This is a genomic window from Amycolatopsis sp. NPDC049868 (assembly GCF_044461365.1).
Lineage (GTDB): Bacteria > Actinomycetota > Actinomycetes > Mycobacteriales > Pseudonocardiaceae > Amycolatopsis.
In genome coordinates, this window is record NZ_JBITKV010000001.1 from 1575451 (window position 1) to 1684947 (window position 109497).

101 protein-coding genes are annotated in these 109497 nt (G+C 69.8%); 54 read left to right on the forward strand and 47 right to left on the reverse strand.

Annotated features, from left to right (window positions below; translation table 11 throughout):
* The first annotated feature begins 304 nt into the window (after nt 1-304).
* Nucleotides 305-2686: a chitinase C-terminal domain-containing protein gene (locus ACIBTM_RS07500; protein ID WP_395875669.1), complete on the forward strand. Its 2382-nt coding sequence runs from the start codon at nt 305-307 to the stop codon at nt 2684-2686.
* Nucleotides 2687-2834: 148 nt separating this feature from the next.
* Here the strand turns inward: ACIBTM_RS07500 and ACIBTM_RS07505 are convergent, their stop codons facing one another.
* From ACIBTM_RS07505 to ACIBTM_RS07555, 11 genes are all read right to left on the reverse strand, one after another.
* Nucleotides 2835-3413 carry a 1,2-dihydroxy-3-keto-5-methylthiopentene dioxygenase gene (locus ACIBTM_RS07505; protein WP_395875670.1) on the reverse strand — a complete coding sequence of 193 codons (579 nt, stop codon included), beginning with the start codon at nt 3411-3413 and terminating at the stop codon, nt 2835-2837.
* Nucleotides 3410-4042, reverse strand: coding sequence for a methylthioribulose 1-phosphate dehydratase (gene mtnB / locus ACIBTM_RS07510; RefSeq protein ID WP_395875671.1), 633 nt, complete (start codon nt 4040-4042; stop codon nt 3410-3412). Before mtnB ends, ACIBTM_RS07505 begins: the two co-directional genes overlap by 4 nt.
* Nucleotides 4039-4755 carry an acireductone synthase gene (gene mtnC / locus ACIBTM_RS07515; protein WP_395875672.1) on the reverse strand — a complete coding sequence of 239 codons (717 nt, stop codon included), beginning with the start codon at nt 4753-4755 and terminating at the stop codon, nt 4039-4041. Before mtnC ends, mtnB begins: the two co-directional genes overlap by 4 nt.
* Complete coding sequence (locus tag ACIBTM_RS07520; RefSeq protein ID WP_395875821.1) at nt 4752-5762, reverse strand: methylthioribose-1-phosphate isomerase; 1011 nt, start codon at nt 5760-5762, stop codon at nt 4752-4754. The genes mtnC and ACIBTM_RS07520 overlap by 4 nt, the downstream gene beginning before the upstream one ends.
* A complete protein-coding gene (locus tag ACIBTM_RS07525; protein WP_395875673.1) occupies nt 5762-6892 on the reverse strand; it encodes an acyl-CoA dehydrogenase family protein in 1131 nt (376 codons plus the stop codon). Before ACIBTM_RS07525 ends, ACIBTM_RS07520 begins: the two co-directional genes overlap by 1 nt.
* The gene (locus ACIBTM_RS07530) at nt 6889-7617 is read right to left on the reverse strand and encodes a nucleoside phosphorylase (protein ID WP_395875674.1); all 729 of its coding nucleotides are present in this window, start codon (nt 7615-7617) and stop codon (nt 6889-6891) included. Before ACIBTM_RS07530 ends, ACIBTM_RS07525 begins: the two co-directional genes overlap by 4 nt.
* On the reverse strand, nt 7614-8474 hold the full coding sequence (locus ACIBTM_RS07535; protein ID WP_395875675.1) for an ABC transporter permease: 861 nt from the start codon (nt 8472-8474) through the stop codon (nt 7614-7616). The genes ACIBTM_RS07530 and ACIBTM_RS07535 overlap by 4 nt, the downstream gene beginning before the upstream one ends.
* A complete protein-coding gene (locus tag ACIBTM_RS07540) occupies nt 8471-9475 on the reverse strand; it encodes an ABC transporter permease (RefSeq protein WP_395875676.1) in 1005 nt (334 codons plus the stop codon). Before ACIBTM_RS07540 ends, ACIBTM_RS07535 begins: the two co-directional genes overlap by 4 nt.
* Nucleotides 9472-10989, reverse strand: a complete 1518-nt coding sequence (locus tag ACIBTM_RS07545) for an ABC transporter ATP-binding protein (protein ID WP_395875677.1) — start codon at nt 10987-10989, stop codon at nt 9472-9474. The genes ACIBTM_RS07540 and ACIBTM_RS07545 overlap by 4 nt, the downstream gene beginning before the upstream one ends.
* Complete coding sequence (locus ACIBTM_RS07550) at nt 10970-12007, reverse strand: BMP family ABC transporter substrate-binding protein (protein WP_395875678.1); 1038 nt, start codon at nt 12005-12007, stop codon at nt 10970-10972. The genes ACIBTM_RS07545 and ACIBTM_RS07550 overlap by 20 nt, the downstream gene beginning before the upstream one ends.
* Before the next feature lie 68 nt (nt 12008-12075).
* Nucleotides 12076-13644, reverse strand: a complete 1569-nt coding sequence (locus ACIBTM_RS07555; RefSeq protein ID WP_395875679.1) for a purple acid phosphatase family protein — start codon at nt 13642-13644, stop codon at nt 12076-12078.
* 476 nt (nt 13645-14120) lie between these two features.
* On the opposite strand from ACIBTM_RS07555, the gene ACIBTM_RS07560 reads away from it, so the two are divergent.
* On the forward strand, nt 14121-15374 hold the full coding sequence (locus ACIBTM_RS07560) for a DUF222 domain-containing protein (RefSeq protein ID WP_395875822.1): 1254 nt from the start codon (nt 14121-14123) through the stop codon (nt 15372-15374).
* Between the two features lie 294 nt (nt 15375-15668).
* Here the strand turns inward: ACIBTM_RS07560 and ACIBTM_RS07565 are convergent, their stop codons facing one another.
* From ACIBTM_RS07565 to ACIBTM_RS07610, 10 genes are all read right to left on the reverse strand, one after another.
* A complete protein-coding gene (locus ACIBTM_RS07565; protein WP_360133976.1) occupies nt 15669-17036 on the reverse strand; it encodes a replication-associated recombination protein A in 1368 nt (455 codons plus the stop codon).
* Between the two features lie 43 nt (nt 17037-17079).
* Nucleotides 17080-17928, reverse strand: coding sequence for an SGNH/GDSL hydrolase family protein (locus ACIBTM_RS07570; RefSeq protein ID WP_395875680.1), 849 nt, complete (start codon nt 17926-17928; stop codon nt 17080-17082).
* A 75-nt stretch (nt 17929-18003) separates the two neighbouring features.
* On the reverse strand, nt 18004-19191 hold the full coding sequence (locus ACIBTM_RS07575) for a phosphotransferase (RefSeq protein WP_395875681.1): 1188 nt from the start codon (nt 19189-19191) through the stop codon (nt 18004-18006).
* An 80-nt stretch (nt 19192-19271) separates the two neighbouring features.
* On the reverse strand, nt 19272-20213 hold the full coding sequence (locus ACIBTM_RS07580) for a DUF389 domain-containing protein (RefSeq protein ID WP_395875682.1): 942 nt from the start codon (nt 20211-20213) through the stop codon (nt 19272-19274).
* Nucleotides 20213-21985 (reverse strand): aspartate--tRNA ligase, encoded by a 1773-nt coding sequence (aspS, locus tag ACIBTM_RS07585; protein ID WP_395875683.1) that lies wholly within the window; start codon nt 21983-21985, stop codon nt 20213-20215. Before aspS ends, ACIBTM_RS07580 begins: the two co-directional genes overlap by 1 nt.
* Before the next feature lie 131 nt (nt 21986-22116).
* Complete coding sequence (gene merB / locus ACIBTM_RS07590; RefSeq protein WP_395875684.1) at nt 22117-22692, reverse strand: organomercurial lyase; 576 nt, start codon at nt 22690-22692, stop codon at nt 22117-22119.
* 161 nt (nt 22693-22853) lie between these two features.
* Nucleotides 22854-24761, reverse strand: coding sequence for an intein-containing Rv2578c family radical SAM protein (locus tag ACIBTM_RS07595; RefSeq protein ID WP_395875685.1), 1908 nt, complete (start codon nt 24759-24761; stop codon nt 22854-22856).
* 67 nt (nt 24762-24828) lie between these two features.
* Nucleotides 24829-25791, reverse strand: coding sequence for a sucrase ferredoxin (locus ACIBTM_RS07600; protein WP_395875686.1), 963 nt, complete (start codon nt 25789-25791; stop codon nt 24829-24831).
* Between the two features lie 85 nt (nt 25792-25876).
* A complete protein-coding gene (locus ACIBTM_RS07605) occupies nt 25877-27058 on the reverse strand; it encodes a cupin domain-containing protein (RefSeq protein WP_395875687.1) in 1182 nt (393 codons plus the stop codon).
* Nucleotides 27059-27190 carry a hypothetical protein gene (locus ACIBTM_RS07610; protein WP_005157133.1) on the reverse strand — a complete coding sequence of 44 codons (132 nt, stop codon included), beginning with the start codon at nt 27188-27190 and terminating at the stop codon, nt 27059-27061.
* A 172-nt stretch (nt 27191-27362) separates the two neighbouring features.
* On the opposite strand from ACIBTM_RS07610, the gene crcB (ACIBTM_RS07615) reads away from it, so the two are divergent.
* The 3 genes from crcB (ACIBTM_RS07615) to crcB (ACIBTM_RS07625) are packed head-to-tail and all read left to right on the forward strand — an operon-like array spanning nt 27363 to nt 28512.
* Nucleotides 27363-27803, forward strand: coding sequence for a fluoride efflux transporter CrcB (gene crcB, locus ACIBTM_RS07615; protein WP_395875688.1), 441 nt, complete (start codon nt 27363-27365; stop codon nt 27801-27803).
* Complete coding sequence (locus ACIBTM_RS07620; protein WP_395875689.1) at nt 27800-28141, forward strand: DUF190 domain-containing protein; 342 nt, start codon at nt 27800-27802, stop codon at nt 28139-28141. Before crcB (ACIBTM_RS07615) ends, ACIBTM_RS07620 begins: the two co-directional genes overlap by 4 nt.
* On the forward strand, nt 28138-28512 hold the full coding sequence (gene crcB, locus ACIBTM_RS07625) for a fluoride efflux transporter CrcB (protein ID WP_395875690.1): 375 nt from the start codon (nt 28138-28140) through the stop codon (nt 28510-28512). Before ACIBTM_RS07620 ends, crcB (ACIBTM_RS07625) begins: the two co-directional genes overlap by 4 nt.
* A 1-nt stretch (nt 28513) precedes the next feature.
* Here the strand turns inward: crcB (ACIBTM_RS07625) and ACIBTM_RS07630 are convergent, their stop codons facing one another.
* The gene (locus ACIBTM_RS07630) at nt 28514-28939 is read right to left on the reverse strand and encodes a MarR family winged helix-turn-helix transcriptional regulator (RefSeq protein WP_395875691.1); all 426 of its coding nucleotides are present in this window, start codon (nt 28937-28939) and stop codon (nt 28514-28516) included.
* Nucleotides 28940-29025: 86 nt separating this feature from the next.
* On the opposite strand from ACIBTM_RS07630, the gene ACIBTM_RS07635 reads away from it, so the two are divergent.
* A complete protein-coding gene (locus ACIBTM_RS07635; RefSeq protein WP_395875692.1) occupies nt 29026-30102 on the forward strand; it encodes an NAD(P)/FAD-dependent oxidoreductase in 1077 nt (358 codons plus the stop codon).
* Between the two features lie 82 nt (nt 30103-30184).
* Here ACIBTM_RS07635 and ACIBTM_RS07640 read toward each other — a convergent pair whose 3' ends face one another.
* From ACIBTM_RS07640 to ACIBTM_RS07650, 3 genes are read right to left on the reverse strand one after another with little or no spacing between them, the layout of a single operon-like run.
* Entirely contained in the window at nt 30185-31138 is a 954-nt protein-coding gene (locus tag ACIBTM_RS07640) for an LLM class F420-dependent oxidoreductase (protein WP_395875693.1), read from the reverse strand.
* Nucleotides 31135-33249, reverse strand: coding sequence for a prolyl oligopeptidase family serine peptidase (locus ACIBTM_RS07645; RefSeq protein WP_395875694.1), 2115 nt, complete (start codon nt 33247-33249; stop codon nt 31135-31137). The genes ACIBTM_RS07640 and ACIBTM_RS07645 overlap by 4 nt, the downstream gene beginning before the upstream one ends.
* 20 nt (nt 33250-33269) lie before the next feature.
* Nucleotides 33270-34124 carry a PPK2 family polyphosphate kinase gene (locus tag ACIBTM_RS07650; protein ID WP_395875695.1) on the reverse strand — a complete coding sequence of 285 codons (855 nt, stop codon included), beginning with the start codon at nt 34122-34124 and terminating at the stop codon, nt 33270-33272.
* A 156-nt stretch (nt 34125-34280) separates the two neighbouring features.
* Between ACIBTM_RS07650 and rocD the strand changes: the two genes are divergently transcribed.
* On the forward strand, nt 34281-35483 hold the full coding sequence (rocD, locus tag ACIBTM_RS07655) for an ornithine--oxo-acid transaminase (RefSeq protein WP_395875696.1): 1203 nt from the start codon (nt 34281-34283) through the stop codon (nt 35481-35483).
* Nucleotides 35484-35514: 31 nt separating this feature from the next.
* Nucleotides 35515-36876, forward strand: a complete 1362-nt coding sequence (locus ACIBTM_RS07660) for a DUF2252 domain-containing protein (protein WP_395875697.1) — start codon at nt 35515-35517, stop codon at nt 36874-36876.
* A 117-nt stretch (nt 36877-36993) separates the two neighbouring features.
* Here ACIBTM_RS07660 and ACIBTM_RS07665 read toward each other — a convergent pair whose 3' ends face one another.
* Nucleotides 36994-37869, reverse strand: coding sequence for an FAD-dependent oxidoreductase (locus ACIBTM_RS07665; RefSeq protein WP_395875698.1), 876 nt, complete (start codon nt 37867-37869; stop codon nt 36994-36996).
* Nucleotides 37870-37939: 70 nt separating this feature from the next.
* Here ACIBTM_RS07665 and ACIBTM_RS07670 point away from each other — a divergent pair, with 70 nt between their 5' ends.
* The gene (locus tag ACIBTM_RS07670) at nt 37940-38548 is read left to right on the forward strand and encodes a phosphatase PAP2 family protein (RefSeq protein WP_395875699.1); all 609 of its coding nucleotides are present in this window, start codon (nt 37940-37942) and stop codon (nt 38546-38548) included.
* Here the strand turns inward: ACIBTM_RS07670 and zapE are convergent.
* Nucleotides 38502-39536 (reverse strand): cell division protein ZapE, encoded by a 1035-nt coding sequence (gene zapE, locus ACIBTM_RS07675; RefSeq protein ID WP_395875700.1) that lies wholly within the window; start codon nt 39534-39536, stop codon nt 38502-38504. The two genes, ACIBTM_RS07670 and zapE, sit on opposite strands and share 47 nt — an antisense overlap.
* A 98-nt stretch (nt 39537-39634) precedes the next feature.
* Between zapE and ACIBTM_RS07680 the strand changes: the two genes are divergently transcribed.
* From ACIBTM_RS07680 to ACIBTM_RS07725, 10 genes are all read left to right on the forward strand, one after another.
* Nucleotides 39635-40381: a pyrimidine reductase family protein gene (locus ACIBTM_RS07680; RefSeq protein ID WP_395875701.1), complete on the forward strand. Its 747-nt coding sequence runs from the start codon at nt 39635-39637 to the stop codon at nt 40379-40381.
* Nucleotides 40378-40935, forward strand: coding sequence for an RNA polymerase sigma factor (locus tag ACIBTM_RS07685; RefSeq protein ID WP_395875702.1), 558 nt, complete (start codon nt 40378-40380; stop codon nt 40933-40935). The genes ACIBTM_RS07680 and ACIBTM_RS07685 overlap by 4 nt, the downstream gene beginning before the upstream one ends.
* The gene (locus ACIBTM_RS07690; protein WP_395875703.1) at nt 40935-41360 is read left to right on the forward strand and encodes a hypothetical protein; all 426 of its coding nucleotides are present in this window, start codon (nt 40935-40937) and stop codon (nt 41358-41360) included. Before ACIBTM_RS07685 ends, ACIBTM_RS07690 begins: the two co-directional genes overlap by 1 nt.
* A 131-nt stretch (nt 41361-41491) precedes the next feature.
* A complete protein-coding gene (locus ACIBTM_RS07695; protein WP_037343835.1) occupies nt 41492-41941 on the forward strand; it encodes an Asp23/Gls24 family envelope stress response protein in 450 nt (149 codons plus the stop codon).
* Complete coding sequence (locus ACIBTM_RS07700; RefSeq protein WP_005157087.1) at nt 41941-42117, forward strand: hypothetical protein; 177 nt, start codon at nt 41941-41943, stop codon at nt 42115-42117. The genes ACIBTM_RS07695 and ACIBTM_RS07700 overlap by 1 nt, the downstream gene beginning before the upstream one ends.
* Nucleotides 42114-42470: an Asp23/Gls24 family envelope stress response protein gene (locus tag ACIBTM_RS07705; RefSeq protein ID WP_395875704.1), complete on the forward strand. Its 357-nt coding sequence runs from the start codon at nt 42114-42116 to the stop codon at nt 42468-42470. Before ACIBTM_RS07700 ends, ACIBTM_RS07705 begins: the two co-directional genes overlap by 4 nt.
* A gap of 13 nt (nt 42471-42483) precedes the next feature.
* Nucleotides 42484-43020: a DUF6286 domain-containing protein gene (locus ACIBTM_RS07710; protein ID WP_395875705.1), complete on the forward strand. Its 537-nt coding sequence runs from the start codon at nt 42484-42486 to the stop codon at nt 43018-43020.
* Nucleotides 43017-43604, forward strand: a complete 588-nt coding sequence (locus ACIBTM_RS07715; RefSeq protein ID WP_395875706.1) for an alkaline shock response membrane anchor protein AmaP — start codon at nt 43017-43019, stop codon at nt 43602-43604. Before ACIBTM_RS07710 ends, ACIBTM_RS07715 begins: the two co-directional genes overlap by 4 nt.
* 28 nt (nt 43605-43632) lie before the next feature.
* Nucleotides 43633-44712 carry an ATP-dependent DNA ligase gene (locus tag ACIBTM_RS07720; RefSeq protein WP_395875707.1) on the forward strand — a complete coding sequence of 360 codons (1080 nt, stop codon included), beginning with the start codon at nt 43633-43635 and terminating at the stop codon, nt 44710-44712.
* A gap of 107 nt (nt 44713-44819) precedes the next feature.
* A complete protein-coding gene (locus ACIBTM_RS07725) occupies nt 44820-46340 on the forward strand; it encodes an alpha/beta hydrolase (protein ID WP_395875823.1) in 1521 nt (506 codons plus the stop codon).
* 282 nt (nt 46341-46622) lie between these two features.
* Here the strand turns inward: ACIBTM_RS07725 and ACIBTM_RS07730 are convergent, their stop codons facing one another.
* Complete coding sequence (locus ACIBTM_RS07730) at nt 46623-46865, reverse strand: DUF2630 family protein (RefSeq protein WP_395875708.1); 243 nt, start codon at nt 46863-46865, stop codon at nt 46623-46625.
* A 90-nt stretch (nt 46866-46955) separates the two neighbouring features.
* On the opposite strand from ACIBTM_RS07730, the gene ACIBTM_RS07735 reads away from it, so the two are divergent.
* Entirely contained in the window at nt 46956-47312 is a 357-nt protein-coding gene (locus ACIBTM_RS07735; RefSeq protein ID WP_240597622.1) for a co-chaperone YbbN, read from the forward strand.
* An 82-nt stretch (nt 47313-47394) separates the two neighbouring features.
* Here the strand turns inward: ACIBTM_RS07735 and ACIBTM_RS07740 are convergent, their stop codons facing one another.
* Entirely contained in the window at nt 47395-48324 is a 930-nt protein-coding gene (locus tag ACIBTM_RS07740; protein ID WP_395875709.1) for a proline dehydrogenase family protein, read from the reverse strand.
* 16 nt (nt 48325-48340) lie between these two features.
* The gene (gene pruA, locus ACIBTM_RS07745; RefSeq protein WP_395875710.1) at nt 48341-49969 is read right to left on the reverse strand and encodes an L-glutamate gamma-semialdehyde dehydrogenase; all 1629 of its coding nucleotides are present in this window, start codon (nt 49967-49969) and stop codon (nt 48341-48343) included.
* Nucleotides 49970-50175: 206 nt separating this feature from the next.
* Between pruA and ACIBTM_RS07750 the strand changes: the two genes are divergently transcribed.
* Nucleotides 50176-51690 carry a PucR family transcriptional regulator gene (locus ACIBTM_RS07750; protein ID WP_395875711.1) on the forward strand — a complete coding sequence of 505 codons (1515 nt, stop codon included), beginning with the start codon at nt 50176-50178 and terminating at the stop codon, nt 51688-51690.
* 38 nt (nt 51691-51728) lie between these two features.
* Here the strand turns inward: ACIBTM_RS07750 and ACIBTM_RS07755 are convergent, their stop codons facing one another.
* The 3 genes from ACIBTM_RS07755 to ACIBTM_RS07765 all read right to left on the reverse strand — a co-directional run bounded on the left by ACIBTM_RS07755 (nt 51729) and on the right by ACIBTM_RS07765 (nt 53557).
* Nucleotides 51729-51965 carry a S1 RNA-binding domain-containing protein gene (locus ACIBTM_RS07755; protein WP_395875712.1) on the reverse strand — a complete coding sequence of 79 codons (237 nt, stop codon included), beginning with the start codon at nt 51963-51965 and terminating at the stop codon, nt 51729-51731.
* 151 nt (nt 51966-52116) lie between these two features.
* A complete protein-coding gene (locus ACIBTM_RS07760; protein ID WP_395875713.1) occupies nt 52117-53157 on the reverse strand; it encodes an LLM class flavin-dependent oxidoreductase in 1041 nt (346 codons plus the stop codon).
* 7 nt (nt 53158-53164) lie between these two features.
* Nucleotides 53165-53557, reverse strand: a complete 393-nt coding sequence (locus ACIBTM_RS07765; protein WP_395875714.1) for a DUF6221 family protein — start codon at nt 53555-53557, stop codon at nt 53165-53167.
* A gap of 243 nt (nt 53558-53800) precedes the next feature.
* Here ACIBTM_RS07765 and ACIBTM_RS07770 point away from each other — a divergent pair, with 243 nt between their 5' ends.
* On the forward strand, nt 53801-54223 hold the full coding sequence (locus ACIBTM_RS07770; RefSeq protein WP_395875715.1) for a hypothetical protein: 423 nt from the start codon (nt 53801-53803) through the stop codon (nt 54221-54223).
* On the opposite strand, the gene ACIBTM_RS07775 is transcribed toward ACIBTM_RS07770, so the two are convergent.
* Both ACIBTM_RS07775 and ACIBTM_RS07780 read right to left on the reverse strand, forming a co-directional pair.
* On the reverse strand, nt 54220-55239 hold the full coding sequence (locus ACIBTM_RS07775) for a DNA polymerase domain-containing protein (RefSeq protein WP_395875716.1): 1020 nt from the start codon (nt 55237-55239) through the stop codon (nt 54220-54222). The genes ACIBTM_RS07770 and ACIBTM_RS07775 overlap by 4 nt on opposite strands.
* 19 nt (nt 55240-55258) lie before the next feature.
* On the reverse strand, nt 55259-55816 hold the full coding sequence (locus tag ACIBTM_RS07780; protein WP_395875717.1) for a GNAT family N-acetyltransferase: 558 nt from the start codon (nt 55814-55816) through the stop codon (nt 55259-55261).
* 24 nt (nt 55817-55840) lie between these two features.
* On the opposite strand from ACIBTM_RS07780, the gene ACIBTM_RS07785 reads away from it, so the two are divergent.
* The 8 genes from ACIBTM_RS07785 to ACIBTM_RS07820 all read left to right on the forward strand — a co-directional run bounded on the left by ACIBTM_RS07785 (nt 55841) and on the right by ACIBTM_RS07820 (nt 62179).
* Complete coding sequence (locus tag ACIBTM_RS07785) at nt 55841-56527, forward strand: TVP38/TMEM64 family protein (RefSeq protein ID WP_395875718.1); 687 nt, start codon at nt 55841-55843, stop codon at nt 56525-56527.
* 166 nt (nt 56528-56693) lie between these two features.
* On the forward strand, nt 56694-58295 hold the full coding sequence (locus ACIBTM_RS07790; RefSeq protein WP_395875824.1) for a protein kinase: 1602 nt from the start codon (nt 56694-56696) through the stop codon (nt 58293-58295).
* A gap of 72 nt (nt 58296-58367) precedes the next feature.
* On the forward strand, nt 58368-58673 hold the full coding sequence (locus ACIBTM_RS07795) for a hypothetical protein (protein WP_016333002.1): 306 nt from the start codon (nt 58368-58370) through the stop codon (nt 58671-58673).
* Between the two features lie 19 nt (nt 58674-58692).
* Nucleotides 58693-59115, forward strand: a complete 423-nt coding sequence (gene msrB / locus ACIBTM_RS07800) for a peptide-methionine (R)-S-oxide reductase MsrB (RefSeq protein WP_037304420.1) — start codon at nt 58693-58695, stop codon at nt 59113-59115.
* Between the two features lie 74 nt (nt 59116-59189).
* Nucleotides 59190-60026: a TIGR04222 domain-containing membrane protein gene (locus ACIBTM_RS07805; RefSeq protein WP_395875719.1), complete on the forward strand. Its 837-nt coding sequence runs from the start codon at nt 59190-59192 to the stop codon at nt 60024-60026.
* 80 nt (nt 60027-60106) lie between these two features.
* Nucleotides 60107-61033, forward strand: coding sequence for a TIGR04222 domain-containing membrane protein (locus ACIBTM_RS07810; RefSeq protein WP_395875720.1), 927 nt, complete (start codon nt 60107-60109; stop codon nt 61031-61033).
* On the forward strand, nt 61023-61838 hold the full coding sequence (locus ACIBTM_RS07815; RefSeq protein ID WP_395875721.1) for a DUF692 domain-containing protein: 816 nt from the start codon (nt 61023-61025) through the stop codon (nt 61836-61838). The genes ACIBTM_RS07810 and ACIBTM_RS07815 overlap by 11 nt, the downstream gene beginning before the upstream one ends.
* The gene (locus ACIBTM_RS07820; protein ID WP_395875722.1) at nt 61835-62179 is read left to right on the forward strand and encodes a hypothetical protein; all 345 of its coding nucleotides are present in this window, start codon (nt 61835-61837) and stop codon (nt 62177-62179) included. The genes ACIBTM_RS07815 and ACIBTM_RS07820 overlap by 4 nt, the downstream gene beginning before the upstream one ends.
* A 16-nt stretch (nt 62180-62195) precedes the next feature.
* Here ACIBTM_RS07820 and ACIBTM_RS07825 read toward each other — a convergent pair whose 3' ends face one another.
* From ACIBTM_RS07825 to hemE, 4 genes are read right to left on the reverse strand one after another with little or no spacing between them, the layout of a single operon-like run.
* The gene (locus ACIBTM_RS07825) at nt 62196-63542 is read right to left on the reverse strand and encodes a CoA transferase (protein ID WP_395875723.1); all 1347 of its coding nucleotides are present in this window, start codon (nt 63540-63542) and stop codon (nt 62196-62198) included.
* Nucleotides 63542-64234: a hydrogen peroxide-dependent heme synthase gene (gene hemQ / locus ACIBTM_RS07830; protein ID WP_016332997.1), complete on the reverse strand. Its 693-nt coding sequence runs from the start codon at nt 64232-64234 to the stop codon at nt 63542-63544. Before hemQ ends, ACIBTM_RS07825 begins: the two co-directional genes overlap by 1 nt.
* Before the next feature lie 25 nt (nt 64235-64259).
* Nucleotides 64260-65639 carry a protoporphyrinogen oxidase gene (gene hemG / locus ACIBTM_RS07835; RefSeq protein ID WP_395875724.1) on the reverse strand — a complete coding sequence of 460 codons (1380 nt, stop codon included), beginning with the start codon at nt 65637-65639 and terminating at the stop codon, nt 64260-64262.
* Entirely contained in the window at nt 65636-66709 is a 1074-nt protein-coding gene (hemE, locus tag ACIBTM_RS07840; RefSeq protein ID WP_395875725.1) for a uroporphyrinogen decarboxylase, read from the reverse strand. The genes hemG and hemE overlap by 4 nt, the downstream gene beginning before the upstream one ends.
* A gap of 88 nt (nt 66710-66797) precedes the next feature.
* On the opposite strand from hemE, the gene ACIBTM_RS07845 reads away from it, so the two are divergent.
* From ACIBTM_RS07845 to ACIBTM_RS07855, 3 genes are all read left to right on the forward strand, one after another.
* Complete coding sequence (locus tag ACIBTM_RS07845; RefSeq protein ID WP_063274532.1) at nt 66798-67361, forward strand: DUF3000 domain-containing protein; 564 nt, start codon at nt 66798-66800, stop codon at nt 67359-67361.
* Nucleotides 67362-68315: 954 nt separating this feature from the next.
* A complete protein-coding gene (locus tag ACIBTM_RS07850) occupies nt 68316-69032 on the forward strand; it encodes a response regulator transcription factor (protein WP_034318331.1) in 717 nt (238 codons plus the stop codon).
* 68 nt (nt 69033-69100) lie between these two features.
* Nucleotides 69101-70366, forward strand: coding sequence for an HRDC domain-containing protein (locus ACIBTM_RS07855; RefSeq protein WP_395875726.1), 1266 nt, complete (start codon nt 69101-69103; stop codon nt 70364-70366).
* Nucleotides 70367-70372: 6 nt separating this feature from the next.
* Here ACIBTM_RS07855 and ACIBTM_RS07860 read toward each other — a convergent pair whose 3' ends face one another.
* The gene (locus tag ACIBTM_RS07860) at nt 70373-71029 is read right to left on the reverse strand and encodes a TetR/AcrR family transcriptional regulator (protein WP_395875727.1); all 657 of its coding nucleotides are present in this window, start codon (nt 71027-71029) and stop codon (nt 70373-70375) included.
* Between the two features lie 177 nt (nt 71030-71206).
* Between ACIBTM_RS07860 and ACIBTM_RS07865 the strand changes: the two genes are divergently transcribed.
* The 6 genes from ACIBTM_RS07865 to ACIBTM_RS07890 all read left to right on the forward strand — a co-directional run bounded on the left by ACIBTM_RS07865 (nt 71207) and on the right by ACIBTM_RS07890 (nt 80134).
* Entirely contained in the window at nt 71207-72673 is a 1467-nt protein-coding gene (locus ACIBTM_RS07865) for an amino acid permease (protein WP_395875728.1), read from the forward strand.
* Between the two features lie 11 nt (nt 72674-72684).
* On the forward strand, nt 72685-73467 hold the full coding sequence (locus tag ACIBTM_RS07870; RefSeq protein ID WP_395875729.1) for a DUF1989 domain-containing protein: 783 nt from the start codon (nt 72685-72687) through the stop codon (nt 73465-73467).
* A complete protein-coding gene (locus ACIBTM_RS07875; protein WP_038515746.1) occupies nt 73464-74078 on the forward strand; it encodes an urea amidolyase associated protein UAAP2 in 615 nt (204 codons plus the stop codon). The genes ACIBTM_RS07870 and ACIBTM_RS07875 overlap by 4 nt, the downstream gene beginning before the upstream one ends.
* A complete protein-coding gene (uca, locus tag ACIBTM_RS07880) occupies nt 74075-77641 on the forward strand; it encodes an urea carboxylase (protein WP_395875730.1) in 3567 nt (1188 codons plus the stop codon). Before ACIBTM_RS07875 ends, uca begins: the two co-directional genes overlap by 4 nt.
* On the forward strand, nt 77638-79251 hold the full coding sequence (gene atzF, locus ACIBTM_RS07885; protein ID WP_395875731.1) for an allophanate hydrolase: 1614 nt from the start codon (nt 77638-77640) through the stop codon (nt 79249-79251). Before uca ends, atzF begins: the two co-directional genes overlap by 4 nt.
* Nucleotides 79252-79546: 295 nt before the next feature.
* The gene (locus ACIBTM_RS07890; RefSeq protein ID WP_395875732.1) at nt 79547-80134 is read left to right on the forward strand and encodes a D-alanyl-D-alanine carboxypeptidase family protein; all 588 of its coding nucleotides are present in this window, start codon (nt 79547-79549) and stop codon (nt 80132-80134) included.
* Here the strand turns inward: ACIBTM_RS07890 and bla are convergent.
* Complete coding sequence (bla, locus tag ACIBTM_RS07895; RefSeq protein WP_395875733.1) at nt 80131-81051, reverse strand: class A beta-lactamase; 921 nt, start codon at nt 81049-81051, stop codon at nt 80131-80133. The two genes, ACIBTM_RS07890 and bla, sit on opposite strands and share 4 nt — an antisense overlap.
* Nucleotides 81052-81236: 185 nt before the next feature.
* Between bla and ACIBTM_RS07900 the strand changes: the two genes are divergently transcribed.
* The 3 genes from ACIBTM_RS07900 (at nt 81237) to ACIBTM_RS07910 (ending at nt 86609) form a co-directional block, all read left to right on the forward strand.
* Nucleotides 81237-82469 (forward strand): thiolase family protein, encoded by a 1233-nt coding sequence (locus ACIBTM_RS07900; RefSeq protein WP_395875734.1) that lies wholly within the window; start codon nt 81237-81239, stop codon nt 82467-82469.
* Between the two features lies 1 nt (nt 82470).
* On the forward strand, nt 82471-84582 hold the full coding sequence (locus ACIBTM_RS07905; RefSeq protein WP_395875735.1) for a 3-hydroxyacyl-CoA dehydrogenase NAD-binding domain-containing protein: 2112 nt from the start codon (nt 82471-82473) through the stop codon (nt 84580-84582).
* Nucleotides 84583-85007: 425 nt separating this feature from the next.
* Entirely contained in the window at nt 85008-86609 is a 1602-nt protein-coding gene (locus ACIBTM_RS07910) for a histidinol-phosphatase (RefSeq protein ID WP_395875736.1), read from the forward strand.
* Nucleotides 86610-86687: 78 nt separating this feature from the next.
* Here ACIBTM_RS07910 and ACIBTM_RS07915 read toward each other — a convergent pair whose 3' ends face one another.
* From ACIBTM_RS07915 to ACIBTM_RS07930, 4 genes are read right to left on the reverse strand one after another with little or no spacing between them, the layout of a single operon-like run.
* On the reverse strand, nt 86688-87512 hold the full coding sequence (locus tag ACIBTM_RS07915; RefSeq protein WP_395875737.1) for an aldo/keto reductase: 825 nt from the start codon (nt 87510-87512) through the stop codon (nt 86688-86690).
* A gap of 26 nt (nt 87513-87538) precedes the next feature.
* Nucleotides 87539-88666, reverse strand: a complete 1128-nt coding sequence (locus ACIBTM_RS07920; protein ID WP_395875738.1) for a sensor histidine kinase — start codon at nt 88664-88666, stop codon at nt 87539-87541.
* Nucleotides 88663-89340 carry a response regulator transcription factor gene (locus ACIBTM_RS07925; RefSeq protein WP_007033550.1) on the reverse strand — a complete coding sequence of 226 codons (678 nt, stop codon included), beginning with the start codon at nt 89338-89340 and terminating at the stop codon, nt 88663-88665. Before ACIBTM_RS07925 ends, ACIBTM_RS07920 begins: the two co-directional genes overlap by 4 nt.
* 49 nt (nt 89341-89389) lie before the next feature.
* A complete protein-coding gene (locus tag ACIBTM_RS07930; protein WP_395875739.1) occupies nt 89390-90871 on the reverse strand; it encodes a PucR family transcriptional regulator in 1482 nt (493 codons plus the stop codon).
* Nucleotides 90872-90983: 112 nt separating this feature from the next.
* Between ACIBTM_RS07930 and ACIBTM_RS07935 the strand changes: the two genes are divergently transcribed.
* From ACIBTM_RS07935 to ACIBTM_RS07955, 5 genes are read left to right on the forward strand one after another with little or no spacing between them, the layout of a single operon-like run.
* Complete coding sequence (locus tag ACIBTM_RS07935) at nt 90984-92435, forward strand: sodium:solute symporter (RefSeq protein ID WP_395875740.1); 1452 nt, start codon at nt 90984-90986, stop codon at nt 92433-92435.
* A gap of 21 nt (nt 92436-92456) precedes the next feature.
* Nucleotides 92457-93410 (forward strand): agmatinase, encoded by a 954-nt coding sequence (gene speB / locus ACIBTM_RS07940; RefSeq protein WP_395875741.1) that lies wholly within the window; start codon nt 92457-92459, stop codon nt 93408-93410.
* A complete protein-coding gene (locus ACIBTM_RS07945) occupies nt 93407-95056 on the forward strand; it encodes a thiamine pyrophosphate-binding protein (protein WP_395875742.1) in 1650 nt (549 codons plus the stop codon). Before speB ends, ACIBTM_RS07945 begins: the two co-directional genes overlap by 4 nt.
* Entirely contained in the window at nt 95053-96459 is a 1407-nt protein-coding gene (locus ACIBTM_RS07950; RefSeq protein WP_395875743.1) for an aminobutyraldehyde dehydrogenase, read from the forward strand. The genes ACIBTM_RS07945 and ACIBTM_RS07950 overlap by 4 nt, the downstream gene beginning before the upstream one ends.
* Before the next feature lie 21 nt (nt 96460-96480).
* Nucleotides 96481-97923, forward strand: coding sequence for a purine-cytosine permease family protein (locus ACIBTM_RS07955; RefSeq protein ID WP_395875744.1), 1443 nt, complete (start codon nt 96481-96483; stop codon nt 97921-97923).
* Here the strand turns inward: ACIBTM_RS07955 and ACIBTM_RS07960 are convergent.
* Nucleotides 97920-98735, reverse strand: coding sequence for an oxidoreductase (locus tag ACIBTM_RS07960; protein ID WP_395875745.1), 816 nt, complete (start codon nt 98733-98735; stop codon nt 97920-97922). The two genes, ACIBTM_RS07955 and ACIBTM_RS07960, sit on opposite strands and share 4 nt — an antisense overlap.
* A 91-nt stretch (nt 98736-98826) precedes the next feature.
* Between ACIBTM_RS07960 and ACIBTM_RS07965 the strand changes: the two genes are divergently transcribed.
* The gene (locus ACIBTM_RS07965) at nt 98827-99354 is read left to right on the forward strand and encodes a TetR family transcriptional regulator (RefSeq protein WP_395875746.1); all 528 of its coding nucleotides are present in this window, start codon (nt 98827-98829) and stop codon (nt 99352-99354) included.
* 182 nt (nt 99355-99536) lie between these two features.
* Here ACIBTM_RS07965 and dxs read toward each other — a convergent pair whose 3' ends face one another.
* Nucleotides 99537-101441, reverse strand: a complete 1905-nt coding sequence (gene dxs, locus ACIBTM_RS07970) for a 1-deoxy-D-xylulose-5-phosphate synthase (RefSeq protein ID WP_395875747.1) — start codon at nt 101439-101441, stop codon at nt 99537-99539.
* Between the two features lie 216 nt (nt 101442-101657).
* Here dxs and ACIBTM_RS07975 point away from each other — a divergent pair, with 216 nt between their 5' ends.
* The 6 genes from ACIBTM_RS07975 to ACIBTM_RS08000 all read left to right on the forward strand — a co-directional run.
* Nucleotides 101658-103142: an aldehyde dehydrogenase family protein gene (locus tag ACIBTM_RS07975; protein ID WP_395875748.1), complete on the forward strand. Its 1485-nt coding sequence runs from the start codon at nt 101658-101660 to the stop codon at nt 103140-103142.
* A gap of 16 nt (nt 103143-103158) precedes the next feature.
* Complete coding sequence (locus ACIBTM_RS07980; protein ID WP_395875749.1) at nt 103159-104670, forward strand: APC family permease; 1512 nt, start codon at nt 103159-103161, stop codon at nt 104668-104670.
* Nucleotides 104667-106220, forward strand: a complete 1554-nt coding sequence (locus ACIBTM_RS07985) for a GMC family oxidoreductase (protein ID WP_395875750.1) — start codon at nt 104667-104669, stop codon at nt 106218-106220. Before ACIBTM_RS07980 ends, ACIBTM_RS07985 begins: the two co-directional genes overlap by 4 nt.
* A 232-nt stretch (nt 106221-106452) precedes the next feature.
* A complete protein-coding gene (locus ACIBTM_RS07990) occupies nt 106453-106995 on the forward strand; it encodes a DUF1062 domain-containing protein (RefSeq protein WP_395875751.1) in 543 nt (180 codons plus the stop codon).
* A 138-nt stretch (nt 106996-107133) separates the two neighbouring features.
* The gene (locus tag ACIBTM_RS07995) at nt 107134-108390 is read left to right on the forward strand and encodes a DUF222 domain-containing protein (RefSeq protein ID WP_395875752.1); all 1257 of its coding nucleotides are present in this window, start codon (nt 107134-107136) and stop codon (nt 108388-108390) included.
* 288 nt (nt 108391-108678) lie between these two features.
* Nucleotides 108679-109497, forward strand: an 819-nt coding sequence (locus tag ACIBTM_RS08000; RefSeq protein WP_395875753.1) for an IS30 family transposase, incomplete at its 3' end; no start/stop codon positions are given.

Sequence of the window (109497 nt, forward strand, 5' to 3'; positions counted from 1 at the left end):
TGTCACTGGACACCTGCGCGCGCCGGGGGCCGCCGTGTCGCGAAAGCCACTTTCGGGACATCAGACGTCGCGAAAGTGGCTTTCGCGACACGCCTTGGCCGAACTGTCCACAAGAGACACCAAGGACCACGTGGCCATACCACTCACCTGATATGGCCGGCGGTATGGACCAGACCTGACGAACCACAGGTACGCTCCGCCGTACGGCACAGGATGGAAATTGGTCTACACCTATTGACGCGCGCCAGGTCATCGGCCCAAGCTGCTGTGACCGAGGGCCATCTTCCACTGTCGGAGGTTCGGCGTGCCAAGGAGAACCAGGAAACTACTCCCCCTGCTGGCGTCGCTCATCACGCTGGCCGGACTCATGATCGTCGTCATCACCCCGTCCACGTCGAGTGCGGCAGGCCACGAGGACTGCCGTCCCGACGGGCTGTACCGGACACCCGGCGTCGACACCCCCTACTGCACCGTCTACGACACGAACGGCCGGGAATCCCTGGGAGAAGGGCATTCCCGCCGCGTGATCGGCTACTTCACCAGCTGGCGCACCGGAAAGAACGGCGCGCCCGCGTATCTGGCGAGCAACATCCCGTGGACCAAGGTCACTCACCTCAACTACGCGTTCGCGCATGTCGACGCGCAGAACAAGGTGTCGGTCGGCGCCGCGGGCCCGAACAACGAGTCCATCGGCATGGAATGGCCGGGCGTTCCCGGCGCGGAGATGGATCCCTCGTTGCCCTACAAGGGACATTTCAATCTGCTGAACAAGTACAAGAAGCAGTACCCGAACGTGAAGACGCTGGTTTCGATCGGCGGCTGGGCCGAGACGGGCGGCTTCCTGAACCCGGACGGCACGCGCAACGCGTCGGGCGGGTTCTACAAGATGACACAAAGTCAGGCGAGTATCGACACCTTCGCAGATTCCGTCGTGAAGTTCCTGCGCGACTACGGATTCAACGGCGCGGACATCGACTACGAGTACGCGACGTCGGCGAACTACGCCGGCAACCCGGACGACTACTGGATCGCGCAGGCCAACCGGGGCACCCTCTGGGCCGGCTACGAGAATCTGATGCGCACGCTGCGCCACAAGATCGACCAGGCGGGCGCCGCCGACGGCAAGCACTACCTGCTGACCGCGGCCGTCCCCGCGTCCGGCTGGCTGCTGCGCGGCCAGGAGGTCTACGGCGTCACGCAGTATCTCGACTACGCCAACATGATGAGCTACGACCTGCACGGCGCGTGGAACCAGTTCGCCGGGCCGAACGCCGCGCTCTACGACAACGGCAAGGACGCGGAACTCGCGCACTGGCAGGTGTACACGACACCGCAGTACGACGGGCAGGGCTATCTCAACACCGACTGGGCCTATCACTACTTCCGCGGCGCCATGCAGGCCGGCCGGATCAACATCGGTGTCGGGTTCTACACCCGCGGCTGGCAAGGGGTATCCGGCGGAACGAACGGGCTGTGGGGCAAGGCTCCACTGCCGGACCAGAAACAGTGTCCACCGGGCACGGGATCCCACGTCGGCTCGACAGTGCCGTGCGGCAACGGCGCGATCGGCATCGACAACCTCTGGCACGACATGAGCCTGACGGGCGCCGAGGTACCGGCGGGCGCGAACCCCATGTGGCACGCGAAGAACCTCGAGAACGAGATTACCCCGGACTACCTGGAGAAGTACGGGCTGGACCCGAAGAACAACCCGAAGGACCGGCTCTCCGGCTCCTACAACAGGTTCTACGACAACTCGTTGGTGACGCCGTGGCTGTGGAACAACGACAAGAAGGTGTTCCTGTCCACTGAGGACGAAGAGTCGCTCGCCACGAAGGCCAAGTACGTGGCCGACAAGGGCATCGGCGGCATCATGATCTGGGAACTGGCGGGCGACTACGCCTTCGACAGCGCCAAGGGCCAGTACTTCATGGGCGAGACGCTGATCACGAAGATCAACGACGGCCTGCGCGGCGCCGCCCCGTACGGCAACACCAAGTCGTCGCGTCCCGCGCCTTCGTCGGTGCTGAACGCGAACGTCAACCTGACCGGATTCGCGCTGGGCGACGCGAACTACCCGATCACCCCGCGGATGCGCATCACCAACAATTCGACCACCACCATCCCCGGTGGGACGAAGATCGAGTTCGACTACGGCACGAGCGCACCCGGCAGCATGTCCGACCAGTCCGGCTTCGGCCTGACGGTCACGAGCAAGGGCCACAGCGGGCCCAACGTCGGCGGAATGAAGGGAGACTTCCAGCACGTCGCGGTGACCGTGCCCAGCTGGCAGACCATCGCCCCGGGCGCCACGATCGAGATCCGGCTGAACTACTACATGCCGATCGCGTCGCCGTCGAACTTCACGTTCACCTTCGGCGGGACGACGTACGCGATCGCGTCGGACAACCCGCGTGGCGGTGGTACTCCGCCGACGACGACCACCACACCGACGACGGGAACCACGACCACTACCACGACCAGTCCGACCACCACGACCCGGACGACCACCACCACCCCGACGACGACCACCACGGTGCCGTCGGACGCCTGGAAGCCGGGTGTCGACTACGCCACCGGCGCCAGGGTGACCTACAACGGCACGGCGTACGTGTGCCGGCAGGGCCACCGGTCGCTGGCCGGCTGGGAGCCGCCGAACGTGCCCGCTCTCTGGGCACCTGCCTGATCGACCCCGGCAGTGCGCTAGGAACGGTCCTTTCCTTGCGAAATTTGCAAGGAAAGGACCGTTCCTGGCATCCGGACGTGTCAGGAAAGGGTCGTTCAGGACACAAAACGTCCTGAACGACCCTTTCATGACATCCGGGAAGCGATCCTCAGTAACGCCCAGCGGTCAACTCGTCGAACCCCGGGAAGTCCCCCGCCAGCGTCGCACCGGTGAAGTCGCCGACCCATCCGCCGTCGTCGTGGAAGAACCGGATGGACACGTAGTCGGGCCGCGTCCCCATGTCGAACCAGTGCGTGGTGTTCGCGGGCACGCTCAGCAGGTCCCCCGCCTCGCACAGCACCGCGTACACCTTGCCCCCGACGTGCAGGTAGAACACGCCGGACCCACGCGCGAAGAAGCGGTCTTCGTCATCGTCGTGGGTGTGCTCGGCGAGGAACTTCTGCCGGGCTTCGGCGGCCGTGGCCGCCCAGCCGGGTTCGTCGGACGGGGTCATGCGGACGGCGTCCACGAACGTGTAGCCCTCGGCCGCCGAGACCTTGGCGATCGGCTCCTCGTAGGCGGCCAGCACCTGCTCGGGCGTCACTTCGCGCGGCAGGTCGGGCACGAGGTCCCACCGTTCGAAGCGGACACCGAGCCGCCCCAGTTCCCCGGTGATCACGGCCGGATCCTCGGTCCTGAGCGCGATCTCGCCGGGCCGGTCGTCCGGCCACACGGTCAGCAGGGTCACCGCACTCCCCTTTCTCCAGTGACGAGTCTTGTCTCTACCCGGAACCGGAGCAACCACTCCAAACATTCCAGGCGATGACGCGCGTGGCGCAGGTCATCGCCCCAGACGTAGATCCCGTGCCGCGCGACGATCACCGCCGGCGTGTCCGCCCGGAACCCCGCCTCGAACGCGTCGCCGAGGACACGCATGTCCTGGCCGTTGGCGATCACCGGGATGGTCACCAGGTCGTCGTGCGCGGCGCGGCCGAAGCCCTTGAGCATCTCCAGGTCGCGCAGTTCGACGCCGTCCGGCCAGTGCTCGGCGGCCACCACCGGCGCGAGCGCGTGCACGTGGATCACCGCGCCCGCGCCCGACACCGCCGCGATACGGGCGTGCAGTCCCGCCTCCGCCGACGGTACCTTGTCCGGATGCGGCTGGTCGGCGACGGCGAGCCCGTCCTCGCCGACCACCACGACATCGTCGCTGGTCAGCTCGCCTTTGTCCCTTCCGCTGACGGTGACCGCGACCCGCAACGGGTCACGCCCGAGCACCACCGAGAGATTGCCGGACGTGCCCCGCATCCAGCCCAGCCCGGCGAACCGCGCGGACTCCTCGGCCAACGCGCGGCCGGCCAGCTCCAGCACGCTCATCGAGGGACGACCTTGATCTCGTCGAAGGTCCGGATCGTCCGATGTGTCCCGAAATCGGCCTCGCCGAACGGCTCGCCCTCGCGTGCGAGGCCGACGGTCTGCCAGCCGTCGGCGGCGGCCCCGTCGAGTTCGGCCGGGACGTCGGAGAAGAACACGACGTCGCCCGGCTCGGCCTCCAGCGCGGAGGCGATCGCGCGGTACGACGGCGCCTCGCGTTTCGGCCCGGCGTTGACGGTGTCGAAGTGCTTCTCGAACAGCCCGGTGACGTCGCCGTCGGTGGTCCGCGAGAACGACGCGATCTGCCCGGCGACCGAACCGGACGAGAACACCGCGAGCCGCAGCCCGGACTCGTGCCACGACCGCAGGGCCGGGGCGACGTCGCCGAAGAACTCCGTCGTCAGGTCGCCCTCGGCGTACCCGCGCTGCCAGATGAGCCCCTGCAACGTCTTCAGCGGCGCGATCTTCCGGTCCGCGTCCATCCAGCCGTGCAGCACCCGCACGACGTCCGCCGTGGACGCGTCCGCCGGGAGCCCGCCGAGTTCCTTGATCGCGGCGACGGCGTCGACGACCTCCGGGTCGCCGGCGTGCTCGTCGATCCACGGGCCGAGCCGCGGACGCGCGTAGTCGTAGAGGGTCACGTGCACGTAGCTGGTGGCGGTCAGCGTGCCCTCGATGTCGAGGACCACCCATCGGGCGGTCAGCGTTGCGGTCACTGGTTCGCTTCCCCTTCTGCGTAGTACTCGCGGAGCCGCCCGGGTTCGAAGACCCCGCGGTCGGTCACCACCGTCGTCACGAAACGCGGTGGTGTCACGTCGAAAGCCGGATAGTGCCCACGGGCGCGCTCGCCCGCGACTCGGTGGCCGAGCGCGCTCAGCACCTCGTCTCCGTCGCGGTATTCGATCGGCACGTCGGCGCCGGTCGGCGCGGCCTGGTCGGGTGCCTGGACCATCGCGTGGAACGGCACACCGAACGCCTCCGCGGCCACCGCGAGCCCCAGGGTGCCGATCTTGTTGACGACGTGGCCGTCCATGGTGACGCGGTCGGCCGCGGTCACCAGCGCGCCGACCTCGCCCGACGCCAGCACCGCGGCCCCCATGCCGTCGGTGATCAGCCGGGTGTCGGCGCCCATCTCGGCGAGCGTCTCGGCGGTCAGCCGCGCGCCCTGCAGGTACGGCCGGGTTTCCGTGCAGAAGAAGGAGAACTCCTTGCCGTGGCGCCGCGCGGCGAGCACGAATTCGACGAGGTACAGGTCCGCCCAGCAGTGCGTCAGCACGGTCGCCTTGTCCGGCACCAACGCGGCCGCGTGTTCGCCGAGCGCGCGGCTGCGCGACCGGTACAACTCGTCACCCGCCCGCGCCCCGGCAGTCGCCGCCTCGACGAGATCGCCCGTCGATTTGTCCACTTCGGACAGCACGGCGGCCACGGCCTTGCGCAGATGGTTGTTGGTCTTGCGGGTCGCGACGATCCGCTCCCCCGCCCGCAGCAAGTACGCCCGGGGGTCCGCGTGCCCGGACGCTTCGCGCGCGGCGAGCACCATCGCGCCCAGGGCGGCGAAATACGGCCCGGACGACTGCGTGACCATGTCTTCGATGGCGACCGCGACCTCCTCCGAGGTCCGGCAGAGCACCCATTCCCGCTCGAACGGGAACACCCGGCGATCGAGGATGTGCACGCCTTCGCCGTCGAGACGGACGCTTTCGGCGAGGATCGGCAGCGTCATCAGCTGTACCCCGAAAGGCACGGCGGGATCCCGTTGAGGAAGTGGTCGCCGACCTCGCGTGCCTTGTACGTCACGGGATCGTGCAGGGTGAGGGTGCGGGCGTTGCGCCAGAAGCGGTCGAAACCGTACTTCGTCGCCGTGGCCCGCGCACCGGTGAACTCGAAGACCTTGCTCGTGGTTTCGACCGCCACCCGGCTCGCCACGATCTTCGCCGACGAGATGGCGATCGCCGCTTCGGCGCGCTCGGCCGGAGTCAGGTCGAAACCGCGTTCGTCGGCCTCGCCGAGCGCGGAAACGGCGGCATCGACGGCGAATCCGGCCGCTCGCGCCGTCGCGACCAGCTCGCCGTAGCCCGCCAGCGTGTACGGATCCTGTGCTGCTTTGTCCACATCGGACAGTGTCCATGGCCGGGCGGACTCCCGCGTGTAGCCGGCCGCCGCGTCGAGCGCGCCGAACGCGAGGCCGACGTACACCTGCGCGAGCATGAGCTGGAACCCGATCGCCGCCAGCGAGATACGAGGCACCTTCGGATCGGACTGGTCCTCCGGCTGGGCGCCGAGCACGTCGTCCTCGGCGACGCGGACGGCCTCGAACCGCACCGCGCCGCTCGCGGTCAGCCGCTGGCCGATGTTGTCCCAGTCACCGGGGAAGGTGATCCCCTCGGCCCGCGCGTCGACGACGAAGGTCAGCTTCTCGCCGTTGTCGGTCCTGGTCGCGCTGACCACCAGGCGGTCGGCGACAGCCGCTCCGGTCGCGAAGGTCTTGGTGCCCTCGACGGTGAACCCGCCGTCGGCCGGGGTCAGGAGCAGGGCGGCGTCGAGCGGGTTGCTCACGCCCGCCCAGAACCAGCCGGATTCGCTCGCCGCGCGCGGCCCGAACAGGCCGGTACGCCACAGCTGCAGGTAGTGGTAGCCGAGCAGATGGCCGACCGACGCGTCCGCGGCGGAGACGATGCGGGTGGCCTCGTTCGCGGCCGCCCAGCCGGCGGTGTCGAGCAGGGGCAGCAGCCCGGACTCACGCAGCAGGCCGACTTCGTGCACCGGCAGACGTCCGGCCAGATCGCGCTCCGCGGCGTCCGCCGCCAGGGTGCTCGCCAGCTCGTGAGCCGCCTTACGCCACACTTCGGTCATTCCGCCCCTTCCACGTCGATGAGAGCGTCGAGGGCGACACGAGTAGCCCTCGACACTCCCTCGGCCACGACTTCGCGATGCGGGTCGTAGGCCGACGGGTCGGGGTGGTCGGGCCGTGCGTCGCCGTCGATCACGAGCACACCACCGGCCCGCAGGCCGCGCAATGCCGCGAACACCAGCAACGTGGAGAGTTCCATCTCAATGGCGATCACCCGCGCGGCCAGGTACTCGGCCATCGGCAGGGTGAGCACCAGCGGGCTGAACGCGGCCCGCGTCCACACCACGCCCCGGTGCGCCTCCGGTGCCACGCGGCCGAGCGCCACGACGATCTCCGGAGTGGCGAACGCCGGGTACTCCGGATGGATGAGCTGCTGGGTGACGCCGTCGTCGCGAACCGCCGCCTCGGCGATGACGAGGTCGCCGTCGGTGATGCCGTCGGCCAGCGAACCGGCGGTACCGAGCCGGAGGAACGTGCGGACGCCCGCTTCGGCCAGTTCGCCGAACTGGCACAGCGCGCCCGGCCCGCCGACGCCGTGCGACGACACGACGACCGGGACGCCCTTCCAGGTGCCCGTGTAGCTGCGGTACTCGCGGTTCTGCCCGACGAGGACGGCGTCCGTCAGCGCCCCGGCCACCGCGGTCGCGCGATCGGGATCGCCCACGACCAGCGCACGCGGCGGCAGTCCGTGCCGGGGGATCTTGGTGATGGGCAGGACGTCGCTCACGCGGGCAGTCCCTTCTTGCGCTTGTTGAGATTCGACAGGAACAGCGCCACGAGCGTGACGACATAGGGAGCGGCGTCGGTGGCCTGCTGCGGCAACCCGATGCCTTGCAGCCGGAAACCGAACGCCTCGGCGAGGCCGAACAGCAGCGCCGCGAGCAGCACGCCGAGCGGATGCGCGCGGCCCAGCATCACCGCGACGACGGCGATCCAGCCGCGACCAGCGGTCATGTTCTCGGCGAAGAGCGTCACCGAGCCCAGCGCCAGTTGCGCGCCGCCGAGACCGCACAGCGCTCCCCCGGCGAGGATCACGCCATAGCGGTACTTGGTCACGTTGACACCGAGACTGGACGCGGCCTCCGGACGTTCGCCGACCCCGCGCAGCCGCAGGCCCCACGGATGCCGGTAGAGCAGCACCGCGAGCGCGGGCACGGCCAGCCAGGACAGGTAGACCAGCAGCGACTGCCCCGGAATCGGGCCGAACTGGCCCAGGCCTTGCAGCGAAGGGTCGCTGAAGGAGCCTTCGGTGCCGAAGACGGTGCGAATGAGGAAGCTCGTCAAGCCGACCGCGAGCAGGTTGCTCGCGACGCCCAGCACGATCGGGTCGCCGTCGAAGGTGATCGAGCCGATCGCGAGGATCAGCGAGTACGCCGTCGCCGCGATCACGGCCACGACGACGCCGATCCACGCGCTGCCGGTGTACCAGCTCCCGGCGACCGCGCCGAAACAGCCGACCAGCAGCGAGCCTTCGAGGGAGATGTTGAAGACCCCGGCCCGCTGGCACAGCGCGCCCGCGAGCGCGGCGAACAGGATCGGTGTCAGCGCGGTGAGCGCCGAGGAGAACAGGCTCGCGTCGATCATGCGCGCCTCGCCTTCCGCTTGAAGACGCCCGACGTCGCCGCCAGGAAGATGATCAGCACCGCCTGCAGGACCGCGGTGAGTTCGCGCGGGACCTGGGTGGCGCGTTCCATCGCGAACCCGCCGCTGGTCAGCGCCGCGAAGAAGACCGCCGCAAGCAGCGTGCCGAGCGGGCTGGCCCCGGCGAGCAGCGCGGCGAGCAGGCCGATCCAGGTGTACTGCGGCGTGATCAGCGCGCCGTCGATGAACCGGTACGGGAACCCGAGGACGGCGATCGCGCCGACCAGACCGGCCGTCCCGCCCGAGGCCGCCAGCAGCCGCAGCGTGAGTTTCGGCCGGTCGATCCCGGCGTAGACGGCGAACCGCGGCGCCCAGCCGGTCACCTTGGTCTCGAAACCGGCGGGAGTGCGGGCGTCGATCACCGTGTAGACCGCGATCACCGCCACCACCAGGAAGATCCCGGTCGTCACGCCGTCGATTTCGGGCAACCGCGCGCCTTCGGCCAGCTGCGGGCTCTGCGGCAGGCTGGAACCGGCGTCCTTCAACGGGAACCGCACCAGATACCCGGCGAGCGACATCGCCGGATAGCTCAGCAGCAACGTGCTGATCAGCAACGGGACACCGAGCCGGTTCTCGCAGACCGCGGCCAGCGCGGCGTACGCGGCTCCGGCGATGATCCCCGCGAGCAGCGCGAGGATCACCTTGACCGGCCCGGGTCCGGGCACGTACAGGCCGACGGCGAGCGCGCTGATCGCGCCGAGCACCAGCTGTCCCTCGCCACCGAGGTTCACCATGCCCGCGCGCAGCGGGATCGCGAGCGCCGTGGCCATCCCCGCGACGGGGACGGCGTAGGCGAGGGTGGCGCCGATGCCGTCGGGGCCGAAAGCGCCGGAGACGATCGCGCCGTAGGCCGCCAGCGGGTCGGTTCCGGTGGCCAGCAACAGGATCGCGCCGAGGACGAGCGCCGCGGCGACCGGGACGGCGACGAGCCGGAGGCGGCTCATCCGGCACCTCCCGCCATCGCGAGCCCGATCGTGTGCTGATCGGCCTCGTCCTTGGTGAACTCCGCGACGATCCGGCCTTCGAACAGCACCAGCACCCGATCCGACAACGCGAGGATCTCGCTGAGCTCGGCGGAGATCAGCAGGACGGCGTGCCCGGCGTCGCGATGGGCGACGAGCCTCGCGTGGATGTTCTCGATCGCGCCGACGTCGACACCGCGGGTGGGCTGTTCGATCAGCAGGAACGGCGCGTCGTGGGTGAGTTCGCGGCCGAAGATCGCTTTCTGCTGGTTGCCGCCGGACAGTGTGCCCATCGCGGCGGCGGGGCCGGACGCGCGGACGTCGTAGTCCGCGATGATCGCCGACGCGTGGTCGTCGATCGCCTTGCGGCGCAGGAATCCCTTGCGCACCAACGGTCGCTTGCGGTGGAAGCCGACGGCCAGGTTCTCCCGGAGGCCGGCCGTGGGCGCCGAGCCGACTTCGGCGCGGTCCTCCGGGACATGGGCGAGCCCGGCGTCCCTGCGTGCGCGGACCGGCAGACCGTCGAGAATCTGTCCATTGAGGACAATGTTCCCGCCGGTCTTCAGCAGGCCGGTGATGGCACCGGAGAGTTCGGCCTGCCCGTTGCCGGCGACCCCGGCGACGCCGACGATCTCCCCGGCACGCACGGCCAGGGACACGTTGTCCAGCAACAGTTTTCCTTCCGTACCGGGAACCGACAGGGAACGGGCTTCGAAGACGATGTCGCCGGGTGTCCCGGCCGGGTGGACGCGATCGAGGTCGACCTCGCGTCCGGTCATCGCCGCGGCGAGCCCGCCCGCCGTCTGGTCGGCGGTGCGCCCGCGGGCGCTGACGCGGCCGTCGCGCAGCACCGTGACATGGTCGCTGACGGCGAGGACCTCCTGGAGTTTGTGCGACACCAGCAGGATCGTGCGGTCCTCGGCCGCGAGGGCGCGCAGCACGCCGAACAGCCGCTCGGTTTCGGGCGGGGTCAGCACGGCGGTGGGCTCGTCGAGGATCAGCACACCGGCGTCGCGGTACAGCAGCTTGAGGATCTCGACGCGCTGCCGGAGCCCGACCGGCAGGTCACGGACCCGGTCGCCGGGCCGCAGCCGCAGTTCGTGTCGTTCGATCAGCTCGGTGACGCGGGCCGTGGCCGCCTTGCGATCCAGCAGCCCGCGACGGGTCGGTTCGCTGCCGAACACGACGTTCTCGGTGACGGTGAGTTCGCCGAACAACGCGAACCCCTGCTGCACCATGCCGACACCGGCGTCGATGGCCTGTGCGGGCGAGCCGAAGGAGACCTCCTTGCCGTGCAAGGAGATCGTGCCCTCGTCGGGCCGGTGAAGACCGTAGAGCACGGACATGAGCGTCGATTTGCCCGCGCCGTTCTCCCCCATCAGGGCGTGGATCTCGCCTCTGCCGACGTCGAGGTCCACCTGGTCGTTCGCGAGCACTCCGGGGAACCGCTTGACGATCCCCCGGAGTGAGACGGCGTCAGGACTTGGCGGGGTCATCGACGACGATCGCGCCCGAGATGATCTGGTCCCGCAGTTCGCCGACCTTGGCCAGCACGTCGGGATGACTCGCGACGACGCACTGCGACGTCGAAGCGTCCGGCTCCAGCCCGGTCAAGGAGATGCCTTTCTCCTTGACACCGTAGGACTTCGTCTCGCCGGTCTTGCCGCCGAGGATCGCGTCGACCCCGTCGCCGATGACGACGTTGGTGCGCTTGATGACGTTGTCCACGACCTGGCCGGGGCTGGCCGGGCACTGGTTGGCGTCGACTCCGAACGCGAAGAAGCCACCCTGTTTGGCCGCCTCGAACACCCCGAGGTTGCCCGCCGCGGAGGCCGCGCCCATGACGTGGTCGACACCCTGACCGGCGAGCGTGGTGGCCAGCGCCTTCGCGCGGGCCGGGTCGTTGAACGGGTTCGCGCCGCCGATGAACAGCGGGGCGAGCGTGGTGCCAGGCTTGGCCTTCTCCGCGCCCTGCCCGAACGGGATCGAGTACCGGCGGAACTGGGGCGCGTCGAGGACGACGACCGCACCGACCTTGCCGCTCTTGCTCAGCAGTCCGGCTTCGGCGCCGGCGAGGTAGCTGCCCTCGTGCTCACGGAACACCGCGCACGTCACGTTCGGGAACGGCTTGGTGGTGCAGGAGTCCACGAACAGGAACTTCTGCCCGGGGTTGCGCTCGGCCTCGGCCGCGATCGCGTCGGCGAAGTTGAAGCCGACGGCGACGATCACGGCGGGCTTCTCCCGCACCGCCGCCGCGAGGTTCTGCTGGATGGAGGCCGGATCGGTGCTCTGGTAGACCTTCTGCGTCCCGTTGTGCTTCTTGGCCGAGTCCTCGATGCCCTGGACGGCGAGTTTGAGGAAGTCGTTGACGCCGACCGGGCTCGGCGTGATCAGGACCAGCGCGGGCCCGGCGGCGTTCCGGTCGGCCGGGTCCTTGGCCGAGGCGTTGCAGGCGGCGAGGAGCGTGACGGCGGAAACGGCCATGACGGCCCGCAGGAGGGTTCTCGGCGACATGTCCCGGACTGTATGTCTCCGGTCCACGATATGGCACCGATTCCCACCATGCGGAACCGTGTAGGGCGTTATACGTCGCCCGGGTCGGCGCCCAGGAGAGCGTGTCGTGACCGATGGAGACCGGCGGTGCGGCGCAGGGTGAAGCGGTCGATCTCGGCGCCGTCGTTGCGCAGGGTCCGCACGGTCAGCGTCGTCCGGCGGCCGGTCCAGGCGGGCTCGACGTCGATCGCGAGGAACGAGTAACCGGTGTAGCGCACGCGGGACCACGAGACGGTCTCAGTCACCTTCTCGCCGCCCTTGACCCAGTGGTACGACTGGAACTCCCCCGCGAACGTGTCGGGCACCGGGAAGCTGTAGAGACTCTTGCCGCCGCCACCGCAGGTCGCGTACACGGTGCCGTCGCGGTCCGGCTCGACCGTGTCGCCGATTTTGACCTCACGGGTCACCTTGCCGCCGCGCAAGGCGTCGGTGCGCTCGTAGATGTGGTTGTGCCCGTTGATCACGAGGTCGACCCGGTACTCGTCGAACAACGGGACCCACTGCTCGCGGACGCCGCCCTCCGACGCGTGCTGGTTGGTCGTCGAATAGGCGCAATGATGGAAGAACACCACGATGAAGTCGACGTCCGGCTGCGACCGCAGATACCGCAGGCGGCGCTTGAGCCACGCCGTCTGGGAGCCGTGCGAGTAGCCGAGATTGGCGGGGATCTCGTAGGAGACGTCGTTGGCGTCGAGCGAGATCACCCCGACGTTGCCGTAGATGAAGGAATAGACACTGGGGCAGTCGTGTGGACCCGTACCGGGGAAATCCCAGCGCTTGACCTGGCCGCCGTAGCCGTCGGGTGAGTAGAGGGCCTCCATGTCGTGGTTGCCGGTGGTGACCATCCACGGCACCGACGCCGCGACACCCTCGATCTGACGGTAGTAGGCGTCCCAGACCTTGGGGTCGAAGAGGTCGTGGTCCGCGTCAGGCTTGGACCCGGGCGGCTTGCCCGCGCCGCTCGGATCGGCGTACGCGATGTCGCCCGCCAGCAGGTGGAAACGCGGATTCTGACGCGCGACCGCACCGTCCTGCGCGAGCGCCGTCGTCGAGACCCCCTGGTCACCGAACGCGGTGAAAGTGAACCTGTCCGCCGGGATCCCCCGCGCAGGCGCGGTGGTGAACGTCGAGATCGCGGCGGGACCGCCGTCCCCTGAAGCCGGGTCGAAACCCTCGTGCCCGACGGCGTACCGGTAAGTGCGGCCGGGCCAGAGGTGGTCGGCCTCGGCGTGCAGGTAGTACTGGTCGTACGGCGCGATGACCCCGGCGACCTCGGAGTGCAGCGCGCGGACCTCGGCCGGGATCCGGTGACTCCAGCCGCCGCACTCGTCGGCGATGCGCAGGAACGGCTTCCGCACCGGCGCCGGCACCTGCCACGCGACCCGCATCGACGTCCGAGGGTTCCGGCCGAACGCGAGATGCCGCCCCGCCGGGACGACCTTGTCACCGTCGGCGTACGCGGTGCCCTGCAAGAGAAGCGGACCGGCCGCGAGGACGGCGCCCTTCAGAATCGTGCGGCGGCTGAGGTATTCGTGTTGTTCGGCCATCGTGAGGTTCGCGGCCAGCGTGTCGGGAACACCGACCCTGGGGATTTCCATGCGCGGGATACTCGCCGACGGACATGTTCGGCTCGCGAAGGTGAGACCAACGGGAGTGGTCGAGCTGCCCAGGGTGGGATCAAGGGGTTCTCAAGCGGGCTTTACCTTTTCGCGGTCATTTGAGCGCTTGGCGCGGGGAATGCATTTAGTCGACTAAATGCGGCGGGGTTGCTCAGGGCGAATCAGGGTTGGCGGCCGTTTCACTCTTCAGCGTTGTTCGGCCGTCGCGAGGTGCCAGGCCAGCACGTCGGAAGCACCAGCCTCGGATACTTCCATGTGCGGCATACGTGCCGACGGACCTTTCGCGGTCCCGTGACCACGTCGCACGTGGGATGCATTTAGTCGACTAAATGCGGCACGATCTCATTGTGCGATCTCCACGCGGCGCAACATCACTCATCAGTGTTGTTCGCGCGTTTTGCTTGTTGCTCAAAATTACGAACACGTGTTCGACTGGATTGCGGTATTATGGAGAGGTGTCCGAGACCTTCCTTCCCGAGTTGCCGCAAGAGCTGTGGCGCGCCGGCAAGCTGGAGCTTGCGCATGGCGTGGAGCAGTCGTTGCAGGTGATCAGGGTGGCGACCGCTTGTCTGGGGCGGTTCCTGGCGGAGATCGAGGCCCGGGGCGTCAACGACTTGTACGGCTATGGCCGTACGGATAAATGGTTCGCCGATATGGCGGGACTATCGGTGAGTGAGGCGCGGGCGGTGGTGAACCGGGCCCTCGCCCTGAACCCGACCCGCGCGTTGGACGGCACCGAGGTTCCGCCTGTCGCTCCCGCGACCGCGGCGGTGGCGGCTCAGGGGTTGGTCGGGGATGAGCGGATCGATCAGATCCTGGAGATTTTGAAGAACCTTCCGGCCGAGCTTTCGGCCGAGGAGCGGGCAGGTGCGGAGCAGATCCTCGCGAACCTTGCCCCGAGCGCCGGTCCGCGGCAGCTCGCCGAGGCCGAGGCGAATCTACTGGGCTTGCTGGATCCGGATGGCAAGGAACCGAAGGAGCCAGAGCCGAAGGAACCGCGCCGCGAGATCACCCTGGAACGCCGGAAAGACGGGTTCTGGAAACTGACCGGCCTCCTCGATGACGAAACCGGGGCCCGCACCGCCGCCGCCCTGGAGGCCTACGCCCAGCCACGCCCAGTCGACGAGTTCGGACAAGCCGACCTGCGGATGAAATGCGAACGCCTGGGAGATGCCTGGGCCGAACTCCTCGACCTCGCGATCGCCTGCCCAGACCAGCCGGGCACCAGCGGCTACCGCACCTTGGTCCACGTCACCATCGGACTCGACGCGCTGAAGTCCGGTCTCGGCACCGCCTGCCTGGACTTCGTCGGAACCATGACCGCCCGGGAAGCCCGACTGGCGGCCTGCGATTGCCTGATGTTGCCGGTCGTGATGAGTGCTGCGGGTGAGCCCCTCGACCTGGGGCGGCTACGACGGTTTGTCACGCCCGGCCAGCGCCGGGCGTTGAACATCCGTGACGGCGGTTGCGCGTTCCCCGGCTGTCATCGGAAACCCAAGAACTGCCACGCCCACCACATTCATCACTGGGCGGACGGGGGTCCGACGGATCTCCGGAATCTGGTGCTGCTGTGCAGCTTCCATCACCGGCTGATTCATCATGGTGATTGGGAAGTACGGATGGCGGCCGACGGGTTACCGGAGTTCATTCCACCCCAGTATCGGGATCCGCTCCGAAAACCCCGGCGTAACACCCTGCATCACGTCTGAACATCGAGGAGCCCGTCGGCGACGGGCCTCTCGTCATGCCCGGTGGTAGACCGTGTGGATTTTGGGACATCTGACGTCCCAAAATCCACACAGTCCACGGACCGATCACGACCGGAAGACCGGCGCTCGACCGAGCGGAACCAACACGAAGCCCCCGCGTGACCGGACCGATCACACACAACTGTGTGGATTTCGGGTCATCCAACGTCCCGAAATCCACACGGTCCATCGCCAACGGACCGATCACGAGATCTAGCCCCAAAAGCCCCGAAGTGACTTTGCCCCGAATGCGGACTAACGCTCCCCCCGGATGGTCCGCCGCAGCTTCGGCACCCGCTCGTGCAACGTCCGCTCCGCCCCACGCTGCGTCGGCTCGTAGTAGTCACGCCCCACCAGCTCGTCCGGCGGATACTGTTGCGCCAGAACACCTTCCGGCACGTTGTGCGGATACCGGTAGCCCTTCGCGTTGCCGAGTTTCTCCGCGCCCGCGTAGTGCCCGTCGCGCAGATGCGGCGGCACCGTCCCGATCCGCCCGGACCGGACATCGCTCAGCGCGGCGTCGATCCCGGTGATGACGGCGTTCGACTTCGGCGCCGTCGCCAGGTGCACGGTCGCCTGCGCCAGCGCGAGACGGCCTTCCGGCATGCCGATGAACTGCACGGCGTGCGCCGCCGCGACGGCCGATTGCAGTGCCGTCGGGTCGGCCATGCCGATGTCCTCGCTCGCGTGCACGACCAGGCGCCGGGCCAGGAACCGCGGGTCCTCCCCCGCCTCGATCATCCGTGCCAGATAGTGCAACGCGGCGTCGACGTCGGACCCTCGGATCGATTTGATGAACGCGCTGATGACGTCGTAGTGCTGGTCGCCGTCGCGGTCGTAGCGCACCGCCGCCTTGTCCACTGTGGACTCGACGATGGCGAGGTCGATCGTCTTGGCCTCGGTCGCGCTCGCCGCGTCGGCGGCCGCTTCCAGTGCGGTGAGCGCTCGCCGCGCGTCGCCGGAAGCCAGCCGCACCAGATGTGCCCGCGCGTCCTCGGTCAGGGTGAGTTCGCCGCCGAGACCGCGTTCGTCCGCCAGCGCGCGCTCGATCAGCGCGACGATGTCGGCGTCGGTCAGCGGCCGCAGCTGCAGCACCAGCGACCGCGAGAGCAGCGGCGAGACGACCGAGAACGACGGGTTCTCCGTGGTGGCGGCCACCAGCAGCACCGTCCGGTCCTCCACCGCGCCGAGCAGGGCGTCCTGCTGGGTCTTGGAGAACCGGTGGACCTCGTCGATGAACAGCACCGTGTTCTCGGCGTTGTAGTTCCGGCGGCGGCGGGCTTCCTCGATGACCCCGCGCACCTCCTTCACCCCGGCCGACAGCGCCGACATCGCCACGAACCGGCGGCCGGTCGCGGCCGAGACGAGGTTCGCCAGCGTGGTCTTGCCGGTGCCCGGCGGGCCGTAGAGCAGCACGGAAGCGGGGGCCGCGCCTTCGACGAGCCGCCGCAGCGGCGCGCCCTCGCGCAGCAGGTGCTGCTGGCCGACGACCTCGTCGAGCGACCGCGGCCGCATCCGTACCGCCAGCGGCGAGCCCGCCGGTACGGCGACCTCCCTCGGCTCGGCCGGCTCCGGCGGCGGACCGAGGTCGGGGTTCACGGTGAAGAGTTCGTCCTGTGCCACGGTGTCGACGGTAGCCGTACCCACCGACGGTTCCGGGCACAGGTCAGCGCAGCCGCTCCCGGAACGAATGCCACATGATCACGGCCGCGTACGGCACGAACTCGCGACCCCGCCGCCACACCCACGGGATGCCCTTGAGCACCAGCCAGCCGACGTGCCCGGCCGCGCTCGGCTCCACGCCTCCCGAGCAGGTCAGGCTGACCGGCTTCGGCACCGCGAACCCGGCCTCGGCGAGCCGTTCGGTGAACCCGGTCGCCAGCATCCGGTGCCCGAGCTCCGACGGGTGCAGCCGGTCGACGCTCCACGCGGTGAGGTCGTAGGCGCCGGGCAGCAGTTCGAGGTCGAGACACGGCACGCCCTCGCGTTCGACGACCCCGTCGATGGCGGCGTTCAGCTCGGCAACCCGCTGGCTCAACGCGCGCCGCAGCGACTGCGGGAGGCGGAACACCTTCCCGTGGTCGTGGTAGCGCACCGGGACCACGACGGTGCCGACGGCGGCCAGCGAACGGATCACCTCGGTGAGGTCCGCGGCGATCTTCTCGGCGCTGAAGTCGGGGCGCAGTGTGTCGTTCATGCCCGCCACCACCAGCGCGACGTCCGGCCGGTGCGCCACGGCCTCCGGAAGCTGCTTCGTCAGCACGCAGCCCATGCGCGCTCCGGTGAACGACGGGTTCAGATAGCCGTCCGGCTCGACGCCGAGCGCGTCGGCGACGAGCGGGCCGACCCCGCGCCAGCCGCCCCGGTCCGGCAGCGGATCGCCGAGGCCCACGGCCGTGGAATCGCCGAGCACGACCAGTCTGCGGGCGGACCGCGGGGCGGCCGGCGCGGGAGGAAGGAGGGGTTCGGGACTCGGAGTGACTTCGACACTGATCACGGTCACGGTAGCCACCATCGGCCACGCAGACTCACCTGCGGTGATGCCTGGGTAACGCGGCGAGGACGGTCGAGCGAAAAGTCAGTGCGGCGGCTACCGGAACGCCGGATAGAACGCGAGATCGGCGTGCGGCCCGAGCCTGGCACCGAGGGCCGCGGCGACCTTGGTGGCGTGCTCGGAGATATGCGTCAGGCGGGCGCGCAGCGAGTGTTTGGCCAGCTCCCGCCACCAGGTGACCAGCGCGGCCTCCCGGCTGATCGGCGTGGCGTGCCGGTCCAGCTCCAGTTCCGGGAGGATCTCCCAGGTGAGCACCCACAGCAGGAGCAGCTGACCGTCCATCAGGTGCTCGGCCAGCGCGTCCTCGTCCGCGAGCCCCGGCCAGACCGAGACGACCTCGGACCGCCAGGCCGCGATCATCGCCTCGCTCATCCCCGGCGGCAGGGCCAGCGCGTCCGCGCTCGACGCGAACGGGAGCCGCAGGTACGCCACGTCCATCAGGGTGCTGCGCACCCGGCCGCGTTCGAAGTCGAGGAACCGCACTCCGCCGCTAGTCACGAGGTTGTTGTCCGGGCTGAGATCGACGGGGCTGAACGCGCGGTACGACGGCGCGCCCGCTCGCCCGGCGACCTCCATGACACGCTGTTGCACCGGCTCCGGCGTCTCGACTTCGAGCAGTTCCTCCAGCAGCCCCGGCAGTTGCGCACAGACCGCCGGCAGCGGCGCGTCCTCGTTCTTGACCGGACCGCCGAGACGGCGCAGCAGCGCGTTGAAATCGGGCTCGCGGCTCGCCGTGGTCGCGTGGAGCCTGCCCAGCGACCGGGCCCAGGACAGCAACGCGCGTTCGGCACCGCGGGCGTCACGGGCGTGGAGTTTGTCGTGCAGCGTCGGGACGCCGCCGAGGTCCTCGATCACCAGGACACGGTCCCGGCCGTCGTGGGCCAGCAGCTCCGGGCACATCCGGTCCTCCGGCGCGAGCGCGGTGAACAGCTGGTAGCTGACCGCCTCCTGCGCGAACGGATCGGGTCGTCCCGGTTCGGGTGGATCGGGGTAGTGCTTGATGACCAGGGTGCGCGGCAGCGCGAACGGCGACGACGCCACCCGCGCCCGTACGACCGTGGCCGGGCCGCTGCCCGCGAGGTCCTCAGGGGCGACGAGGGTGATCGCGCTGCCGAATCTGCGCGAAAGGACCGACTCGCCGGCGGCGACCGCGGCCGCCACGGCGAGGGTTTCGGCTCCAGCTCCGACGGTCGAATCGTCGGCAGAGGAGGTATCGACTGTCATTACCACCGACCCTACTCGTGACTGAGCAACCATGACCACTGAGATCCGGGCAACCACGCGCACTGGCGCGATCGGCGGACTCATCCGCGTGAAAGCGGACGTTCCGTCACCCTCGATCGTTGCCCACGACGCCGCAATGTCAGCACAATGGCCGCAGCTGCAACGATTCCGATGAGATTGACCAGCAGCTGACCGGCCGAATAGAGACACCGGTCCCATTGACCGGCAACCGCCGCGACCACCGCGTAACCCGCCGCGGGAACCGTCGTCACCGAGATGAAGACACCCACGAGCGCGGCGGATTTGGCCGAAGTCATGGAAAGCATGCCCGCCGCACCGGCGAGGAGCGCGACGATCAGCGACGCGACTCCCACCTTGTAAACGAAATCCACTTCGTGGTTGTCCGCGAGCTTGCTGACCTCGAGCACCCCGGTGACGTTGCCCAGCAGCACCACGCCGAGCGTGATCACCATGGCGATCGGGAAGCCGCCCAGCAACGCGACGGCGCCCTGCTTCACGAGATCTCCCCGGCGTAGCACCAGCCCGACCGCGATGGCCGCCAGCGGACCGAATTCCGGCCCCACGACCATCGCGCCGACGATGGTGACCGCCGAGTTGGTGACCACCCCGACCGCCGCCAGCAGGCACGCGATGGTCAGGAATGCCTGAAATGTCCAGGTGAGCCGGGATTCCTCGCCGGAGCGGCCGACGAGTTCCTGCCACACCACGGCGTCCGCGCCTTCGCCCGGCGCGGCTTCCTCGGCCTTGTCGGCGGCGTCGGACACCGCGGTGTCCAGCGCTTCCAACGTGATGCCGCCGGTGTGGTCGAGGTCGAGGGCGCACAGCGACTCGACGATCTCGTCGGTCGCCTCGCGGGCGATGTCCGCCTCGATCAGGTCGCCCTCGGGCGCGACCGCCACCCCGTGATGCACGACGAGGTGCGCGGTCCCGGCGTGTGCCCGCAGGATCCGGATCGCTTCGTCGGTCCGGTCCGGCGGGCACACGGCCCTGAGATGGAGCATCAGTTCTTGACGGACGGCGCGGGCTTGGCGTCGATGCCCGCCTCTTTGCGCTGCTCCGCCGTGATCGGGGCGGGAGCGGCGGTCAGCGGGTCGAACCCGCCGCCGGTCTTCGGGAACGCGATCACGTCACGCAGCGACTCGGCCTTGGCCAGCAGCATGACGATCCGGTCCCAGCCGAACGCGATACCGCCGTGCGGCGGCGGGCCGAAGGCGAAGGCGTCGAGGAGGAAGCCGAACTTCTCCTGCGCCTCCTCCTCGGACAGGCCCATCAGCTCGAAGACCTGCTTCTGCAGCTCCTGCTGGTGGATACGGATCGAGCCGCCGCCGATCTCGTTGCCGTTGCAGACGATGTCGTAGGCGTAGGCCAGCGCGTTGCCGGGGTCGTCGGCGAGTTTGCCGATCCACTCCGGGGTCGGCGAGGTGAAGGCGTGGTGCAGTGCCTTCCACTTGCCGCCGCCGACGGCGACGTCGTCGGACTCCTCGGCCGAGATGAACATCGGGAAGTCGACGACCCAGACGAACGACCAGGCGTTCTCGTCGATCAGGCCGAGACGGCTGCCGATCTCGAGCCGGGTGGCGCCCAGCAGCGCACGCGCGTCGGCGGGCTTACCGGCGGCGAAGAAGACACAGTCGCCGGGCTTGGCGCCGACGGCTTCGGCGACCGTCTCGCGCTCCTTCTCCGACAGGTTCTTCGCGACCGGCCCGCCGAGCGTGCCGTCCTCGTTGACCAGGATGTAGGCGAGCCCGCGGTGCCCGCGCTGCTTGGCGAAGTCCTGCCAGGCGTCGAGGGTGCGGCGCGGCTGGTCGGCCCCGCCCGCCATCACGACGGCCCCGACGTACGGCGCCTGGAACACGCGGAACGGGGTGTCGGCGAAGAACGCCGTCATGTCGGTCAGTTCGAGGTCGAAGCGCAGGTCCGGCTTGTCCGAACCGTACTTCTCCATCGCCTCGGCGTAGGTGATGCGCTGGAACGGCCGGGGGATCTCGGCGCCGATCAGCTTCCACAGCGCGGTGACGATGTCCTCGCCGAGCGCGATGACGTCGTCCTGCTCGACGAAGCTCATCTCGATGTCGAGCTGGGTGAACTCCGGCTGCCGGTCGGCGCGGAAGTCCTCGTCCCGGTAGCAGCGCGCGATCTGGTAGTACCGCTCGAGGCCGCCGACCATCAGCAGCTGCTTGAACAGCTGCGGCGACTGCGGGAGCGCGTACCAGGAGCCGGGCTTGAGGCGGGCCGGGACCACGAAGTCACGGGCGCCCTCGGGGGTGGAGCGGGTCATGGTCGGGGTCTCGACCTCGACGAACTCCTGGGCGTGCAGCACCTCGCGGGCGGCGCGGTTGACCTCGCTTCGCAGGCGCATCGCGGCCGCGGGGCCACTGCGGCGCAGGTCGAGGTAGCGGTGCTTGAGGCGCACCTCTTCGCCGACGTCGACCCGGTCGTCGATCGGGAACGGCAGCACGGCGGCCTCGGACAGCACCTCGAGCTCGGTGACCAGCACCTCGATCTCGCCGGTGGGGATCTCGGCGTTGGCGTTGCCCTCGGGCCGCTTCGAGACCTCGCCGACGATGCGGACGCAGTACTCGGAGCGCAGCTGGTGGGCGCGCTCGGCCATCTCGCCCTCGCGGAAGACGACCTGGCTCACGCCGCTGGCGTCGCGCAGATCGATGAAGATGACGCCGCCGTGATCGCGCCGCCGGGCCACCCATCCGGTGAGGGTGACCGTCTGACCGGCGTGCTCGGCACGCAAGGTGCCGGCTTTGTGGGTGCGAAGCACTGCGGGTGCTCTCCTTCGGCATCACGATTCTGCGATTCGACGGCGCCGCGGTTCGACTGCTCTGCGCCGACGTCAAAGGCTAACGAATAGCCCTGGATGCCTCGCGACCAGGTGCAAACCCCCGGGTTTCGTCAGATCGTCGGCCAGGCTTCCAGCGCGGCGACCATCCGCCGCGTATGCGCCAGATAGTCGGGCACGGACAGGATCCGGCCGTCGATGTTCTCCAGCAGCCAGCCGGAGGCCGCCTCCCGCGACGCGAAGAACTCCGTGCAGACCAGCGCCTCGACGTAGTCCTGACCGAGCGCGAGGTCGATCCCGGACAGCCGTGACGCGGCGACCACGGCGTGCGGCGGGTCGACGCTCAACACCCGGTCGCGGGTGAAATGGACGCGGACGCGTGCTCCGGTCGCCGGGCAGACCGCGTCCGCGTGCACGGGTTCACCGGTGGCGACGGCCAGGAGGAACAGGTCGACCCGGTACCGGTCGGAACCCGGCCGCTCGGCCGGGCGCGAGCCGCGATCCATCACGACCAGGCCGTCGCGGATGACGAAGCCCATCAGGTCCATCAAACGGTGGGCTTCGGCCGGGTCCATGCCGACCGTGGCGGCGAGTCTTCCGATGGCGATGGGGTGTCTGCCCGCTCTGGTCAGCTTGGTCGCGGCCCAGGCGATGCGGACAGCGGCGGTGCGATCCGTACGGGTGGTCAACAGGCACCTCCTCGCCTTTGTCCCCTTGAGATTAGGCACGAAAAGGTTTTCCGCCAAGCCACTGCGCCGAACGGCCGAATCCGTTGTGCGGTAAGAAAATTCACATTGCACGGCAGGCAACGGGACGGCGCACTTTCGGCCATGTGAGGCGAAAGTGGCGGCTACAGCAGTTTGAGCTGCTCGGCGGGCGGCGTCACCGCCTCCCCGGAACGCTGCACGGGCATCGTCACCTGCATCCGTTCCCCGTCGTCCGCACGGGAACCGAAGCCGTGACGGCGCAGCAACGGGCCGACCCGGGCGCCGAGCCGCTCCCTATAGGACTTCGGCAGATAGGCGCCGCGCGAGTACAGCTCGCGGTATTTCGGCACCAGCTCCGGATGTTCCCGGCCGAGCCAGCGCGCGAACCATTCCCGCGCACCGGGCCGCAGATGCAACGGAAGGACGGTGACCCGGGTGGCACCGGCCTCGGCCAGCCGCGAGAACAGGGCGTCGAGCGCGGCCACCGAGTCGGTCAGGTAAGGGAGCACGGGGGCGACCAGCACCGAGCACGGCAGCCCGGCGTCGCGTGCCTTGCGGATCAGGTCGAGCCTCGCGCGCGGGCCGGGAGTCCCCGGCTCGAGACGGCGTTGCAGCTCCTCGTCCAGCAGCGCGAGCGAGATCGCCAGCCCGGCCGGCACGTCCTTCGACACCGATTCCAGCAACGGGAGATCCCTCGCCAGCACGGTTCCCTTGGTCAGGATCGACAGCGGCGTGCCCGAATCGGCCAGCGCGGTGATGATGCGCGGCATCAGCTTGTAGCGGCCTTCGGCGCGTTGGTAGGGGTCGGTGTTCGTACCCATCGCGACGTGCTCGCGTGTCCAGCTCGGCCGCCGCAGCTGCGCGGCCAGCACCTCGGGCGCGTTGACCTTCACGATCACCTGCGTGTCGAAATCGCGGCCGGCGTCGAAGTCCAGGTACGTGTGGGTGTTCCTGGCGAAACAGTTGTGCGAGACCATGCCGTCGGCGATGAAGTCGCCGGTGCCGGTGGTGATGTCGAACAACGGCAGCTCGATGCCCAGCGGCTCGATGGACGTGACCTTCCGCCTCGTCCGGCCGATGGGGAGGCCGTCGAGCGACCGTTTCCAGCCGACGGCGGGATCGGCGAGATGGAAGAACCGCACCTCCTCCGGAGGCCCGCCGAGGATCTGCACCGTCCACAGCGGACGGAACTTGGCGTTTTCGGTTATGACGTAACGGAAGCCGAAGTTACCCAGAGCGGAACAGAAGGTCGAGACGATGTCCTTTTCGTCATGGGTGACGCGCAACGCGCCGTGCCGGTAGCTCCCGGCGAGGTCGAACAGCCCGGCCAGGAAACCGCGCAGCCAATGGGAATCCGGCGATGGCGGCACCTGCACGAAGCCGACCGACGCACCGAAATCCGGCAGGTATCCCAGCGCGCGGTCCGCCGCGTCCTTCTCGGCCGAGAACCCGCCGGAGCGCAACATCCCGCACAGGTATCCGGCGCGATAGCCGATGGTGTCGTCCGGGGTGCGCGCGAGCCTCCCGACGCCGACGAGTTCGGTGCCGCCGACCAGATGCGGCCGCTGCGCCGCGCCGAACCGGGTGCCGGTGACGTGTTTCCAGCCGCGACCGGTCAGGAACCGGTGATCGCCACTGGCCACGATGGACGTGCCGTCGTCGAGGGACAGCCGGTATGCCGGTTTCAGTGTCGACCAGTGCGCGAGGACCTTCGTCGGCACCAGGCGGCGCCCCGCGCCGCGCCCGCGCGTCCCGTAGATCGCGTCGCCGGGTGCAAGCTCCGCCAGCGGCTTCGTCCGGCCGTCGGCCATCAGGACCGGCGTCCCGCCTTCGAGACAGTACGTACACGCGTGCGAGCAACCGCGATACGGGTTCACCGTCCATCCGAACGGGACACCCGAGCCGTCGGGCACCTTGTTCAGCACGGATTTGGCGTGCACCTCGTGGAAGGTGACGCCGTCGAACTCCGGTGTGCGCACCGAGCGCAGCAACCCGTCCAATCCGGGCAGTACCGGCTCGCCGCCGTCCGCCCGCTGTTGATCCCATCGCACCCGGCCAGTCGAACACACGTTCTAGACGGGTGTCAAACGTATGTTCGAACGAGGGTGATCTTCGCGGCTAGAGCTTCGTGATCTCCTCCGCCAGGTACCCGGCGGGCTGGATCAGCCCGGCGCACCGGCTCTCTCCGCGCGGCGCCACCGAACGCCGGCGCACCGTCACCGAGTAGAAGTCCTCGCCGCCGCGCACGGTGACGACCCGCGCGTCGGATTCGAGCAGCGGTTCCTCCTGAACGGCGAGCACGTCGTCCAAACCGGGCAGGTCCAGCCGCCGCCGGAGCGCGATCTCCGCGAACTGCGCCCACGCCGTCCGGGCGGACGTCCGGCCGCGAAGCCGCTCCGGCTCGACCTGGCCGCGCAGCGCGGCCTTGGCGACCAGCGCCGCCTCGGCCGGGTTGAGCTGGCCGTGCAGGAAACCGTCGGGGACCACCAGCAGGTTGCCCGCCCAGCGATCGCCGCCGACGTGGCTGACCTCCCAGGACCGGCCGGGATGGTTGGTGTTGAGCGCCGAGGCCAGCGGGCGGCCGAGCACCGCGCAGCACATGTCCTTGGTGCCGTGGGTGCAGACCAGGAACAGCGGCCCCTCCACGCGGGTGCCGAGCCCACCGGTGCCTTCGGCGACGGCTTCGAGGTCCAGCGCGGCCAGTTCGCCCAGGTCGTGGATCTCGAGGCGTTCCAGCCAGCGATTGCCCGGTTCTCCCCCGCCGACGTACACGGAACGGGGGCGATCCGGGTCCCGCTGATGTTTGCCGGGACGGCGGATCAGCAGCGGCCGGAGCCCGTGCGACCGTCTCAAGTTCTCGAGCAGCTCACGGCGCTCGGCGGGGAAGGCCTCGTCGAGGACGTTCTCCAGCGCGTCCGCGGGCCAGGGGCCCGGCTGCTCGATGAGCAGCCAGCACCGCATGTCCGCCGCGGTGCCGGCGGGGCTCGCCCCCAGCATGCGCGCGACGGTGGCACAGCCCGGCAGCGCGGCGGGCGACGCCGGGCTGTCCGGCGCTGGGGTGTCCGAGAGCTGAGCGGTCATCGGCTGACCCCTCCGGACTTCACCTTAGGCATGCCTTAGCTTACCCCGTCCGGCCTCCCTTCACACTTCTCGCCTTCTGTGACTTTCAGCCGATCGAGAGAAGTCCCTGCGTGGCGAGCTCGCCGAGGAACGCCCGCACCGTCCCCCGATCGAGTTCGGACAGCTCGGCGAGTCGCTTGACCGCCTGCGGCGAGCCGTCGAGCAGTGCCTTCAGCAGCGGGGTCGCGGCGCCCGCGAAGACGAACCGCTTCCCGTCCGCGAGCAGGGTCACCCGGCCGTCACCTTCTTCGAGCACCGCCCTCGGGACGAGGAACCGGACCTCGGTCTCGTCGCCGTCCGGCAGCAGGCCGGGGGTCGCCGCCCAAGGCAGGCCGACCCGCGGATGCGCCGGGGCCGCCGAGTCGCGTTCGGCGAGGAACCGGTCGACGACGTCGGTGGTCAGCGCGGCTTCCAGTTCCGCGCGCAAGGCCGCGGCGCGGGCCGCGCGCTCCTCCGCCGTCCCGAACCTCGGGAGGTCCTGCCGGAAGGCGGTGCTCGCCCGCAGCTTGTCGGCGAGCCACGCGACGAGGTCGATCCCCGTCGCCGGACTGAAGCCGAGCGTGAGATGCAGCGACATCTCCCCCACCGCGGTGACGTCGTGCCAGTGCCCGCGCGGGACGTAGAGGACGTCGCCGTCTTCGAGGACGAAGTCGTCGATCGGTTCCCCGGGCCGCTCGGGCTGCTCGACGTCGCGATGCAGCGGCGCCTGCCTGGTCGGGCCGTGCATCCGCCAGCGTTTGCGGCCGGCGACCTGGATGATGAACGCGTCGTGGTCGTCCCAGTGCACGTCGAAACCGTGGGTCACGCCCCAGCCGGCGTACAGGTTGACCTGGACGCTCTCCCGGAGGTCGTGTTCGAGGCTCCTGGCGAGATCGCCGATCGGGTCGCTGAGTTCCTGGATGGCGTCGAGCACCATCGTCGCGCCGCCGCGCAGGTGCTCGGTGAACGGAGCGGCCTGCAGACGGGGGACGGTGCCACTGCGGCGGGTGGGGACGAGATCGGTGTAGCTCTCCATGGGCACCGGAGTGCCGTCGAGCGCCAGGCGCAACCGCGGGAACTCCAGCCGATGCTGCCGGAGGATCGCGTTCAGCGCCGGCCACGGCAGCAGGTCGGCGAAGCGGCCCGCGCGGCCTTCGAAACGGCGGTAGGTCTCGCCCTGGACGTCTTGGAAGAACTGGCTGACCCCGAGCGGAGCCACGAGGTCAGCCAGCGTCGGCGTTTCGGGCACTCAGCCGTCGTTGCCGTCGTTGTCGGCGGCCGCGCCGTTGGCCTTCCCGCGGTCGACCGCGGTCGGGATCTTCTCGACCTCCAGCAGCAAACCGCTGTCGGGAGCCTGCGTACCTGACTGTTCCTGTGCCATCCTGCCACCTTTTTCTCGGACGAGCGGACGGACCGAAAATCGGCCTGGAGCGCAGCCAAGCCTACGACACGTTTCGTGAAAATTCACTGTCCAGCAGGGAAAAACGGCCTTGTGAGCGATCTTCGACACCGCGGCGCCGGTTCACCCGGACAGCGGTTCTAAGCTGGCATTCATGGCTGATCCGGCATCCGTTCCGAAGCGTCGTCCGGCGACGCGCTGGGACGTCCTGGCGGTCATCGGCGCCGGTGGCGCGCTGGGCAGCCTCGCCCGCTACGGCCTCTCGGCCGCGATCCCCCGCACCGCTGGAGAATTCCCGCTTTCCACCTTTGCCACCAACGTTTCCGGCTGTCTGCTGATCGGCGTCCTGATGGCGGTCATCACCGGCGCCACGAGTCCGCATCGGCTGCTGCGCCCCTTCCTCGGGGTGGGGATCCTGGGCGGTTACACCACGTTTTCGACCTATACGACCGAGACACTCGATCTTGTGACCACCGGGCATCCGTTCACCGGATTGTCGTACGCGGCGGGTAGCGTGGTCACCGCCCTGGTCGCGGTCCTGATCGGCGGGGAAGCGACCCGGGCCTGGCTGAACCGGACTGGAGCGAAACCATGAGGCTCTCCGGGCGCGCGCTACGGCTGTCGGTCCACGTGGGCGAGGACGACGTCTGGCACCACAAGCCGCTGTACCACGAGATCGTGCGGCGGGCGCACGACGCCGGGCTCGCCGGCGCGTCGGTCTTCCGCGGGATCGAGGGGTACGGCGCGAGTTCACTGATCCACACGACCCGGTTGCTCTCCTTGTCCGAAGACCTGCCGGTGGTGATCGTGATCGTCGACGAGGAGGCGCGGATCCGGGCGTTCCTGCCCCAGCTCGACGAGCTGATCGGCGAGGGCCTGGTGACCCTCGATGAGGTCGAGGTCATCCGCTACGCGGGCCGGACGGCACGATGACCGTCCTGTTCGTCGCGGTCGGCGGCGGCCTCGGCGCGATCCTGCGCTACCTGACCGACAGGCGCGTGGGGGCCTGGCGGAGCTCCGCGTTCCCCTGGGGCACGCTCACGGTGAACGTCGTCGGCTCGGCGATCCTCGGCGTGCTCACCGGCTGGGCACTGCACGGCGGTCAGCCGGACGCCGTCCGCGCGCTGCTGGCCGTCGGTTTGTGCGGCGGGCTCACGACGTTCTCGACGTTCGGGTACGAAACCCTGCGCCTGTTCACCGAGAAGGCGCGGCTCTACGCCGTCGTCAACGTCTGCGTGACGGTCTTCGCCGGGCTGGCCGCGGCGGCCGCGGGCCTGCTGCTGGCCGCCGCCGTCTGGCACTGACTCACTCTTCGGGCGCCATCCGCCACACGGCCGCCGCGATCGCGTCGCGCTGTTCGGCCGGGAGGTCGGCCGCCATCTCCTCCAGCTTCTCGACGACGCCTTCGTGGGCGGCGTTCGCGAGCCGGAGCCCCTCCTCCGTCAGCGTGATCTTCAGCGCGCGGCGATCGCAGGAATCCGCGACCCGCTCCACGAGCGCGCGCCGCTGCACGCGGTCCACCAGGCCGGTGACGCTGGACTTCTCAAGGTTCAGCATCTTGCCGAGGTCGGTCATCCCGACGCCCGTCTCCCCCTGAGCCAGCACGCAGAGCAACTGCGCCTGCTGCGGCGTGAGGTCGTAAGACCGGCCGACGTCGATGAAAGCCCGCTGCACGAGATGCGAAAGCCGCACCAGCGCCGTCGCGAATCCGAGGTCTTCGGCCGTGGTCATGACCGCAGTCTACTTGACGATCGTTCGGAGTACGAACTACTGTAGTTCGCAGTACCAACATTACGCACTACGAACTAGGGGATCTCATGACCACGACCGTGGCCGTCATCGGCGGGGGATACGGCGGCACGACCGTCGCCAAGGAGCTGGACTCGTTCACCGACGTCGTGCTCGTCGAGCCGCGCGAGGATTTCGTCCACCACGTCGCCGCGTTGCGGGGGCTCGTCGATCCCGAGTGGACGGATCGGCTCTTCTACCCGTACTCCGGGCTTCTCGAGCGGGGACGGGTGCTGCGCGACCGCGCGGTGAGCGTCGACCAGAGCGGCGTCACGCTCGCGTCGGGCGAGCGGCTCGCGCCGGACTACGTCGTACTGGCGACCGGTTCGGCGTACCCGTTCCCGGCGAAGATCGATTTCCACGACAGCGCGTCGGCGAAGGCGAAGATCCGCGCCACCCGGGAGGAACTCGCGGGAGCGGAGAAGGTGCTGCTGCTCGGCGCGGGGCCGGTCGGCCTCGAACTGGCGGGCGAGATCAAGGCGGTGTGGCCGGAGAAGGCCGTGACGATCGTCGACCCGGCGAAGGAGATCCTGGCCGGCTTCCCGGACGAGTTCCGCGCGGAGATCCGCCGCCAGCTCGACGACCTGGGCGTCGAACTCCTGCTCGGCACTTCACTGACCGAGGCCCCGGTCTCGGAGCCCGGCCAGGCCAAGACGTTCACCTCGGGGCTCACCGGCGGCGGCGAGGTGACCGCCGACCTGTGGTTCCAGTGCTACGGCGGCGCGCCGCACACCGCGTACCTCGACGGCGAACTGGCCACCGCGCGGCGGGCGAACGGGCAGATCGAGGTGACGCCCGAACTCCGTCTTCCTGGGCAGCCCCGCGTGTTCGCGCTCGGCGACATCACCGCGCTGCCGGAGGGGAAGCTCGCGAAGGTGGCCGGTGACCACGCGGAGGTCGTCGTCGCCAACATCCGGGCGCTGATCGAAGGCGGCGAGCTGCGCGTCCACACCCCGGGCGGGCCGATGATCTCGTTGCCCCTCGGGCCTTCCGGGGGCGCGACCTACGCCGAGGAGGCCGGCGTCCTGGACGCGGCGACGACTTCGGAGATCAAGGGGTCGCACATGATGGCGTCGCGGTACGACGAGCTCTTCAAGACCGCCTGAGCCGCCCCCGCGCACGCTAGGAACGGTCCTTTCCTTGCAAAATTTGCAAGGAAAGGACCGTTCATTGCATCCGGTGGGCCGGTCAGGACCGCGGAGCGAGGCCCCGCACGTGCGCGAAGGGGTCCTCACCCGTCGGCAGCAGCGCGATGATCGGCGTCGTCAGCCCGTTGTCCACATAGGACTGCACCTGCTCGCGGCAGGAATCGAGGCTGCCGTGGACGATCAGGTCGTCGACGACCTCGTCCGGGATGACCTGGTTCGCCTTCTGCCGGTCGCCCGCCGCCCACGCCTCGTGCATCGGCGCGAGCGCGTCGCCCCGGCCGAGCCATTCGTGGAACGCGGCGTACACCGGCACGGTGAGGTAGCTCGAGATGAGCATCCGCCCGAGCCCGCGCGCGGCGTTCTTGTCTTCGGTGGGGCAGACGAAGATCCGCGCGGCCAGTTCGACGTCCGGCCCGATTTCCGCACGGACCTTCGGCACGTCGGAGGCGGCGAGCCAGTTGGTGATGGCGCCGTCGGCCTCCTTCGCGGCCAGCCGCAGCATCCCCGGCCGCAGCGCGGCGAGCATGATCGACGGCGGCGGGTCGGCGGGCCGCTCCAGCCGGAACTTGCTGACGGAGAACGACTCGTACTCCTCGGTGACCTTCTCCCCCGCCAGCGCCGAACGCAGGAAACGCAGGGTGTCACGCGAGCGCGCGAACGGCGCCTCGAACTCGGCGGCGTTCCAGTTCTTCACGATCACCGGCGACGACGCGCCGATGCCGAGCACGAACCGGCCAGGCGCCAGTTCCGCGACGGTCGCCGCGCTCATCGCCAGCAGCCCGGGCCCGCGCGTGTACACCGGCACGATCGCGGTGCCCAGCCTCAGCCGCGGCGCCCACTGCGAAGCCAGCACCAGCGGGGTGAAGGCGTCGTGGCCCGCCGTCTCGGCCGACCACGCGTCGGTGTAGCCGAGATCCGGCAGTTCCCGCACCATCTCCTCGTGCGCCGCGAGCGGCACCCCGGTCAGCGGAATGGTGATGCCCCACCGTTTCATGCGTTCTCCTCGCTCTTGACCGCGGCACCGGACAGCTCACGCACGATCCAGTCCACCTGCGTGCGCATCAGGTTCTCCGCGACCTCTTCGGCTTGCGGCGTCATATGCGTCGCGCCGGCCAGCGGCAGGAACACGTGCGCGCGTCCCTTGGCCAGCAAGGCCGACGACAGGCGCAACGAGTGGGCGACGAAAACGTTGTCGTCGGCCAGTCCGTGCACGATCAGCAGCGCCCGCGAGAGGTCGCCGGCACCGGCGATCAGCGAGTTGTGCTCGTACGAAGCCGTTTCTTCCTGCGGCAGCCCGAGGTAGCGCTCGGTGTAATGCGTGTCGTACAGCGACCAGTCGGTCACCGGGGCACCCGCGACAGCGGCGTGGAAGACGTCGGGGCGTCGCAGCACGGCCAGCGCGGACAGGTAACCGCCGTAGGACCAGCCGCGGATCGCGACCCGTTCCAGATCCAGTTCCGGATGGAGCGCGGCCGCCGCGTGCAGGGCATCCACCTGGTCGGCGAGGGTCACGTCGGCGAGTTTGCCCGCGATCTCCTTCTCCCAGGCCGAACCCCGGCCGGGTGTCCCACGCCCGTCGGCGACCAGCACCGCGAAACCCTGGTCCGCCAGCCACTGCGGGGTCAGGAACGCGTTGCGGGTCTGCAGGACACGCTGGGCGTGCGGACCGCCGTACGGGTCGAGCAGCACCGGGAGCTTGCCTTCGCTCTCCTCGTACCCGGTCGGCAGCACCAGCGCGGCACGCAGGCCCCGCTCCCCCAGCGTCAGCCAGGTCAGGTTCGGCACGACGTCGGGGTCGACGGTGAAGGAACCGATACGCGCCACCGTCTTCTCGCCGGACACCACGGTCACCACCGGGCCGCTGCGCTCCAGGCTCCACGACGAGAGCACGGCCAGCGCGGCGTTCCCGGAGCCGACGTGCACACCGTCCTCAGTGGACAGACGACGGAGTTCCCCGCCCTCGGTGCGGAAGACGTGGATCTGTGTCGGGTCGGCCTCCGACGCGCTGAACAGCACCTCGTCGCCGACGTGCAGGACCGAGCGCACCTGCAGCCCCGGCGGGGTGACGGCCACGCCGTCGACGACCAGCCGGTGGTCACCGTCGGCGGCGCTCTCGCGCACCAGACGGCCGTCGGAGGTCCATGCCGGGACACCCGCGGCGAGCTCGACCCAGCGCTCGTCGGTCTCGGTGTGCAGCACCTCGACCGAACCGGTCGCCGGGTCGACCGCCTGGATCTCCAGCTTTCGCTGATCACGCGACTGCACGGACAGCAGCGGCTTGCCCGCGGCGGACCAGTGCACCGCGGCCAGGTACTCCCAGTCGGTCTTCGCGACGTCGACGCGAGTGCCGTCGAGGCCGAGGATCGCCAGCGTCACGTCCGCGTTCGTGGTGCCCGCCGCCGGATACGCGACGACATTGGCCGCCGACTGCGGATTGGCCGGGTCGGCGATCGTCCAGCGCGGTACGGCGGCCCGGTCGGACCGCTCGACGAGCAGGCTCTTCCCGTCCGGCGACCACCAGTAGCCTCGGGTGCGGCCCATCTCCTCCGCCGCGATGAACTCCGCGAGCCCCCAGGCGATGTCGTCACCTGCCTCGTCGATGAGTAGGCGGTCCTCGCCGGTCGCCCGGTCGATCACCCGCAGGCGCCGGTCGCGGACGTAGGCGACGTGCGTGCCGTCCGGGCTGGGGCGCGGGTCGACGACCGAGCCGTCGACCAGCACCGCCACCTCGCCGGTGCTCAGGTCGAGGGTGTGGAGCTTGCCCGAGAGCGAGAACGCGGCGACGGTGAAGGCGTCGTCGACCGCGTAGCCGACCACGCCGCCACCGGTCTCCCGGCTGCGCTCGCGGCGGGCGCGCTCCTCCGGCGGCAGGTCCTCTTCACCGGGCAGCAACTCGGCGGCGTCGACCAGCTTCGTCTCCTCGCCCGACGCGACGTCGAACGACCACAGGCTGTGCCGCGGGTCCGTCCCGGACTCGGTCCGCAGGAACAGGATGCGGGAGCCGTCCGGGGCGACCTTGAACTCTTTGGGCGCGCCGAGGGTGAAGCGCTGCGTGCGGGCCTGGCGGCGGAGGAACGGGAGATCTTCGAGGCTGATGTCGGTCACGACCGCACTCTCTCAGACGATCAACCGGAGACGCCAACGCCTTCCAGCTTCTTCAGCTCCGTTTCGGGATCGAAGTCGGCGGGCGGGAACTTCGGGTCCATCTCCTCGATCGTCTCGATCAGCAGCCGCGCGACCAGCCAGTTGCGGTACCACTTGCGATCGGCCGGGACGGCGTACCAGGGCGCGGCCGCCGTGGAGGTCTTGGCGAAGATGTCGGCGTAGGCCTTCTGGTAGTCGTCCCACTGGGCCCGCGCGTCGAGGTCGGCGGGGTTGTACTTCCACCACTTCGCCGGGGTCTCCAGCCTCGCCTTGAGCCGCTTCAGCTGCTCCTCCGGCGAGATGTCGAGGAAGACCTTCACGATGGTCGTGCCCGCCTCGGTCAGCTCCTTCTCGAACGCGTTGATCTCGGCGTAGCGCTTGCGCCACTCCGCCGCGGGCACCAGCTTCTGGACACGCGGCACCAGGATGTCCTCGTAATGCGAACGGTCGAAGACGCCGACCTGCCCCGGCTCGGGCAGCTGTTTGCGGATCCGCCACAGGTAGTGGTGACGCCGCTCGGCCGCGGTCGGCTTCTTGAACCCGGCGTACCGCACGCCCATCGGGTTGACGAGGCCGAGGACGTGACCCACGGTGCCGCCCTTGCCGGACGTGTCCATCCCCTGCAGGACCAGCAGGAGGCTCCGGTTCCCGCCGCCGACGCCCTCCGCGTACAACGCCTCCTGCAGCCCGGCGAGCCTGCCGCCGGCGTCGGCGAGGTCTTTGAGCCCCTTGGGCTTCTTGTCCGGCCCGATCGGGAACGAACCCGGATGGTGCCGCTCGCCGCTTTTGCCGATCCTCAGCGTGTCCCGGACGGAGACGGTGTCCTTTTTCGCCATCCGGCGACGATAACCGCGGTCCGGGCCGCGCGCCTCCGGTGATCGACGACGCCGCTGCACGATTTCGCCACTCGATGGAGTCGATACGCAACGAACAACGGGTCAAAGCAACGTTTCCCGGATGAAAGCTGCCGGATGGGCATCTAACCTGAACGCATGACGACCGCCGACTTCATCGCGCTCGACGAGCAGTGGAGCACGCACAACTACCACCCCCTGCCCGTGGTGATCGCCACCGCCGAAGGCGCCTCGGTCACCGACGTCGAGGGCAAGACCTACCTCGACTTCCTCTCCGGTTACTCGGCGCTGAACTTCGGGCACCGCCACCCCGGGCTCATCGCCGCCGCGGTCGAGCAGTTCGGCCGGGTGACGCTGACCTCGCGCGCCTTCCACCACGACCAGCTCGGGTTGTTCTGCAAGGAGCTCGCCGAGCTGACCGGTACCGAGATGACCCTGCCGATGAACTCCGGCGCCGAAGCCGTCGAATCCGCGGTGAAGATCGCCCGGAAGTGGGCGTACCGGGTCAAGGGCGTCCCCGACGGGACCGCGGAGATCGTCGTCGCGGGCTCCAACTTCCACGGCCGCACGACGACCATCGTGTCCTTCTCCACCGACGAGACCGCGCGCGCCGACTTCGGCCCGTTCACTCCGGGCTTCGTCACGGTCAAGTACGGCGACGCCGAAGCGCTCCGCGACGCCATCACCGAGCGCACCGCCGCGATCCTGCTGGAGCCGGTGCAGGGCGAGGCGGGCGTCATCGTGCCGCCCACCGGCTACTTCGCCGAGGCGCGGCGGCTGTGCGACGAGCACAACGTCCTGCTGATCGCCGACGAGATCCAGTCCGGTCTCGCCCGCACCGGCACCGTCCTCGCGCTCGATCACGAAGGCGTCCGCGCCGACGTCTACACGCTGGGCAAGGCGCTCGGCGGTGGCATCATGCCGGTCTCGGCCGTCGTCGGGAGCAAGGACGTGCTCGGCGTACTGCGGCCGGGTGAGCACGGCTCCACCTTCGGCGGGAACCCGGTCGCGTGCGCGATCGGCCGCGCCGTGGTCGGCCTGCTGAAGACCGGAGAGTTCCAGGAGCGATCGCGGGAACTGGGCGCCCACCTGCACTCGCGGCTCGGCGAACTGGTCGGCGACGGGCTCGCCGAGGTCCGCGGGCGCGGGCTCTGGGCGGGGATCGACATCGCGCCCGGCGGGCCGACCGGCCGTGAGGCGTCGACGGCGCTCGCCGAACGCGGCGTGCTGTGCAAGGAGACGCACGACCACACGCTGCGGATCGCGCCGCCGCTGGTGATCAGCCGCGAGGAGCTCGACCGCGGTATCGACGCCATCACGGAGGTCGTCAAGGGCGGGTGAACCTTTCGGACGGGTTGTACGTTGCCTGTCCATGGGAGAAGAGCGGGAGTGGGTGGAGCGGCCGCTGGTCGGCACCGAGACGGTGTCGCCGGAGGACTGGACCGCCAGGGGTAAGGCGCTGCGGGCCGAGGCGCCGACGTCCGCGCACGATCACGCGGCGGCGGGCGAAGGACGGCCGAGTGTGGCGGAGTTCTTCGCGCGAAGCAACGAAGGCCGCCTGCCGGAGCTGGTGGAACTGCGGCGCGAGCGCATGCTCGCGTCGCCGTTCACCTTCTACCGCGGGGCCGCCGGGCTGATGGCCGCCGATCTGGCCGGCTCGCCGGTGTCCGGGCTGACGGCGCAGCTCTGCGGGGACGCGCACGCCGCGAACTTCGGGCTGTACGGCACGCCCGAAGGTCAGATCGTCATGGACATCAACGACTTCGACGAATCGGTGCCGGGTCCGTGGGAGTGGGATCTCAAACGGCTCGCCGCGAGTCTCGTGCTCGCCGGCCGCGAGGGCGGCATCGGCGAGCCGGGCTGCCGTGAAGCCGCCGAGGACGCGGTGAAGTCGTATCGGCGCACCATCCGGGGGCTGGCGGAGGTGCCGTTCCTGCGGTCGTGGAACGCGCTGCCGGACGCGTCGGTGCTGAACAAGGTCAAGGCGCACGACCTGATCGACGACTTCGAGGAAGCGGCCGAGAAGGCACGGAAGAACACCAGTGCCAAGGTCACCGCGAAATGGACCCGGCGGATCGACGACCACGAGACCGGCCTCGAACGGCACCGGTTCGTCGAAGACCCGCCGGTGCTCACGCACGTCGACGACGCGACCGCCGAAGCCGTCGTGACCGGACTGGTGTCCTATGTGGACACGCTGCGCGAGTCGCGGCGGACGCTGATCTCCCGGTACCGGGTGTCCGATGTGGCCTTCCGGGTGGTCGGCACCGGCAGTGTCGGGCTGCGCAGCTACGTCGCGCTGCTGCACGGGAACTCCGGTGAAGACCTGGTGCTGCAGGTGAAACAAGCCAACCCGTCGGCGCTCGCGCCGTTCCTCGGTCTGCCCGCTCCGGAGCACGAGGGCCGCCGGATCGTCGAGGGCGCGCGGCTCGTGCAGGCCGAATCGGACATCCTGCTCGGCTGGACGACCATCGACGGGGTCCCGTACATCGTGCGGCAGTTCCGGAATCTCAAGGGCGACATCGACCCGGCGGAGCTGAAGAAGGACCACCTCGACGACTACGGTCGCCTGGCAGGCGCGTTGCTGGCGCGGGCGCACGCGCGGTCGCTGCATCCGCGGATGCTGGCGGGGTACTTCGAGGACGACGAAGACCTCGATGAGGCCATCGGGGCCTACGCCGTGCGGTACGCGGATCAGACCGAAGCGGACTTCGAGGCCTTCGGCGCCCTCTGACCTCTGCCGCGTTTAGTCCTCTGAATGCGGCCGGTCAGCCCCCTCCGGCGTGCTAGGAACGGTCCTTTCCTTGCGAAATTTGCAAGGAAAGGACCGTTCATTGCACGCGCAGGGACCTCACACCAGGGCCAGGACGTCGTCGGCGCAGCCCCAAGCCAGCGTGATCCCCGCACCCCCGTGCCCGTAGCAGTGCACGACCCGCCCGTCCCGCTCCAGCCGCACCTCGGGCCGGAACGGCCGCAAGCCGACCTTCGCGCCCAGCACGGGCGCGTCGGCCAGCGCGGGCACGAGTTCGCGGCACCGGCGCACGATATCCGCGGTCACGCCGGGGTCCGGCTCGACCGAATCGCGGCCGGGCTCCTGCGTTCCGCCGCAGACGACATGGCGGCCGTGCGGGATCACGTGCCGCAACACCGGCGTCGACCCGTCGACGATCCATTCGGTCAGCCCCGGATCGGCGAGGTGGACGACCTGGCCGCCGACCGGCACCACGGTGCCGTCCCCCGCCAGCCGTCCCCCGCCGAGCCCGGCGGCGTTCACCACGAGGTCCGCGTCGAGGTCATCCAGGCGCGACACGGTGCGGTATTCGGTGCGCACGCCCAGTGCGGCGACCTCCCCGGCGAGCCAGTCGAGGTACACCGGAGTGTCGACCAGCGCGGTGGTGAAGGTGAGCCGTCCGGGTTCGTGGTCGAGGCCGGGCATGGACAGCGCCCACGACGGCGGCGGCGCCTCGCGGGGGACGACGTACGTTCCCCGGAGCATGCGCACCCCGGGAGCACCGAGGGTGCGGTATTCCGCGACACTCGTCGTGGTCCAGCGGTCGACCCGGTCGGAGTTCGCCGCCAGCGGCGGGAACAGCACGCCACCCGCGACCGCCGACGTCGTCTCCCCCGGTCCGGCGTCGGTGAGCACCGTGACGTCGTGCCCGGCCCTCGCCAGCCGGTGCGCGCAGCTCAGCCCGATCACCCCGCCGCCGACCACACTGATCCGCATCGAAAGCCCCCTTCGTCCTCGCGAGCCGTCCCTGCATGGTGACTGATCGCCCGTCACGTAATCTCGCCGGATGAGCGGAAAGGCGCCGTACGGGCTGGTCGCGGTGACGTGCGCCGTGATCATGGTCGTGCTCGGGGTGCTGGTCTCCGGCGAAGGTCTCTCGGGTCCGGACGAACTCGCCGTGAGCTGGGTGGAGCGCGCTTTCGGCCCCGACACCGACCTGCTGCGGCTACTGGTGCTGCCGACCGAGGCCTACGTCCTGATCCCGGTCGCGGTCCTCACCGCCGTCCTGTGCCTCATCGGCGGGCGCAGGCTCGAAGCGGCGCTGATGCTCGTGGGCCCGCTCGTCGCGATCCTCTCGAACACCTGGGTGCTCAAACCGCTCTTCGACCGCTGGAAGTACACCTACCTCGCCTATCCCAGCGGGCACACCGTCGCGCTGGTCGCGGTGCTGACCGTGCTCATCCTGCTCGCCCGCCCCGGTGTCGCGACGGCGGTCATCGCGACGGTGGGCGCGGTGGTGCTCTGCGGCGTGACGATCGGCATGATCGGCCTCGGCTACCACTACCTGACCGACGTCGTGGGCGGCACGCTGTTCGCCGTCGCGACCGTATGCGCCACGTGGGTGCTGCTCACCTGGGCTGCACGGCGTCGCGCGCCAGTGCCGTCAGACGGCTGACGGCGCGCAGGTACTTCTTGCGGTAGCCGCCGTTCACCATCTCTTCGGTGAACAGCTCGGGCACCGGCTCGCCCGAGACCACCAGCGGGATCGCGCGGTCGTAGAGCCGGTCGGCGAAGGCGACCAGCCGCAGTCCGACGTTCTGGTCGGGCACCGGATGGATGTCGCGCAGATGCACCCGGGTCACCCCGTCGAGAAGCCTCCCGTAGCGCGAAGGGTGGAGCTTGCCGAGGTGGTCGCACAGCGCGTCGAAATCGTCCACAGTGGACTCGGGATGTGTGGCGGCGGAGGCTTCCAGCTCCTCGGGGCTCGCGGGCGGCGGCGCGTCCGGCAGGCCGCGGTGGCGGTAGTCCGGGCCGTCCACACGGCACACGCCGAACCGGGCGGACAACGACTGGATCTCGCGCAGGAAGTCCGCGGCGGCGAACCGGCCCTCGCCGAGTTTGTCCGGCAGCGTGTTGGAGGTCGCCGCGACGAAGACCCCGGCCGAGATCAGTTCCTGCAGCAGCCGCGTGACGAGCATGGTGTCGCCGGGGTCGTCGAGTTCGAACTCGTCGATCGCCAGGAACCGGTGTTCCGACAGCCGCCGCACCGCCTCGGCGAAACCCAGCGCGCCGACGAGGTGGGTCAGCTCTACGAACGTCCCGTACGCCTTGGGCGACGGCGTCTCGTGCCACGTCGAGGCGAGCAGGTGCGTCTTGCCGACGCCGAAACCACCGTCGAGGTAGAGACCCATCGGCCCGGACGGCGCCTCGTCCCCGCCGCCGAACAGCGCGCGCAGCTTCGACTTCGGCTTCCGGTTCGAAGACTCCGCCACGCGCTTCGCGAACGCCCCGCAGTCGACGACGGCCTGGGCCTGGCTCGGCTCGTCCGGGTTGGGCACGTAGGTGGAGAACCGGACCGCGTCGAACCTCGGCGGCGGGACGAGCGCGGTGATCAGCTCGTCGGCGGACAGCTCCGGACGGCGATCGATCAGGCGGGCGGGCATTCGCCGAGGGTAACGGCACCGTCGTCGCGGGTTCACTCTCCCTGACCGGGCGTATCCCCCGCTCAGCGGTGCCGTCGGGCGCGTGCTGGGATGGCGGTGTGCAGCTTTTGTGGCCAACGACACCGGCGGAACCCGTCTCCGACGCGGACCTCGAACGGCTCTACGGGTATCCCGGAGGCCTGACCCGTCCCTGGGTCCAGGTCAACTTCGTCAGCTCCGCCGACGGCGCGGTGGCGGTCGACGAGCTGTCCGAGGGGCTCTCCTCCCCCGCCGACAAGCGGATCTTCCTGATGGGGCGGCTGCTTTCCGACGTGATCCTGGTCGGCGCGGGCACGGCGCGCGCCGAGGGTTACCGCGGCGCGCGGATCACTCCCGAACGCGCCGCCCGCCGCGTCTCGCTCGGGCTGTCCGAGGTCCCGCCGATCGCGGTGGTGACCCGTTCCGGTGACCTCGACCCCGAAGGCCCGCTGTTCACCGACACCAAGGTCCCGCCGATCGTCATCACCACCGAAAAGGCGCCCTGGGCCGCGCTGGAACGCGCGGGCGCCGCGGTGCTCGTCGCCGGAACCGAAGACGTCGACCTGCACCGCGCGCTCGCGCTGCTGGACGAACGCGGGCTGCGCCGGATCGACTGCGAGGGCGGGCCGGCGCTGTTCGCCGATCTGATCGCGGCCGACCTCGTCGACCAGCTGTGCCTGACCGTCGCCCCGCTGCTGGCGGGCGCGGGCGAGCGCCGGATCGCGGACGGCCGCCCGTCCCCGGAGCCACGGCGGATGGACCTCGCGTCCGTGCTCTTCGAAGACGGCTTCACCATGTTGCGTTATCGCCGCCGGGAGGGCGGGTGAGAGAGGCCACGCCGGTTCCGGACGAGGAACTGGCGGCCCGGGCCGCCGCCGGGGACCACGGTGCCTTCGACATCCTGGTCCGGCGGCACACGGCCAGGATGTACCGGGTGGCGCTGCGGATCACCGGCAGCTCGTCGGAAGCCGAGGACGTCGTCCAGGAGGCCTGGCTCTCCGCGTGGCGCGCGCTGCCCGGCTTCCGGTTCGAATCCGCGGTGTCGACCTGGCTCTACCGGGTGACGACGAACGGCGCGCTCGGCGCGGTCCGGCGGCGGAAACCGACGGTTCCGCTCGACGAGGGCGACGCGGGTGTCGTGCCTGGTCCGGAGGGGTACGTGGTGAGCGCCGAACAGGTCGGCACGGTACTGCGCGCGATCGCCGAACTCGACGTCGGCCAGCGGATCCCGCTGATTCTGCGAGAATTCGAAGGGTTGACCTACGACGAGGTGGCCGAGGTGCTGGAAGTCAGCGTGCCCGCTCTGCGCGCCCGCCTGCACCGCGCGCGGGTGGCGCTGCTGGCGAAACTCGGTGACAACTTCCGACCCGGGGAACGGTGATGAGCGAGGATCCGCGCGACGACCCCCGGTGGCAGCAGGTACGTGCCGCCGCGAGCCGTCCGGTGCCGACGCCGCCGGGACTCGTCGAACGGGTGCTCCGCTCGGTCAGTGGCGTCCGCGGCGGGCACACCACCGCCCCGCTCGATCTGCCGTCGTCGGGCGGTAAGACCCAGGTGTCGGAACGGGCGCTGGTGATGATGACCAGGAGCCTCGCCGCCGAGATCGGCCGCGAGCTCGGCGGGGTCCACGTCTCGGCCGTCGCGCTCGAAGAGGACGTGCTCCAGGTGCTGGTGACGATCCGGTTCGGCGTCGAGGCGGCCGTCGCGGAGCTGTTGCGGCACCGGGTCAGCGCGGCGCTGACCGGCCAGCTCGGGTCGGCCCCGCCCACGATCAACGTCCACGTCGTCGACGTCCACCCGGACTGAACCCGCGCTGATTACCCCATCCGGGGGACATCGCGTGACGACTCGGCATGCGCGTGTGTCGTGGTCGGTGAGAGCGTAGGGATCGCCGCGCGCGCAGGTCGCGCGGCACCGGCCGAGAAGGAGCGAACTTCATGGCGCAGCCGAGCGCGAGCAAGCCCGACACCCCTGTGGCGGGGTCGTCCCTCAACGAGGAAGGAGCCGCCGGCAAGACCACGATCTCGTCGGTGGTGGTGCAGAAGGTGGCGGGGCTCGCCACCCGCGAGGTGACCGGGATCCACGCGCTGGGCGGCGGCGTTTCGCGGGCCTTCGGCGCGATCCGCGAACGCATCCCCGGCTCCGGCACCGTCACCACCTCCGGTGTCTCGGTCGAGGTCGGCGAGAAGCAGGCCGCGATCGACCTCGACGTGGTCGTCGAGTACGGCGCCCGCATCGTCGACGTCGCGCGTGCGGTGCGCCGCAACGTGATCGGCCAGGTCGAGCAGATCACCGGCCTCGAGGTGATCGAGGTCAACATCGCGGTCAACGACATCCACCTGCCCGACGAGAACGGCGGCGAGACCGAGACCTCGCGGGTCGAGTGATGAACGGGACCCAGACCGGCCTGCTCGCCGGCCTCATCCTCGGCCTCGCCGCGACCCAGGGCTTCACCGCGTTCCTGGTGACGCTGGCCGTCGGCGTCATCGGCCTCGTCCTCGGCCGCGTGCTCGACGGCGAACTCGACCTCGGCGACCTGTTCGGCCGGGGCCGCGACAAATGACCCTCCCGGCCGAACCGGAGGACCGCGGCACCCTCACCATCGCGCCGTCCGTGGTCCGCAAGATCGCGCAGCACGCCGCCGACCAGGTCGACGGGACCACGCGCGCCGAGCGGCGGATCGCCGGGCTCGGGCTGGGCACCCACGGTGCGAGCGCGAAGGTCGGTGGTGAGGGCAACGACGTCGATCTCGTGCTCGACGTGGCACTGAACTACCCGGCGCCGGTGCGGCGGATCGTCGGCGATCTGCGCGCCAGGGTCACCGAGGAGGTCGAGCGGATCACCTCGTACCAGGTCCGGGACGTCTCGGTGACGGTCTCCGCGCTCCTGCCCGACATCGCGCCCCGCGTCCGCTAGAAGGAGCACCCGCATGCGTTTGATCGTCCGCCTGCTGTCGGCCCTGATCGGGCTGGCGCTGGCCGCCGCCGGGGTCCTGCTGGCACTGGAGGTCGGCTGGGGCTGGTGGCGGCCGGGACGCGGGCCGCTGTTCGTCCCGTGGGACGGCTGGCGCGACAGGCTCGCCGAGCTGTCTTGGAGCGAGCCGACGGTCCGGTACCTGGCGATCGCCGTCGCGGTCGCCGGGCTGTTGCTGATCCTGGCGGCCGCCTCGGCCGGGCGGCGTGCCATCCGGCTGACCGATCCGGCGAACGAGGTCAGCGTGACCACGTCGCCGCGTTCGCTGGCGAGGCTGGTCGGGGTGACGGTGCGCGCGCAGGACAACGTCGCGGGCGCGAAGGTCACGGCCACCGCCAAGAAGATCCGCGTCCGCGCGACGAGCAGGCTGGAAACCGAAGGCGAGCTGCGACCGCGGCTGCTGGAGACGGTCTCCGGGCTGCTCGACGACGTCCCGCTGGTGCGGCGGCCGAAGGTTTCGGTCGTCGTCGACTCCCCTAAGGACCGCCGATGACCCGTTCGGTCTCCGCCAAGGCACTCGGCCGGTCCACCGGCACGGAACGGACGCTGACCGTCCTCATCGGACTCCTCGCGCTGCTCGGCGGGGCCGCGGCGCTGGTGGTCGGCGCGGGCTGGCTCGGCACGTACCGCGCGGACCGGCCGCTCGTGGACCCGATCGCCCTCGACTGGCTGTCCCGGCACGCGCTCGCCGCCCGCATCGGCGCGATCGTGCTCGGCGTTCTCCTGCTGTGGCTGGGCCTGTGGTGGTTCTTCCGGTCGCTGCGCCCGGAAGGCCGCCCGGATCTCGAACTCGACGACGATCTCGTGGTGACCTCCTCGGCCATCTCCGAGGCCGTCCGCCTCGACGCCGAGACGGTCGACGGGGTCGGGCGCGCCCGGGTCCGCGCCGTCGGCGACAAGGAGAACCCGGCGCTGCGCATCACACTCTGGCTCGTCGAGGGCACCGACCTGAAACGGGTCTGGGAGCAGCTCGACCACACCGTGCTGGCCCGCGCGCGGGAATCGCTCGGGGTGGACGTCCTGCCGACCGCCGTCCGGATCGAACTCGACACGACGGCACCGCAACGGGTGCGCTGACCGCGCCGGTCCGGCAAGAATGGCCGTCATGTCGCTTCCCTTGACGCCGCCGGTCAAACCGATGCTCGCCAAACCGGCGAAGGCGATCCCCGATTCCGGCGGGCTGCTGTTCGAGCCGAAATGGGACGGATACCGCTGCCTGGTGTTCCGCGACGGCGACGAGCTGACCCTGCAGTCGCGGTCGGAGAAGCCGCTGAACCGGTACTTCCCCGAGGTCGTCGAGCGGTTGAATGCGGCGCTGCCCGAGCGGATCGTGCTGGACGGCGAACTGGTGGTCGCCCGGGGCGGGAAACTGGACTTCGACGCGCTCACCGACCGGGTCCACCCCGCCGAGAGCCGCATCAAACTGCTGGCGGAGCAGACCCCGGCGGAGTTCGTCGCGTTCGATCTGCTGGCACTCGGCGACGAGTCCTTTCTGGACGAACCGACGTCGAAACGGCGGGAACGGCTGGAGAAGCTCGCCTCCGACGGCATCCATCTCACCCCGGCCACCGCGGATCCGGCGATCGCGCGGCACTGGTTCGAGCTGTTCGAGGGCGCCGGGCTCGACGGCGTCATCGGCAAACCGCTCGACGAGCCGTACACGCCCGGCAAACGGGTGCTGCTGAAGTACAAGCACTCGCGCACCGCCGACTGCGTGCTCGCGGGGCTGCGCTGGCACGTCGACGGCGAGCCGGGCGAGATGGTCGGCTCGTTCCTCCTCGGGCTCTACGACGAGAACGGCGTGCTGCACCATCCCGGTGTCGTCGGCTCGTTCCCGGTCACCCGGCGGCGTGAACTGGCCGAGGAGCTGGCGCCGCTGATCACCGACGGGGCCGATCACCCCTGGCTGGGCGGCAACGTGCGGGAGCACCAGCGGATCCCCGGCGGGATCACCCGGTGGAAGGCCAAGGAAGCCCCGTGGGTGCCGCTGAAGCTGGAAAAGGTGGTCGAGGTCGGCTACGAACACACGGAAGGCGGATATCCGTCGCGGTTCCGCCACACCGCGCAGTTCAAACGCTGGCGCCCCGACCGCGAACCGGACTCCTGCACCTACGCCCAGCTCGACGAGGTCGCCCGCTACGACCTGGACGCCGTGTTCCGCGGCGAGGTGAAACGCACCCGCTAACCGTGTCCTGACATCCGACCTGCGAAGCTCTGTCCGAGCTTTTGTCATGCCTTGGAAGTGAGGACCAGCCCGTGAGCACCGCCCGCCGCACGCCACGGCTGATCCTGATGACGACCGTGGTCACGGCCGTGCTCGCGGGCTGCACCGCCGGGCCGTCGGTCCGGCCCGCGGTGATCGACAACGACGGAAAGCCGGATCCCGGCGGTCAGACGACGGCACAGCAGGTGCCGCTGCCGCCGCTCGCCGAACCCCGGTCGCCGTCGATCAAATGGGAGGACTGCGACGAAGCGACCCGGCAGCGGCTGGGTCAGCCGTCCGTGCCGGACACGCTGAAGTTCTCCTGCGCCAGGGTGCCCACCACGCTCGACGCGCCGGACCTGCCCGGTCGCGGGCTCTCGCGGCTGTCGGTGGTCAAGACCGGCGGCGGGCCGATCCCGCTCGTCGTGGTCAACGACGTCGACGGTGAGCCGGGGTCGCTGTACGCCGCGCGGCTGGCCGCGACGCTGCCGCCCGAGTTCCTGCAGAAGTTCTCCCTGATCGGGGTGGACCGGCGCGGGACCGGGGCGTCCACACCGGTGCAGTGCATCCCGGCGGAGATCCGCACCGATCTGCTGGGCGGCGATCCGGCGGCCGCCGACCTCGAAGGTGTCGTCGACGCGGCGCGCAAGGCGGGCCAGCAGTGCGCCATCGAACTGGACGACTCGCAGTTCGCGATGGACAGCTGGCGGGCCGCGGGCGACCTCGAAGAACTCCGTGAACAACTGGGGATGGACAAGCTGCACGCGCTGGGCCGCGGCGACGGTTCGAAGGTCCTCGCCGAATACGCCGTGCGGTACCCGGCCCAGGTCGGCCGGGTGATGCTCGACGGGCTGCCCGACCCCGCCCCCGACGCGACGGCGGTGCAGGAATCGGTCGCCGCGAGCGCGCAGGCCACCCTCGACGCTTTCGGCGCCGACTGCGTCGCGAGGGGCTGCCCGATCGGCGACGCCCGCTCCGCCGTCGCCGCCGTCGCGGACCGGCTCCGCGCCGCCTCCGCGACGACCACCGACGGCGCGGAGATCACGCCGGGGATCGCGCTGTACGCCATCTACTCCGGGCTCGCACAGCGCTCGCGCTGGGTGGAACTCGCCGAAGCGCTCAAGACCGCGCAGACCGGCGACGTCACCCCGCTGGCCGCGTTCGCCGAACCGGTGCTGAAGGACTCCCGGGCGCGGCCTTCGCGGCTGGACGGCACGCTCGCGACCAAATGCAACGACACCGCGACCCGGCTCTCGGCCGAGGAGCTCACGCGCGCGACCACGACACTGCGCGACAAGTACCCGCAGTTCGGTGTCTTCGCCGCACAGCAACTGGCCTGGTGCAGCCCGTGGCCCGTGCGCCGCGAGCCGCTTCCGCCCGCGGGCGCGCCGGGTGCCCCGCCGATCCTCGTCGCGGGGACGGCGACCGACCCGGTCACCCCGGAACAGGGCACCGGCCGGGCCGCCGACCAGATGCCGAGCGCGGTCACGATCACCTGGCAGGGTGCCGGGCACGGTGCGCTGAGCCTCTCGCCGTGTGTCGCGGACGCGACGCGGGGCTTCCTGATCGACGGGAAGGTGCCCGTCGACGGGACCCTCTGCCCGGCCTGAGCCGCTCCGGACCGCCCCGTGAAGTGTCATGAAAGGGTCGTTCAGGACGTTTTTCGTCCTGAACGACCCTTTCATGACACTTCTGGGCCCGGGGTCCTCGCCGAAGTGGCTTTAGCGAACCACCGCGCCCCCACCCCCCCTTTCATGACACTTCTGGACCGTGAGACGTCGCGAAAGTGGCTTTCGCGACCTCCCGCGCCCACACTCCCCACCCGCGCGCCATGAAAGGTCCTTTCCTTGCAAATTTTGCAAGGAAAGGACCTTTCATGGCATCGGCCTGAGCTACTGCCGGTAAGACTCCACCTCGGACACCGGCCGCGCCGAAGCCTGATCCGGGTCCTCGTCGAACTCGACGCGTGCCCGCCGCTGCCGCAGCAGGTCCCAGCACTGGTCCAGCTGCTGCTCCACACTCGCGAGCCGGGACCGGTCGTCCGAGCTGAGCCCGGTGCCGATCGCCCGCGAACGGAGTTCGTGCTCCTCGCTGACCAGCTCGTCGATCCGGCTGAGGATTTCCCCGTCGGCCATACGCACCTCCCGCGAAACGTGGGTCGCTCCATCAGAGACGCTACGCGCAATCACGGGAATGCGCGTAGCGCCCGATTCGTTACGCCGGGCATGAGCACTGTGGAGCTGACCGCCGCCAACTTCGACCAGGTCGTGTCGGACAACGACTTCGTCATCATCGACTTCTGGGCCGGCTGGTGCATGCCGTGCCGTCAGTTCGCGCCGACCTACGAGAAGGTGTCGGAGAACCACGACGACATCGTGTTCGCGAGTGTCGACACCGAGGCCGAGCAGCAGCTGGCCGCCGCCTTCGACGTGCGTTCGATCCCCACCCTCGCGGTCATCCGCGACAAGACGGTGATCTACGCCCAGCCGGGCGCGCTGCCGGAGAAGACGCTCGAAGACCTCATCCAGCAGGCACGCGACATCGACATGGACAAGCTCAAGGAAGACGCTCAGGAAGCCTGAGGAAAGAAGGGGCCCTTCCCGGCGGATTTCGCCGGGAAGGGCCCCTTTGTACTTCAGCGGAACACCGCCACCGGGGGCCGGGTCAGCCCTTGGTGGCCAGTCCGCGCAGGAAGAACGCCAGGTTCGCCGGGCGTTCCGCCAGCCTGCGCATGAAATAGCCGTACCATTCGTCGCCGTAGGGGACGTAGACGCGCATCGTCTCGCCGTCGCCCGCGATCCGGCGCTGCTCTTCGGGACGGATCCCGTACAGCATCTGGAATTCGTGGTCGTCCGCCTTGCGGCCGGCGTCCGCCGCGAGCTTCTCGGCGATCGCGATCATCCGCGGGTCGTGCGAGGCGACCATCGGATAACCCTTGCCCTGCATGAGGATCTTCAGGCAGCGCACATAGGACTTGTCCACTTCGGACTTGTCCTGGAACGCGACCTCCTCGGGTTCGGCGTACGCGCCCTTGCACAGCCGGACGCGCGAACCCTCGGTCGCCAGGTCGCGGCAGTCCTGCTCGGTGCGCCGCAGATAGGCCTGCAGCACCGCGCCGACCCACGGGTACTCGGTGCGCAGTTCCCGCAGGATGCCCAGCGTCGAGTCGGTGGTGGTGTGGTCCTCCATGTCGAGGGTCACCGTGGCACCGACCGCCTCGGCCGCCGCGCAGATCTTGCGGGCGTTCTCCAGCGCGACCTTCTCGCCGTCGGCGGGCAGGAACTGGCCCACCGCGGACAGCTTCACCGAGACATCCGCGCCGAACGCGAGGCCGTCGGCCGCCAGCGCGGTCAGCAGTTCCTCGTAGGCGCGGACGGTCGTCGCGGCCTGCTCGGCGTCGGTGGTGTCCTCGCCGAGGTGGTCGAGGGTGACCCGGAGGCCGTCGTCGGCCAGTTCGCGGACCACCCGCGCGGCGTCGGGTGTCTTCGAACCGGCGACGAACCGGCCCACCACCGATCGGGTGGCGGGGAAGACCTCGACCAGCTTGCGCATCCGCTGGGATCGAGCGGCGGCGAGCAACGGGGCACGCAACATCACGAACTCCTGGTTCTCAGCCCTGGTGGGGGTAACGGACGCTGGTGGGCGGGACGAAGGTCTCCTTGACCGAGCGCGGGCTCGTCCAGCGGAGCAGGTTGAACACCGAACCGGCCTTGTCGTTGGTGCCCGACGCGCGGCCGCCGCCGAAGGGCTGCTGACCGACGACCGCGCCGGTCGGCTTGTCGTTGACGTAGAAGTTGCCGGCGGCGAAACGCAGCGCCTCGGACGCCTTCGCCACGGCGGTGCGGTCGTTCGCGATGACGGCACCGGTGAGCGCGTAGTCGGCGGTCTCGTCGACCAGCTTCAGCACCTTGTCGAAGTCTTCGTCCTCGTAGACGTGGAGCGCGAGGATCGGGCCGAAGTACTCGGTGCGGAAGATCTCGTGGGCCGGGTTGTCCGACACCAGGATCGTCGGGCGCACGAAGTAGCCGACGCTGTCGTCGGCGGTGCCACCGGCGATGACCTCGATCTCGGGGTCCTCGGCAGCGCTCTTCAGCACGGCGGCGTGCTTGTCGAAGGCACGGCGGTCGATCACGGCGCCACCGAAGTTGCCCAGATCGTTGACGTCGCCGTAGGTGATCGCCTCGGTCTCGGAGACCAGCTCGTCCTTCAGGCTCGCCCAGAGCGAACGCGGAACGTAGGCACGGGACGCGGCCGAGCACTTCTGGCCCTGGTACTCGAAGGCGCCGCGGATCAGCGCGGTGCGCAGGATGTCGACGTCGGCGGAGGCGTGCGCGAGCACGAAGTCCTTGCCGCCGGTCTCGCCGACCAGGCGCGGGTACGTGCGGTAGCCGGAGATGTTGGCGCCGACGGTGGCCCACAGGTGCTGGAAGGTCGCGGTGGAACCGGTGAAGTGGATCCCGGCCAGGTCGCGGTGGGTCAGGGCGACCTCGGAGACGGCCTTGCCGTCACCCGGCAGCAGGTTGATCACGCCCGGCGGCATACCGGCCTCTTCGAGCAGCCGCATCAGCATGTGCGCGGCGTAGCTCTGCGTCGGCGACGGCTTCCACAGCACGACGTTGCCCATCAGCGCGGGCGCGGTCGGCAGGTTGCCGGAGATCGCGGTGAAGTTGAACGGGGTGATGGCGTACACGAAGCCCTCGAGCGGGCGGTGCTCCATCCGGTTCCAGATCCCGGGCGAGCTGACCGGCTGCTCGGCGAGGATCTGGCGGCCGAACGCGACGTTGAAACGCCAGAAGTCGATCAGCTCGCAAGCGGAGTCGATCTCGGCCTGGAAGGCGGTCTTCGACTGGCCGAGCATCGTGGCGGCGTTCAGCTTGGCGCGCCACGGGCCGGCGAGCAGGTCGGCGGCGCGCAGGATGATCGCGGCGCGGTCGTCGAAGGACAGCGCGCGCCAGCCGGGGGCGGCGGCCTTGGCGGCGGCGATCGCGTCGTGGGTGTCCTGCGCGGTCGCGCTGTGGATGACGCCCAGCACCGCCTTGTGGTTGTGCGGCTGGACGACCTCGATCTTCTCGCCGCCGCCCTTGCGCTGCTCACCACCGATCGTCGCGGTGATGTCGATGGGGTCGGCGTTGCCCAGCAACTTGAGCGCGCCCTCGAGTTCAGCGCGCTCAGCGCTGCCCGGCGCGTAGTTCAGCACCGGCTCGTTCTTCGGGGCGGGGGTCTGGGTCACGGCGTCCACTGACTGCTCCTGACTTCACTTCGCCGGATAGAGGTCTCACCCCGAACGGTAGACCGGACGGCTTCGCCACGGCTTGTTCGACTGGCTAGAATCGGGGTGACCATCTTGTCCGATCGGCTTAATTCGGTGATGACCTGACCACGGATACGACCACTGGGGCCTCGCTCCGGCATGTCCTCGCCACGCTCGGGGAACCGCTAGTCAGGGTGCTCGCGGCCCCTGGCGGGCTCGGCGTCGGAGTGGAGGACGTGGTCATCCACGATCCGGAGGATCCGCCCGACGCCCATCCGGGTGACCTCGTCCTGGTGATCGGCGCTCGCGGGCGTTCGGCCTCCGGTGCGATCCGGGCGGCGGGGCGGTCCGGCGCGGCCGCCGTCGCGGTCAAGAACGGCTCGGCCGTCGTGAACGTCGCGGCCGACGCGGGGATCGCGCTGATCGAGGTCGGCCACGAGGCGCGCTGGGAGCAGGTCGAAGCCCTGGCCAGGGGCGTGGTCGACGCGGCGCGCGCGGGTGGCGAGGCGGACCGCGGCGAGGTGCTGGGCGATCTGTTCTCGCTCGCACAGACCATCGCGACGCTGACCGGCGGCCTGGTCAGCATCGAGGACACCGCGAGCCGCGTGCTGGCCTATTCGCGGGCGGGCGACGAGGTGGACGAACTGCGCCGGCTCTCGATCCTTGGCCGCGAAGGCCCGGAACGGTATCTCGCAATGCTGCGCGAATGGGGCGTCTACCAGCGGCTTCGCGCCGGGGAAGGCATCGTCCGCATCGACGAGCGGCCCGATCTCGGCATCCGGCGGCGGATCGCGGCCGGGATCCACGCCGGATCGCAGCCGCTGGGCACGATCTGGGTCCAGGAGGGCGCGCATCCGCTCACCGAAAGCGCGGAGGTCGCCTTGCTCGGCGCGAGCCGGGCGCTGGCACCGCAGCTGATCCGCCGCCGGACGCTGCCCAGCCCCGAACTCCGGCTGCGCGAGGATCTGCTGGCGGGCCTGCTCGACGGACGCGTCGACGCGGAGTCCGTCGCCGACGACATCGGCGCGGATCCCGGGAAACCCGCCATGGTGCTGGCGTTCTCGCTCCCCCGCGACCGGGCCGCGACCGACCGGCAGCTGCGGCGCGCCGAGCTGGTGCATCTGATCACCGTGCACACCGCCGCGTACCGGCGGAGCGCGCTGGTGAGCGTGATCGGCGGCCGGGTCTACGCGCTCCTCCCCGACCTCCCCGAGCACGCCGAAGCACGGATCCTGACGCTGGCCAAGGAAATCGCCGGCACCGCGCAACGGCATCTCGACGTCCGGGTGCGCGCGGCGCTGGGCGGTGTCGTGCCCCGCCTCTCGGACGCGGCGGCCTCACGCGGCGACGCGGACCGTGTGCTGGCGACGATGGCGCGCGGGCACGAGACCGCGGACGTCGCCTCGCTGGCCGACGTCCGCGCCGAAGTCCTGCTCTCGGAGGTACTCGCGTTCCTCGGCGAGCAACCGAGGATCCGCGATCCGCGGCTGACCGAACTGGTCGCGCACGACGCCGAGCACGGCGGCATCCTGGTGCCCGCCGTGCTCGCGTACCTCGACGCGTTCGGGGACGTCCGGCGCGCGGCGCGCGAGCTGAACATCCATCCGAACACGGTCCGCTACCGGGTGCGCCGCGCCGGCGAGGTGTCCGGGATCGACCTGGACGACCCCGCGCAGCGCATGCTCACCCAGCTTCTTTTGCGCCTGTAGGCATTCCCGCCCGCATTCAGAGGACTAAACGCGTCAGGTCAGGCCAGGGTCAGGCTGAACCGGCGGTTCTGGACGTCGAGCTTGTCCAGCCGCACCGCGACGGCCGCCCCGGCGGCGAACGGGCCGGTTCCGCCGACGGTCGGCAACAGCCCCTCCAGCCCGGGGGCCACTTCGACGAACGCGCCGAACGGGAGCACCCGCGTGACGACTCCGTCCAGAACGCCGCCATCGGCGTGCGCGACGACGAAATCACGCCAGTTTTCGGTGGGAGACATGCGATTCACCTCCTTTCCGCGCATGGTCCACATGAGGACGCCTACGCGGAGGCGGGCTGCGGGCCCGCGCGGAGATCAAGCGGCGGCCGGGGAACCCGTCCGCTCACGGCACGAGGCCGACCCGGCAGTCATGACCGTGACCCTAGCAAAGTCACGACACCGCGGCGAGGCTCCGTGCTCCGGCGACCTCGGCCAGCGCGCGATAGGACTCCAGCCGCTCCGCCTGGTCGAAAGTGCTGGTGGTCACCAGGATCTCGTCGGCGCCGGTCTTGGCGACGAGATCGGCCAGCCGGTCGCCCACCTCGTCCGGGGTGCCGGCGAGCTGACCGTCGAGCGCCCGGTCCAGCCGGTCCCGGTCGCGGTCCGACAGCGGCCCGGCGAGGATCTCCTCCACCGGGGACAGCGGCGGGAAGACACCGTGCGTGCGCGAGTAGACGGTCGACCATGCTTCGGGGATCAGCAACCGCCGGGCCCGTTCGGCGGTCTCGGCGACCGCGATGGCCGTGGACACCACGACATACGGCCGCGAAGCCTGCGCGGAAGGACGGAACCCGGCCCGATAGCCCTCGATGGCTTCGAGCAGCGGCCCCTCGCCCCGGACCGGCGCGATCACCAGCGGCAGCCCCAGTTCCGCGGCCAGCCGCGCCCCGGCACCGGTGGCCAGCAGGAACGCGGGCACGCGCAGGCCTTCCGCGGGAATGGCGTGCACGCCCGGATACGTCGACTGATCGCCCGCGAGAAAGCCCAGCAGCTCGCGAACCTGCTCGCCGAACCGATCCGCGTCGTCCTTCTCGTGCCCGAGCGCCTGCCGGACCCCGCCGGTGAACCCGACCGAACGCCCCAGCCCCATGTCGATCCGGCCGGGGAAGAGCGATTCGAGCACGCCGAACTGTTCCGCGACCACGAGCGGCCGGTGGTTGGGCAGCATCACGCCGCCGGTGCCGACCCGGATCCGCTCGGTCGCCGAGGCGACCGCCGCCGCCAGGACGGTGGGCGCCGAACCGGCGACACCGGGCACGCTGTGGTGCTCGGAGACCCAGAACCGGTGGTAGCCCAGCGCTTCGATGTCCCGGGCGAAGGCGACCGTGTCCCGCAAGGCGCGGGGCGCGTCGCCGCCGCGGCGGGTCGGGGACCGGTCCAGTACCGAAAGCGTGATCACCTTCGGGTCAACGCGTCCGGGCCCGGCGGGCATTCCCCGCTCAGGGGCGCCAGCGCTCGCTGTAGTCCGGGTGGTCGGCGTGCGGCAGGGCCAGCAGCCGCAGGGTCAGGCACCAGTTCGTGCCGGCCTCGTCGGCGGGCACATGGCACGTCTCGCACCAGTACTCGTTGCCGTACAAGGGGAATCCCGGGACCTTCTCCGAAACCGTGGTGCGATGCGCCTGCAGGAGCCGCCGGGTCGCCTCGATCTCGTTGATCATCTGATTGACCACGTCGAGTTCGATGTCGTTGAGCGAGCGGATCTTCTTTTCGATGACGACCTTGGTCTCACCGCGATTGAGCGATTCGTTGATCTCGGTTTTCTTGACCGCCTGCATGATCAACGCCTGGCGTTGCCCCACACGCGCGGCGAGAAAGGCGATCAGGTCGTCCACGGGCACTCCTTCGTCTCCCCCAGCCTAGTGTTCGGAGGGAACTGTCGCTGGCAGGAGGCCCGGCGTTACGACTGAGTCCCACGCGTCACACAGTCTTGTATCGGTTCCCGGCGGAGCGGTAACAGGTTTCTAGATCGACACGAAAGCGCAATCACTCCGCGAGCAAAAATGAAGAAGAGACGGATGCCGGGCGCGAATTGGTCACCGATACCGCACACCTCGTCACGAAATGCGTTCCTTGTCGTGGCCGCACTCGCCGTCGCGCTCACTCTGGGCGCGGGTGCCGGCGTGGTGGCGGCCACCCGTCCCGGTGAGCCCGCCGCGGCGCCCGCCGCCCCGGCGACGGTGACCGTCACGGCGGAGGCCGCGCCCGCGCCGACCGTGACCGTCCCGGCGCCGCCGGTCACCTCGGCGCGCGCCGTCATCGCCTCCCCTGCGGACCGGTTCGCCGACGGGACCTATCTGGTCGGCACCGAGATCCGAGCGGGCTCGTACCGCTCCCCCGGACCGGCGCCGGGCGGCAACGGGCACTGCTACTGGGCGCGGCTCCGGGCCGAAGGCACGTCGAAGATCGTGGCCGACCAGCTGACCACGGGCGCCGCCCGGTTCACCGCCCGCAAAGGCGAGTACGTCCAGGTCGCGGGGTGCGAGTTCACCCGGTCCTAAGTGTCGTCCCGCGCCTTGCTGGGCTGCACCCGCTTCGGCTCGCCGGGCATCTTCGGGTAGTCCGGCGGATACGGCATCTCGCCGAGGCCGTGGTCGCGCTCGTCCCGCGCGTACCACTCCAGCAGTGTCTCGATGCCGAACGCCTGCTCGTCCATCGGCGCGTGGAGGTCGCCCCGCTCGGCGTAGAAGGCGCCGGCGGTGAGGACGTCGAAGTCGTCCGGGTCGACCTCGGTCAGCAGATCCCAGGTCAGCGGCGTCGACACCGTCGCCCGCGGAGTGCCGCGGACCGACCAGGACGACGCCACCGTGCGATCGCGGGCAGCCTGGTTGTAGTCGATGAAGACCCGGCCGCCGCGTTCTTCCTTCCACCACGCGATGGTCGCCTTGTCCGGGATCCGGCGCTCGACCTCGCGGCCCAGCGCGATCACCGCGTGCCGGACGTCGATGAAGTCCCAGTCCGGCCGGATCCGCACCAGGACGTGCACACCGCGGCCGCCCGAGGTCTTCGGGTAGCCGGTCAGCCCCGCCGAATCGAGGACCTCGCGCACCACGCCCGCGACCTCGACCGCGTCGGAGAAGCCCGCCTCGTCCGGCGGGTCCACGTCGATGCGGAGTTCGTCGGGATGGTCGACGTCGGGCCGCCGCACCGGCCACGGGTGGAAGTCGAAGGTGCCCAGGTTCGCCGCCCACGCGAACACGGCGGGCTCGGTCGGGCAGACCTCCTCGGCCGTCCGGCCCGACGGGAAGGTGATCTTCGCGGTCTCCACCCAGTCCGGGGCGCCCTTCGGCACGCGCTTGGCGTAGAACCACTCGCCCTCGACGCCGTCGACATAGCGCTTCAGCGTCGTCGGCCGCTCCCCGATCGCGCGCAGCAACGGCTCGCCGACCGCGACGTAGTGCTCCACGACCTGGCGCTTCGTGATCCCCCGGGCCGGGAAATACACCTTGTCCGGGCTGGACACCCGGACCTTGCGCCCGCCTGCCTCGACCTCGATCGGCTCACCGTTCTTGGGCATGCGCCCACCGTATCGCCGATCAGGGCCGGGGATCGGTCTTCAGGATCGCCATCGTGACGACGTCATGCCACTCGCCGTCCCACCACAGCCCTTCCCGCTGAAGCCCTTCGCGGACGAACCCGGCCTTCTCGTAGACACGCTGAGCGCGCGGGTTGTAGTCGAAGACCTCCAGCGAGACGCGATGGAGGCCGACGACGTCGAACGCGTAACCCAGCAGCAGTTTGGTCGCCTCGGTGCCGTAGCCCTTGCCGAAGAACTCCGGGCCGTTCAGCGCGATCCGGAAGGCCCCGGAGCGGTTGTCCTTGTCGATGTCGGTGAGCGCCAGGTCGCCGACATGCGCGCGATCCTCCTTGCGCACGATGGCGTAGTCCGCGCGGTCGTCCAGGCCCCGCCGTCCGGCCAGCCAGGTCTTGACCTGTTCCGCGGTGAAGTCGGTATGCGTGCCGGTCAGCCTGCGGCTTTCGGGCTCCCGCAGGGCCTCCCAGCCGGTCTCGAAGTAGGTCTCGTCGAGCTGCGTGAGCACGACGTTCTCGCCGGTGAGTTCGGGCTGCGCCCGCAGCGCCTCGGTGTCGATCACGGCGGACACGGTACGGTGGACGCGGTGTCCGGGCGTACCAAATTAATTCTCGCGCTCACCGTGCTCGCCTTGTTCGTGGCGGCCGCGGTGCTGCTGCCGATCCCGAGTCCGGCCGGGCTGCGGGCCTGGGCCGCCGAGACCGGCCCGGCCACTCCGCTGGTGTTCTTCCTGGTCTATTCGGTGCTGACGGTGGCGCCGATCCCGCGCACCGTGTTCAACCTGGCGGGCGGGCTGCTGCTCGGCGCCACGACGGGAATCGTCGTCGGCATCCTGGCGACCACGGTCGCCTCGGCGCTCTCGTTCACCCTTTCGCGGGCACTCGGCCGCGATCTGGTCACCCGGCACCTGCACCGGGCGAGGGTCCGCGCGGTCAACGACCGGCTTTCGGACGGCGGGGTACTGGCGGTCACCTCCTTACGGCTGATCCCGATGGTGCCGTTCGCTCCGTTCAGTTACCTGTGCGGAGTGTCATCGGTCCGGTTCGCCCCGTATCTGATCGGGACCGCGCTCGGCAGCCTGCCGGGTACGGTCGCGGTCGTCGTCCTCGGCGACGCGCTGACCGGGGAAACGCCTCCCGCCCTGCTGATCTGTTACGCCGTGTTCGCCGCCGCGGGGGCCATCGGGCTGGTCAAGGTCTTCCGGCGCAAGGCCCGCCCGATACCCGAACCGAGCGGCGAGGAAGAATTGCCCGCCTCCGCACCGGCGAGCTGACGGGGAGCCGAAACCGCCGCCCGCTACACTCGATCGGGTGCGCGGGACCTGTCAGGCCGCGTAGCGCCACCATCACCCGGAGAATGTGTCAGGAGCAGTCGCCATCGACACCGGTCAGCTGATCGCTGGGCACTATCGCCTGGTCGAGCAAATTGGTAGCGGTGCCATGGGGGTGGTCTGGCGTGCCATCGATGTCCGCCTCGAGCGCTCGGTGGCGGTCAAGCAGATCCTCCCGCAGCCAGGTGTCTCCGAGGCCGAACGCGACAACATGCGCCAGCGCGCCATGCGCGAGGCCAAGAACGCGGCCCGTTTCCAGCACCCGAACGCGATCGTGGTGTTCGACATCGCCGAGCACGGCGGCGACCCCTGCCTGGTGATGGAGTACCTGAACGGCCCGAGCCTCTCGGCGATCATCTCCGAGGAAGGCACGCTGCCGCTGGGACGCGTCGCGAAGATCGGCGAGCAGGTCGCGTCGGCGCTGGTCGCCGCGCACCGCGCCGGGATCGTGCACCGCGACGTCAAACCGGGCAACATACTGATCGACGAGGCCGGCACCGCGAAGATCACCGACTTCGGCATCTCCCGCGCGGCCGGCGACATGACGCTCACCCAGACCGGCCTGATCGGCGGCACCCCGGCATACCTCGCGCCCGAGCTGGCGCGCGGCTCGGACCCGGTGCCCAGCTCCGACGTCTTCGCGCTCGGCGCGACGCTCTACCAGGCGATCGAGGGCCAGACCCCGTACGGGAACAGCTCCAACCAGCTGGCGCTGCTGTACGCCGCCGCGAACGGCCAGATCAACCCGCCGCAGCAGGCGGGCGCCGCGACGGCGCTGCTGATGAGCCTCCTGCGCACCGAACCGACCGAGCGCCCGACCATGGCCGAGGCACGGGAACGTCTCGCCGCGCTCGCGGCGAACGAATCCGGCGCGGGCACGGCCGCGTCGCCGCGGCTTTTCGGAGCGGGCGGCGGTAGACAGCCCGCCGTGCCCGAGACCCCCGGACACGGCATCCCCGGCGGAGACCGCCCGCCATGGCAGCGGACCGACAAGCCGGCCCCTTCCGCCGCGGCTCCTCCGCAACCCACCAAGACCCACACGCCGACGGCCGCGTTCATCCCGATGCGCTCGCCGTCCGCCCCGCCGAACACCCCGCCGCGTCCGGTCGCCGCGATGAGCCCGCCGCCGTCCGCGGCCGCCCCGATGCGGCCGTCGCCCGCCAAGCAGACCGACGCCAAACGCAAGGCCGTCCTGTTCGCGGGCGCCGGTGCCGCGGTCGTGGTGATCGCCGTGATCGTGTTCCTGATCCTGAACTCGAGCAACGGGGGCAACACCCCGGGTGGGAACAACGCCGGGGCGAATCCGCAGCCCGGCACCTCGGCGCCCAAATCGAGCGCCCCGTCTTCGTCGCGTCCCGCGCCCGCTGGGCTGGGGAAGACCCCCAGCGAAAAGATCACGAGCTACTCAAGCGTGGGTGGTTTCGTCCTCGACTTCTTCGACACGGGCAGGATCGGGACATCCGCGAGCTGGAACATGCTCACGGATGCCGCGAAAGAGGTCTACGGTTCGGAGCAGGCGTTCGCCGAGTACTGGAGCGCCCACAAGGTCACCAGCGCCGACACCGCCCGGGCGGACAAGGGTGGCGGCAACGCCGACGGCTCTATCGACATGAACATCACGCTCAACAAGGGAGCACGCCCGGCGCTGCGCGTGGTCCAGGTCGGCGGGCAGTACTACATCGACGCCGACACGCGAGTACTCGGCAACTGACGCAGCGTGGCGGTGGTGAGACCCGCCTCGCTGGTGGTAGGCCAATCGCCGATCGTGGCTTACTGTTGCTCCATGGCCGATAGCGGACCTTTCGGACCTGGCCAGAATCCTCGCTTCCAAGAGGACCTGGTAGGCCTCGACCCGTACGATCCCGAAGCCCGGGCCTTCGCCGAGCATCTGGACCGCATCGAACGCTGCGGCCCGAACTTCACCGTGGAGGCCTGCCTCGACGGTGTCTCCGATTTCGCCGACTCCAGCAACCGTCTCGGCGGGCTGCGCTGGTGGGTTTCGGCACTGGTCGTGGTCCTCATCGTGCTCGGCGTGATGGTCACCGCATGGGACATCATCGGCCGGGCCATCGCGTGGCTCGCGGGGTAACGTGGAACCGGTGAAAGGCATGAAACCCGTTGTCGGAGCCACGCCGCGCGTGGTCAAGTCCGAGCAGGAATGGCGGGAGCAGCTCAGCCCCGACGAGTACGCCGTCCTTCGCCAGGCGGGCACCGAGCGCCCCTTCACCGGTGAGTACACCGATGAGAAGACCACCGGGGTCTACCAGTGCCGAGCCTGTGGCGCCGAACTGTTCCGCAGCGACACGAAATTCGAGAGCCACTGCGGCTGGCCGTCGTTCTACGACCCGGCCGACAGCGACGCCGTCCTCCTCCGCGAGGACACCACCATGGGGATGCGCCGGATCGAGGTGCTGTGCAAGTCGTGCCACAGCCACCTCGGGCACGTCTTCGAAGGCGAGGGCTACGCCACGCCGACGGATCAGCGGTACTGCATCAACTCGATCTCGCTGAAGCTCGTTCCCGAGTCGTAACCGAACGAAGCGAACCACCGCCCTTCTCGACGCGTTCCCGGATGACAGGAACAGCGTCGGGAGGGCGGTGTCGTATGACCGAACCTTGGGGAATCTCCGGACCGGCTTTCGCGTGGCTGTACGGCTGTCTCGCCGTCCTGCCATTTCTCGTCGCCGGATTGTGGGCACAGTCGCTCCGGCGTCGTGCCGCCGGCGAATGGACGCCGCCGGGCCCGTATCACCTCGCCGCGCTGGCCGGTGGCACCGAGCGGGTCGCCGATGTCGCGGTGGCCACCATGGTCGCCAGTGAACAGGTACGGCTGGACAGCCGAGGGCGGGTCACCGTCCTCCGGGCCGTATCGGGAGATCCGCTCACGCGCGCCGCGGCCGAGCTCGTCCCGCAGGCGGGCGACGGCGGGCTCTACCGGTTGAAGAAACTGCTGAGCCGGAGCGCCGCCGTCCAAGAAGTGCGCAACGATCTTCAGCTGAGCGGCCTGCAAGTGGACGAACGTCGCCGCCGCGCCGGGTGGTCGGTGGCCCTGATCGTCTACCTCCCCGTGCTCGCGCTCGGGCTGGCGAGGTTCGCCAACGCCATCCCGCTGGGTCGCCCGGCCGGGGTGCTGGCGGGTCTCCTCCTCGCGGTGGTCGCGGCCATCGCCGGGACCGCCCTTCTCCAGCGGCCGAGCCGCACCGTCCTGCCGACCATGGCCGGGCTGGGCGTCATCGGCGCGGCCCGGCGGAACCCGCTTCTGGTCCCCGGAGTGGCGGGCGCGGTGGCGCTCGGCGGGTTGGCGGCGTATCCCGATCCGGTGATGGCGGACATGCTGGTCAGGACCGGCGATGCCACCGCCAAGGGGTCGGCGGGTTCGTCGGGCAGTGGAAGCGGCTGCGCGAGCGGTTCTTCCTGCGGCGGAGGCGGCTGCGGCGGCTGAACCTTCGAATCACGGAACCACGAACGGACCGGACAGCGTCCGACTACGGTAAGTGCACCTGCTCGTGAAAGGCCCGTGCGATGGAATACACCTGGGGCATCCCCGGACCCACGTTCCTGGCGATCTACGCCGTCCTGCTGGTGTTCCCGCTGGTCGCCGGGCTGGTGTGGACGATCGTGGTCAAGCTGGGCCACAAGGCACCGAGTGCCACGGTGACCGGGCCGCAGCCGACGGTGTACGAGTTCGCCTATCTCGCCGGCGGTCCGGACCGGGTGGTCGACACGGCCATCGCGGCGCTGGTCGACCGCGGGATCTTGCGGGTCAGCAGCTCGAAGCAGCTCCAGCTGACGGGTCCCGAGCCCGCCGACCCGATCGAAAACGCCGTCGCCAAGGGTGCCAGGCCGGGCTACAACGCCACGACCCGCGGCATCCGTGACCGGCTGCGGCTGTCGGGTCCGATGCAGGCGCTCGCCAAGGATCTGGAGGCACGAGGGCTGGTCGTCGTCGATCAGGCGCCACGGATCCGCCAGGTCGTGTACTTCCTATACCTCGCCGTGCTGGTCTTCGGTGTGGTGCGCCTGATCGCCGGAATCGCCGGCGACCGCCCGGTCGGCTTCCTGATCCCGATGCTGATCGTGGCCGGGGTCGCGACGCTGATCGCCAGGGTCGTCAAGAACAAGCGGCCGGGCCCGCGCCCGACCGGCGAGGGTGACCGGGTCCTCCACAAGGCCAGGTCCGCCCACGGGCGGGAGCGCAAACGCGGTATCCCGAACGGGCCGGGATACGTCGGCGGCGCGGTGCTGGGCGGCGCCGCCGCGGCGGTCGCGTTCGGCGGCCTCGCCTCCTACCCCGACGAGGAGCTGAGCGCGGCCCTGATCCCGCCGCCGGTCTCCAGCGGATTCGGCGGCGGTTCATCCGGCGGCGGCTCTTCGTGCAGCAGCTCCAGCGGCAGTTCGTGCAGCAGCGGCGGCAGCTCCTGCGGCGGAGGCGGCGGCTGTGGCGGCTGACGGGCCCGGCAGGCTCGGGATCGGCATCGGCTGGCGGCACGAGCTCGACCTTTCGATCGCGCGGTTGCCGGGCGTCGACTGGGTCGAGGTCGTCGCCGAGAACCTGCACGCCGGGCATCTTCCGGAAACCCTGCTCGCGTTGCGCGACAAGGGAATGCCGGTCCTGCCGCACGCCGTCTCGCTTTCGCTGGGCGGAGCCGAACCGCTGGACACCGCGCGCGTCGAGCACCTCGCGGAGGTCACCCGCGAGCTCGGCGCGCCGCTGGCCAGTGACCACGTGTGCTTCGTGCGCGCGGGCGGCCTCGACTCGGGCCATCTGATGCCGCTCCCCCGCACCCGGGAGGCGCTCGACGTCCTGGTGGACAACGTCGAACTGACGCAGTCCATCGTGGAGGTACCGTTCGCGCTGGAGAACATCGCGGCGGTGCTGGAGTGGCCGGACGCGGAGTTCACCGAGTCGGAGTTCCTGCGGGAGCTCACCGACCGGACCGGCTGCCTGCTGATCGTCGACGTGGCCAACCTGTACGCCAACGCCCGCAACCTCGGCACCGATCCCGAGCGGTTCCTCGACGAGATCCCGTGGGAGCGCCTGGCGTACACCCATATGGCGGGCGGTGTCGAACGCGACGGCGTCTATCACGACACGCACGCCCATCCGGTGGTGCCGGAAGTCCTGGATCTACTACGCGAACTGCGGCGCCGCACCGAACCGCCCGGCGTCCTGCTGGAACGCGACGACGACTACCCGTCCGACACGGAACTCGCGGCGGAACTGGCCGCGCTGCGGGAAGCGGTCTCGCCGTGACGTCGCCCCGGGAGCGGCTCGCCGGGCAGCAGGCGGAGCTGCTCAAGGCGCTTCTCGCGGGAGGCGACGCTCCGGCGGGCTTCGACGCGGACAGGCTCCGCATCGAGGCCAACGTCTTGCGGAACAAGCAAAGCAGGCTGGCCGCCTACCTTCGCCCGGACCTCGCCGAGGCCCTTGGCGACCGGTTCGCCGCGCTCTTCCGCGAGTACGCGACGAGCCACCCGAAGACCGACGCCATCCGCGCGCGGGCCTATGCGGACGCTTTCGGCACGTGGCTCGTGGAGCGCGGCGAGCTCCCCAAGCCCCGGCGCCGGTTCACAACCTGGCTCCGCCGCATTTAGTCCTCTGAATGCGGTTTCACCAAACCGGGCGGTCGCTCCCCGATACGTGCGTCGCTTCCGTCCATTGTGGATTCGAGCCCGGCAGGGTGCCCGCCATCTTGACCCGGGTGACCCGGCCGAGCTGACCGTCGACCTCTTCGAGCCACTCGCCACCGTCGAACCCGACGGGCCCGGCTTCCTTGCGCCCCAAGGAGTTCAGCCACTCCCCGGTCCCCGCGAGCGAGGTGCGGACGTGCTGGCTGCCACCCTCGGTGGCCGCCCGGCGGACGGCGGTCATGATCGCCGCCGCGGTGAGCCAGCCGGTCGCGTGGTCGAGTGCCTGCACCGGAAGCGGTCCCGGGCCGTCGAGCCCGGCCGTCTTGCCGCCTTCGTCGGCGATCCCCGACGCCATCTGGACCAGGCTGTCGAACCCGCGCCTGCGCGCCCACGGCCCTTCCCAGCCGTACGCGGACAGATCCGCGACCACGATGCCCGGCCGGAGCTCCGCGATCGCTTCCGGGGAGAAACCCTTGGCGGTCAACGAACCCGGCCGGAAACCCTGCAGCACGACGTCGGCGCGGGCGATCAGCTTGCGCAGCCGCGAGCGCCCGGCTTCGGTCTCCAGGTCGACGTACGCCGAGAGTTTCCCCATCCCGGTGTCGACGGCCAGCGGCGGCACGGTCGGCAGCTGCGCCGAACCGATGTGCATGACGGTCGCCCCGTGCGCGGCGAGGACCCGGCCCGCGACCGGCCCGGCGATGACGTGGGTCAGATCCAGGATCCGCACCCCGCCCAGCGGCCGGTCGGATTCGAACAGCCGCACGGGTTCCGACGGTCCCAGCGGCCGGATTTCGGCGACCGGCAACGCGCTCGACGCCTGTCCTTGCTTGTGCGCCAGCCATTCCTCGCGCGTGCGCATGACGGCGGCGGCCCCGCCGGCGCCGATGACCGCCGACTCGACCTCGTACTTCGACTTGGCCGCCACGACCTTCTCGAACGCCGCGCGGGTCGCGGGTACGCCGAGACCCCAGCACACGGCGGACACGTGACGCGGGTAGTTGCAGTGCAGCCGCACCCAGCCGTCGTTCGCGCGGTAGTCGCCGGACAGCGGCGCGCTGAACGGCACCGGCTCCCCGTCGACTCGGAGATACTGCTCGCTGTGGAACGCCGCCGCGGCGTGCCGGGTGTCGACCGAGACCTTGCCCGGCTCGATTCCCCGCAGCCGCAACAGCTCCCCGGCCGCCAGTGTCGCCGCGGCGATACTCGTCGTGGCCGCCTCCTCGACCCGGAAGATCCCGGGCAGCACCGACTCGGGGCCGGTGATCTCGACGGCGTCTTCGGCGAGGGTGTCGCCGGTGAGCGTGGTCCAGACGCGTGTGTCCACTAGGGCAGCAGGGCGATCAGTTCGGCGGGCGCCACCTTCGTCCCGGTGTAGAACGGGATCTCCTCGCGCACGTGGAGGCGGGCCTCCGTGCCGCGCAGATGACGCATCAGGTCGACGATGCGGTGCAGCTCGTCGGCCTCGAAGGCCAGGATCCACTCGTAGTCGCCCAGCGCGAACGACGCGACCGTGTTGGCGCGGACGTCCGGGTAGTCGCGGGCCTCCTTGCCGTGGTCGGCGAGCATCTTGCGGCGCTCGTCGTCCGGCAGCAGGTACCACTCGTAGGAGCGCACGAACGGGTAGACGCAGATGAACTTGCGGGCCTCTTCACCGGCGAGGAACGCCGGGATGTGGCTCTTGTTGAACTCCGCCGGGCGGTGCAGCGCGACCTGGCTCCACACCGGCGCCGACGCGCGGCCGAGCGGGGTGTGCCGGAAACCGCTGTACGCCGCCTGGACCTGCTCGATCTCCTCGGCGTGCCACCAGATCATGTAGTCGGCGTCGGCCCGCAGCCCGGAGAGGTCGTAGACACCGCGGACGACGACGCCCTTGGCCTCCAGCGCGTCGAGGTACTCGGTGGTCTCCGCGGTCGCCTTCGCCCGGTCTTCGCCGAGCTTGCCCTGCTCGGCCCGGAAGACCGACCAGGCGGTGTAGCGGATGGTGTCATTGAGCTCGTTGTAGTTCAGCCGCGCCATACCGCCATCTTGGCACTGCCGGTGCTCAGGAGCCCTCGTGGGGCGGTGTGATCCCGGCGATGCGGCGGGCGGCGGCGTCGGCGGTGGCGATGCAGGCCGGGAGCCCGACGCCGTGCAGTGTCGCACCCGCCACGGCGAGTCCGGGGACCTCGGCGACGGCACGTTCGATCCGCTCGACGCGGACGAGGTGCCCGGTGCCGTACTGCGGGAGCCCGCCGCCCCAGCGGGTCACCAGGGTGTCGATCGGCTCGGCGGTGACGCCGGTCAGCCGGGCGAGGTCGTCGCGGACCACGCGCACGAGTTCGTCGTCGTCGGCGTGCAGCGCCCCCGGTTCGCCGAAGCGGCCGACCGAGCCACGCACCAGCACCGGACCTTCGCCGTAGTGCGCCCATTTGCGGGAGGAGAAGGTGAACGCCTTGGCGGAGAACGGCTTCCCGGCGGCGTCCCGCTCGCCGGCCCCGATCAGCACCCCGGACGAGTCCGGCAGCGCGGTCCCCGGCGGGAGTGCGAGCGCGACCACCGCCATCGACGCGAGTTCGATCTTGGCGAACACCGAAGACGCCACGTCCGCGACACCGTCGAGCAGCCGCCGTGCCGAAGGCGCCGGGACGGCGAGGAGAACGGAGTCGGCGTCGAGGTCGTCGACCTTCCAGCCGTCCGCGGTGCGGTCGAGCGCGGTCACCGTGGTTTCGGTCCGGATCTCGGCGCGGGACAGCTCCGCGAGCCGCGCGATCAGCGTCCCGAGCCCGCCGGCCAGGGTTCCGAAGACCGGCGCCGTGCTCGGCGAAGCGGGCATGAGCGTCGCCGCGCCCTCGGTGAGCGAACGCGCGCCGCGGTCCACCGCGGAGGCGAGACCGGGCATCGTCGCGCGCAGGCCGAGCCCGTCCGCTCCCCCGGCGTACACCCCGCCGAGCAGCGGATCGACGAGCCGGTCGACCAGTTCGTCACCGAACCGCTCACGCAGCAGCGGGCCGAGCGGCACGTCCCCCGCGGGCAGTTCCAGCGGTGCCAGCGACGACTCGGCCTCGACCAGCGCGCGGCCCTTCTCCGACAGCACGCCGGCGACCGCGTCGGCCGAGGCGGGAATGCCCATGACGGTGCCCGGCGGCAGACCGAGCACGGAGCCACCCGCGTGGATCTTGGCGCGGGCCTTGGTGGGATGGACGACGCTTTCGCCCAGCCCGACCTCACGCACCAGCGCGAGCACTTCGGGGCGCCGAACGAGGAAGGCCTCCGCTCCGACGTCGTAGCGCTCGCCGGCGAGTTCGATCGTGCGGAGCTTCCCGCCGAGCGACCCGGTCGCCTCGAAGACGACGATCCGGGCGTCCTCACCGAGCAGGGTCCGCAGCCGGTACGCCGCGGTCAGTCCCGAGATGCCGCCACCTACGACGGCGACAGTGGTCACGGCCGGAGCTCGTGCACCAGCCCGACCACGCGCGTCAGCACGTCCGGGTCGACGCCGGGCAGCACGCCGTGGCCGAGGTTGAAGATGTGACCGTCGGCCGCGCGGCCCTCGGCGAGGATGCGCCGCACTTCGGCCTCGATGACCGGCCAGGACCCGTGCAGCAGCGCCGGGTCGAGGTTGCCCTGGACCACGCCGCCGCCGAGCCGCCGCACGGCTTCGTCGAGCGGGATGCGCCAGTCGACGCCGACCACGTCGGCGCCCGCGTCGCGCATGGCCACCAGCAGCTCGCCGGTACCGACGCCGAAGTGGATCCGGGGCACGCCGTAGCCCGCGACCGCGGACAGCACCTTCGCCGAATGCGGCAGCACGAACTCGCGGTAGTCCCGCTCCGAGAGCGCGCCCGCCCACGAGTCGAACAGCTGGATCGCGTCGGCCCCGGCGTCGAGCTGCGCGGACAGGAAGGTGATCGCCATATCCGCCAAGCGCCCCGCCAGCTCGTGCCACAGCTCCGGCTCGGAGTGCATGAGCGCCTTGGTGTGCTCGTGGTTGCGGCTCGGCCCGCCCTCGATGAGGTACGAGGCCAGGGTGAAGGGCGCGCCGGCGAACCCGATCAGCGGCGTCTCGCCCAGCGACCCGACCAGCAGCCGGACCCCCTCGGCGACCCGCTCCACCTGCTCCGGCTCCAGCACCGGCAGCGCGCGCACGCCCGCGGCGTCGCGGATCGGCTCGGCGACGACCGGCCCGGTACCGGCGACGATGTCGATGTCGAGACCCGCCGCCTTGAGCGGGACGACGATGTCACTGAAGAGGATGGCCGCGTCGACGCCGTGACGGCGGATCGGCTGGAGCGTGATCTCGGCGAGCATCTCGGGGTCGAAGCAGGCTTCGAACATCGAGGTGCCCTCGCGCAGCGCCCGGTATTCGGGCAGCGACCGGCCGGCCTGGCGCATGAACCACACGGGGGTGTGAGCCGGGCGTTCGCCGCGCGCGGCGGCCAGGAACGGCGCACCGGACAGGGCGCGACGAGCCGCCGGAACGGTCTGCGCGGGAGAAGCGACTGAAGGAGACATCACGGTTCATGGTGCCATGTGCGCCTGGAGGCCTTACTCTCGGCGCGCCTGCGCCCCGAACCGGACGATCGCGTCTTACAGTCGGTTGGTGACCGCGATGACGTCAGTACCCGATCTCTTCCGTGAAGCCGTCGCGGCGTTGCAATCGGTCCGGCCGCGTCCCGAAGTGCGGCTGGAGAAGATGCGCCCGCCGCAGCGCCTGGCGCCGTGGTCCTACGCGGTGAGCTGCGAGGTGGAAGGGCCGGCGGACGTGCTGGCGTCGGGGCGGCTGGTGCTGCTGCACGATCCGGAGGGCCAGGAGGGCTGGGACGGGGTTCTGCGGCTGGTCATGTACGTCCGCGCGGAACTCGACCGGGAACTGGCGACCGATCCCTTCCTGCCCGCCGTGGGCTGGTCGTGGCTGACCGACGCCTTGGAGACCTCCGGCGCGGAGTGGACGGCGCTGGGCGGCACGGTCACCGAGACCTCGTCGGCCCGCTTCGGCGACATCTCCGGGCCCGCGCGCACCGACGATCTGGAACTCCGGGCGTCCTGGACGCCGACCGACGCCGCGCTGCGGCCGCACGGGCAGGCCTTCTGCCAGGTGATGGCGAGCGTCGTGGGGCTGCCGCCGGTCGGCGTGACCCTGTTCGAGCAGCGCCAGTCCTCCTGAAGGCGCGCTTCAGTCGATCCAAGTACATGAAGGCCCCCTTCCTTGCGCCTAAGTACAGGAAGGGGGCCTTCATGTACTTCACTGGAGCGGACTCTGGGTCCCTCAAGGAGGCCTTCACGGTCTCGGCCACGGTCCCGACACGCCGGATTCCCATCAATCGAGACATAGCATTCGGGTTATATTGCGAACGTCGGCCATCTAGCGCCGCTAGGAAAACTAGCGCGGTAGCAAAGGTCCCTTGCTCCCGCCGTGGAGCCGTGAAGGCCCCCTTCACTACCCTCAAGGTAGGCAAGGAGGCCTTCACGGACAGCTGCGATGTCACGAAGGGGCCTGAAGCGTCTTCGTTTACCCCATTCGCGAGCCCCTCAGAGCGTCTGTACGCCGACGAAAGTCGCTTCGGGGCCATCTGGACTAGACCAGCTCCCACCAGCGCGGAGCCGGGCGCTCAGAGGTCTGGACCACCCCGTTCGTGCTAACCCGGCCGTCACCGTCCGCTACAAGATCAAATACGCCCGCGAGCGAGCCGAGACGCTTCCGGAGCGTTACCATCATCGTCACCGAGCGGAGCGATCATGACTCTCCGCGAAGTTGATCAAGCCCCACGCCGGAGGCACTTTCCGGCCCTCGCCGCCCCGGCGTCCCAGGGTCCCGGGCAGAGGCACCGGCAGGTGCACGGCTCATCTGCACAGTCGATTGAACCCCGGTAACCCCAGTGCATCGTGTTCGTTCGGCGATGTGTTAGCCACCGGCTGTGTACTAGCCCGATCGTGTTACTACGAACTCCCTGAGTGACCACTGGTTTGAGATAGATACCCATTCGATCCCCCCGCGAAGGCCTCAGGGCGGCTACAGTGCCATCGACGACACCACTTTCGGTCTAAAGCTGGCGCGGCTAAACGGCCGAAAGTCCCGGTGCCGGTCGGGGGGCACGACCGACTCCAGGGAGGTAGTGACGTGGCTACCGTCGGCATTTCTCAGGCCGTCCGATCCACGCCAGCCGGTTCATTGCCGGCGAGCATGGTTCCGCACCCGCGGGAAGAGCTTTTTTCCGTGTTGGTGGTCGATGACCACCCGCTGTTGAGGGAGGCAATCTCAGCAAGACTCGCACAGATGGGTGCGGGCACCGTCCACGAGGCCGCCACGGTGGCCGAGGCGAGGGCGCGAGCACAGGCCACCGGGCCTTGTGATCTGGCGATCCTCGATCTCGGACTGCCGGATGGCAGCGGCATCGAGCTGGTTACGGAACTCCGTAGCCACGGCTGGCCTCGAGTAGTGGTGCTCGCTTCATCAGACGACCCGTACGCGGTCAGGTCGGCGTTCCAGGCCGGCGCCCAGGCATACCTGCTCAAGTCGGCTTCGCCGGTCGTGGTGACCGACGGCGTCCGCAGGGTGCTCGAGGGCGGCGTCTACGCGGACCCGAGCGTCGCACCGGTCTTGGCCACCGGCACCCGGGTCGCCGGCACCGACAACACCCCGCGCGAGCTTTCCGCGCGCGAGGTCGAGGTGCTGCAGCTCGTGGCCGACGGCCAGAGCAACAAGGAGATCGGCGAGGAACTCAGCCTCTCCGCTCTCACGGTGAAGTCTCACCTCTCCCGCATCGGGCGCAAGCTCGGCACGGGTGACCGGGCTCAGATGGTGGCGCTGGCCATGCGTGCCGGCGTGATCCGCTGACAAAGGCGAACAGCCCTGCGGGGCGGGCGGACCAGGCGCGGCCCGCTCGTCCCGTAGGGTCTTCACCTATGGAAGGCGACCGACCCGGAGAACCGCAGACGGACCCGAAGACCGGCACCGATGACACCGGTGGACCGGTCCTGCTGCGTGAGCCCGCCGAGGGCACTCCACCGGTGATCGCCGACGCGACCGCCCTCGCCGAAGCCTGCGTGAAGATCGCGGGCGGCAGCGGGGCCATCGCCGTGGACACCGAACGCGCGTCCGGCTACCGATACTGGCCCAAGGCCTATCTCGTGCAGCTGCGCCGCGAAGGTGCCGGCTCCTTCCTCATCGACCCCATTCCGCTCGAAGGGCAGCTCGAACCCCTCGCGGAAGTGCTCAACAACGCCGAATGGGTGTTGCACGCGGCCTCTCAGGACCTGCCGTGCCTCGCCGAACTCGACCTGCGCCCGAAGAGCCTGTTCGACACCGAACTCGCCGGACGGCTCGCCGGATACGAACGGGTCGCCCTCGGCACCCTGGTCGAACTCCTCCTCGGCTACCAGCTGGAGAAGGGGCACAGCGCCGCCGACTGGTCGAAGCGCCCGCTTCCCGTCGACTGGCTGAACTACGCCGCCCTCGACGTCGAGCTGCTCATCGAGCTGCGCGAGAAGCTCGAAGCCGACTTGGCCGCCCAGGGCAAGCTCGAATGGGCCCAGCAGGAATTCGAGGCCGTCCGCACCGCCCCGCCGCCCGCCCCGCGGGCCGAGCCGTGGCGCCGGACGTCCGGGGTCCACAAGATCCGCAGCGCCCGCGGTCTCGCCGCGGTACGCGAACTGTGGCAGGCGCGCGACGAGCTCGCCCGCAAACGCGACCGCGCGCCGAGCCGGATCCTGCCCGACAGCGCGATCATCAACGCCGTCACCGCCGACCCGAAGACCGTCGAGCAGCTTCAGGCGCTGCCGGTGTTCAGCGGCCGGGTCCAGCGCAAGTACACCGCGAGCTGGCTGCGGCATCTGCAGGTCGCCCGTGCGCTGCCCGCCGACGAGCTGCCGACCCCCGCGCAGCAGACCGACGGACCGCCGCCGGTGAACCGGTGGTCGGACAAGGATCCCGACGCCGCCGCCCGGCTTTCCGCCGCCCGCGCGGCGCTGTCCGCGATCGCGGAGGACCGGCGGCTGCCGGTGGAGAACCTGCTGCTGCCGGAACTGGTGCGCCGCACCTGCTGGCGTCCGCCCGCGGACCTGAGCGAGGACTCCGTCGCCCAGGTCCTGCGTGAGGGCGGCGCCCGGCCTTGGCAGGTCGAGCTGACCGTGGCGGTGCTGAGCAAGGCGCTCCACTCCACCGCCGCCTGACCGGCTTCAGCCCTCCAGCAGTGCTCGCGCGGAGCCGCGCAGAACGGTGTCCGGCTCCCCGAGCCCGACGAGCCTCAGCACGCTGTCGGCCCCTTCGACGGCGTGCGCCTCGACGTCCAGATCCGGCTGGTCGCGCCGGACGATCGCGATGCTCTCGACGAGCCCGAACACGAGGTCGGTCCGGATCCCCTGGAGTGCGGCGGCGACACCCGCCGCCGCGACGAGCGAGCCGTAGACGCGTTTGAGCTCCGCCCGTTCGGCCCGGAACCGCGCCAGCCGCGGCGACGAGATCTCCGGCAGCAGATACAGGGCGCCGAGGTTGTGCCGCGCGCTGCCGAGCAGATGGATGTCCGCGTAGGCCAGCGCCCACAGCCGGGTGCCGACCGGCGCGAACTTGGCCGACAGCCCGCCCGCGACGTCCAGCGACGGCCGGACGGTGTCCTCCAGCAGCGCCGCGAGAATGTCCTCTTTGGACGGAAAGTGGTAGTAGAGCGACGCCTGGCGCAGACCGGCGCGTTCGGCGATGGCCCGTGTGGTCGTCGCCGCGTAGCCGGCGCCGGTGAACAGCTCCCCCGCCGCGTCCAAGACGGCGAGCCGCGCCTCCCGCTTGCTCGCCGCGGCACCGCTGGCCCTCGGTCTGCCCACCCCGGTCGTTTTCGTCATCTATCCGATCCTGCCATTTCTCCGCGAAGATCTTTGTTACGTCCGGCGGTCGGCCCAGGTTACCGAATCCGGTATCTGTTAACACCGCGCTTACCCGGCGGAGATCGGAAGGATCCCGCACGCGCTTAATTTCGGTCAGCCGATCGAAATCCGGCCCTTGAGACAGGAGCCTCCGCAATGCCCTCCGAGGACCTTTCCGCCTTCGGGTACCGCCAAGAACTCCGCCGGACACTGGGCGGTTTCTCCGCCTTCGCCGCCGGTTTCTCCTTCGTTTCCATCCTGACCACGGTGTTCCAGCTGTTCGCCTTCGGCTATTCCTTCGGCGACACGCTCTTCTTCTGGACATGGCCGCTGGTGATCGCCGGGCAATTGCTCGTCGCGCTCAACTTCGCCGAACTCGCCGCCCGGTTCCCGCTGGCCGGATCGGTTTACCAGTGGGCGAAACACCTCTCCCCGGGATTCGCGGGGTGGCTCGCCGGCTGGATGATGCTGGTGGGCTGCGTCGTGGCGCTCGCCGGTGCCGCGATCGCGCTGCAGGTCGTCCTCCCGTCGGTCTGGAGCGGGTTCCAGCTCGTCGGCGGGGATCCGGCGATCACCTCCCCGACCGGTGCCAGCAACGCGGTCCTGCTCGGCACCCTGCTGATCGTCCTCACCACCGCGATCAACGCGGGCGGCGTGCGGCTCATGGCGCGGATCAACGACATCGGGGTGGCGGCCGAACTCGTCGGCGTCCTCGTGCTGATCGCCGGTCTCGCGCTGTTCGCCGTCCGCGGTCCGCAGGTCGTGCTCCAGCCCGCGGGCGAAAGCCCGGGAGCCGGTGGCGTTCTCGCTTCGGCCTTGATGGCCGCGTACGTGCTGTACGGCTTCGATACCGCCGCCTCGGTCGCCGAGGAGACGAAGGACGCGCGCCGCACCGCCCCGCGCGCCGTGCTCCGCGCCCTCCTGATCTCCGGGATCGGCGGGCTGGCCGTCGTGCTCACCGCGCTGATGGCGGCACCGAGCCTGACCGACGGGCAACTGGCCGGGAAGGGCCTGCCGTATGTGATCACCGCCGTCTTCGGCGACACCCTCGGCCGGGTCTTCCTCGCCGACGTCGCGATCGCGGTCGTGGTCTGCACCCTGACCATCCAGACCGGCACCGTCCGGCTGATCTACTCGATGGCCCGCGACGGCGCGCTCCCCGGCGCCAACCGGCTTTCCGCGGTGAATCCCCGCACCGGCACGCCGATCGCACCCGCCGTGCTTTCCGGGGCGCTCGCCATCGGACTGCTTCTGCTGAATCTGGGGAATCCGACGATCTTCAGCACCATCACCGGCACTTCGGTGGTCGTGGTCTATCTGGCCTATCTGCTGGTGACCGGACCACTGCTGATCCGGCGCCGTCAAGGCCGTTTCACCGCGGAACCCGGCCATTTCTCCCTGGGGCGATGGGCTATTCCGGTCAACATCGCGGCAGTAGGGTACGGCGCGATGATGATCGTCAACATCGCCTGGCCACGAGCCGAAATCTACGACCTGGCGGGCACCGGTTCCGTCTGGGTCCTGTTGTTCCCGATCGAGTTCGTCGGCGCCGCGCTGCTCACCGGCTACCTCTGCTGGCGCCGCCGCTCCGCGCTCACCACGGTTCCCGTCCCCGCGACCTGAAGGAAGGTTCCATGAGCACGACATCGACCACGTACGGCGCGCGCGACCACGCCCGCGCCCAGGCGGGCACGGTGACCGAAGCGATGCCGGCGATCCCGGCGTCCACCTGGCCGGACCCGCCGCCCGGGATCGACCCGGCGAAGCTCGTCTGGGCCGAGACCGTCGCCGGCGGTGGCTACACCCACAAGGTCCTCGCCCGCGGCACCGAACTGCGGCTGACCGATGTCGAGGGCGACGCCTGCGCGCATCTGCTGCTGTTCAACGCCGACCAGCCCTGGGAACGGCTGAACGTCGCGGACACGGTGAAGGTCCAGTGGAACGCGTATCTCGGTGAGGCGATCGCCCTGCTCTCGGATCAGGCGCGAGTGCTCGCGACCGTCGTCACCGACGAGAGCGGGAAGCACGACGCCCTCTGCGGCACGTCCACTGCGGACGGCATGACGCTGTTCACCCTCGCCGCCGCCAAACACGGCCTCACGCCGCGCGATCTCCCGCCGAGCCTGTCCTTCTTCCAGGGCGTCCACGTGGAGACCGACGGCGGGCTGACGTTCACCGGTTCGGCGGGCCCCGGCAAATCCGTGATCCTGCGGACCGAGCTCCCGGTGATCGTCCTGATCGCCAACGTCGCGCACCCGCTCGACCCGCGTCCGGACTACCCGGTCACCCCGTTGCGCGTCCTTGCCCAGCGGAGCACTCCATCCACACCGGACAGTCCTGAATGGACGGCGTCACCCGAAGCGCAGCGCGCCTTCGAGAACACCGCCGACTACCTCACCGCTAGGGGCCTGGCATGACGACGATCATCTCCGACACCGAGGTCGCCGCGCGGGCGCCGTACTCCACCGTGCTGCGCGAGGGCGAGACGCTCGCGATCATCGACCTCGGCGGCAACCAGGCCGTCGACTTCCTCTGCTACGACGCCGCCGACACGGCGAAGAGATACAGCGCGGCCGCCACGATCGCCGCGCAGCGCAACATCTTCCTCACCACCGGCAGCGTGCTGCGCACCGGCGAGGGCGCTCCGCTGCTGACGGTCGTCGAGGACACCTGCGGACGGCACGACACGATCGGCGGGGCCTGCAGCAAGGAGTCGAACAGCCTCCGCTACGGCCAGCACACGCGGTACCAGCACGCCTGCGTCGAGAATTTCCTGACCGAGGGCGCGAAATGGGGCCTCGGAAAACGGGATCTGGTCAGCAACGTCAACTGGTACATGAACGTGCCGGTCGAACAGGACGGCACGCTCGGCATCGTCGACGGCATCTCCGCGCCCGGTCTCGAAGTCAAGCTGCGTGCCGAGACGGACGTGCTCGTGCTGGTGTCGAACTGCCCGCAGATCAACAATCCGTGCAACGGCTTCGACCCGACGCCGGTCCGGATGATCGTCACCGGCGGTGGCGCGTGAAGCTGCTCGTCGCCAACCGGGGGGAAATCGCCGTCCGGATCATCCGGACGGCAAGGGAGATGGGCATTCCGACGGTCGCCGTCTACTCCGACGCCGACCGGACGGCCGCGCACGTACGGCTTTCCGACGAAGCCGTCCGGCTCGGCCCGGCGCCGGCGAGGGAAAGCTATCTCCTCGGCGACGCCATCATCGAAGCCGCGCTGAAGACCGGAGCGGACACGATCCACCCCGGCTACGGTTTCCTGTCCGAGGACGCCGCTTTCGCCAGGGCCGTGGAGGCGGCCGGTCTCCGGTTCGCCGGTCCCACGGCGGACCACCTCGATGTCTTCGGCAGCAAGCACACCGCACGGGAGAAGGCCGTCGAAGCCGGTGTCCCGCTGCTGCCGGGCACCGGACTGCTGGACACCCTGGCCGACGCCGAAGCGGCGGCGGCCGGGATCGGCTACCCCGTGATGCTCAAGGCCACCGGCGGTGGCGGCGGGATCGGCATGCGGGCTTGCGCGTCCGCCGGTGAACTCCGCGACGCCTGGGAGGCGGTGCAGAGCATCGCGGCCAAGAGCTTCTCGACCTCGGGCGTGTTCCTCGAACGGCTCGTGACCCACGCGCGGCACGTCGAGGTCCAGGTGTTCGGCGACGGTGCGGGTGAGGTGCTGGCGCTGGGCACGCGGGACTGCACCCTGCAGCGACGCAATCAGAAGGTGCTCGAAGAATGCCCCGCCCCGGGACTTTCCGAAGCGGTGCGGGAGAAACTGGTCTCGGCGGCCGTCGGCCTCTGCGCTTCGGTGCGCTACCGGTCGGCCGGGACGGTCGAGTTCATCTACGATCCGGCCCGCGAAGAGGCCGCGTTCCTCGAAGTCAACACGAGGCTGCAGGTCGAGCATCCGGTCACCGAGGCGGTCTACGGCGTCGACCTGGTCGCGTGGATGCTCCGGCTCGCCGACGGTGACACCGGGATGTTCGCCACGACACCGGAACCGCGCGGGCATGCGATCGAGGCGCGCGTCTACGCGGAGGATCCGGCGGCCGGGCACCGGCCGAGCGCGGGCCTGCTGACCCGCGCCGACTTCCCCTCGGATGTCCGGGTCGACACCTGGGTCGAGGCCGGGGCGAACGTGACGACGCATTACGACCCGCTGCTCGCCAAGGTGATCACCGTCGGCGCGGACCGGCGCGAGGCGCTCTCGGCGCTGAGCGAGGCGCTCAGGGACAGCCGGGTGGACGGCGTCCGGACGAACCTCGGCCAGCTGCGCGCGGTCGCCGCGGATCACCGACTCGGCGAGGTCACGCACGACACCGCGACGCTCGACACGATCACCGACCCCGAACCGCGGATCGAGGTCCTGCGGGGCGGCACGATGACCACCGTCCAGGACTGGCCGGGACGGCTGGGGTTCTGGCACGTGGGGGTCCCGCCGAACGGGCCGATGGACGATCTGTCCCTGCGGCTGGGCAACCGCGCCCTCGGAAACCCCGAAGGCGCGGCGGGCCTGGAGTGCACCGTGGACGGTGTTTCGCTGAGGTTCACCGAGGACGCAATCGTTTGCGTCACGGGTTCCCCCTCGCCGGTGACCGTCGACGGGTCCCCTGTTCCACAATGGACACCGATCGAGATCCCCGCGGGCGGCGTGCTCGACGTCGGCACCGGGACCGCCGGGCTCCGCGCGTATGTCCTCGTCCGCGGCGGGATCGACGTGCCCGGCTTCCTCGGCAGCGCGGCGACGTTCACGCTCGGCGGTTTCGGCGGGCACGGCGGGCGCGCGCTGGCCACGGGCGACGTCCTCTCCCCCGGGCCGCTGCCGGAGAACGCCGTCACCGGCCCCGTCCCCGAGGCCGAACGCCCGGTTTTCGCCACGCGCTGGGAGATCGGCGCGGCCGAGGGGCCGCACGCCGCGCCGGAGTTCTTCACCCCGGACGACGTCGAGACGTTCTACGCCACCGACTGGGAGGTGCACTTCAACTCCGCGCGGACCGGCGTCCGGCTCGTCGGGCCCCGGCCGCGCTGGGCACGGGAGGACGGTGGCGAAGCGGGTCTGCACCCGTCGAACATCCACGACACGCCGTACGCGATCGGCGCCGTCGACTACACCGGTGATCTGCCGATCCTGCTGGGCCCGGACGGGCCGAGCCTCGGCGGGTTCGTCTGCCCGGCGACCGTGGTGACCGGGCAGCGGTGGAAACTCGGCCAGCTGCGGCCCGGCGACACCGTGCGGTTCGTGCCGATCACCACCGAGCACGCGGGTGCGCTGCGGGACGTGCCGGCGACGGCGGTCAAGGCGAGCCGGAAGCCGATCGACGACGGCGGCATCCTCGGCCTTCTGTCCACATCGGACGAGAACCCCGAGGTCACCTACCGGCGCAGCGGCGACGACAACCTGCTGATCGAGTACGGGCCGATGAAACTCGACCTGGCGCTGCGGATGCGGGTCCACGCCCTGGCCGACCGGCTGAGCGAGGAGGGCCTTGACGGCGTCGTCGACCTGACCCCGGGCATCCGCTCACTGCAGGTGCACGTCGATCCGGACGTACTCCCGGTGCCGAAACTGCTCGGCCTCGTGCAGGAGGTGGAGCACGACCTGCCGCGCACCGCCGATCTCGTGGTGCCGAGCCGGACCGTGCGGCTGCCGTTGTCCTGGGACGATCCGGCGACGCGAGAGGCGATCGAGCGGTACATGGCGGGCGTGCGCGACGACGCGCCGTGGTGCCCATGGAACATCGAGTTCATCCGGCGGGTCAACGGTCTGTCCAGTGTGGACGATGTCTACCGCACGGTGTTCGACGCGGAGTACCTGGTGCTCGGCCTCGGCGACGTCTATCTCGGCGCGCCGGTGGCCACTCCCCTGGACCCGCGGCACCGGCTGGTGACCACGAAGTACAACCCGGCCCGCACCTGGACCGCGGAGAACTCGGTCGGCATCGGCGGCTCGTACCTGTGCATCTACGGGATGGAGGGCCCCGGCGGCTACCAGTTCGTCGGGCGGACCGTGCAGGTGTGGAGCGGCTGGCGGCAACGCGGATCGTTCGAGCCGGGTTCGCCATGGCTGCTGCGGTTCTTCGACCGGATCTCGTGGTACCCCGTGAGCGCGGAGGAACTGCTGGAGCTGCGCGCGCGGAGTTCGGCGGGGGAACTGGAACTCGACATCACCGACGGCGAGTTCGCGCTGGCCGACCACGAACGCTTCCTGGCCGACAACGCGGCGGACATCGCCGCGTTCCGGGCGAAGCAGAGCGCGGCGTTCGAGGCGGAACGGCAGGCATGGGCGGCGGCGGGCGAGTTCGACCCGCGGCCGGAACCGGTCGGCGCGAAGGTCCCGACCACGAAGGTCGAGGCCCCTCCCGGTGGGCACGTCGTCGAGGCGCCGTTCGCGGCGACCGTGTGGCGGGTGGACGTCGAACCCGGCAAGAAGGTCGAACCGGCCGAGACGCTGGTGATCCTCGAGGCGATGAAGACCGAGGCGCGGATCCCCGCGCCCGCCGGTGGTGAGGTCGTCGAGGTGCTCGTCTCCCCCGGTGATCAGGTCGCCCCCGGCACGCCGCTGGTGGTACTGGGAAGGAGCGCGGGATGAGCGTGCTGGAGCGGGTGCGCGCCGCGTACCACCGGATCGCGCGGGTGGACCGGCCCGAGATCTGGATCGACCTGCGTCCCGAGGAGGACGTGCTCGCCGACGCGGAGCAACTGGAGGCCCGTCGCGCGGCGGGGGAATCCTTGCCGCTATACGGGAAACTCGCCGCGGTCAAGGGCAACATCGACGTCGCCGGGCTGCCGACGACGGCGGCGTGCCCCGAGTACGCCTACCGGCCGGACGAGGACGCGCCGGTGGTGGCGCGGCTGCGCGCGGCCGGGGCGCTGATCCTGGGCACCACCAATCTGGACCAGTTCGCGACCGGGCTGGTCGGGACGCGCAGCCCGCACGGCGCGGTCCGGAACGCGATCGATCCGGCGTACGTTTCGGGCGGGTCGAGTTCGGGGTCGGCGGTCGCGGTGGCGCTCGGGATCGCGGACCTCGCGCTGGGCACCGACACCGCCGGATCCGGCCGGGTACCGGCGGCGTTCAACGGGATCGTCGGATTGAAGCCGACGCGGGGCCTGCTGCCGACGACGGGTGTCGTGCCCGCGTGCGCGAGCATCGACTGCGTGACGGTGTTCGCGCGGACGGTCGACGAGGCGACGACGGCGTTCGCCTGTCTGAGCGAGCCCCGGGATCTTCCGGTGCTGAACCGTCCTTTCCGGATCGGGATACCTCAAGAGCCGGGCCCGCTGCGGGAAGGCTGGGCCGACGCGTTCTCCTCGGCGGCCCGGGAGTTCCGTGACGCGGGCGCGGAATTGGTCACTGTCGACATATCACCGTTCCTGGACGCGGCACGCCTGCTGTACGAAGGCGCCTTCGTGGCCGAGCGGTACTCGGCGGTCGGCGAGTTCATCGACGCGCGTCCGGACGCCGTCGATCCCGCCGTGCGGCGGATCATCGGCGCGGCGAAGGACATCCCGGCGCATCGCTTGTTCAGCGACCTCGCGACGCTCGGCGAACTGGAGCGGGAAGCGTCGGCGGCGCTGTCCACTGTGGACTGCCTCCTGCTGCCCACGACGACGGAACACCCGACGATCGCCGAAGTCGAGGCCGACCCGCTGGGCGTGAACGCGCGGCTGGGCCGGTTCACGAACTCGACGAACCTGCTGGGCCTGTCGTCGCTCGCCGTGCCCGCCGGGACCGTCGGCGGGCTGCCGTTCGGGGTGATGCTGGTCGGGCCCGCGTACGCCGACCGGATCCTCGCCGACATCGCCCGCACGGTGCCGCGGCGGACGCGGATCGCGGTCGTCGGCGCGCATCTGCGCGGGCAGCCGCTGAATCACGAACTGACCTCGCGAGGTGGCCGGTTCGTTTCCGCGGGACCGACGGCGGCCGAGTACCGGTTCTACGCGCTGGGCACCGTGCCGCCGAAACCCGGTCTCGTCCGGGTCGCCTCGGGCGGCAAGCCGATCGAGGCCGAGGTGTGGGACCTGCCTTTGGACGGCTTCGGCGAGTTCGTGGCGGGTGTCCCCGCGCCGCTGGCCATCGGGAAGGTGCGGCTGGCCGACGGGAGCGAGGTGTCCGGGTTCGTATGCGAGCCAGGTGCGGTGGAGGGAGCCGAGGACATCACCGGGTACGGCGGGTGGCTCGGGTACTTGAACCGTTGAGTACCGGTGGCTTCGCGTGATTGATCGGACGGCACGCGTGATCCGACGGACGACACACGTGACCAGATGGACGACACACCCGTGGCGAAGCCTCCGCCGCGAGCCGTCCGTCCAGACACGCGTGTCGTCCGTCGGATCACATGTGCCGTCCAGCCAGTCACGCAAGACCGCCAGTAGGTATCCACCACTCACGACCATCCGGACCAGGCGTTTTCCGATTTGGTTGGCTTCCGGAGGCGTTCTGGGAACAAGCTCACAAACCCTGGCGCCCCGCCGGGCGCTGGGTAGCTTCGGGGTGGTGCCGACCACATCCGCCTCCAGCCGCCGGACCGTGATCAGCGTGTTCGCCGCGCTGGGACTCGTCGTGGCCGCGATGGTGACACTGAGCGCCACCGGCCTGGCCGTCAAACCGGTGAACGGGCAGGCGCTCGCGGTCCTCGAAGAAGTCCCCGGCCCCGAGAGCGGCCCGACTTGCGCCGTCGACAAACGCTATGTCGACGAGGACACCTTCGGTATGCGCCCCGACGTGGTCGAAGCATGGAACGCCATGCGCGCCAAGGCCAAAGCACAGAACATCACGCTCTGCGTGAACGACGGCAAGCGCAGCCGGGGCCAGCAGCAGCGCGAGTTCGACAAGGCCGTCGAGCGGTTCGGCTCCGTGGAGCAGGCCAAGAAATGGGCGCTGCAGCCGGAGACATCCATGCACGTCAAGGGAATCGCCGTCGACATCCAGCCGCTGAACTCGGCCGCTTGGGTGGACAAGAACGGCGGTCCGCTCGGCTGGTGCCGCCGCTACGACAACGAGAAATGGCACTTCGAGTACGACCCGGCCTACAAGACCGCCGGCTGCCCCGCCCTGCTCCCCAGCGCGACCGGCAACTAGCCCAGCTTCTCGACGACGTACTTCGCGGCCTCGGCGAGTAGCGCTTCGTCGTAGGGAGCGTCCTTGGCCGCCTTACTGGACATGACCGCCAGGACGATCGGCGCCTTACCGGGCGGCCACAGGACGGCGATGTCGTTCAACGTGCCGTAGTCGCCCGTTCCGGTCTTGCCGGCGATGGTCCAGCCGGGCGGCAGACCCGCCCGGATCCGGCCGGCGCCGGTGACGGTGCGCTGGAGCAGGTCGCGCAGGAAGTCGCGTTTGTCCGCGGTCAGGGTGTCCCCCAGCACGATCTCCCGGTAGTCGGCCGCGAAGGCCCGCGGTGTGGTGGTGTCGCGAAGGTCTCCCGGGGTGGCCTCGGTGATGGCCGGTTCGACCCGGTCCATCCGCGTGACCGTGTCACCGAGGCTCCGCGTGAACGCCGTCAGCTCGGCGGGGCCGCCGAGATCCCGCAGCAGCAGATTGCCCGCCGTGCCGTCGCTGAACCGGACGGCGGCGTCGCACAGCTGGCGGATCGTCATGCCCGTGGCCACGTGCCGCTCGGTGACCGGGGCGTGTTTCATCAGGTCGTCCCGCGAGTAGCTGACCCGGGTTTCCAGATGCGACAACGGGTTGCGCTGCAGGACCGCGGCCGCCGCGACACCTTTGAACGTCGAGCAGAACGCGAACCGCTCGTCGGCGCGGTGCTCGACGGTGCCGCCGCCTCCGGTGTCGAGCGCGTACACGCCGAGCCTGGCGTCGAACTTCTTCTCCAGCTCCATCAACCGGTCGTGGAACTGGCGGGTGGTGGACGACGGGGGCGGCGGCGGAGGAGCCGTCGAGGGCGCGGGCGGGTTCGCCCGCGTGCAGGCGGCCAGTGACGCGAGGACCGCCATCCCCAGAAGCGCACGACGGGTGACGGCCGGCCCCGGCGAGTTCATCGTGATCCCTCCCCCTGATCACTTCGAACATAGCAATTTCCCCACCGTCCCCGGATCGGCCAAGCGGCCGAGGCGGGTGCCCCCGGGAGTGTGCCTTCCCCCACTCGACCGGGCCACCATCCTGGTTACCGATGGGTAACCGGGGCTAGGGTGCGGTCAGGACAACCTCTACTTCAGGAGCATTCGTGGCCGCAGGAGCAACACCGCTCGCGCCGAACGCGCGGTCGGTACGCAATGTCGCCTTCATCGAAGGGGTGCGGACGCCCTTCGGCAAGGCAGGCGAAAAGGGTATGTACGCCGGCACCCGTGCCGACGATCTCGTCGTCAACGCCATCCGTGAACTGCTGCGGCGGCACCCCGAGCTGCCGCCCGAGCGCGTCGACGAGGTGGCGATCGCCGCCACCACCCAGATCGGCGACCAGGGCCTGACCATCGGCCGCACCGCCGCGCTGCTGGCGGGCCTGCCGAAGTCGGTGCCCGGTTTCGCGCTGGACCGGATGTGCGCGGGCGCGATGACCGCGGTCACCACCACCGCGAGCGGGATCGGCTTCGGCGCCTACGACATCGCCATCGCCGGCGGCGTCGAGCATATGGGCCGCCACCCGATGGGCGAGGGCGTGGACCCGAACCCGCGCATCATCGCCGACAAGCTCGTCGACCCGACGGCGCTCGTGATGGGCCAGACCGCGGAGAACCTGCACGACCGGTTCCCGGCGATCACCAAGCAGCGCACCGACGCCTTCGCCGCGCGCAGCCAGGAGAAGTACGCCGAAGCCGTGAAGACCGGCAAGATCGGCCCCGAGCTGGTCCCGGTCGCCACCCGGTCCAAGGAACTCGGCTGGGGTCTCGCGACCGAGGACGAGCCGCCGCGCCCCGGCACCACCGTCGAGCAGCTCGCCGGGCTGAAGACGCCGTTCCGCCCGCACGGCCGGATCACCGCGGGCAACGCCGCCGGTCTCAACGACGGCGCCACCGCGGCGCTGCTCGCCGACGAGGACACCGCCCGCGAACTCGGCCTGCCGATCGGCATGCGCCTGGTGGGCTACTCCTTCGCCGGCGTCGAGCCGGAGGTCATGGGCATCGGCCCGGTGCCCGCCACCGAGAAGCTGTTCGCGCGCACCGGCCTGTCGATCGACGACATCGGCCTGTTCGAGATCAACGAGGCGTTCGCGGTCCAGGTGCTCGCGTTCCTCGACCACTTCGGTATCGCCGACGACGACCCCCGCGTCAACCAGTGGGGTGGCGCGATCGCCTGCGGTCACCCGCTCGCGTCCTCCGGCGTGCGGCTGATGACGCAGCTCTCGCGTCAGTTCGCCGAGCGCCCCGACGTGCGCTACGGCCTGACCACCATGTGCATCGGTATCGGCATGGGCGGCACTGTGATCTGGGAGAACCCGGCCTTCGAGGGGGCGAAGTAACATGACTTTCACCGCTGAGCAGGCGAAAGCCGCCTTCCCCGACGAGGTCGTCACGAACGCGGTCACCCGGCTGGTGAAGGTGCCCGGGCTCGACAAGCCCGTCGCGCTGATCACCCTCGACAACGGCCACGACCACACCCGGCCGAACACCTTCGGCCCGCAGGGCCTGGTGAGCCTCAACGCCGCGATCGACGCCGCCTTCGCGGCCGAGCCCGCCGCGATCGCGGTCACCGGCAAGCCGTTCATCTTCGCCGTCGGCGCCGACCTTTCCGGCGTCGAAGCGGTCGCGGATCCGGCGCTGGCAAGGGAGATCGCGCAGACCGGGCACGACGTGTTCCGGCGCCTCACCGAAACCGAGATCCCGACGTTCGGGTTCATCAACGGCGCGGTGATGGGCGGCGGGCTCGAACTCGCGCTCTCCTGCCACTACCGCACGCTTTCGGAGAACACCGCCGCGATCGCGTTCCCCGAGGTCTTCCTCGGCCTGTTCCCGGGCTGGGGCGGCACGCAGCTGCTGCCGAACCTGATCGGGCCGGACGCCGCGGTCACCGTGATCATCGAGAACGCGCTGGCCCAGAACAAGATGCTGAAGGTCGCGCAGGCCGCGGAACTCGGCATCGTCGACGAGGTCTTCGGCTCGGCCGACTATCTCGAGCAATCGCTGTTGTGGCTGGCGAAGGTCGTCAACGGCGAGATCACCCCCGTCCGCCGCGAGATCGACCGCGGCGCGGGCTGGGACGCCGCGATCGCCCGCGCCAAGGCCATTGTGGACGGTCGCACGAAGGGCGCGTCCCCCGGCGCGACCAAGGCCGTCGAGCTGCTGGAACTGGCTCGCGAGAACGATCTGGACCGCGGCTACGCGACCGAGACCGACGGACTCGCCGAACTGCTCATGGACGACACCCTGCGTGCCGGGCTGTACTCGTTCAACCTGGTCAACAAGCGGGCCAAGCGGCCGGCCGGAGCGCCGGACAAGTCGCTGGCGCGCAAGGTGAACAAGGTCGGCATCGTCGGCGCGGGCCTGATGGCCAGCCAGATGGCGCTGCTGTTCGTGCGCCGTCTCAAGGTGCCGGTGGTGCTCACCGACGTCGACCAGGAACGCGTCGACAAGGGTGTGTCCTATGTGCACGGTGAGATCGACAAGCTGCTGGCCAAGAAGCGGGTCTCGCCGGACGGCGCGAACCGGCTGAAGGCGCTCGTCACCGGCTCGCTCGACAAGGCCGCGTTCGCCGACGCCGACTTCGTGATCGAGGCGGTGTTCGAGGAGCTGGGCGTCAAGCAGAAGGTCTTCGCCGACCTGGAGCAGTACGTCTCGCCGGAGGCGATCTTGGCGACGAACACCTCGTCGCTGTCGATCACCGCGATGGCGTCGCAGCTGAAGCACCCGGAACGCGTGGTCGGTTTCCACTTCTTCAACCCGGTCGCGGTGATGCCGCTGCTGGAGATCGTCCGCGCGGAGAAGACCGACGACGCCGCGCTGGCGACGGCGTTCGCGCTCGGCAAGCAGCTCAAGAAGTCGAGCGTGCTGGTCAAGGACGCGTCCGCGTTCGTGGTCAACCGGCTGCTGCTGCGCTTCCTCGGCGAGGTGCTGGTGACGGTCGACGAGGGCACGCCGTTCGACGTCGCCGACAAGGCGCTGGAGCCGCTGGGCCTGCCGATGACGCCGCTGACGCTGATGCAGCTGGTCGGCCCGGCGATCGCCCTGCACGTCGGGGAGACCCTGCACGGGGCGTTCCCGGACCGGTTCACCGTCAGCGAGAACCTCGACCGCTTCGTCAAGGCGGGCAAGAAGGGCGTCTGGCAGTGGGATGACAAGGGCAACGCCACCGTCGATCCCGAGGTGGACGAGCTCTGGCAGCGCGGCGACTCGCCGTCGACGTCCGAGCAGGTACGTGACCGCGCGCTGGCCGCGATCGCCGAGGAGATCCGGATCATGCTCGACGAGGGCGTGGTCGCGGAGGCACAGGACATCGACCTGTGCCTGATCCTCGGCGCGGGCTGGCCGTTCTGGCTGGGCGGCATCACGCCGTACCTCGACCGGGCGGGCGTGTCCGAGAAGGTCAACGGCAAGCCGTTCCTGGCCCCGGGTGTGGCGAGCGTGCCGCTCTCCTGAGCCTCCGGACCGCGCGACCTGACCGGTCGCGCGTCCGGCGAGAGTCCGTGAAGGCCTCCTTCCCTACTCTCAAGGTAGGCAAGGAGGCCTTCACGGAATGCCGCCGGTGCTGTTGGAGGTTCCGTCGCCGAACGCATGTCGCGAAAGCCACTTTCGGGACATCAGACGTCGCGAAAGTGGCTTTCGCGACGATGTCGCCGCGACCTCGGCGAAAGGCCACCGTCGGCGATCCCTTGATCGCAGGCGGTGGCCTTTCACGTTTTTCGTGGATTCAATGGCGGGCGGCTACGTTTTCGTGAAAGCCTTGCGTCCGTACGGGAAGGTTCGTCTCCCCGGCCATCCCCCGGGGAGACGGGCATCACAGAGCGCCGTTCGTTGACCGTCCGGACATCGTCCGTTCAACGAGGCTCTTTAGCGTCCCGCTGGTGAACAGCGAAAAACCCGGCGTCGACCGCCGCGGATTCCTCAAGCGCGCAGGCCTGGTGTCCGCCGCGGCCGCGGGCGCCCCGCTCGCCGCCACCGCCCCGGCGGAGGCCCTCGATCTGGATCTCGACCTCGATCTCGGCCTCCTCTTCGGCCGGGACCGCTATCGGTGGCTGGCCGGCGATCACCACATCCACACGCAGTACTCCTACGACGCGATGTACACAGTGGACGGGATCGCCGACGACGCCCGCCGGCACGGGGCGGACTGGGCGGTGATCACCGATCACGGCCACGCCGCGCACGAGAAGTCGTCGGTGGAGCGCACGAACGCCGCGATCCGGGCGGCGCAGCGCGAGCATCCCGATCTCCTGCTGTGGCAGGGCATGGAGTGGAACGTGCCTGGCGCGGAGCACGCGACGCTGTTCTTCCAGGCGGGCGCGGCCCAGGCCGCGAAACTGCGGGAGTTCGAGCGCGCCTTCGACTGGCGGCTGACCGGGACCGAAACGGGCACACCGGACAACGAGGCACTGGCCGTCAAGGCGATCCGCTGGCTCGCCGCCGAAGAACGGGCACGCCGGATCCACGCGCCGGTGGTGGTGATCAACCATCCGCTGCGCAACGGCCGGATCGCCCCGCACGAGATCCGCGCGCTGCGCGACGCCGCGCCCGGCATCGTCATCGGCATGGAAGGCGCGCCGGGAGCACAGGCCGACGGTTTCCCCAAACCGCTCGGAAGCGGCGGTGGCGCGCGCGGCGGGTACGGCAACTCGCCCGGCTCGAACTCGTGGCCGGGCTTCCCGGAGTCGGCTTACCGCACCTACGGCGGCTTCGACTGGAGCACCGCGACCGTCGGCGGGCTCTGGGATTCGCTGCTGGCCGAAGGAAAGCCGTGGTGGATCACCAGCAACTCCGACTCGCACTACAACCGCGGCGACACCCACGTGCGGCCCAGCGTCCCCGACGGCTACTACGACGAGCACGGCGGCTACCCGGACCCGATCGACACCGGCGTCCCGCAGACCTTGCCCCCGTACGCGGACTTCGCTCCCGCCGAGTTCAGCCGGACGATGGTCGGCGTGACCCGCCGAAGCCACGAAGGTGTGCTGGAAGGCCTGCGTGCGGGCCGCGTCTGGGTGGTGCACGGCGGGCTCGCGCAGGAACTCGAATTCGGCGCGTACAGCGGCTGGAGCTCGGCGACGATGGGCGGCAGGCTGCGGGTGCGGCGCGGATCCGACGTCACGGTGGTCGTCTCGGCGAAGCTGGCGGCCCGGCCGAACGGCGGCGGCGCGATCCCGAGGCTCGCGCGGCTCGACCTCGTTTCGGGCCCGGTGACCGGCCCGGCGGCCGACCGTGACACGCAGACCGCGCCGGGCACGCGGGTGGTGCGGTCCTTCGAGCCGCGGTGGGCGCCCGGGCGGCGGATCACCTTCCGGCACACGTTCCGCGACGTGCGCGAGCCGTTTTTCGTGCGGACACGCGGCACGGACGGCAAGAAGCACGTACCCGGCGGGATCGAGCCGAGCGCCGACGTGATCGGGCAGTCGAACCCGTTCGAAGACCTGTGGCTGTACGGGAACCCGATCTTCGTGGACGTGCGGTAGCCCTCTCTCGGATGTCATGAAAGGGTCGTTCAGGACGAAAAACGTCCTGAACGACCCTTTCATGACACTTCTGAGGCCCTAGGCGCCCAGTTTGTCCGGATCCGGCCCCAGCCGCTTCCCTTGCTCCAGCGTCGCGATCGCGGCGGTGTCGTGCGCGTCGAGCGCGAAGTCGAAGACGTCGATGTTCGCCTTGATCCGTTCAGGCGTGACGGACTTCGGGATCACCAGGTGGTTCATCTCGACGTGCCAGCGCAGCACGACCTGAGCCGGCGTCTTGCCGTGCTTCCCCGCGATCGTGGTGATCTTCTCGTCGGCGAGCAGGTCTCCACCGCGCGCCAGCGGGCCCCACGCCTCGGTGACGATCTCGTGCTTCTCGTGGAAGTCCCGCAGCAACGGCTGCTGCAGCCACGGGTGGCATTCGATCTGGTTCACCGCGGGAACGATCCCGGTCTCCTCGATCAGCCGCTCCAGATGCGGGATCTGGAAGTTCGAGACGCCGATCGCCTTCGCCCTGCCGTCGGAGGCGATCTTTTCCAGCGCCCGCCACGTTTCCACGTACTTGTCCTGCGCGGGCAGCGGCCAGTGGATCAGGTACAGGTCGACGTAATCGAGCCCCAGCTCGGTCAGGCTCGTGTCGAAGGCGCGCAACGCCGGGTCGTAGCCGTGTTCGGTGTTCCACAGTTTCGTGGTGACGAACAGTTCCTCGCGGGGCAGCCCGCTGGTGCGGACGGCCTCGCCGACGCCGCGTTCGTTGGCGTACAGGGTCGCCGTGTCGATGGCGCGATATCCCGCCTCGATGGCGGTGCGGATCGCGCCGGTGACCTCGTCGTCGCCGATCTTGTACACCCCGAACCCGAGTTGCGGGAGGGATGTTCCGTTGTTCAGCCGAATACTGGGAACCATGCTCGAACCGTAACCCCAGCCGGGGGTCAGGGCAGAGCGGGCAGGTGCACGGTCACCGAAAGACCGCCGCCCACAACGGGTTCCGCGGACACCGTGCCACCGTGCGCCTGCACCGCGGCCCGCACGATCGAGAGCCCCAGCCCGGCACCGGTGCGGGCCGTCCTGGCGACGCCCGCGCGGCGGAACGGTTCGAACAGTTCGGGGACCGCGGCCGGGTCGAGCAGCCCGCCCGACGACCGCACCCGCAGCACCGACCACTGTGGACCGGCCTGCGTGACGACGTCCAGCCAGCCGCCGTCGACGTTGTGCCGCACGGCGTTCTCCAGCAGGTTGCCCGCGATCCGTTCCAGCAGCGCGGGATCGCCGAACGTCGGCGCCCCCTGGGTGGCGAATTCGGTGCGGATGCCGCGCTTTTCGGCGTCGGCCCGCACCGCGCGCCACGCGATCGCGACGATCACCGCGAGGTCGACCGGTTCCCTGGCCACCAGTCCCGCGCCGTCCGTGCGCGCGAGCAGCAGCAGCGAACCGACCAGCCGTTCCGCCCGTTCGGTCGCGTCGCGGACCACGCCCGCCATCCGGCGTAATTCGGCTTCGTCCGCGTGCTCGTCGGCCAGGGTGACGTCGAGTTCGGTGCGGATGACCGCCAGCGGCGTCCGCAGTTCGTGGCTGGCGTTCGCGACGAAATGCCGTTGCGCGTCGAACGCGGCCTGCAGCCGGTCGAGCATGTCGTCGAAGGTCTCGGCCAGTTCGGCGAGTTCGTCCTTGGTGCGAACCTCGCCGATCCGCTCCCCCATCGACTCGATCGAGAGACGGCGCGCGGTGCCGGTGATCTCGCGCAGCGGCTGCAGGACCCGCGCGGTGAACGTCCACGCGAGAATCCCGGCCGCCAGCACGACGAAACAGAACGCGGCCGCGCCGAACAGCAGCACCCGGTTCCGGGCGTACACCCGCAGATGCTCGGTGACGGCGGACGCGTCGACCTCGACGCCGTCGACCCGCACCGTGGTGCCCGGCGGCAGCTGCGGCACGGCGGAGACCGCGTCGCCGACCAGATTCCAGGTCAGCCAGAGCAACAGGAGGCTGACCAGTGCCACCAGCCCGGTCGCGAGCAGCGTGACCCGCGCGCGCAGGCTGCGGGCGCCGGACAGGTTCACCCGCGTGCGGTCCCCTGCTCCGGCACCCGGTAGCCGGAGCCGACGACGGTTTCGATGATGCCCGGCTCGCCGAGCTTCTTCCGCAGGGTCATCACGGTGACCCGGACGGTGGTCGTGAACGGGTCGGCGTTCTCGTCCCACACGCGTTCGAGCAGTTCCTCGCTGCTGACCACCGAACCGGCGGCCGACAGCAGCACCTCCAGCACGCCGAACTCCTTGCGGGTCAGTTCGACCGGACCGCTCGCGCGGCGGACGGTCCGCCTCGCCGGATCCAGTTCGACGTCGCCCGAAGTCAGCAGCGGCGGCGCGGCCGGGGTCGCGCGGCGGCCCAGTGCCCGCACGCGCGCGACGAGTTCGGGAAAGGCGAACGGCTTGGCGAGATAATCGTCGGCGCCGAGGGAAAGCCCGTCGACCCGGTCCGAAACGGAACTGCTCGCGGTGAGCATCAGGACGCGGGTCAGCTCGCCGGACGCGACGATCTCGCGGCACAGGTCGTCACCGGACATCCCGGGCAGGTCGCGGTCGAGCAGCACGACGTCGTACCGGGTGACGGCGGCCTTCTCGTGCCCGTCGTCACCGGTGAGCGCGATGTCCACCGCCATGCCCTCGCGCCGCAGGCCGCGTGCGATCGCGTCGGCGAGGGGTTCTTCGTCTTCGACTACCAGAATTCGCACGACCCTACGTTGCCACACATTCCTGAGAGTGACCTTATTGGAGTAACGCTCACGCCCAGCGCAGGGCGAACCACAAGCGCATCCGGGTCTCCGGATCCGCGAGATCCACCCCCAGCGCACGTTCGATCTGCCCGATCCGGTGCCGGACGCTGTTGCGGTGCACGCCGAGTTCGGCGGCCGTACGGTCCCAGCCGCCGTGGTGCGCGAGCCAGGTCCGCAGCGTGCCGACCAGTTCGCGGTCACCCTTCCGGTCGAGTTCGCGCAGCGGTGCCAGTACCTGAGCGGCGAACCCGGCCGCGGCACCCGGATCGATCAGCGCGTCCAGCCCCGAAGGACCTTCCGCCACCACCGGCCGCCCCAGCGCGGCTGCCCGCGTCAGCAGCAGCTCGATCTCACCCGCCGCTTCGGGCAGCCGTCCGGGTGGGACGGGCGAACCCACGACCGCGAGCCAGCCGTCGGCACGGAGCCGGTCGAGGTCGCCGGCCTCCGGGGCCTCGCGGACGATCGCGTCGAATCGCGGCCCCGGCCGCAGCCGCACGAGCGGGGTGTCGAGCCGGGCGCGCAGCCAGTCGTAGCGGACGGCGACCTCGTTCGGCCCCCGGCGGTACGCGATCCCGGCGACCAGACGGCGTTCGTCCTCGCCGATCACCTCGGTCTCCCCCAGCAGCAGCCCCGTGGCGGCGGCGCCCAGCCCGGCCGCGTCCGAACCCGCGCGGCCCGCCAGCCCGAGCAGCGCCGCCCCGACCGACAGGATCGACCGGTCCGCGCCGTCGAACCGCGCGACGCGGCCGACCACGACCAGATGCGACGCCGTCGCCTGCGGGTACACCGGCTGCGCGACGACGTGCGTGCCATCGGCCAGTTCCGTGGTCGCGCTGCGGATCCCCCGGCCGGCCCGCAGCGTGGCGACCAGTTCCCGGACCTCGGCGGGCAGCGGTGACGGCGCCCCGTGATCCGCGGCGAGGACGTCGCCGACGCCGACCAGCGCCACCCACGCCCCCAGCCGTCCGGCCAGGGCGCTCGCCAGTTCCCCGAGCCCGTCACCCGCCGCCCTGGTCAGCGCCTCGCGCGCGACCGCGATCCGCCGCTGTTCCCGCTGCCCCGCCTCGGCGAGCGCGACCGACACGGCCCGGCTGATCGCGAGGAACGGCGTCCGAGGCTGGACGACCAGCAGTGGGAGACCGTGCCGGGCGCAGGCCGCCTTCAGCGGCGGCGGCAGCGTCTCGTAGGCGCCGGGGGTGAGCCCGAACCCCAGCGCGGAGATCCCGCTGTCGGCCAGCCGCCGGACGTAGCGGTCGATCTCGCCCCGTTCCACCGGCAGGTTCACCCCGGCGGTGAGCAGCAGTTCCGCCCCGAGCAGGTACGGCGCGGGATCCAGCAGCTCGCTGACGTGGGCCCAGCGCACCGGGGCGTCGAGCGCGCCCGGCCGCAAGGTCTCCACGACCGGGTCGAGTGCCAGTTCCGGGTTGCCGACCACCGCCCGTAACGGGACATTCACATCCGCGTCGAACGGATCGCGGCTTTGGGTCATTCCATCCTCGTTCACATCGAAGTTCGGATGGATCATCCCATGTCGTTCAAGGTGCGAACGAACCTACGGTGACCCGAACGAAAGCGAACAGCCCCAAGTCAAGGAGGACACCGTGGCCGGTGACTACGCGGTGATCGCGCTCTACATAGCGGGCATGATCGGGGTCGGCTGGTTCGGGCTGCGGCTCGCCAAGACCAAATCCGACTATCTCGTCGCCGGCCGCCGCCTCGGCTGGTTCATGTACTCGGGCACGATGTCCGCGGTCGTCCTCGGTGGCGCTTCGACCGTCGGCGGGGTGAAACTCGGCTACACCTACGGCATTTCCGGCGCCTGGCTCGTGATCGCGATCGGCGTCGGCATCCTGGTCCTGCACACGCTGTTCGCGCGGCGGCTGGTGAAACTGCGCGTCTACACCGTCGGCGAGATGCTCGACCTGCGTTACGGCGGCTCCACCAGCACCATCTCCGGCGTGGTCATGTGGGGCTACACGCTGATGCTGACCGTCACCTCGACGCTGGCGTTCGCCACCATCTTCAAGGTCCTCTTCAATGTGCCGAGCTGGGCCGGGATCGCCATCGGCGGCTCGATCGTGGTGCTCTACTCGGTGCTCGGCGGCATGTGGTCGATCACGCTGACCGACATCGTCCAGTTCGTCATCAAGACCATCGGCATCCTGCTGATCCTGCTGCCGGTCTCGATCGTCTCGGCGGGCGGTTTCGACGGCATGGCCGCGCGGCTGGACGAGAGCTACTTCGAACTCACCGCCATCGGCGGCGACACGATCTTCACCTACTTCCTCATCTACAGCTTCGGCCTGCTGATCGGCCAGGACATCTGGCAGCGCGTGTTCACCGCGCGGACGCCGGGCATCGCGACCGGCGGCGGCGTCATCTCCGGCGTCTACTGCCTCGTCTACGGTCTCGCCGGCGCCCTGATCGGCACCGCGGCCAAGACGCTGTACCCGAACCTCGCCAGCGCGCAGGACGCGTTCGCGACCATCGTCGAGCAGCAGCTGCCCGCCGGGATCCGCGGGCTGGTGCTCGCGGCGGCGCTCTCCGCGATGATGTCGACCGCGAGCGGCGCGCTCATCGCCTGCTCGACGGTCAGCACCTCGGACCTGCTTTCCAAGCTGGGCCTCAAAAAGGCCGTCGACGAGGTCACCAGGAACCGGGTCACCACGCTGGTCCTCGGTATCGTCGCGATCGGCATCGCGATGGTCGTGGACGACGTCGTCAACGCGCTGACCATCGCCTACGACATCCTCGTCGGCGGCCTCCTGGTCGCGATCATCGGCGGGCTGGCCTGGAAACGCGGCACCCGCCAGGGCGCGCTCGCGTCGATGGTGGTCGGCACCGTCGTGGTCATCACGTTCATGTTCGTCGACGGTGTCGAGGCCAACAGCCCGATCTACTGGGGCCTCGGGTCCAGCCTGGCGGTGTACCTGCTGGTCAGCTTCCTCACCCCGCGGACCTCCGAGGAAATCCTCACCGTGTGGACCCGCCGCCTGAACGGCAGCGCGGCCGCCGAAGAAGAAGAGGCGAAACTCGCCGCTTCGCAGTCCTGAAAACCGTTAGAAGGAGACACAGTGCCTGAGCAGAACCCGATCGGCCCCGTCGACTCTTCGAAGGTGCCCCGGTTCGCCGGTTTCGCGACCTTCGCGAGGCTTCCGCGGATCGATCAGGTCGAGCGCGCCGACGTCGCCGTCGTCGGAGTGCCGTTCGACGCCGGGGTGTCCTACCGCCCCGGCGCGCGCTTCGGTCCCGCCGCGCTCCGTGAGGCCAGCCGGCTCCTTCGCCCGTACCACCCGGAACTCGACGTTTCCCCGTTCGCCGAAACGCAGGTGGTCGACGCCGGCGACATCGCGCTCAACCCGTTCAACATCGGCGAGGCGATCGAAACGCTGCAAAGCGAGGCCGAGGCGCTCACCGCGGACGGGACCCGGCTGGTGACCGTCGGCGGCGACCACACGATCGCGCTGCCGCTGCTGCGGGCGGCGGCGAAGAAGCACGGACCGGTGGCGCTGCTGCACTTCGACGCGCACCTCGACACCTGGGACACCTACTTCGGCGAGCCGTACACCCACGGCACCCCGTTCCGGCGGGCGTCCGAGGAGGGCATCCTCGACACCGAAGCGCTGTCCCACGTCGGCACGCGCGGACCGCTGTACGGCAAGCGGGATCTGGAAGAGGACCGCCGCCTCGGATTCGGCATCGTCACCTCCGGCGACGTCATGCGCCGCGGGGTCGCCGAGACCGTCGACGCGCTGCGCCAGCGCATCGGCGGCCGCCCGCTCTACATCTCGGTCGACATCGACGTGCTCGACCCGGCGCACGCGCCGGGTACCGGCACCCCCGAAGCGGGTGGCATGACCAGCCGCGAACTGCTGGAGATCCTGCGCGGGCTGCGGGACTGCAACCTCGTCGGAGCCGATGTGGTGGAGCTGGCCCCGGCTTACGATCATGCCGAGATCACCGCCATCGCGGCTTCCCACGTCGCCTACGACCTGGTGAGCCTGCTCAGTTTGGGGAAGAGCGCATGACACAACGCATCGGCGGCGACATCGTCGTCGAAACCCTCCACGCGCTCGGCGCGGACACCGTGTTCGGCCTGCCGGGCCAGCACGCGCTCGGTCTGTTCGAAGCGTTGCGGCGCACGGACGATCTGCGCGTCATCAGCTCGCGGGTGGAGAACAATCTGGCGTTCGCGGCCGACGGGCACGCCCGCGCCCGGCTCGCGGCGGATCCCGAAGGCCCGGTCCCGGTGACGCCGATGATCGTGTCGACCGGCCCCGGCGCGCTGCTGACTTTGGCCTCGTTGCAGGAATCGCGGGCGGCGTCGGTCCCGGTGCTCGGGATCTCCAGCCAGGTCCCGGTCGCCGGGCTCGGCGGCGGACGGCACGGCTACCTGCACGAACTTCCCGATCAGCAGGCCAGTTTCCGCGATGTGGTGAAGTCGGTACACGTGGTGCGCACCGTCGGCCAGATCCCGACGGCGTTGCGCGAGGCGTGGGAATCGGCGGCGACCGCGCCGTACGGCCCGGTATGGGTCGAGATCCCGCAGGACATCCTGCTGGCGCCGACGGACCTGCCGCGGATCACGTCCGTGACGGCACGGCCGGCTCCGCTCGCGCCGTTGCCGGAGCTCGTCACCGAGGCCGCGAATCTCCTTGGCGCGGCCGAGAATCCGGTGATCCTCGCCGGTGGTGGCGCGCTGCGCTCGGGCGCGCAGGCGGAGCTGAAGGCACTCGCGGAGGCCTTGCGCGCGCCGGTGCTGTCGACGTTCGGCGGCAAGGGTGTCTTCGGCTGGGATCACGAGCTGTCCGGGCAGTCGTGGCTTGAGGACTGGCACAGCACCGAGTTCCTCTCGGCCGCGGATGTGCTGCTGGTGCTGGGCTCCGGGCTCGGCGAGCTGTCCAGCAACTACCGCGAGTTCGCCCCGCGTGGCCGCGTGATCCAGGTCGAGGCCGATCTCGGGAAGCTGGAGTCGAACTACCCGGCGCTGGGCATCCACGCCGACGTCCGCCTTGTCCTGCAAGGACTTCTGGAGCAGGTTCCGTTCCGGCAGTCCGACGGCGCCGCTGAAAAGGCGGTGGCGGATCTGCTGGTCAAGGTGCGCGAACGCCTCGACGGCCAGCCCCTCGAAGCCGAGCGCAAGCTCATCGACGACATCCGCGCGGCGATCCCCGAAGGTACGCAGACGTTCTGGGACATGACGATCGCGGCCTACTGGGCCTGGTCGGCGTGGAATCCCGAGGGCGCGCCGATCCACACCGCACAGGGCGCGGGCGGGCTCGGCTACGGCCTGCCCGGCGCGCTCGGCGGCGCCGCGGCGACCGGCGGCCCGGCGCTCGCGGTCTCCGGCGACGGCGGCGCGATGTACGGCATCGCGGAACTGGCGACGGCGGTCCAGCATGGGCTGGACGTCACTTGGCTCATCGTCGACGACGGCGGCTACGGCATCCTGCGCGAGTATCTGACCGGCGCGTTCGGGCAGTCCACCGCCACCGAACTCGCACGGCCCGATTTCGCCGCGCTGGCACGGTCTTTCGGTGTCAGTGCCACGGTGTCCTCTTTGGACACCATCGGGAAGGACCTGGCCGGCGCGCTGGGCACGCCCGGCCCGTCCGTGGTCGTCCTGCCCGCCCTGCTCAAGATGTTCGAGCCGACCCACCTGGAGAAGAAATGACTCAGGTCCTGAATCTCATCGACGGCGCCGAGGTACCGGCGTCGGGTTCGCGAACGCTCGATCTGGTGAATCCCGCCACCGGCGAGGTCTTCGGCACCAGTGTCCTGTCCGAGCAGTCCGATGTGGACGCCGCACTGGCCGCGGCCGAACGGGCGTTCAAGGTGTGGCGCAAGAGCACGCCCGCCCAGCGTCAGCTCGCGCTGCTGAAGATCGCCGACGCGCTGGAGTCCCGCGCGGAGGAGTTCGCCGAGCTCGAAATCCGGGAGACCGGCAAGATCCGCGCCGTCGTGCTGGACGAGGAGATCCCGGAGTGTGTCAGCGCGCTGCGGTTCTTCGCCGGTGCGGCACGGCAGCTCGAAGGCACCGCGTCCGGGGAGTACCTGCCGGGGCACACGTCGGCGATCCGGCGGGAGCCGGTCGGCGTCTGCGCGCAGATCGCGCCGTGGAACTACCCGCTGATGATGGGTGTCTGGAAGATCGCCCCGGCACTGGCCGCGGGCAACACCGTCGTGCTGAAGCCCGCGGAGACCACGCCGTCGACGGCCGTGCTGCTGGCGAAGGTCGCGGCGGAGTTCCTGCCGCAGGGCGCGTTCAACGTGCTGTGCGGCGACCGTGACACCGGCCGCGCGCTGGTGAAGCACCCGATCACCGAACTCGTTTCGATCACCGGGTCGACCCGCGCCGGCATCGACGTCGCCACCGTCGCGGCGGCCGACCTCAAGCGCACGCACCTCGAACTCGGCGGCAACGCGCCGCTGCTGGTCTTCGGCGACGTGAACCTCGCCGAAGCAGCCGAAGGCATCGTCGGCGCGGCGTACTACAACGCCGGACAGGACTGCACCGCGGGCAGCCGGGTGCTGGTGGACGCGGCGATCCACGACGAATTCGTCGCGGAGCTGACCAAGGCCGCCGCCGCGCAGACGCCCGGCGAGGACTTCGGCCCGCTCAACAGCGAAGCGCAGTTCGGGCGGGTCCGCGGGCTCGTCGAGCGGCTGCCGTCGCACGCACGCGTGGAGACCGGTGGCGCGCCCGCCGGTGACCGCGGTTTCTTCTTCTCCCCCACCGTGGTCTCGGGTCTGAAGCAGGACGACGAGATCGTGCGGGAGGAGATCTTCGGCCCGGTGATCACCGTCCAGTCCTTTGTGGACGAGGACGAGGCGGTGCGCCTGGCCAACGGCGTCCCCTACGGGCTGGCGTCGTCGATCTGGACCAACGACCTGTCACGCGCGACCCGCGTTTCGGGCGAACTCGACTTCGGCTGCGTCTGGGTCAACACCCACGGGCCGCTGGTCTCGGAAATGCCCCATGGCGGCTTCGGGCACTCGGGCCACGGGAAGGACCTCTCGTCCTACTCCTTCGCCGAGTACACCCGCGTGAAGCACGTCATGACCCGCTTCGCCTGAAGCTTTTAGCCGGAGGTCCCCATGGGTGACAAGGTCACCGAAGTCGAGCAGCACGGCATCGCGCCGATCCCGCCGGAGGAACAGACCTCGCGTCCGCGCGACCTGTTCCGGATGGCGTTCGGCGGCGCGAACACCTTCGCCACCATCATCCTCGGGACCCTCCCGATCGCCTTCGGCCTGAGCTTCTGGGCGGCGGTGGCGGCCACCGTCGCGGGCGTGGTCGCCGGTGCGCTGGTGCTCTCGCCGATGTCGTTGTTCGGCCCGCTCACCCGGACCAACAACGCCGTCTCCTCCGGCGCGCACTTCGGCGTCGTCGGCCGTTGTGTCGGCTCCTTCCTCTCCCTGCTGACGGCGATCACCTTCTTCGCCATCTCGGTCTGGGTGAGCGGGGACGCCGTCGCCGGTGCGGCACAACGGCTTTTCGGCTTCGACTGCGGCGAAATGCTCCGCGGTGTCGCGTACGGCGTCATCGCGATCGCCACGCTGGTGGTGTGCATCTACGGCTACCGGTTCATGCTGCTGGTGAACCGGGTCGCCGTGGTGCTGGGCACGGCGATCATGCTGCTCGGGATCGTGGCCTACGGCGGCACGTTCGACCCCGGGTTCGCCGGCACCGGCAGCTACGCGCTCGGGGACTTCTGGCCGACGTGGATCCTGGCCGCGCTCACCACGATGGCGAACCCGATCTCGTTCGGCGCCTTCCTCGGCGACTGGACGCGCTACATCCCGGCGCGGCACAGCCGCCGTTCCCTCCTGGCCGCGCCATTCCTGGCGCAGGTGGCGACGTTGCTGCCGTTCGGGTTCGGCATCGCCACCGCGACCCTGGTCGCCGATCCGGCCGACTACATCACCGGCCTGACCGCGATCTCCCCGCTCTGGTACGCGATCCCGCTGATCGTGGTCGCGCTGATCGGCGGGCTGTCCACCGGCACGACGTCGCTCTACGGGACCGGGCTGGACTTCAGCTCGATCTTCGTGAAGCTGAGCCGGGTGCAGGCGACACTGCTGATCGGCTCGCTCAGTGTCGTGTTCATCTTCGTCGGCAATTTCGTGCTGGACATGGTCTCCAGCATCAACGCCTTCGCCACGCTGATCGTGCTGTGCACGTCGCCGTGGATGGTGATCATGATGATCGGTTTCGTGCTGCGGCGCGGGTTCTACGACCCGGACGACCTCCAGGTGTTCAACCAGGGCCGCAAGGGCGGGCGCTACTGGTTCACCCGCGGCGTGAACTGGCGCGCGATGGCCGCGTGGATCCCGGCGACGACGCTGGGCCTGCTGACGGCCAACACCCCGATGATCGCCGGGCCGTTCAAGGACATCGCGGGCGGCGTCGACATCAGCATGGTGGTGACGCTGTGCACGGCGGCGATCGCTTATCCCGTGCTGGTGAAGTTCTTCCCCGAGCCGCGGGAGGTCTACTCGTACGCGGAACCCGTCGCGGAACCGGCCGTCGCGGTCTAGGCGAAGCGGCGCAGCGCCCCGAGGAACAACGCGTCGAAGGCGCGGTCCGGGAGTACCCGGCGCACGAACAGGATCGGCTTCGCCCCGAAACCGGCGGCGTAGCGGGTCTTCGGGCGCCGGGCCCGGACGGCCTTCAGGATGACGTCGGCGATCACCTTCGGGTGGGAACCGCGCGCGGCCTGGTCGAAGAATTTCGCCAAGGCCTTGGCCTGCGACGCGTAGGCGGTGTCGCCCGAGGTCTTCATCAGGTTCTCGATGGCGATGCCGCCCCATTCGGTCTTGATGGCGCCGGGTTCGACCACCACGACGTCGATGCCGAACGGTTTCAGTTCCAGCCGCAGTGAGTCGCTCAGGCCTTCGACCGCGAACTTCGTCGAGTGGTACCAGCCGCCGAGCGGTTCGTAGATCTTGCCGCCGATCGACGAGATGTTCACGATTTTGCCGGAGCCCTGGGCCCGCATCTGCGGCGTGGTCAGCTGGACGAGCCGCGCGAGCCCGAACAGGTTGACCTCGAACTGGTATTTCCCTTCCGAGAGCGGCACGTCCTCGAAGGCGCCGTACGAGCCGTAGCCCGCGTTGTTGACCAGGACGTCGATGCGGCCGGACTCCTCGATGATCCGCTCGACACCCGCGACCATCGACGCGTCGTCGGTGACGTCCATCGCGAGGACCTTGACCCCGCGCTCGGCGAGGCCCGCCATCCGCTCGACGCGCCTCGCGGCGCCGTAGACCGTGTAGCCCGCCTCCTTCAGCGCCAGCGCTGTGGCTTCGCCGATGCCCGCCGAAGCTCCCGTGACCAGTGCGACCTTCATGTCCATCTCCTAACTAACCAGTTGGTTGCTAATTCAGGCTGCCACGCGACCGGCCTGGATGTCAACCAACCAGTTAGTTAGAGTGGGTCACATGGTCAGGGACAAGGAAGCGACCAAGCGGAAGCTGCTGGACGCGGCGACGACCGAGTTCGCGACGTACGGCATCGCCGGCGCCAGGGTGGATCGCATCGCGAAGAACGCCGGTGCGAACAAGGCGCTGATCTACGCCTACTTCTGCAGCAAGGAAGAGCTTTTCGAGAAGGTCGTGCAGGAGCAGGTGGACCTCGCCATCCGGACCCTCACGATCACCCCCGAAGACCTGCCCGGCTACGCGGGAAAGCTGTTCGACCGCTATCTCGAACACCCTCAGCTCCTCCGGCTCATGGGCTGGCTGCGCCTGGAGAACGGCTTCGACGCGATGCCCGAGGCCGAGGTCCGGTCGCACGCGGACAAGGTCGCCGCGATCCAGGCGGCACAACGTTCGGGCACCGTGCCGGACCACTTCGACGCCGAGGAACTGCTGAGCCTCGTCGTGCACCTGTCGATCCTCGGGTTCTCCTCCCCCACCGCCACCCGTGACCTCGTCGTCCGCGCGGTCGGCCGGATCGTGGGAACCTGAGCCGCTTTTCGCGCGACCACTGGGTATGCAGCGCCAAGCTCCCGGGTGTCATGAAAGGGCCGTTCAGGACACTTTTCGTCCTGAACGGCCCTTTCATGACACTGGGGGAAGAAGTACGTAGCGCGCCATGAACGGTCCTTTCCTTGCAAATTTTGCAAGGAAAGGACCGTTCATAGCGCTTGTCAGCGGTGCGTGTCCTCCGGCGCCGGAGTCCGGCTCGCCAGCTTCGCCGACCATTCGGTCACCCGCCGCGCCACATCCTGCGCGGTGAGCCCGACCCGGGCCAGCACCTCCTCGCGCGAACCGTGGTCATGGAACACCTGCGGCACCGCGAGATCGCGCAGCGGCACGTCGCATTCGGCGTCACGGAACAGCGCGGCCAGCGCGGAGCCGAAACCACCGTGCCTGCCGCTGTCCTCGACGGTCACGACGAGCTTGTGCTGCTCGGCCAGCGCCACCAGTTCGGCCGGGGCGGGAACGACCCAGCGCGGGTCCACCACGGTCACGCCGATGCCTTGGTCGGCCAGCCGGTCCGCGGCGGCGAGCCCGAGCATCGCGAACGCGCCCACTGCGACGAGCAGGACGTCGGCGTCACCGGCGGGTTTGCGCAGCACGTCCACCGTGCCGACGCGTTCCACGGCGGGCACCGAGTCGATCACGCCGCCCTTGGAGAACCGCAGCGCCGTCGGCCCGTCCTCGACCGCGACGGCCTCCCGCAGCTCCTCGCGGAGCGTGCCGGCGTCACGCGGCGCGGCGACCCGCATCCCGGGCACCATGCCCAGCAGCGAAAGGTCCCACATGCCGTGGTGGCTGGGGCCGTCCGGGCCGGTGATACCCGCGCGGTCCAGCACCAGCGTCACCGGCTGGCGGTGCAGCGCGACGTCCATCAGGACCTGGTCGAACGCCCGGTTCAGGAAGGTCGAGTAGACGGCGACCACGGGGTGCTTGCCGCCCATCGCGAGACCGGCGGCCGAGGTCACCGCGTGCTGCTCGGCGATCCCGACGTCGTACCAGCGATCGGGGTACGCCTCGGCGAACTTGTGCAGCCCGGTCGAGCGCAGCATGGCCGCGGTGATCGCGACGACGTCCTCGCGGTCGGCGCCGATCTTGACCAGTTCGTCGGCGAAGACGCCCGTCCAGCTCGGGCCCTTGGCCGGCGGGAGGCCGGTTTCCGGGTCGATCGGGTCGGTCTGGTGCATCTGGTCGGCCTGGTTGGTCACCGCGGGCTCGTAGCCGTGGCCCTTCTCGGTGACCACGTGCACGATGACCGCGCCGCCGAAGTCACGGGCGCTCTGGAACGCCTTCTCCAGCGCGACGAGATCGTGTCCGTCGACCGGGCCGAGGTACTTGAGGCCGAGGTCGGAGAACATCATCTGCGGGCTCAGCGCGTCCTTGAGTCCCGCCTTGGCCGCGTGCAGCGCCGCGTAGATCGGCTTGCCGACGACGGGTGTGTGCCGCAGCAGCTCCTTGCCGCGGTCCAGCACGCGCTCGTAGCCCGGCTTGAGCCGCAGCGACGCGAGGTGGTCCGCGACGCCGCCGATGGTCGGCGAGTACGAGCGGCCGTTGTCGTTGATGACGATGACGACCGGGCGGCGCGGGTTCGCGGCGATGTTGTTGAGCGCCTCCCAGCACATGCCGCCGGTCAGCGCGCCGTCGCCGACGACGGCGATCGCGTGCCTGCCGCCCCCGCCGAGCTCGAACGCCTTCGCCAGACCGTCCACATAGGACAAAGCGGTCGAGGCGTGGCTGTTCTCGACGAGGTCGTGCTCGCTCTCGCCGCGCGCGGGGTAGCCGGTGAGGCCGCCGAGCTGGCGCAGCTTGCCGAAGCCGTCATGACGGCCGGTGACGATCTTGTGCACATACGCCTGGTGGCCGACGTCCCACACGATCGCGTCGTGTGGCGAGTCGAACACGCGGTGCAGCGCCATGGTCAGCTCGACCACACCCAGGTTCGGGCCGAGGTGACCACCGGCGAGCCGCACCTTCTCGACGAGGAAGTCCCGGATCTCCGCGGCCAGCTCGCCGAGCTGGTCCTGGTTCATCCGCTTCAAGTCGGCCGGTCCGTGCACGGACTCGAGCAACGTCACTCTCCCACCTCGCCTGGTTCCTCTTCCGCCGTTCCGACCAGTCTACGGAGGGCGCCTGAGAGTCCTCCGTCCGCCGCGTCACGGGTCACATGTCAGAAAATCACCACTCAACACCCGACGGTGTGAACATGGTCTCTTTTGCCAAGTAGCGGTCACGTCGGGTGGCCGCGATAATCGCTGATCGACGGTTGAGCAGGAGCCGGTTCGGAGGGCTTGATGGCGGACTTTTTCATCGGTGGCGAGTGGGTCGACGCGGTCGGCGGTGGTCGCCGGGAAATCCGCTGCCCCGCCGACGGGTCGCTGGTCGCGGAAGTCGCCGAAGGCACCCGTGAAGACACCGAAGCGGCCATCGCCGCCGCGCGAAAGGCGTTCGACACCGGCCCTTGGCCGCAAACGCCCGCCCCGCAGCGCGGTGACCTGCTGCTGAAGGCCGCCGGCCTGCTCGACCGCGACGCCGCCGCCTTCGCCCGTGCCGAATCGCTCGACACCGGGAAACGGCTGGTCGAGAGCGAATACGACATGGCCGACATCGCCGCGTGCCTGCGCTACTTCGGCAAGCTCGCCGCGAACGACGCGGGCCGCGTGGTCGACACCGGCAACCCGGACGCGTTCAGCCGGATCGTGCACGAACCGGTCGGTGTCTGCGGGCTGATCACGCCGTGGAACTACCCGCTCCTGCAGACCATCTGGAAGGTCGCCCCGGCGCTCGCGGCGGGCAACACGTTCGTCCTCAAGCCCAGCGAGCTGACCCCGCACACCTCGATCATGCTGATGAAGCTGCTGACCGAGGCCGGGCTCCCCGGCGGCGTCGCGAACCTGGTGCTCGGCGCCGGCGCGCAGGCCGGAGCGCCGCTGTCGGAGCATCCGGACGTCGATCTCGTGTCGTTCACCGGCGGCCTCGCGACCGGCAAGATCATCGCCGCCTCCGCCGCGGCCACCATCAAGAAGGTCGCGCTGGAACTGGGCGGCAAGAACCCGAACGTCGTGTTCGCGGACTCGGACTTCGACACCGCCGTCGACTACGCGCTGACCGCGGTGTTCCTGCACTCCGGGCAGGTCTGCTCGGCGGGCGCGCGGCTGATCGTCCAGGAGGAGTGGCACGAGAAGTTCGTCGACGAACTCGTCCGCCGCGCCGAACTGATCCGACTGGGTGGACCTTTCGACCCGAAGGCTGAAACCGGTCCGCTGATCTCGGCCGCCCATTTGGAAAAGATCGAACGCTACGTCGCCGCGGCACTCGAAGAGGGCGCCGTCCTGCGCACCGGCGGCAAACGCCCCGACGATCGCGAACTCGCGAAGGGGCACTACTACCTGCCGACCATCCTCGACAACGTGAAGCAGGGCAGCAGCGCCGTCGTCGACGAATCGTTCGGCCCGGTGCTCACCGTCGAGACCTTCACCGACGAGGACGACGCCGTCCGCATCGCCAACGACACCCACTACGGCCTCGCCGGCGCGGTGTTCACCTCGGACGCCTCCCGCGCGCAGCGGGTCGCGAACCGGCTGAGGCACGGCACGATCTGGATCAACGACTTCCATCCCTACCTGCCGCAGGCGGAATGGGGCGGCTACAAGCAGTCCGGCTTCGGGCGCGAGCTCGGCCCGACCGGACTCGCCGAGTACACGGAGGCGAAGCACATCTACCAAAACCTCCGGCCCGCACCACAACGCTGGTTCTCCGGGGAGCCCGCGTCCAACTAAAGAGGGGAAATCGCCGATGAGCAATCCTTCCGACGACGGCTTGGCCGGTTTCGGCTACAAACAGGAACTCGAAAGAACGCTCGGCAATTTCCACACCTTCGCCGCCGGGATCAGCTACATCTCGATCCTGACGGGCACCTTCCAGCTGTTCTACTTCGGCTTCAGCTTCGGCGGGCCGGCGTACTGGTGGTCGTGGCCGATGGTGTTCGCCGGCCAGTTGATGGTGGCACTGTCGTTCGCCGAACTGGCGGCGCACTATCCGGTCGCCGGTTCGATCTACAACTGGTCGAAACGGCTGGGCAGCCCGCACGTCGCCTGGATGGCCGGCTGGATGATGCTCACCGCGTCGATCGTCAGCATCGCCGCCGTCGCGCTCGCGTACCAGATCACGCTCCCCCAGATCTCGTCCTTCTTCTCGTTCTCCGGCGACAGCGCCGTGAACGCGGTCATCCTCGGTACCGTCCTGATCCTGTTCACCACGCTGGTGAACGCCTGGGGCGTCAAGCTGATGGCGCGGATCAACAGCGCCGGGGTGTTCATCGAACTGATCGCCGCGGTCCTGCTGATCGTCGCGCTCGCGGTGAACATCACGCGGGGCCCCGAAGTCGTCATGCAGACCAACGACACCGGTGCCGATCAGCCGTGGGGTTACTTCGGGGCGTTCCTGGTCGCCTCGCTCGCGTCGACCTACGTCATGTACGGCTTCGACACGGCCAGCTCGCTCGGCGAGGAGTCCCACGATCCGCGCAAGAACGCGCCCAAGGCGATCCTGCGGGCGCTGATCGCGTCGTTCGTCATCGGCGGGCTGATCCTCATCCTCGCGCTGATGGCCGTGGGCGACATCAACAACCCGCAGATCGCGACCGGCGGCCTCCAGTTCATCGTGCTCAACGTCCTCGGGAGCACGATCGGCACGATCTTCCTGCTGGCGGTCGTCATCGCCATCACCGTGTGCAATCTGGCCGTGCAGTCGGCGGCGATCCGGATGATGTTCGCGATGGGCCGCGACAACAACCTCCCCGCCGGGAAGCATCTCGCGAGGGTGTCGCCGAAGACGAAGACGCCCGTGATCCCCGCCATCGTGTCCGGTGTGATCGCGGTACTGATCCTGGTGGTCAACGTCGGCCAGCCGCAGATCTTCACGGTGATCACCAGTATCGGCATCATCATGATCTACCTGGCGTACCTGCTGGTCACCGTCCCGATGCTGGTCAAGCGTTTCCGCGGGCAGTGGCCGCCGCCGAAGGTGGAGGGCACCAAGTACTTCTCCCTCGGCAAGCTGGGGTTGCCGGTCAACATCCTCGGCGTGCTGTGGGGCGGCGCGATCGTGGTGAACCTCGCCTGGCCGCGGCGCGAGGTCTACAACGCGACCGAGCCCTATCACTGGTACCTCGAATGGGGGGCCGTGCTGTTCGTCGGCGCGGTGGCGGTCGTCGGTTTCGCGTATTACTGGTTCGTCCTGCGGCATAAGAGCGGTGTCCTGGCCGATCACGCCGCGGAAGCACTTCCCGAGGAGGCAGCACAGTGACCGGAGAGTTCGACTACATCGTCGTCGGTGGCGGGACGGCGGGTTCGGTGGTCGCGGCGAGACTCTCGGAAGACCCGGACGTCACCGTGGCGCTCCTGGAAGCCGGACCGTCCGATGTGGACGATCCGGCGGTGCTGGAACTGACGAAGTGGATGGCCCTGCTGGAATCCGGCTACGACTGGGACTACCTGGTCGAGCCGCAGGAATCCGGCAACTCGTTCCTGCGGCACGCTCGCGCGCGGGTGCTCGGCGGCTGCTCGTCGCACAACTCGTGCATCGCGTTCTGGGCACCGGCGGAAGACCTCGACGAATGGGCGTCGCTCGGCCTGCCCGGCTGGTCTTCCCAGGACATTTTCCCGCTGTACCAACGTCTTGAGACCAACGACAGCCCCGGTGACCACCACGGCCGCTCGGGTCCGGTGACCATCCGCTCGGTGCCGCCGAACGACCCGACCGGCGTCGCGCTGCTGCAGGCGTGCGAGCAGGCGGGTATCCCGAGGACGGAGTTCAACTCGGGCAAGACCGTGACGCACGGGGCGAACTGGTTCCAGATCAACGCGCGCGAAGACGGCACGCGGTCGTCGGCGTCGGTGTCGTATCTGCACCCGATCATCGGCAAGCGGCCGAATCTGGAGATCATCACCGGTGCCCGCGTCCGGCGGCTGCTGTTCGACGGCAAACGCTGCACCGGCGCGGAATACCTGGCCGACGACCTGATCCACGGCGTCCGGCTGCGCGCCCGCCGTGAGGTGATCCTCTCTTCTGGCGCGATCGACACGCCGAAACTCCTGATGCTGTCCGGAATCGGCCCGGCCGAGCATCTGCGCGAAGTCGGCGTGGACGTGCTGGTCGACTCCCCCGGCGTCGGCGAGAATCTGCAGGACCACCCCGAAGGCGTCATCCAGTGGGACGCGCTGCAGCCCATGACGACCGAATCCACCCAATGGTGGGAGATCGGCATCTTCACCACCACGGAGGAAGGCCTCGACCGGCCGGACCTGATGTTCCACTACGGTTCGGTGCCGTTCGACATGAACACCCTCCGGCAGGGATATCCGACCACGGAGAACGGCTTCTGCCTGACCCCGAACGTCACCCGGTCACGGTCGACCGGGACCGTGCGGCTGCGTAGCCGCGACTACCGGGACAAGCCGAAGGTGGACCCGCGCTACTTCACCGACGAGCACGACATGCGCGTGATGACCTACGGCATCAAACTGGCCCGCAAGATCGCCGAGCAGCCCGCGCTGGACGAATGGGCGGGCATCGAACTGGCGCCCGGCAAGGACGTCAAGACCGACGACGAGATCGCGGACTACCTGCGCAAGACGCACAACACGGTCTATCACCCCTCGTGCACCGCGAAAATGGGCGGCGACGACGACCCTAAGGCCGTACTGGACGCCAGGCTGCGCGTGCGCGGCGTCGAAGGTCTGCGGGTCGCGGACGGTTCGGCGATGCCGTTCCTGGTCGCGGTGAACCCGTGCATCACGACGATGGCGATCGGTGAGAAGTGCGCGGACATGCTGAAGGAGGACGCGCGCTCCTAGGACTCGCTCGCCCGGCCCCCTGGTTTCGGCCAGGGGGCCTTCTTCTTGTCCGGAAAACCGGTGGAGCGGGCGGTGCCGGGCCATTACGGTGCTGCCGGACCACGTCGCCGAGCCGAAGGCCTGCCGTTGTACACCCTGTGAGACCTCCCGAGCGCTGATTTCGTCGCGCGTCGCGCCTTTCGCGCCGCGCTTCCCTTTGCTGCGGATTTCTCACTGAACGGGTGTATTTCCCATGCTCGAAAACTGGGTGGTCGTACCCACCCGCCTGCCTGTCGTCCTCCGCCGTTGCCATGCCTGCGGGTCCGGGCGTTTCCGGGCGAACGGCAAATTCCGGGTCAACGCCAACCACAAACTCATCGATGCCTGGCTCCTCGTGCTCTGCACCGGATGCGGGGACACCGCGAAACTCACGATCCTGGAGCGGGTGAACGTGCGCTCCGTCCGGCCTGAGCTACTGGAACGGCTGCACGAGAACGACCTCGACCTGGCTGCCGAGCTGCTCCAGGATCCGGTCGTGCTCCGCCGTAACCACGTCTCCCTTGATTGGGAGGGCGCGTGGCGGCTCGATACCGGTTCCTTGTGTCATGGGGACTTTCGCGATGTCTCGGTTCGTTTCGAGGCCCGGATTCCGCTTCGGCCTGTGCGGCTGATCGCCGAGGGGTGCGGTCTTTCGCGGGGCGAGGTCGAGAGACTGATCGAGGAGGGGAAGGTGGTTTCGGCGGTGCGGTTGCGCGGAAAGGTGTCCGGGGACTTCACTTTTACGCTGAAGCGCTGACACCCGTCCGCCACCTTCACCAATCGCGAGAGTCACGACGCGCAGCGCCCGAATCACCCATCAGTGTTAAATGCGCAATTACCATTGTCGCTTAAAATTACGAATGATTCCCATGGCAATTTTCGGTAATATGGAGACGTGCCCGAGACGACCATTCCCGAACTGCCGCAGGAACTGTGGCGCGCCGGCAAGCTGGAGCTTGCCCACGGCGTGACACACCTGCTGCAGGTCATGAGAGTGGCCTCCGCCGGACTGGGGAAGTTCCTGGCCGAGATCGAGTCGCGGGGCACGGAAGACTTGTTCGGCTACGGGAGCGCCGCATCGTGGCTCGCCGATGTCGCCCGGATCTCCCTGGGCGACGCGCAGGACATGGTGAATCGGGCCCTGGCCTTGAACCCCGCGCCGAGCGTCGGTGGCGAGATTGCCGTGTTCGCGCCCGCGACCGCCGCCGCGGCCGAGGACGGCGCGCTCGGGGAGCAGCACATCGACCTGATTCTGGAGATCCTGCGCAAAATCCCGTCCGACGTGCCCGTGGAGGACCGAGCCGGGGCGGAGAAGATCCTCGCCAACCTCGCCCGCGACGCCGGACCGAAACAGATCGCCGAGGCCGGAGCCGACCTGCTCGCACACCTCGATCCCGACGGGAACGAGCCCAAAGACCCCGAGCCCGCCCCGCCGCGCCGCGAGGTGTTCGTCGAGCGCCGCAAAGACGGCTTCTGGAAGCTCTCCGGCCTGCTCGACCCCGAGACCGGCGCCCGCACCGCGGCCGCGCTGGACGCCTACGCGACGAAGCGGCCCGTCGACGAGTTCGGTCAGGCCGACCACCGCACCCTGCCCCAGCGCCGAGGCGACGCGTGGGCCGAGCTCCTCGACCTCGCCATCGCCTGCCCCGACCAGCCGGGCACCTCCGGCTACCGCACGCTGGTGCACGTCACCGTCGGGCTCGACGCCCTGAAGACCGGACTCGGGACCGCGTGCCTCGACTTCGTCAGCCGGATCACCGCCCGCGAAGCCCGGCTGGCCGCCTGCGACTGCCTGATGATCCCGGTGGTGCTCGGCGCCGCCGGCGAACCCCTCGATGTCGGACGGATGAAACGCTTCGTCACCCCCGGCCAACGCCGGGCCCTGAACATCCGCGACGGCGGCTGCGCGTTCCCTGGCTGCCATCGAGCGCCGAAACACTGTCACGCCCACCACATTCGCCACTGGGCTGACGGCGGCCCGACCGACCTGCGGAATCTGGTCCTGCTTTGCTCCTTCCACCACCGGCTCATCCACCACGGTGACTGGCAGGTCCGGATGACGCCCGAGGGGATACCGGAGTTCGTGCCGCCCCAATACCTCGACCCACTACAGGTGCCACGGCGCAACACCCTCCACCGCGTCGTGACCTGACCCCTGTCCCGAGGAGCCCGCCGACCGCACGGCGGGTTCTAGCGATCCCTGCAACACCCTGGATTTCAGGGGGTTGCGGGGATCGTGGGTTTTGAGGAGTTGAAGGCGAAGTTCTTTGTTGCTCTGGATCGGGAGAAGGGCAGTGTCGCGGGTGCTGCTCGGGCGGCCGGGGTGAACCGTGCCACGGCTTACGGGTGGGCGCGCAGGGCGGGTCTACGGGGTGTTGGGAAGTCGGGAACGTCGGGGCATCCGGGCCGGGCGGAGTACGACCGGCTTCGCGCGGCCGGTGTGCGACAGCGGGAAGCCGCGGCGCGGGTCGGGGTCAACGAACGTACCGCTCGTGACTGGGATCGCGGGATCCGGAAGATGAATAGCTCGCGCCTCCACCCGGATGGGCGCCGGATCGACTACAAGACAGGCGTGATCACCATTGTCCCGGCGTCCTCGGAGCCGTCTGTCGCGGCGGTCGAGGCCACCTTGCACCCCCGGTATTTGACGGTGACCGAACGGGAGTTGATCGCCGACATGCGCCGTCAGGATGAGTCGTTCCGGGCGATCGGGCGGGCGCTGGGCCGTCCGGCCTCCACCGTCAAACGGGAGATCGACACGCGGTCGGTCAACGGTGTCTACCGGCCACACCACGCTCAGTGGGCCTGGGCGGCAAGCCGGCCGCGCCCAAAGAAGTCGAAACTCGCTCAGGACGGCCCGTTGCGCGACTATGTCGCCGGCAAGCTGCGGGAACAGTGGTCACCGGAACAGATCTGTCAGGCTCTGGTCATCGAGTTTCCCGACGATGAGGACATGCGGGTGAGTGCGGAAACGATCTACCAGGCGATCTATCTCCAGGCCCGGGGCGGGCTGCGACGGGAGGTCGCGGCCGCGCTGCGCACCGGCCGCACCCGCCGCACACCACGCCGCAAACCGGACCAGCGCACGCCCCGGTTCGTCGACGACATGGTGATGATCTCCGAACGCCCGGCCGAGGTCGAAGACCGCGCGATCCCCGGCCACGGGGAAGGCGACCTGATCGTCGGCACCCGCAACGAGAGCGCGATCGTGACCCTGGTCGAACGATCCACCCGCTACGTCATGCTCGGACACCTGCCC

What these genes read in the sequence shown, in the direction of transcription:
- ACIBTM_RS07810 (WP_395875720.1), top strand. Translation starts at nt 60,107, where the DNA reads ATGGAATACACCTGGGGCATCCCCGGACCCACGTTCCTGGCGATCTAC.
- ACIBTM_RS07695 (WP_037343835.1), top strand. Translation starts at nt 41,492, where the DNA reads ATGGCGCAGCCGAGCGCGAGCAAGCCCGACACCCCTGTGGCGGGGTCG.
- ACIBTM_RS07950 (WP_395875743.1), top strand. Translation starts at nt 95,053, where the DNA reads ATGACTCAGGTCCTGAATCTCATCGACGGCGCCGAGGTACCGGCGTCG.
- ACIBTM_RS07860 (WP_395875727.1), bottom strand. Translation starts at nt 71,029, where the DNA reads ATGACGAAAACGACCGGGGTGGGCAGACCGAGGGCCAGCGGTGCCGCG.
- ACIBTM_RS07545 (WP_395875677.1), bottom strand. Translation starts at nt 10,989, where the DNA reads ATGACCCCGCCAAGTCCTGACGCCGTCTCACTCCGGGGGATCGTCAAG.
- ACIBTM_RS07715 (WP_395875706.1), top strand. Translation starts at nt 43,017, where the DNA reads ATGACCCGTTCGGTCTCCGCCAAGGCACTCGGCCGGTCCACCGGCACG.
- ACIBTM_RS07650 (WP_395875695.1), bottom strand. Translation starts at nt 34,124, where the DNA reads ATGGCGAAAAAGGACACCGTCTCCGTCCGGGACACGCTGAGGATCGGC.
- ACIBTM_RS07660 (WP_395875697.1), top strand. Translation starts at nt 35,515, where the DNA reads ATGGGAGAAGAGCGGGAGTGGGTGGAGCGGCCGCTGGTCGGCACCGAG.
- ACIBTM_RS07960 (WP_395875745.1), bottom strand. Translation starts at nt 98,735, where the DNA reads ATGAAGGTCGCACTGGTCACGGGAGCTTCGGCGGGCATCGGCGAAGCC.
- ACIBTM_RS07520 (WP_395875821.1), bottom strand. Translation starts at nt 5,762, where the DNA reads ATGACGCTGCCGATCCTCGCCGAAAGCGTCCGTCTCGACGGCGAAGGC.
- ACIBTM_RS07700 (WP_005157087.1), top strand. Translation starts at nt 41,941, where the DNA reads ATGAACGGGACCCAGACCGGCCTGCTCGCCGGCCTCATCCTCGGCCTC.
- ACIBTM_RS07760 (WP_395875713.1), bottom strand. Translation starts at nt 53,157, where the DNA reads ATGCCCGCCGGGCCCGGACGCGTTGACCCGAAGGTGATCACGCTTTCG.
- ACIBTM_RS07725 (WP_395875823.1), top strand. Translation starts at nt 44,820, where the DNA reads ATGACGACCGTGGTCACGGCCGTGCTCGCGGGCTGCACCGCCGGGCCG.
- ACIBTM_RS07945 (WP_395875742.1), top strand. Translation starts at nt 93,407, where the DNA reads ATGACACAACGCATCGGCGGCGACATCGTCGTCGAAACCCTCCACGCG.
- ACIBTM_RS07525 (WP_395875673.1), bottom strand. Translation starts at nt 6,892, where the DNA reads ATGACCGAAGTGTGGCGTAAGGCGGCTCACGAGCTGGCGAGCACCCTG.
- ACIBTM_RS07690 (WP_395875703.1), top strand. Translation starts at nt 40,935, where the DNA reads ATGAGCGAGGATCCGCGCGACGACCCCCGGTGGCAGCAGGTACGTGCC.
- ACIBTM_RS07755 (WP_395875712.1), bottom strand. Translation starts at nt 51,965, where the DNA reads ATGTCTCCCACCGAAAACTGGCGTGATTTCGTCGTCGCGCACGCCGAT.
- ACIBTM_RS07795 (WP_016333002.1), top strand. Translation starts at nt 58,368, where the DNA reads ATGGCCGATAGCGGACCTTTCGGACCTGGCCAGAATCCTCGCTTCCAA.
- mtnB (WP_395875671.1), bottom strand. Translation starts at nt 4,042, where the DNA reads ATGAGCGTGCTGGAGCTGGCCGGCCGCGCGTTGGCCGAGGAGTCCGCG.
- ACIBTM_RS07865 (WP_395875728.1), top strand. Translation starts at nt 71,207, where the DNA reads ATGCCCTCCGAGGACCTTTCCGCCTTCGGGTACCGCCAAGAACTCCGC.
- ACIBTM_RS07975 (WP_395875748.1), top strand. Translation starts at nt 101,658, where the DNA reads ATGGCGGACTTTTTCATCGGTGGCGAGTGGGTCGACGCGGTCGGCGGT.
- ACIBTM_RS07875 (WP_038515746.1), top strand. Translation starts at nt 73,464, where the DNA reads ATGACGACGATCATCTCCGACACCGAGGTCGCCGCGCGGGCGCCGTAC.
- ACIBTM_RS07620 (WP_395875689.1), top strand. Translation starts at nt 27,800, where the DNA reads ATGAGGCTCTCCGGGCGCGCGCTACGGCTGTCGGTCCACGTGGGCGAG.
- ACIBTM_RS07540 (WP_395875676.1), bottom strand. Translation starts at nt 9,475, where the DNA reads ATGAGCCGCCTCCGGCTCGTCGCCGTCCCGGTCGCCGCGGCGCTCGTC.
- ACIBTM_RS07930 (WP_395875739.1), bottom strand. Translation starts at nt 90,871, where the DNA reads ATGACCCAAAGCCGCGATCCGTTCGACGCGGATGTGAATGTCCCGTTA.
- ACIBTM_RS07735 (WP_240597622.1), top strand. Translation starts at nt 46,956, where the DNA reads ATGAGCACTGTGGAGCTGACCGCCGCCAACTTCGACCAGGTCGTGTCG.
- ACIBTM_RS07575 (WP_395875681.1), bottom strand. Translation starts at nt 19,191, where the DNA reads ATGACAGTCGATACCTCCTCTGCCGACGATTCGACCGTCGGAGCTGGA.
- ACIBTM_RS07915 (WP_395875737.1), bottom strand. Translation starts at nt 87,512, where the DNA reads ATGGTTCCCAGTATTCGGCTGAACAACGGAACATCCCTCCCGCAACTC.
- ACIBTM_RS07535 (WP_395875675.1), bottom strand. Translation starts at nt 8,474, where the DNA reads ATGATCGACGCGAGCCTGTTCTCCTCGGCGCTCACCGCGCTGACACCG.
- hemQ (WP_016332997.1), bottom strand. Translation starts at nt 64,234, where the DNA reads ATGGCGCGGCTGAACTACAACGAGCTCAATGACACCATCCGCTACACC.
- ACIBTM_RS07955 (WP_395875744.1), top strand. Translation starts at nt 96,481, where the DNA reads ATGGGTGACAAGGTCACCGAAGTCGAGCAGCACGGCATCGCGCCGATC.
- ACIBTM_RS07665 (WP_395875698.1), bottom strand. Translation starts at nt 37,869, where the DNA reads ATGCGGATCAGTGTGGTCGGCGGCGGGGTGATCGGGCTGAGCTGCGCG.
- bla (WP_395875733.1), bottom strand. Translation starts at nt 81,051, where the DNA reads ATGAACTCGCCGGGGCCGGCCGTCACCCGTCGTGCGCTTCTGGGGATG.
- ACIBTM_RS07670 (WP_395875699.1), top strand. Translation starts at nt 37,940, where the DNA reads ATGAGCGGAAAGGCGCCGTACGGGCTGGTCGCGGTGACGTGCGCCGTG.
- zapE (WP_395875700.1), bottom strand. Translation starts at nt 39,536, where the DNA reads ATGCCCGCCCGCCTGATCGATCGCCGTCCGGAGCTGTCCGCCGACGAG.
- ACIBTM_RS07705 (WP_395875704.1), top strand. Translation starts at nt 42,114, where the DNA reads ATGACCCTCCCGGCCGAACCGGAGGACCGCGGCACCCTCACCATCGCG.
- crcB (WP_395875690.1), top strand. Translation starts at nt 28,138, where the DNA reads ATGACCGTCCTGTTCGTCGCGGTCGGCGGCGGCCTCGGCGCGATCCTG.
- atzF (WP_395875731.1), top strand. Translation starts at nt 77,638, where the DNA reads ATGAGCGTGCTGGAGCGGGTGCGCGCCGCGTACCACCGGATCGCGCGG.
- ACIBTM_RS07555 (WP_395875679.1), bottom strand. Translation starts at nt 13,644, where the DNA reads ATGGAAATCCCCAGGGTCGGTGTTCCCGACACGCTGGCCGCGAACCTC.
- ACIBTM_RS07980 (WP_395875749.1), top strand. Translation starts at nt 103,159, where the DNA reads ATGAGCAATCCTTCCGACGACGGCTTGGCCGGTTTCGGCTACAAACAG.
- ACIBTM_RS07855 (WP_395875726.1), top strand. Translation starts at nt 69,101, where the DNA reads ATGGAAGGCGACCGACCCGGAGAACCGCAGACGGACCCGAAGACCGGC.
- ACIBTM_RS07640 (WP_395875693.1), bottom strand. Translation starts at nt 31,138, where the DNA reads ATGAAACGGTGGGGCATCACCATTCCGCTGACCGGGGTGCCGCTCGCG.
- ACIBTM_RS07775 (WP_395875716.1), bottom strand. Translation starts at nt 55,239, where the DNA reads ATGCCCAAGAACGGTGAGCCGATCGAGGTCGAGGCAGGCGGGCGCAAG.
- ACIBTM_RS07870 (WP_395875729.1), top strand. Translation starts at nt 72,685, where the DNA reads ATGAGCACGACATCGACCACGTACGGCGCGCGCGACCACGCCCGCGCC.
- ACIBTM_RS07720 (WP_395875707.1), top strand. Translation starts at nt 43,633, where the DNA reads ATGTCGCTTCCCTTGACGCCGCCGGTCAAACCGATGCTCGCCAAACCG.
- ACIBTM_RS07570 (WP_395875680.1), bottom strand. Translation starts at nt 17,928, where the DNA reads ATGGTGGCTACCGTGACCGTGATCAGTGTCGAAGTCACTCCGAGTCCC.
- ACIBTM_RS07710 (WP_395875705.1), top strand. Translation starts at nt 42,484, where the DNA reads ATGCGTTTGATCGTCCGCCTGCTGTCGGCCCTGATCGGGCTGGCGCTG.
- ACIBTM_RS07730 (WP_395875708.1), bottom strand. Translation starts at nt 46,865, where the DNA reads ATGGCCGACGGGGAAATCCTCAGCCGGATCGACGAGCTGGTCAGCGAG.
- ACIBTM_RS07630 (WP_395875691.1), bottom strand. Translation starts at nt 28,939, where the DNA reads ATGACCACGGCCGAAGACCTCGGATTCGCGACGGCGCTGGTGCGGCTT.
- rocD (WP_395875696.1), top strand. Translation starts at nt 34,281, where the DNA reads ATGACGACCGCCGACTTCATCGCGCTCGACGAGCAGTGGAGCACGCAC.
- ACIBTM_RS07580 (WP_395875682.1), bottom strand. Translation starts at nt 20,213, where the DNA reads ATGCTCCATCTCAGGGCCGTGTGCCCGCCGGACCGGACCGACGAAGCG.
- ACIBTM_RS07905 (WP_395875735.1), top strand. Translation starts at nt 82,471, where the DNA reads ATGACTTTCACCGCTGAGCAGGCGAAAGCCGCCTTCCCCGACGAGGTC.
- ACIBTM_RS07990 (WP_395875751.1), top strand. Translation starts at nt 106,453, where the DNA reads ATGCTCGAAAACTGGGTGGTCGTACCCACCCGCCTGCCTGTCGTCCTC.
- ACIBTM_RS07740 (WP_395875709.1), bottom strand. Translation starts at nt 48,324, where the DNA reads ATGTTGCGTGCCCCGTTGCTCGCCGCCGCTCGATCCCAGCGGATGCGC.
- ACIBTM_RS07550 (WP_395875678.1), bottom strand. Translation starts at nt 12,007, where the DNA reads ATGTCGCCGAGAACCCTCCTGCGGGCCGTCATGGCCGTTTCCGCCGTC.
- ACIBTM_RS07635 (WP_395875692.1), top strand. Translation starts at nt 29,026, where the DNA reads ATGACCACGACCGTGGCCGTCATCGGCGGGGGATACGGCGGCACGACC.
- ACIBTM_RS07610 (WP_005157133.1), bottom strand. Translation starts at nt 27,190, where the DNA reads ATGGCACAGGAACAGTCAGGTACGCAGGCTCCCGACAGCGGTTTGCTG.
- ACIBTM_RS07790 (WP_395875824.1), top strand. Translation starts at nt 56,694, where the DNA reads ATGGGGGTGGTCTGGCGTGCCATCGATGTCCGCCTCGAGCGCTCGGTG.
- msrB (WP_037304420.1), top strand. Translation starts at nt 58,693, where the DNA reads ATGAAACCCGTTGTCGGAGCCACGCCGCGCGTGGTCAAGTCCGAGCAG.
- ACIBTM_RS07965 (WP_395875746.1), top strand. Translation starts at nt 98,827, where the DNA reads ATGGTCAGGGACAAGGAAGCGACCAAGCGGAAGCTGCTGGACGCGGCG.
- ACIBTM_RS07600 (WP_395875686.1), bottom strand. Translation starts at nt 25,791, where the DNA reads ATGACCGCTCAGCTCTCGGACACCCCAGCGCCGGACAGCCCGGCGTCG.
- ACIBTM_RS07805 (WP_395875719.1), top strand. Translation starts at nt 59,190, where the DNA reads ATGACCGAACCTTGGGGAATCTCCGGACCGGCTTTCGCGTGGCTGTAC.
- crcB (WP_395875688.1), top strand. Translation starts at nt 27,363, where the DNA reads ATGGCTGATCCGGCATCCGTTCCGAAGCGTCGTCCGGCGACGCGCTGG.
- hemE (WP_395875725.1), bottom strand. Translation starts at nt 66,709, where the DNA reads ATGTCTCCTTCAGTCGCTTCTCCCGCGCAGACCGTTCCGGCGGCTCGT.